We start from the raw sequence: 115,343 nt of genomic DNA, 5'->3' as shown, positions 1-115,343 counted from the left end.
GGGTGAGGCTCGACGTCCAGGCGACGACGGCGGTCGTGGATGCAGCGCTCGAGGCGGGCATCAACTTCTTCGATACAGCGGACACCTACAGCGGAACGAAGGGTGAGGAGGTCCTCGGCCGTGCGTTGGGGAAACGCCGCGAGCAGGTAGTGCTGGCCACGAAGTTCGGGTCGAAGATCGACGAGCAGCGCAGGGGGGCGGCTCCCGCGTACGTCCGGCGGGCCGTGGAGGACAGCCTGCGCCGACTGGAGACGGATCGGATCGATCTGTACCAGCTCCACCGGCCGGATCCATCGGTGCCCATCGCGGACACACTGGGCGTGCTGGACGTGCTGGTGCGAGAGGGGAAGGTGCGGGAGATCGGCTGTTCTAACTTCTCGGCCGAGCAGATCCGGGAGGCGGCAGCGGCGGTGAAGCAGGGCGCGGCGCGCTTCGTGAGCGTCCAGAACGAGTACAGCCTGCTGAACCGTGAGCCGGAGCGGGAGGTGCTGCCCGAGTGCGAGCGCTCGGGCCTGGCGTTCATCCCCTACTTCCCGCTAGCGAGCGGTCTGCTGTCGGGGAAGTACCGGAAGGGCCGGCCGTTTCCTCCAGGCACGCGCATCACGGACGGTGGACGTTTCTCCAGCTTCCTCACGGAGGAGCGGGTCGAGAGGGTAGAGGCACTCGCCGCGTTCGCGGAGTCGCGAGGGCATACGCTGCTGGAGCTGGCCTTCTCGTGGCTGCTGGGGCGGAAGCCCGTGGCCACCGTGATTGCTGGAGCGACCTCGGCGGCCCAGGTGAAGGGCAATGCCGCTGCTACCGGTTGGAAGCTGACGGCTGCGGAACTCGCCGAAGTAGACCGGCTGCTCTCGTAGCGGAAGGAGCGTCCCGTTCCGGCAGCTCATCCCCAGGGCGAGCCTGAAGCAGGAGCCCGCTGGCGGCGGAGTTGAGCCGAACTGGTATGACAGGTGGACCAGCTGGTTCAGACCGGTTCAAAAGGGGTCTTCCTTGCTGTGCTCGACTGAGGCCCCGGGCCGGGTCTGAGGTGGCAGTCCGTCGGCGGCGGAGTTGGGTCGAACTGGTATGACAGGTGGACCAGTTGGTTCAGGGCGCGCCCGGAAGAGGCTCAGCTCCGCGGCCGAGCCCGTGCCATCCGCCGGACAGCCTCGCGCAACTCCGTCTCCTTCAGACCCGCGAAGCCGAGGCGCAGGGCGGGGAATGGCTGGCCATCGAACGTGTACTGACCGCCGTGGGAGAACCACACTCCCGCATCACGGGCACGCCTGGCCCAGACGGCGGCGTCGAGTTTCGGGGCGCAGCGAGCCCAGAGCGTCATGCCTCCGGCAGGCACGGTGAAATCGAGCGCACCGGACAGCTCCTGGCTCAGCGCCTCAACGAGGGCATCGCGGCGGGAAAGGTAGACGCCTCGCATCTTGCGAACATGGCGTTGGAGTTCGCCCTCTTCGAGCAACTCTGCAAGGGCGTACTCGGCGACGAGATCTCCCTGGCGCTCCACGACAGCGCGAATCGAGGTGGCGCGACGGATGAACGGCGTGGGCGCGAAGAGGAAGCCGACGCGCAGGCCCGGAGCGAGCACCTTGGAAAGCGTGCCCACATAGATGACGACATTGGCCTGGTCCGTACTGGCGAGCGGAAGGACGGGCCGACCGTCGTAGTGGAACTCGTGATCGTAGTCGTCCTCGATGAGGGCACAGCCCGAGGTGCGCGCCCAGGCCAGCAACGCGAGCCGACGCGCGGGAGAGAGCGTGACGGTGGTGGGGTATTGATGGTGCGGGGTGAGGTAGACAGCCCGAAGCCCCTGCCGAGCCGCCGCAGCCTCAAGCTTGTCCACGCGGAGGCCTTCGTCATCGACAGGAATGGGAACGAGCTGAGCGCCTACGGACCGGAGAGCCTGCCACGCGGGGTGATAGCCCAGGGCCTCCACGGCGACACGGTCTCCCGGACGCACGAGGGTACGGGCTGCGAGGTAGAGCGCGCCCTGGCTGCCTCGGGTGACAAGCAGGGAGTCCGGCGTCGCCGCGAGCCCGCGCACGGAGGCGAGCATCTGGGCCAGCGCGGCACGCAGGCGCGGGTGTCCCTGCGGCCCTGCGTAGTCGAGGAGGCGCTGACCTCCGAGCTTGAACGCCCGGCGCCAGGCCCGAGCGAGCACCTCGACAGGAAGGAGCCGCACATCCGGAGTCCCCGAGGCCATCACGAGCGCCCCGCGAGGGAACTCCTCTGTGTCCCGGCTCTCCAGAGGAGGCTCCAGAGGAAAGCCAACAGAATCGAGCTTCCGAGCGCGCGGGGTTTCAGTGAGAGGAGAGGGCTCCACGTCCGGGAGCGCAGCGGAGACAAAGGTACCTCGCGCGGGAGCCGTGAAGATCCACCCCTGGGCCTCGAGTTCCTGGTAGGCCGCGAGAACGGTATTGCGGTGGACGCGCAGCGTGGTGGCGAGCGCGCGGCTCCCCGGAAGCGCGGCCCCGGGCTTGAGCCGTCCGCGCCGGATGTCCTCCGCAAGAGCCCGGGCAATCTGGACGAAGAGCGGCGTCGGAGACGCCTCATCCAGCGGAACGCTCAACTCCCATCGAGCCATCTCCCTACTGCTCCGGCGTGCGCCCGCTCAGAATGGGAACGAGCCGCTGGCGAACTTCTCCCAGGAAGTCAGCCAGCCCGTTGGAGTCGCCGCGCTCCTCCAGCACATCGAGGGCCGTCTCATTGATACACTGGCGCTCGCGCTCTGCCTCTCCCAGGATCAGCTCATTGAGCGCACGCTTGATGTCGGTCTTCGCACCGTGCTTGCGCGCGTCCAACTCGTGGGACTTGAGGATGGGATCCAAGGAGAGACGTGCTCGAAGCGCTTGAAGGCGCGCGACCTCCTCGGGGTTTTGAGGCTGAAAGCCCGCGAGTACCCACGCTTCTCGCTTGGGGTGCGCGACGCCAATGACGACCTTGAAAGGCCAAGGCTTGTCATCCCTCGCTTGTTCGAGCCCCACGCGCCGCCGCGCGTCACCATCACTGTCACGAACGAGGAGGACGGCATGCGGACGCCGGCTCATGGCGGCAAAGAGCAGAAGAGCCTTGCGTGCCATGAAGGCATCGGGTGCACCCGGCTTCCCGTTGAACTGGCCCCAAGTGCTCTCTCGAAGTCCCAAGCGTTCCGCCTCAGCTCGCACGGAAGCCCACTTCAAGAACGGGTCTGTCGAACCGAGCCCCCGCCATTGTCGCTGGGAGTCCAGCATCTCAGGCCCAAGCCAGTCGATGCTGGCCAGTAATGCGCGGTCCGCGAGATCACACGCTGTCAGTTGGTCCGCGCGAGCCTCGCAGACGATACCAAACTCGTAAGCGGGCTCACTCGCTGGCACTGGCATCGCCCGCCTTCTCCAGCCAACTCTCGCCCACGGTGCTCCAGAACTCTCCCGGGCTCATCAGGTCCTTCCACTTCTCGAACTCGGGATGGGCGGTGAGTTTCTCGCAGCGAGCGAACCCGTTCTCCGCAAGGAAGGTCATCCGAACCTCTTTTGGATCGAGGTAGTTCAAGATGAACGGGGAGTGGCTTGTCGCAACGATTTGCAGCTCAGGGTCGCGCTTCTGGATGGAGCGCAGCACTTCAATGAGTTTGGCTTGAGCCGCAGGGTGAAGCGCCAGTTCGACGTCGTCCAGTAGTACGAGCCGAGGACGGGCGGGCCCTCGGAGTACTGTAAGCAATCCAAGCACCATGAGGGTTCCTTCGCCTGCGGCTGTTGCCGGAACCCCCTTAGCGCCTTTCATGTCGAGCACAACCTGATTGCCCCAAAGCTTGGATGGAAGCTTGTCCGAGCGATGGGTACCATCTGGCGCGTTCGCCACAATGGCTCGATCGATTCGAATACGCCTGACGGCTGGCACGACCTGCTTGAGCGCCTGCTCAATCTCTTCGAAGATCTCGTCCTGACTCAGCTTGAGGTGGGCAAGAACAGACGCAAGTCCCGAGCCGTCTGATTGAATCTCAGGAACAGGCTCTTCGCTGTATGAGGCCTCCGCAAGCTTCCGTGACTCGAATCGCAAGACCGCAGTCGAGGTCAATGCGCGACGGAACTCATGCAGTGGAGGGTCGTAAACCGGTTGTCCCTCGTCTTTGGGAGGTGGAAACGACTTCTCATTCCATTGCCCTGAGATCGAGAAAAGCAGGCTGACGTGCCCATTATCTCTGGCCAGTACTCCCGGTTTGCTGGAGACCCGTGCCATTCCCTCCGTGTCCTTCCATCTGCCAGAGATGGTCAACTCCACGGGGGCACTGACACCGTACGACTGGAGTTCCTCCTGGGGGTAGCGCTCCACAATATCGGGAGTTTCCATCATCCCCCCAAACTGGGAGATGAAACGCAGCCCATCCAACAGCGTGGTCTTTCCCGAGGCATTCGGGCCCACCAGCACCGTGAAGGGCTCCAACTCCACGTCCAGGGAGCGGTACGCCTTGAAATTGCGGAACGACACCTTCCGGATCATCAGCGGCCCCTCCCCTGGAACGTCGCTCAGTTCTTCGTGAGCGGCCGGTAGCGGATGCGGTGCGGCTGCAGGGCGTCAGCGCCCAGACGCTTCTTCTTATCCGCCTCGTAGTCCTCGAAGTTGCCCTCGAAGAAGAACGCCTTGCTGTCTCCCTCGAACGCCAGGATGTGCGTCGCGATGCGGTCCAGGAACCAGCGGTCGTGGCTGATCACCACCGCGCACCCCGCGAAGCTCAGCAGCGCATCCTCCAGGCTCCGCAGCGTCTCCACGTCCAGGTCGTTCGTCGGCTCGTCCAGCAGCAGCAGGTTGCCACCGCTCTTCAGCATCTTCGCCAGGTGCACCCGGTTGCGCTCGCCACCCGACAGGTCCTTCACCCGCTTCTGCTGGTCCTGTCCCTTGAACGCGAAGCCCGCCAGGTATGCACGGCTGGGGATCTGCCCGGCCCGCCCCAGGTCGATGTGGTCCAGCCCGCCGCTCACTTCATCGAACACCGTCTTGTCACCCGCCAGCGCGTCGCGGCTCTGGTCCACGTACGCCAGCTTCACCGTCTCGCCCACCTTCAGCTCGCCCGCGTCCGGCGTCTCCACCCCGGTGATCATCCGGAACAGCGTCGTCTTGCCCGCGCCGTTCGGTCCAATCACCCCGACGATTCCACCCGGCGGCAGCTTGAAGTTCAGCTCGTCGATGAGCAGCCGATCTCCGAAGGCCTTGCGCAGCCCCTTGGCCTCCACCACCAGCCCACCCAGCCTCGGCCCGGGCGGAATGGTGACTTCACCCGTCGGCTCGCGCTTCTCCTGCGTCTGGTTGAGCAGATCCTCGTACGCGGAGATGCGCGCCTTGCTCTTGGCCTGCCGCGCCTTCGGACTGGCGCGCACCCACTCCAGCTCGCGCTTGAGCGTCTTCTGCCGATGGCTCTCCGCCTTCTCCTCCAGCTCCAGCCGCTTCTGCTTCTGGTCCAACCACGACGAGTAGTTCCCCTTCCAGGGCACCCCCTCGCCGCGGTCCAGCTCGAGGATCCACTCGGCCACGTTGTCCAGGAAGTACCGGTCGTGCGTGATGCACACGATGGTCCCCTTGTAGTCCTTCAGCGCCTGCTCCAGCCACGCCACGCTCTCGGCATCCAGGTGGTTGGTGGGCTCGTCCAGAAGCAGCAGGTCCGGCTTCTCCAGAAGGATGCGGCACAGCGCCACGCGGCGCTTCTCACCACCCGACAGCTTCGCCACGTCCGCGTCGCCCGGAGGCAACCGCAGAGCGTCCATCGCCATCTCCAGCGTGCGGTCCAGCTCCCACCCGTTCGCCGCGTCGATGGCGTCCTGCAGCTTGCCCTGCTCAGCCAGCAGCTTCTCCATCTCCGCGTCGCTCATCGGCTCGGCGAACTTCGCGGACACCGCGTTGAAGCGGTCCAGCAAGTCCCGCACGTTCTTCAGGCCCAGCTCCACGTTCCCCTTCACGTCCAGCGTGGGCTCGAGCTGGGGCTCCTGCGGCAGGAAGCCCACCCGAGCACCCGGGTCCGGCTTGGCCACGCCGAAGAACTCCTTGTCCACGCCCGCCATGATGCGCAGCAGCGTCGACTTACCCGAGCCGTTCGGGCCGATGACGCCGATCTTCGCGCCCGGGAAGAAGGACAGGTAGATGCCCTTGAGGATGTCCTTCCCACCCTTGACCTTGCGCAGGTCCTGCATGGTGAAGATGAAATTCTGGGCCATCGGGTTCTCGTGCCTCCAGGTGGACGACGTACCTACGTGGAACGGTGGCGGATACTAAGGAGGAAAGCCCAGCGCAAGGAACTCTCCCACCCACCCACCGGAGGAGAACATCCCGCCCGCCCCCGCGATGCCCGTCAGGGCCTCAGCGGCGCAGCCGGCCCCAGAGCGACTCGGCCGTCATGTACGCGAAGTCCGCGTCCCCGAACCGCACCAGGTCCCCGTCCTGCACGAAGAACTCCTTGTGCGGCGCCAGCGGGTGCCCGTTGATCTGCGTGCCGTTCATGGACGCCAGGTCCACCACCGTGCAGCTGTCCGCCTTCCCGTGCCAGCACAGCCGCGCGTGCTCCTTCGACACCGATGGGTCATTGATGACCAGATCGCAGCTCGGCAGCCGCCCCACTGTCAGCACGTCCGTGCTCCGCAACGGCGGCAGGCTGGCCACCAGCAGCTCGTCGAAGCGCAGCATCACCGCCAACTGCATGGCCTCCAGGCTTGGCCCCGTGGCCAACAAGGTGCTTTGCGCCCCCATCCGCATCGCCATCTGTTCCACCACCGGCCGGGGCGGCTTCTGCACCAGGACGAAGGGGCCAATCTGATTGCAGAAGAAGGCCTCCGTGAGTTGCGAAGCCAACGACCGCAGTTCCCGCACATTGAGCATGGACGCGCAGTGTAGCGCCAGACTTCCTGGAGGTGCTAAAGCCCGGCCTCCTCTATGCCAGCCCCCGTCCTCGAGCTTCAGGGCCTCACCAAGAGCTACGCCAAGCTCACCGCCCTGTCCGACGTCAACCTCACCATCCAGCCCGGGGAAATCTTCGCCCTCCTGGGCCCCAATGGCGCCGGGAAGACGACGCTCATCGGCTCCATTTGCGGCCTGGTGAAGAAGACGAGCGGCCGCATCCTCCTGTTCGGCAAGGACCTGGACCAGGACTCCGTCGGCCCTCGCTATGACGTGGGCCTGGTCCCCCAGGAGATCAACTTCGACCCCTTCTTCACCGTCGCCGAGTCGCTCCACATCCAGCTCGGCTACTACGGCCGCCCCCGGGACGAGGCCCGCGTGGACGAGGTGCTCACCGCCCTCAACCTCCAGGCCAAGAAGGACGCCGTCACCCGCGCCCTCTCTGGCGGCATGCGGCGTCGGCTCCTCATCGCCAAGGCCCTGGTGCACCGCCCCAAGCTCGTCTTCCTCGACGAGCCCACCGCCGGCGTGGACGTGGAGCTACGCCGCGACTTGTGGACCTACGTGCGCAAGCTGGCCGCCGAGGGCACCACCATCGTCCTCACCACCCACTACCTCGAGGAGGCCGAGGAGCTGGCCGACCGCGTGGGCGTCATCAATGATGGGCGCCTGCTCCTGGTGGAGGACAAGCACTCCGTCATGCGCCGCTTCGGCGAGCGCCGCCTCGTCGTCACCTTCGAGCAGCCCCAGGCCGAGCTGCCCGAGGCCAGCCGCCGCTTCAACGCCACACTCTCCGAGGACCGCCGCACGCTCACCTATGTCGAGCGCGAGGGCACCCCGCCCTCCGGCGAGTTGCTGCGCGCCCTCTATGCCCAGGGCCTGCCCATCTCCGACGTGGAGACGCGCCGCTCCCGCCTGGAGGACGTGCTCATCGAAATCCTCCGCGGCCGCCCCCAGAAGCCCGCCTGAGCCGACTCCGAGCCCCTATCCGCCCCGCCCCGATACCTATGAACACCCTTGGGATGAAGACGCTGTTCTCGAAGGAGGTCCGCCGCTTCATGCGCGTGCCGGGCCAGACCGTCCTCTCGCCGCTCATCAGCACCACGCTCTACTTCATCGTCTTCGGCTACTCCATCTCCACCCGTGTCCACGAGGTGGAGGGCGTGCCGTACCTGTCCTTCATCGTCCCGGGCCTCATCTTCCTGGGCATCGCCAACAACGCCTTCCTCAACTCCAGCTCCTCGCTCTTCATCACGAAGATTCAGGGCACGGTGGTGGACCTGCTGGTGGCCCCACTGGGCCCCGGCGAGCTGATGGCCGGCTTCATCGGCGGCGCCATGGTGCGCGGGCTCGTGGTGGGCGGGCTCACCTGGGCGGTGGCTTCCATCTTCACCGGCTTCAGCCTCCAGCACGCCCTGGTCGCCGTGTACTTCCTGCTCATCGCCTCCTACGTCTTCAGCGTGCTGGGCATGCTGGCGGCCGTGTGGGCCGAGAAGTTCGAGCAGATCAACTTCTTCCCGACCTTCGTCATGATGCCGCTCACCTTCCTGGGCGGCGTCTTCTACTCGGTGCGCGAGCTGCCCTCGCCCTGGAACCACATCAGCCTCTTCAACCCCATGGTCTATATGGTGGAGGGCCTGCGCTACGGCATGCTTGGCCGCAGCATCTTCCCGCCCCTGCTCGGAGGCGGCATCCTCCTGGGGCTCGCCGTGGTCGCCACCGCCGTGGCCTACCTGGCCCTTCGCTCCGGGTACAAGCTGAAGGCCTGACTTTCAGTGTCCACTGGGGGGCATCCCAACCCCTCGGGACTGTCCGCTTCCTCGCTTGGGGGGCGGATAGAAAGACGGGCTTTCACGGATTGCTAGAGACCAGAGTATCGTAGAGTGAGAAATGGCCGTCGCATTCGGTAAGTACGAGCTTCTGCGCAAGATTGCCTCCGGCGGCATGGGCCAGGTGTTCCTGGCGCGTGAACGCGGCGCCGTCGAGCGTCTTGTGGTGCTCAAGCTCATCCTCCCGCACCTGGCCGAGGATGAGGAGTTCCTCACCATGTTCCTGGAGGAGGCGCGGCTGGTGGCCCGTCTCCGGCACCCCAACCTCGTCACCATCCTGGAGTTGCTGGAGGTGGAGGGGCGCCACTGCCTGGCCATGGAGTTCGTGCAGGGCGACGACGTGCGGCGGTTGGACAAGCAGGCCCGGCACAAGGGCCGCCTGCTGCCGCCCGGCGTGGTGCTGCGCGTCATCTCCGAGGCCGCCTCGGGGCTGGACTGTGCCCACAAGGCCCGGGACGCCCAGGGCCAACCGCTGCGGCTGGTGCACCGGGATGTGTCCCCGCAGAACATCCTCGTCGGCTTCGACGGGGCGGTGAAGATCATCGACTTCGGTGTGGCCAAGGCCGCCGGCAGCAGCCACCAGACGGCCACCGGAGTGCTCAAGGGCAAGTATCCTTATATGTCTCCGGAGCAGGCCTCCGGGCAGTCCATTGATGCGCGCAGCGATCAGTTCGCTCTGGGCGTGGTGATGTGGGAGCTGCTCACTGGCCGGCGCCTCTTCAAGGGCGAGACGGACCTGATGACGCTGCGGCTGGTGAAGGATTGCCAGGTGCCGCTGCCCTCGCAGATCAACTCCACGCTGCCGCCCGGGCTGGATGACGTGGTGATGCGCGCTCTCGCGCCCACCCCGGACAAGCGCTACCCGGACTGCGGCGCGCTCCGGCTGGCCCTGGAGGACTACATCATCCAGCTGCGGCTGCCAGCCAGCACCGCGCACCTGTCCGCGTACCTGCGCGAGCTGTATGCCGAGCGCATCGCCGCGGAGGCGGACCCCGCGAAGCTGGACGCGCTCGCCGAGGACGCGGACCTGGACTCGAAGGAGAAGTCCAGCCCCTCCGGGCGCAGCCGCTCCGGGCTGCCGGGCCATCCGTCCACGCCCTCGCGCGCCGCGCAGCCGGGTACGCGCTCGCGCCACAGCGTGGATGCCCTCATCGGCCCCGCGCCCACGCCCCGGCACGAGCAGACCCGAGGCACGCAGTCACTCGGCAAGCCGGACGGTGCCTCCCGCCGCTTCCCCGTGGTGCCGGTGGCGGTGGGGTGCGCGGCGGTGCTGGTGATTGCCGGTGCCGCCATCGTGCTCCTGCGTCAGAACCCCGCGCAGGCGAATCCGGCTCAGCAGCCGGTGCAGGTCGTCACTCAGCCGACGCAGCCGGGGGACTCCAAGTCTCCGCAGCCGGGGGATCCGAAGCCGCCCGAGACGAAGCCCGAGCCGCGGAAGGTGGAGCTGGCGCTCGACACCCAGCCCACGGGTGCGTCCGTGCAGCTCGACGGACAGCCGCTCGGGGTGACGCCGCTGAAGCTGTCTCTCGCGCCGGATGCGCCGCCCGCGTCGGTGACGCTGTCGTTGGAGGGGTACTCGCCTGCGACGCGGCAGGTGTCCGCCGCGAACGCCCCCACCCTGCTCGTGGAGCTGGAGCGGCGAGCCACCAACACCGTGAAGCCTCCGCTCAAGAAGCCCACGCCGCCGAGCAACTCCTCGCTCAACATCAAGAAGGGCCGCTGAGCCGGCCCACGTGGGTCCACGGGCATCCAGTCACTGGGGCGCGGTGGAACTGAAGCGTGCGCGCAGTGGGCGACGTGGCAGGTGCGCGTGGCGGACACGACGTCGGGTGTCGTCGCCACTGAGAACAGCACTGCCCTAACGTGGGCCCTCCAGGCAGTGCGAAGGGGGGCTTCTCATGAGAATGGCTGGGAACCGGGCCCTGCCGCCACGAGGCTGTGGCGTGGGGGCGTTGGCTCTGCTGGCGTGGATGCTGGCCACCGGCTGCGCCACGGTGCCAGTGCCGCCGGGCTCGGAGGTCTTCTACCAACTGCGGGCGCACCGCCGAGAGCTGGCGCTGCGCTGGGGCGCAGTTGCTCCCGCAGCACCAGGGCCCTCGCTGCAGGCAGAGAGAGGCGAAGCGACATCCCCGTGTGGCCCCGAACCACAGGGCTGGCCGCAAGAGGCCAGCAGCGATGAGGAACTGCTGGCACCGCTGCTGGCGTGCCCCTCGGTGAGCGAGTACCTGGCGTTGCAGCGCGGCGTGGGCATGGCACGGCTGGTGGATCGGTTGGGGGACTGGAGCGCGGTGCGGCTGGGCGCTCTGGGGCCGCTGGTGGACGCCCAGGCCTCTCGGGCCCTCGTCTCCAGGCGCGCTGCCTTCCTGCTCCAGGCCACGCGGGACTACAGCGCCTACGCCCAGGTGTTCGCCCTCTTCATTGTCCACACCAGCTTCGACGACGAGTTGCAGCAACTGCTGCGGGTGCTGGCACAGGACAAGGAGCTGAGCCAGACGCTGGGGCACATGGAGGCGGTGCGCCGGGAGCTGGCGCGGCGCGGCCTGAAGCTCTCCGATTATCCGGAGCGTGCCGAGCAGGGCTCGGACGTGCTGCGCGGGCTGGGCAAAGCCGCCGCGGACGCGCTCAACAGCAGCCCCGTGAGCGATGGGGCGCGCTACGCGAACATGGCCGTGCAGCTCCAACAGTTGCCCCCGGTCTACCAGCAGGCCGCCTGGGCGCTGGAGCGCGCGCTGGCCGAGGAGCACTTCTCCGCCTCCAACATGCCGCTGGGCGCCTTCGATCAGCTCACCTTCGGGGTACCGCTGGGCTTCTACCACCTGGCTGCGGGTACGGCGCACGGACTGGGGGAACTGGCGGAGAGGCAGTACGAGCAAGCCACGCGGGAGCTGGCGCCGGCGGCGCTGCTGGTGGCGCTGCACGCACAGGGCAAGGTCGCCCGCGCCTCACGAGGAGGAGCGCGGCTCTCCCTCCCGGAGCTGAGGCTGGAGGCGCTGCGGAGTGTGGCGTGGCAGCTGACGGAGCGGCTGGGAGTGGAGGGCGTGGGAGAGCTGGCCCGGTACGTGCGCGCCAGCCGAGAAGCGGCGGTGCTGGTGGGCGCCGGAGGCGAACAGGCCGCCGTGGCGCTGTGCGAGGCCCAGGGCAACGTAGGGCGGGCGCAAGCATGGCTGGCCGAGGCACGCACCGAGCGTCCGGGGGCTCCCGAGCCGAAGGCCGCCGCTGGAGAAGCGTTGGGCGGCCTGGCTTCGCTGGTGGACGAGGCGGCCGGCCTGAGCGCGGAGGTGCTTCAGACCAAGCTACAACTGGCCGAGTTGGAGGCGCAGGGCCCGCGCCTGCCGACGGACGTGGCGCTGCTGAAGAAGCTGCACGCCACGCTCTCCACTCCACCGCCGGGAGTGCCGGAGGGCTACGCGCTGTGGGAGGACTATCGCGCCTACCGGCAGGCGCGGCTCACGGAATTGGAGCAGGGCCAGGCCACAAAAGGGCCGCTGCGGTGGGAAGCCTACGAGCGGATGCACGGGACGTTCGCCCGAGGGCTGGCCTTCGAGCGTGCCACGGTGGAGGTGCTGCGCGGGGATGCCCACCTGCCGCGAGCGCAGCGCCAGTGGCTCCAGGACTTCCACCAGCCGCACATCGAGACACACGTGGGCCTGTCCAAGCCAGGCGTGCCCGGCCTGCGCTACGTGGACGCGCTCGTCATCGAGGAGCAGCCTCCCGCAGGCCAGGCACCTCGCGTGGAGACCTTCAGCTTCAAGAGTCGCTACCTCCGAGCGTTGGAGGAAAAGTCCCTGGGCGCACAGGTAACAACGGATGCCCGAGCGGCCCTGGACTTCTATGGGGGGACGGTGGACATTCGGCGGCCTGCGCTCCGACAGACTGCTGTGGTGCAGCGCATCCGCCTGGTCTACGAGGGGGGCATCCTCTTGCCGGAGAAACGCAATGGCTTGGACAGGGCCGTGAAGGCCGCGAAGGAGGAAGCTCCGGGCGTGGAGGTGCTGTTTCGATGAAGTTTCTGACGATGAAGGACCTGGATGTAGAGGACAGCCTTGACCTCTCCTGGGACGGGACTTTCGACTTCCAGTTGGACACCGAGCGCGCACTGACGCCTTTCTTCGAGGCATTGGAGGAGTACGCTGGGGAATGGATGCCAGACGTCGTCGAGGGCAAGCGCCGCCGCAAATACTCCCGTGCGGCCGTCTGGAAATCCTGGGCGGAGGAGCGCGGCAAGTCCACGTCGAGCATCGGGCTCTATCACACCACTTCTCCCTTCATGTCATCGTCGCTCTGGTGCGGGCTGGTTCAGTCCCCCCGACCGCTGTCTGTCTCCCTCCATGTGCAACCGCTCACCTTCTTCAACGAGGAGGAGCGTTGCCGAAGGTTCGTGGAGCTGGTGCGCGCCTGGTCCTCCCACTACCCCGTGTCTCATGCCATCGCCCACAGCGGGGCCGATGAGCACCTTGCAGGCTCGCCCGACTACGGCCGCGATCAGCAGACCTCGCTGCGTGATGGCTTCGACAAGATCTACGACGTGTGCTGGCTCAACGTCTTCGGGCCTGCGTTGGTAGAGAAAGTGGGCCGTGAGCGCATGCTCTCCACGCCGGTCCACCGCGTGGAGGAGCTGCCCAACGGCTCCATCCTCTTGGTGACGTGGCCCACCGCCGCTGACTTTACGAGCGAGGAGGCCCGCAAGGCCCAGGCCCGGGCGCACGTGCACCTGCGTCCGGAGCTGGACTACGACACCGTGCTGCGCGCGCTGCACGAGCGCAACGCCGCTTTCGTCCCCGTCGAGCCGCGCTTCCCGCCGGAGGTGGCCCCCTTGTTCGCGCGCCTGGTGGAGGAGGCGGGCGTGGCCAGGCGCCAGCAACAGGTGGCCGAACTCAACGCCCACCCGCCCCCCGAGCCCGAGGAGTGGCTGCCCACCCACGCCGCCTTGCCCTCGGACGTGCCGGACATGAAGGCCGCCCTGGAGCACTACTCGCTGCTGGCCGAGTACACGGTGGCCATGCGCCACACCGAGGTGCCCTCGCTCTTCAAGCTCAGCCCCGAATCCCTCACCGACCTCGACTTCCACCTCTGGTGGGAGGACTTCCCCCGCATCTTCGAGCGCCACCTCATCGACCAGCGCGCGATGCCCAGCGTGGGCGCCTACCTGGGCGAGGTGCTGGTGCGCCACCTGGGTGGCCAGTGGATTCCTCGCAAGAAGCTGGAGGAGGCCCAGGTGCGCGTGGGCCAGCGCGTGTGGTTGCCCTTCGTGCGCGCCTTCAAGTACCTGCGCTCGCGCCAGTCCCTGCTCGACTTCTCCCTCACCCAGCTCTACCGCACCGCCGAGCGCTACCAAGGCTGACGCGCCCGGTCATCCTGATGGGCTCTACGCCCGCCGCTCAAACGCGGGGCGGTGACTGGGCCACCAGCCGGCGGATGACCTCCGGATCGAACGGCTTGTCGATGCGCGGGTGAGAGTAGTTCTGCAGGAAGGCGCGCGCTCGCGCCGTGAAGCTGCCGCCCGTCATGAAGACGAGCCGCGGCAGGCACTCGGGGTGCTTCCTCGCCATCTCGGCGTGCACATCCATGCCCGTCAGGTCCGCCATCATCAAGTCACAGAAGATGCGGTCGAACTCCGAGTCCTGCTCCATCAACTCGAGCGCCTCGCGCCCGCTGTGGGACACCACCACCTCGTTGCCCCGGCCAATGATGCGCCGCATGACCGAGGCAATGCCCGGCTCGTCGTCGATGACGAGCACCCGTTTGCCCTGCACGGACGAGAGCTCCTGCGCGGCGGCCAGCGACGGCACCACCACCTCCGTCTCCGCGCCCCGCGTGGGCAGCACCACACGGAACGTGCTGCCCTTGCCCGGCGTGCTCACTGCCGTCAGCTCTCCGCGCAGCGCCCGGATGATGCCGTGACAGATGGAGAGCCCCAGCCCGGTGCCCTCACCCTGGGGCTTGGTGGTGAAGAAGGGCTCGAAGGCGTGGGCCAGCACATCCGGCGACATGCCCTTGCCCGTATCCGTCACCTCCACCACCACCTGGTGCTCACGCGTGTACGTGGTGAGGACGATGCGGTGCTGCGCCGAGTCCCCCTCGGGGATGGCCTGCGCCGCGTTGACGAGCAGGTTGAGGAACACCTGGCCCAGCTTCGCCTCGTTGGCCCATACCCGCGGCACCGTCCCCAAGCACTTCACCACCTGCGCGCGGTAGCGGATGTGGTTCATCGCCATGGCGAGGCTGAACTCCAGCGCCGCGTGCACGTCCACCGGCCGCAGGTGCACGTCGTCGCCTCGGGCGAACGTCTTCAAGTCCCGGACGATGCCGCGCATCCGCTCGGCGCCCTCGCGCGCCTCCTCCAGCGCCTCGGCCGTCTCCTTCAGCGCCTCGCGCACCGGCTCATCCGGCAGGGTGGTGATCTGCTCCAGCGCGAAGTGGATGTTGCCCATCACGAAGGACAGCGGGTTGTTGATCTCGTGCCCCACGCCGGCCGCGAGCTGGCCCGCCACGGCCAGCTTCTCCGACTGGACGAGCTTCTCCTGGGCCGTCATCAGCTCTCGCGCGCGCTGCCGGGCCAGCTCCTCGGCCTCCAGCCGCGCCGAGTGCTCTCGCTCGAGCAACGCATCGCGCTCCCGCTCCGCCCGCTTCCGCTCGGTGGAGTCCCGGAAGAAGATGGCGATGCCCGTGCCAGACGGGTACGCGTGCACGTCCAGCCACACGCCGTCCACGTACTCCAGCTCGAACGAGGCCGACTCCCGGTCCACCATCACCCGACGGAACTCGCGCTCGGCGATGGTCCCCTGCAGCTCCGGGCAGGTGGCCCACAGGTCCCGGCCGAAGAGCTTCTCGCGCGGCATGCCCTTGAGCGCCAGCGCGATGCGATTGATGTACGTATAGCGCCACTGCTCATCCACGGAGATGAAGCCCTCGGGCAGGTTCTCGAGGATCTCCACCATCCGGTCGCGCGTCTCGCGCAGTCCCGTCTCCGCGCGCCGGGCGGCGGTGATGTCCCTCAGGCGCACCAACACGCCATCGCGGAACCGGGCCACGGTGGCCTGCAACCACCCATCGAATCCCTCGCACGAGTGCGGGAACACCTGCTGGCAGGACTCGCCCGTCTCCACCACTTGATGGAAGGCCTCGAACTGGCCCGCGAGCCCGAGCTCCGGCGGCACCTCGTGCAGCCTGCGCCCCACCAACCCGCCCACGCGCCAGCTCAGCACGCGCTCCGCGGCGGGGTTGGCGTAGATCCACTCGAAGTCGATGATGAAGCCATCCAGGTCTCTCACGGCGCGCAGCGCCATGCTGCCCTCGGGATGGGAGTGCTCCACCTCCACCAGCACTCGCAGCGCTTCATCCGCTTCCCAGCCGCATACACCTCGGAAGAGCTTCGGGGACTCGAAGAACACTGCCTTGGGCATGTCTGGATCCTCCAACGCGCGACATCCGACCGTGAGCGGAGCCACAGCCTCCGCACACCCGCAAGCCTACCCGCTTGCCCTTGGGGAAACAGCCAGCCTCCCCCCTCGACAACAGCCGCATCTGAACAGACAAAGAGTGTGAGGAGTTAACTGCACCTCACCGCCTTTTCAAGATTGCGGCGTCGGCAGTGCAGCCGACCGCCGAGGCTGGATTTCCCGCATGTGCAGGCTCTCGGAGCCCACATGTCTGTCGTTGCTCAAGCGGAATCCTGCAATGCAGCTACCCGAGCGGATGGAGTAACAATGGACCCACCGCCGCACTCAGCTCGGCAGGCGCAGCACCAGGGCTGACGGGCCCTCCATGCGGATGACGCCCTCGCGCAGGGGCGGCACCTCGACAGAGCCGCCAAAGCGGGGAGCCTCGCTCCACAGCACCACCTGGGCCTTGGCGCTCTCGGGGAACGAATGCTCCAGCGAGCCCTTCACGTTGATGAAAACGAGGAGCCGCTCCTCCACGGTCCGGCGCTCGAGGACGAGCGCGTTCTCGCCCAGGACTCGCGCATCATGATTGCCCCGGCGACGCTGCGTGAGCGTGGGCTCGGTGGCGCGCAGCCGCAGCAACTCCCGGTAGAGCGCACGCACCTGGGCATGCGGGGGACGCTCGGCCTCACTCCAATCGAGGCGGGAGCGCTCGAAGGTGTCGCGGGCCTGGGGATCCGGCACCGTATCTCCCGCGAAGCGAGCGAAGCCCGCGAACTCCTTGCGCCGGCCCTCGGTGACGAGCTTTCCCAGCTCCTCGTTGTGGTCCGTGAAGTAGAGGAAGGGCGTGCTCGCGTTCCACTCCTGCCCCATGAAGAGCAGCGGCGTGTACGGCGAGAGCAACAGCAGCGCGCTCATGGCGCGGAAGGCCGCCGGGGACACATCGTGCCCGAGCCGCTCTCCATGAGCGCGGTTGCCCACCTGATCGTGGTTCTGGATGCAGTGCACCAGCCCCCGAGGCGGCAGCCCGCTGGCCGAGGTGCCTCGGGCATGGCCCAGGTTCTTGGACTCCTGGCCCTCGTAGAACCAGCCCTGCCGGAGCGTGCGCGCGATGTCCTCCGCGCTGCCGGTGTAGTCCTGGTAGTAGCCCTCGCTGTCTCCCGCGAAGGCCCGGCGCAGCTGGTGGTGGAAGTCGTCCGCCCAGACGCCATCCAGCCCCATGCCTTTATCGGAGGCGGGATGCAGCAGCCGGGCCTCGTTGCGCTCGTCCTCGGCGATGACGAGCACCCGCCGATCCAGCGCGGAGGAGCGGGCCCGGGAGACGATCTCCTTCAGCAGGTGCGGCGAGCTGTCATCCACGATGGCGTGCGCCGCATCCAGCCGCAGGCCGTCCGCGTGGAAGTCGCGGATCCACATCTCCACATTGGAGAGCACCATCTCGCGCACGGGCGCGGAGTTCTCGCCGTCGTAGTTGACGGCCTCGCCCCACGGGGTGTGGTGCCGACCGGTGAAATAGTGCGGCGAGTAGCAGCGCAGGTAGTTCCCGTCCGGACCGAAGTGGTTGTAGACGACGTCGATGACGACGGAGAGCCCGTGCGCATGCGCGGCGTCGATGAGCCGGCGCAGCCCCGCGGGGCCGCCGTAGACGTGGGCCGGCGCGAAGAGATCCACGCCGTCGTAGCCCCAGTTACGCGAGCCCGGGAAGCTGGCCAGCGGCATGAGCTCCAGGGCGGTGACGCCCAGCTCGCGCAGCCCCTTCAGCTTGGGGATGAGCGCCTCGAAGGTGCCCTCGGGCGTGGCCGTGCCCACGTGCACCTCATAGATGACGAGCGACTCGGGATCCGGGCCTCTCCAGCCCACATCCGTCCACTCGAAGTCCGGCACCACGACTTCGGAGGGCCCGTGAACGCCGAGCGGCTGTGCTCGGGACCAGGGATCCGGGAAGGGGCCCTCTCCGTCCACGCGCAGCTTGTAGCGCACGCCCGCTCCGGCGCCCTCGAGCACGGCGCCAAAGCAATCCCCGGGCTCCGGCCCCATGGGCAGCACCCGGCCTGGCTTGCCCTCCGCGTCATGCAGGACCACGTCGACCTGCCGATGACCCGGCGCCCAGACGCGCCACCGCACCCGGTTTCCCGGCTCCACCCAGGCGCCCAGTCGAGGCACCGCCGCCCGTGACTTCTCCGCTCGCTCCATGGGCATCTCTTTAATGCTCGTCTCTCTTTCCGAGGAGTACTGTCCACGCCTACTCGAGCTGGCTCCGAGCCTGGGTGTTCACTGGTAGGCGCGACCTGCAAGGCAGTAAAGGGCTTTTCCTTCAAGGAGAGGGGCGCGGTGCTGCGGTTCCAGGCATGGCCCACTGCCTTCACAGGTCTCGAAACGGTCACACAGTCAACCTGCCGGCCACGGCTGCAATGGCCGCAACAGCCCAGCCCGATCCAGCAGCTCGTGGATGCGAGCAGCCAGCGCGACGTGCTCTGGGCTGGACGCGGTGAACCGCTCGGGGGTGAGGATGACCAGGGTGCCCTTGTCCTCCACAGACTCGATATGCACAGGAGCGGGCAGAGGGGGCACTGCGCCGCGCAGCCGCGAGAAGTACATTACCCAGCCTACCGAGGCGCCGGCGGGCATGACCTTCTCCGATATGAGGTCATCGTATTGGTGTGATGCGACCACTCCCCACTCCGGGTCCCAGGCCAGGGCCATGGCGCGCAGCACCTCGGTCATCACGGGAGCGGTCAGCATCCGTTCGCTGATCGGCCCCTCCGCGTAGGGCCTGAGTACGCAGGCTGAGGAAACCCTGAGGTGCGCTGAGCCGCACCTCCCGTCAACGCCGGACGTTTCGTCCAGGTCGTCACCCGTCCACAGGTTGAATGAGAAGCTGTCACCGATCTGGTTTTCCTTCCGCGCGAACAGCTTCTGGAAGCTCGCCGCGTCTGTAGCGAACTGGAGTTCTCGTGCCTCTTCGAAGGAGTCCGCCGGCTCATACCAGCGAGTCCACGCCGGGTCGCAGCGCCCCAGGAGGTGGAAGAAGCGCGCAGCGCGCCGTGCGCAAGCCTCGGCAGACTCAGGACGGGCGAGCCAATAAGAGCCAGCGTAATACGTCTCGATCAATGGCGACTCGCGGATACCTGAAAAGGGCCAACTACTCAGGGCCCACGCAATGTGCTGCGGTATCAGTCCGGCGAGTCCGACCGGGCAGGGACAGCTCACCGGAACGAGTCAACGACGTCGACCCCTGCACTCGAGAACTCGACAATGGCTGTCCCGGGTTTTGACCCGGGGCGTTTCCTCAGTTGGCCCTTCGAGAGTCGCGCCATGGCGCAGATGGGAAACTTCTCCTGATGAGGTGGGTGTGCTTCGTAGTACCGGACGACGACCTGCGGACCACCCGTCCAGACTCGCCCATAGAGCCTCGTGGATCGGCCGAGCGGACCGAGTTCCTCGGTCAACATGCTCTCGATGGGCCCCTCATAGAGCGTGATGGGGCTGACATGGTCTTGATTGATGTCGAGTTCAACCCACGCGCCATCCCCCACGTGCAGGCCCAAAATCCGCATTGCCTGGAGCGCGTCCTTTGGACAGTCCTCCGGCCCAGGGCTCCCGTCCAGGCGAAGCGAGACATCGCCTGGGGTCGTCGCGCAACCGAGTAGCGTGAAGAGCAGGAGGATGGAGCAGGCGAGGAAAGCACGAGTCAGGGTCATGAAGGGAGGATCTACCTCCGCGTGATCTGCTGTTCCAGGACGACCTGGACCTGCTGCATTCCGTCCGAGCGGAAGAGCTCGAGGGCAAGTTTCTCGGGCCCTTGTTTCGAATCGAAGACGCTATCATCCGCCACGATAGCAATCCGCCCGGATGCTCCCGGGGCGATCTCCGCCTTCTCCTCTCGTAGAGCAAACGGCCTCGGTTCCCATCCGACCAGTGTCGACAAACGGGCCTCCCCGAGTTTCCAAAGTTCCGAAGGGTCCTGGTTGACGACGGCGAACAGGACGGCCGTTTTCTGCACGGTCTTGCTCGTCAATACCCGAACCGTCACCTCTACCCCCTCACCTTTGAGCACCCACTTCTGCTCCTGATCAAACGGGGTCAACTTGAGACCGCCGTTGGCCAGAAGCTGGGCGAGGGCATGATTCACCGAGACCTCTTCCTTATGGTAGCGCTCGTTCTCCTCCCGGAGCTGTCGCTCCCTTCGTTCAGCGTCGGAAACGCGAGAGCGCAGCGCATCCAGGGACTCGCGGTCGGGAAACACGTTGACCTGCTGATCGACCCGCCCACTCTCCCGCGCCGTCACGGTGAAGGGCAGCTCCGTTCCATCCGCCAAGGTCACTTGGAGGAGGAACTGGTCCTCGGGCGTCATCCGCTGAAGCGGCACCAGCACGACCGAGCTGCCGCCCGCCAGCAGCGGCTCGAACCAGCCCTTCCACCCCAGCAGGCTCGTCCGCGCGGGATCGACAGCCTGCTCGAAGCGGAGGACGGTAGCGACACGTCCGCCGACGTAGACCCGTGGGACCCTGTCTCGCGGATCACTGGAGAGGTAGAGGCTCCGCGCACGGGGCTGGTCGTCCTGGGCCATCGCCACGGACGCAACGAGAACAGCGAGCAGGGCAAACCGGGAGGGTAGGAAGTTCCGCATCGTGCGGGGTAACCTATCAGATTGGCCTCGAGGTTCCACGCCAGAGGACAAAGGCTCACCCGGGACGTTCTGGAGCCCTGCGGAAACAGCATGTGAGGCTTGGCTATCGGCCAGGTCCGCCCACGAGACCTGTGGTGCCTGGGGGTAGAGCCTGCGCGTTGAGGTTCTGAGCGGCCCGAGCGCGAGCCGGCCTTTGCGGTTCCCTGCGACTGTCAGTCTCTTGGTCATGGCTGTCCTCGTCGCGCCTGGGGCGCACGCCGCTGACGAGACGAGCCATGTACGGGCCGTGGTATCCGAGTGGAGTACGACGCGCCTACTTCGGGCCGTGGCCCTGCTCACCAGTCACGCCTCACCGCCAACGATCCGGAAAGCGAAGTCATCCTGCTCATCATCCCTGAGCAAGAAGGTGTGCATTAATGATGCAAGAGATGAAGGGGCTACTGCTGGAGGACCGCTGGGCGCCTGTCACCGAAGAGATAGGCTTTCTGGAAGTGGGGGCAGAGCAGGCGGCGCAAACCTTCGCCACGTGGCAGCGAGGACTGGTCACGTCCCGTGACTTCACCATTGAGCTGCTCCCCATCTCGGGCACCTTGGAGCAAGTCCTCTCCCGCCTGCTGCCCCTGAGTGGCGGGGAGAACCAGCGATACCTGTTCATCCCGACGCGCAGCACCTGGGCTGCCTACGTCGAGAACCAGTGGACTGGAACGGATGCCGCCAGCCCCATGAGCGTCATGGCCCGGAAGCTGAGCATCCGGTGCCTGCGGGTAGTCGCCGTGCCCCACACGCTGCGCGGGGACCGAGGCCGCTATGGCTCGGTGATGCTGGATGTGTTCGGCCCGCAGCAGCCGGGGAAGAGCCTCAACTATGTACGCTCCATCTATGCGGCGAACGATGGAGGACGATGGACCTTCGGCCACTCCGGCGAGCCCTTCCCCTTCGAGCAGGTGGAGCAGTACCAGGCGCGCCGGGTGAGGGACCGCTTCACCTTTGAGATGCTCAAGGACTACCTGCTCCACCTGGGTCTGTCCTCCTTCGAGGAGGACTTCTACATGCCGCCGGGCCTCAGCGCGTGGCTCATCCAGAAGACGGGCCCCTCCACCACCGCCGGGCGGGAGTACACCCTGGAGGAGGCCCGCGCCGCTCGCGTGCTGTGACGCGCCCAGGCGGAGGACTGGCCACTCGGCTCGCCTCCCAGAGCAGCCAGCGGAACAGGCCATCGGCGCTCCTCTCGATGAGCGGCCGAGGGGCCTTCGCGGACGGCCTCGTGCCCACGCCGTCCTTACGCTGAGTGGGAGACGCCGGAGGCCGCCATGCACCACACTCGAGAAATTCCTCGCGAGGTCTGGTCTGACTACCTGACCCTGTTGAGCAGCATCACCCGCGCGCAGGGAGTCCGTATCGAGGCTTCCAGCCCGGAGATAGGAGAGCAGCCGCTGGCCCAGCGCCTGCCCCTCATCGACATCTCCTTCGTGGAGAAGGGCAGCGACCAGGGAGCGATTGAAATCACCGTGGGCCGTCCCGGGGAGGAGATCACCCACCGCATCTTCAGCCCCAACCACATCTACGCGGACGAAGGCGAGAGCGGCGAGTTGGAGTGCCTGGACATCGAAGACGAAGAGCACACCAAGACGCTCATCTTCTTCGAGCCCTCCCAGGCCATCGACGAGCTCTCGGGCTCCCAGCCCTCCCCCTGACGGGAGGGGAGACTGCGAGGGGCGAGCCCCCAAAGGAGCTCGCCCCTGTGGTTCCCCCCCACCACTGCTTGTTTGACCCAAGCCCTCCCGAATCGGCCACACCGCGAGCGCGGGCTGGGCGTGTGTGTGGAAAACGACAAGGGCCGGCACCGCCCTCCTCGTGTCAGGAGTGCGACACCGGCCCTCGCAGCGGGCCGCGAATCATGCGGCCCGTGTAGAAGCGGGAAGAGCGCTTACGGGTACAACGAGCGGGCGCCGCTCTTGTCGAGGCTCGTCAGCACGAGGTCGCCCGTGTTGGTGCCGGCGCACTGGGGGTAGTGCATCACGGACTTCGCGTCGTAGGAGGTCAGCGCGCGCCACTGGGCGTCCTCGTAGCAGCCGGTGCTGCTCAGGCGGGTGTGCTCGTGGCGGAAGCCGATGGTGTGGCCCAGCTCGTGGCGCAGGATGCCGGCCAGCGTGTAGGGCGAGATGCTGCCGAACGAGCTGGAGTCGATGAGGACGTTGCGGGCCGAACGGCTGGAGTTCGGGAAGAACGCGCGGGCCAGATAGCCCTGGCCGCTGACCTGGCGCACGTCGAACACGACGCCCGTCTGGCTCGCGGTGCAGTTGCTGTCGTAGGTGCTGGAGTGAACGAAGTTGACGTTGGCCGTGGCCTCCCAGGCCGCGGTGGCGCTGTTCATCGCCGTCACCACCGTGTTGTAGCGCGAGCCGAAGCTGCTGCTGCTCACACAGTAGGTGATGTTGCGCGCCGCGGTGGAGCTCCACTTGATGTCACCGCCCACATAGTAGACAGCCAGCGAGCCGGAGTGCGCGCCGACGCCCGGCGCCACGTTGTTGTCGTAGTACGACTGCAGCTCGCTCTCCTCGAGGGCGATGTCGTGATCGAAGATGTACTTGCCGTCCGGGAAGTTCTCCTGGGTCAGCGAGGCCTTGAACTCCTCGAACGACATCGGCGCCTGCTCCTGCGGCATCTCCTCCTGGGAGCCGCAAGCCACGCCGAGAAGCGCCACACCCGCAACCATCGCAACGGAACGGAACTTGAGCATCGGTCTTCCTTGGGAACACATCGGGGGATTGCGCCGGACGCCCGGGACACCTTCAGCCGCGTCCGGCGCGCGCTGTCCCATGAGCAACTCTCAGGCCAGGAGCCTCGACTAACGAAAAATCAATGTTTACCCGGGAGGGCATGACAAGCCCGGAGCGCTCAGGCTCCACGCACCCCTGCTGAAATTGCCAAGCCCTTTGACATAGCGTCCGCCAAATCACTGGATTTACGGTGAATCTTTCACAGATTCGTGGCCGTCCTGATTTGGAACAGGAATGTCCTGTTTTCAGTCACCCGAGCGACTGGCCCGGCGGGCCCGGGGAGGCCGCCCCATATTGCCCTGCCATGGACGTGCTCCAACGGGTGAGAGAGGTGGGACCGCACGTGGTGGCGGTGCTCACGGTGCTCGTGAGCGTGCTGGCCTCCGGGCACGCGGTGCTGCGCAAGCGGGACGTGCGCGCGGCGGTGAGCTGGGTGGGGCTCATCTGGCTGGTGCCGGTGCTGGGCGCGGTGCTGTACCTGCTCTTGGGCATCAACCGGATCCGCCGCCGGGCGCGCTCGCTGACGTCGCGGCAGAAGCATGGACGCTTCCAGCCCGCCCCAAGCATGGTGCCGCTCACAGCCCAGGCGCTGGCCGAGGCCCTGCCCTCGGGGGCACACCTGGCCTCGCTGGCCCGGGTGGTGGACGCGGTGGTGCATCGGCCGCTGCTGCCGGGCAACCGCGTCACCGTGCTCGAGTCCCGGACGAACGCCTACCCTGCCATGTTGGAGGCCATCGCCAGCGCGCGCGTGTCCCTCTCGCTGTGCAGCTACATCTTCGACAATGACATGGCGGGCCGGCGCTTCGTGGAGGCGCTGAGCGAGGCGGTGAAGCGCGGGGTGGAGGTGCGGGTGCTGGTGGATGCGCTGGGCAGCCGCTACACGTGGCCGCCCATCACCCGAAGGCTGCGGCGCGCGGGCGTGCGGGCCGCGCGCTTCCTGCCCACGCTCATGCCCAAGCGGCTCCCCTTCATGAACCTGCGCAACCACCGCAAGGTGATGGTGGTGGACGGGCGGGTGGGCTTCACCGGAGGCATGAACATCCGCGCGCACTTCCTGCCGGGCGAGGACGCCGCGAGGGATCTGCACTTCCGGCTCGAGGGCCCGGTGGTGGGACACTTGCAGGAGACGTTCGCGGAGGACTGGGCCTTCACCACGGGCGAGCGGCTGTCCGGAGAGGCGTGGTTCCCTCCGCTGGGGCCAGCTGGCCCGGTGATGGCACGCGGCATCCCCGACGGGCCGGACGAGGACTTCGAGAACGTCCGCTGGACGCTGCTGGGCGCGCTGGCCTCGGCGCGGGACTCGGTGCGCATCATCACGCCCTACTTCCTGCCGGATCAGGGGTTGATCACCGCGCTCAACGTGGCGGCGCTGCGCGGGGTGAGGGTGGACCTGCTGCTGCCCGAGCGCGGCAACCTGCCCTTCGTGCAGTGGGCCAGCATGGCGCAACTGTGGCAGGTGATGAAGCCCGGGTGCCGCGTCTTCCTCACCGCGCCACCGTTCGATCACGCCAAGCTCATGGTGGTGGATGGCATGTGGTCGCTGATCGGCTCGGCGAACTGGGATCCGCGCTCGCTGCGGCTCAACTTCGAGTTCGATGTGGAGTGCTACGACGCGGAACTGGCTCGCAGGTTGGAGACGGTGGTGGACGAGCGGCTCTCTCGCGCGCGGCCGCTCACGCTGGAGGAGGTGGAGCGGCGCTCGCTGCCCATCCGCCTGAGGGACGGGCTCGCCCGGCTGCTGTCGCCCTATCTCTGATCATTCGAGCGTGGGAGGTTTCGCTTCCTGGAGCGATGCGGAACAATGCGCCGCATGAGATTGATCCCCATCACACTGCTCGCGGCCCTGCTCGGAGTCTCTCTGTATGCCTGCTCGGGGGATGACTCCGACGGCACGGACACGGATCCGAACTCGATCGACGGGCTGAAGTCCCTCTCCATCGAACCCGCGGACGCCGTCCTGGAGGTGCAGGCCGGCAAGACGCCGAGTGAGCTCGTCTACAAGGTCATCGGCACCTTCGAGAAGGGCCAGCGCGATATCACCGGCAAGGCCACCCTGTCCGTGGACAACCCGTTCCTCGGCGGCTTCCAGGCCGCCACCTTCCACAGCGTGCTGAACCAGGGCGGCACGACGACGGTGACGGCCAAGGTGGATGCCCTGAGCGTCAGCACCGGCCTGAGCATCAAGGTCCGCGCGGCCGTGAAGGACCCGGCCTCCAACAACGTGCCGGACGACGCCGCGGCGCGCTTCAACGGCCCGGCGAGCGATTCGCGCAAGCCGGACCTCGTCTACCCCAACGATGGCGTGATGATGCCTCCCAACATGCGGGGCCAGGAGGTGCACTTCCTGCCGGGAACCGGCAACACGCTGTTCGAGCTGTCCTTCCGCAACAGCGTGACGGACGTCACCGTGTACCTGCGCTGCCCCAACCCGCTGAACGGCGGCTGCATCTATCAACCGGAGCGCACCACCTGGGCGTGGCTCGCGGAGACCAACCGCGGCGGCGAGCCCCTCACCATCACCCTGCGCGGCACGGATGACACCGGCTCGGCGGTGGGCACGGCCGACACGCTGAAGCTGAGCTTCTCCGCGGAGGACCTGACGGGCGGCCTGTACTATTGGACCACCTCGGGCGCCACCGCCATCATGCGCTACGACTTCACCAGCTGGACGCGCGCCACGAGCGAGAAGTACGTCGGCCCCGAGCTGGTCGGCACCAACTGCATCGGCTGCCACGCGCTGTCTCGGGATGGAAAGAAGATCGTCGCGGAGGCAAATGGGCAGAATGACGGCCGGCTCGTGCTGCTGGACGTGGGCCGCAAGGAGCTGATGGCGCCCTTCGGCACGAGCAGCAGCTCTCCGGACAAGAGCATCTTCGAGGCGTGGGATCCGGATGGCTCGCAGTACGCGGGGGTGTACGCGGACAGCGGGGCCACCGACTTCAACCTCATGCTCTTCGACGGCACCACCGGGAAGAAGAAGGCGAGCCTCACCGGCACGGGCAGCAGCACCAGCCCGGCCAACCACCCGGACTTCGCGCCGGACAGCAAGCGCATCGCCTACGTGAGGATGGGCGTGAAGGGGACGAACCAGCGCTTCGGCAAGGGCTCCATCCAGATGACGACGCTGGGACAGTCGGGCTGGGAGGCTCCGGTGACGCTGGTGCCCCCGCAGGACGGGCGCAATCGCTATTACCCGGCCTTCTCCCCGGATGGCAGCTTCGTGGTGTACGACGAGTCCACCTGCCCCACGAGCGGCTCCAGCTTCGAGAAGAACTGCAACGCGGACAGCGACCCGAGCGCGAAGCTGTTCGCGGTGAAGGCTGAGGCGGGCGCCACGCCCATCGACATGGCCCGCGCCAACGCCCGGGGCAAGCGGGACAGCACGAGCCAGCTCACCAACTCGTTCCCGAAGTGGGCGCCCTTCGTCTACAAGCGGGACAAGACGTCGAGCGCGCGGCTGTTGTGGTTCACCTTCTCGTCCACGCGCCAGTTCGGGCTGCGCAACCCGCCGGGCGGTGGGGATGAGAACCCGCGTGGCACCCTGCTGTGGCTCTCCGCCGTGGATCCGGACGCCGTGGCGCGCGGAGAGGATCCGAGCTACCCGGCCTTCGTCCTGCCCATCCAGGACATCTCCACGTCCAACCACATCGCCCAGTGGACAACCGAGGTGGTGCCCGTCATCAACTGACGCGGCCGACGAGCGCCAGGAGTTGGGAGCCGTAGCGTTCGATGAGCTTCGGCCCCACGCCCTGGATGGACATGAGCGCCTCGTTGTCCACGGGGCGCACGGCGGCGATGGCGCCGAGCACCCGGTCCGTGAGGATGCGGAAGGCGGGGATGCGGCGGCGCCGGGCCTCGGCGAGCCTCCAGGCCTTGAGGGCCTCCACCAGCGCGGGTGAAGGCCTGGGCTCTCCGGGCCCCGGGCGGCCACCCCGGCCTCGCCGCACGCCGAGGTCGGCCTCTTCATCCCAGGGCTCTGCTCCTGTCACCGCCGAATCGTCATCCTCCCAGTCTGGAACCACCGTGAGCGCTCCGGGAGCCGCAGCCACGCGGGAGCGGCTCGCGGGAGCGTTCGCCATGGGCCGGGAGGAGTGCGGCCGCACGGAAGCCCCTCGCGCGCCCGAGGGCTCCCATGTCCCCGAGCGCCTGCGCTTCTCCGGGCGCTTGCCCTCGCCCTTGGCTTTCCGGAGGCGGCGCTTCTTCGAAGACTTCGCTTCGAGCGGCATGGGCAACAACACGAGGTCCGGCTCGATGACGCGGGTGCGCTGACCCTCGGGCGTGAGCGTCAGGCGCTGGAAGGTGATGCGCTGTCCGTCCTTGTCGAACGAGTCCTCGCCCAACCGGGCCAGCCCCGCTCGTACCAGCCCGCCCACGAGCCGCTCGAACTCGCGGCGTGGCAGGGACTCTCCGAAGAGCTCGCGATGCAGGCGGCCTGTCGCCTGCCCATCCCGCTCATGGAGCGCATCGAGGATGCGTCCCAGGGCCGTGAGCTCACCCTCGCCGGGCTCGGCGAAGCGCAGGGTGACACAGGCATCGGGGGAGCACACGTCACACAGGCCGCACGGCTTGCCCGAGTCCTGCACATCACCGAAGTGCTCCACGAGGTGACGCATCCGGCAGCCGGAGGACTCGGCATAGCGGCCCATCTGCTCCAGGTGGAGCAGCTTGCGCTCGCGCTGCGCGGCATACGAGGCCGTCCAGCCGGGCCGGGCTCGGCGCACCATCTCGTCCGGAGTCACCTCCAGGCCGCCATGGATCCACAGCTGCTCGAGCGCCTTGTCGAACACCTCGGGATCCATGCCGCGCATGCGGGCCTGCAGGGCCTCCTTGGGCTCCAGCTCGGCGCGAGCCCCCCGGAAGAGCTGCTCCAGCACCGAGGGATCCGGGTAGTCGCGCTGGTGGAAGAACTCGTGGGTGCGGCGATCTATGTACGAGTGCAGCAACACCGCGCGAGACGGCTTCCCATCCCGGCCGGCGCGGCCCAATTCCTGGTAGTAGCCCTCGAGGCTCGCCGGGAGCGCGGCGTGGAAGACGGTGCGCACATCCGGCTTGTCGATGCCCATGCCGAACGCCGTCGTGGCGACGATGACCTCAATGCGGCTCTCGAGGAAGGCGGTCTGGACGCGGTCGCGATCCGCGGGCTGCATGCCGGCGTGATAGACGGCGGCGGGAAACTCCGAGCTCAGCAGCTCCGCGAGCTGCTCGGCATGCTTGCGCGTGGAGGCGTAGACGATGGCCGGACGCCTCGATGGCTCGGACAACACATCGCGGATCGCATCGCCGCGCTGGCCGGGATTGAGCTCGCGCATCTCGATGGCGATGTTGGTGCGGCGGAAGCCATGGATGAAGGTGCGAGCCGCGCCGCCCCGCTGGGAGCCCTTCAATCCGAGCTGCTGAACAATGTCCCGCTGCACATCCGGAGTCGCCGTGGCGGTGAGCGCCACCACGGGTGCCGGGCGAAGCATGGGCAACCGTGACCCGAGCAGCCGGTAATCCGGCCGGAAGTCATGGCCCCACTGCGAGATGCAGTGCGCCTCATCGATGGCGATGAGCGAGGGCGTGCGCCGGGCCAGCAGCTCCACGAAGCCAGGGACGCCGAGGCGCTCGGGAGCAATGAAGAGGAAGTCCAGGCGGCCCTCGAGATAGTCCGCGCACACCTGCCGTGACGTGGCCCGGTCCCGCCCCGAGTGGATGCGCTCCGCCGCGAACCCCAGTGACTGGAGCCGGGCCACCTGATCCTCCATCAGCGCGATGAGGGGGCTCACCACCAGCGTGGTACCCGCCCGAGCCAGGCCCGGGAGCTGGTAGCACAGGGACTTGCCCGCGCCCGTCGGCATCACCAGCAGCAGGTCCTCGCCCTCGGTGGCTGCTCGGCAGACCTCTTCCTGGTACGGACGGAAGTCCTCGAAGCCGAAAGCCTCCTTCAAGAGCTTCCGAAGTTCTCCGGGCGGAGTGGGTTCACGGGGCTCTCGACGAGAAACGGAAGCTCCCGGCGCTGGCGCAACTCCCGCCCGAGGACGTGAGGAGGCTGCGGTGGAAGCAGACTCTGCCCGAGGCTTCGCGGAGCGCGACCCGGTCTCAGCCCGAGCCGCGACCGGAGGAATCTCCGCTGCCGCAGCAACAGGCCGCTCCCGGACCTCCCGCTGCTCCTCCCCCACGGGTGCCGAGGAAACGGGGGCGCGAGGGGCAGGGGGCGTCCTGGGCGGAACAGCCGCAGGCCCCTTGCCCACCACCTCGATGACATAGGCCTCGATGCTCCGAAGAAAATCCGAGAGGTCCCCTCGCCCACGCTCGATGCGCTGGAGCCACGCCTCCCACTGGCCCGTCATCGCCGGGGTCTTCACGTCCGGGTGCACCACCTGGATGAGGCGGATGCCCTTCTCCGTCGCCTCCATCGATTTGCCCCGGCGCTGTAGATACTCGCGCTCCAGCAGCACCTCGATGATGGACGCACGCGTGGCCGGAGTCCCCAGCCCTGTCTCCCGCATCGCGTCCGCCAGCTCCTTCTCATCCAGCGTCCGCCCCGCCGTCTCCATCGCCGTCAGCAGCGACGCGTCCGTGAAGCGCGGTGGCGGGCGCGTGCGCTTCTTCACCGCCTCCACATCCTCCACTCGCTGGGGCTGTCCGCTCTGCAGCCCGGGGGGCAGATCCTGCGCATCCTCCTCCGGCTCCCGGCCCTCGCCCTCCTCCTTCTCGGCCTTGCCCGGACGCTCCTTCGGAGGCTTCGCCCCGCCCACATCCAGCACCTTCCACCCGGCGCGCACCACCTGTGTGCCCGAGCTGTGGAAGCGATCTACCCGCTCGGGCCCACCGGACGCTCCGGGTGAACTCACCGCAGTGATGACCGTGGTGACGGACCAGACATGGTCCTCGTGCCACGCCGCGAGCAACCGGCGGCACACGAGCTCATAGATGCGGCGCTCGTCCGGCGACAGCTTCACATCATCCGGAGACGTGGGCGTCGGCACGATGGCGTGGTGGTCCGTCACCTTCGCGTCATCCACGAAGCGCCTGCCCAGGGGCCGTTCACCCGTGCCCGGCGCGAGCAGCGGCTGGTACGGCCCGCGAATCGCCCGCACCACATCGGGCAGCGTGGCCGCCATCTCCGTCGACAGGTGCCGGCTGGAGGTGCGCGGGTAGCTCAGCAGCTTGTGCCGCTCATACAGCGCCTGCGCCAGCTCCAGCGTCCGCTGCGCGCTGAAGCCATACAGCCGGTTCGCGTGCCGCTGCAGCTCCGTCAAGTCGTACAACAGCGGGGGCGCCATCTTCTTCGTCTCGGACGTGAGCGACTCGATGGCCGCCCGCCCCGTCCGCACCCGCGCCATCACCTCGCCCGCCTCTACCCCGTCCGCATTCAGCCGCCGGGCCTCGCGAGCGCCCTCGGGCAGCCGCGCCCCCGTCTTCGGATCCACCTCGCGAAACCACGTGCCCCGGTAGTGCGTCCCCTTGGGCACACCCTCCGCCTGGGGCGCGAAGGTGGCCACCACCTCCAGATAGTCCTCGGGGACGAAGTCGCGGATGACCAGCTCGCGCTCCACCACCATCGCCAGCGTGGGCGTCTGCACCCGCCCCACCGACAACACCTCCCCGCCCCCCAGCGTGTAGAGCCGGGACAGGTTCATCCCCACCAGCCAGTCGGCCCGGCTGCGCCCCTTCGCCGCATCCGCCAGCGCGTCGTACGCCCCACCCTCCTTGAGCTGCCGGAAGCCCTCGCGGATGGCGCTCTCCGTCAGCGACGACACCCACAGCCGCTTCACCGGCTTGCGGCACCCGGCCGCCTCGTAGATGTACCGGAAGATGAGCTCGCCCTCGCGCCCCGCATCCGTGGCGCACACCACCGCGCTCACCTCAGCCGCGTTCATCACCTCGCGCACCACCGAGAACTGCGAGCGCGTGCCCTCGGCCACCACCAGCGGCCACTCGCGAGGCAGCAGGGGCAACTGCTCGCGGCTCCAGCGCTTCCACTCGGGCCGCATCTCGTGCGGCTGCGCCAGCCCCACCAGGTGCCCGATGGCCCACGTCACCACATAGCCATTGCCTCGGAACCAGCCCTCGCCCCGCTGCGAGGCCCCCAACGCCCGAGCGATGTCCCGCGCCACCGCCGGCTTCTCCGCCACCACCGCGAGCACGGACGCACGACCCCGTTGAGCCCCCTCGCGGCCCACCTCTCGGGTCCTCTCCGCTTCACGTCCTGCGCCCATCGCATCCCACCTCATGCCTTCCCCTCCTACCTCATCCTCCCCGCCTCGATGCGATCGGGCCCCCCGGACGAACCTCTTCCTTATCGTGCTGGACCGACATCGTGCTCCTCTCTGAGGTCCTACCTGATGAGGCTGCTCCCTGTGCCACCGGGGAGCCTACCTCGCACCTCGGGTGAAGCGCCCGTACTCCGAGACTTGGGGCGCAGCCCGGGCCGCGGGTTCCTGACAAGCGTGGCGTCCGAACGCAAGTGTTTGGCGCTGGCCAGGAAAACTCCGGCGGCCCTTTTGTCCATCATCCTCCTCGCTGCTTGCGCGACCTCCGGGTGCGCGAGGGCACGGGGGGAGTCGTTCCAATGCGCAATCACCAAGGCTCGATCAACGGAGAGACCAGCATGCAGTCGCTTTCGCAGCACCGTTCGCGGCGGGGGGAAGCAAGAGGGGGGGTGGCCCGGACGGTCCTGCTCGGAGAGTCCGGCGCGAGTGCCCCGGCTCCCCAGCGACAGACCCGCTCGCAGCGGGTGGCCCGCCCTCTCGTCACGGTTCCGATCCGCCTGGCCTCGCCGCTGGCCGTGCTCGCTCATGCGAAGCGCAGCCAGCTCCGGGCCCTGGAGGCGGTGGGAGTGACAGCCTCGGTGCGTGTGGTGGTGGAGGGGAGGACTCTGCTTGCCTCGCTGCTGCCCACCCGGGAGAGCACTCCCGAGGCCGTGGCGCGCCGGCAAGTCCGCCGGGTCTTCACCCTCCACCGGCACCGGGGAGCGCTGGCCGTCCTGGTGGAGCGCCGCTGAACGCCACCGTCCAGGTGGCCCTTTCTGAAGTGGAAGGATGACGGGGAAGCCAAGGGCCCCGCCATCCCAGGGCGTGGAGGAATAGTGTTCCGCATGCCGGGCGGGACACTTCGGTCGGGAGATCTGATGCGGAACTGCTCACCGGGAGGGGGGAGCGGAACCGCGCACAGGTCGGCAGGGGGGATGCCTCGATGAGGGGCATCCCCCTTGGCTTTTTGAGGGGTCCGGTTGCGGCGGGCAGGCAGGGTGAGTAGGTAGAGCGGCCATGGCCTGGGGACTGATCGTCGAGCCGAATACCGCTTGTTCCTCGAAGTACCGCGCGCTGTTGGCCGAAGCCGGCCTCGAGCCCGTGGCCGCCCAGGATGGGGTGGCTGCCAGGGCAGCCTTCAAGCTTCGGGACGAGGCGCCCGCTCTGGTGCTCACGGAGTTGTCCCTCGCGGGCGTGGACGGCTTTCAGCTGATCCGCGAGCTCCGCAAGCATGCGCCCGACGTCCGGGTCATCGTCCTCTCCTCGTTCGTGAAGATGCGGACCGCGGCCCTCGAGCGGAAAGAGGAGTTCGGCATCAACGAAGTCCTCGCCAAGGCGGCGCCCATCGAGTCCATTCGGCGGGCGCTCCATCGCGTCCTTGGCCGCAAGCTGCCCGAGCCCCCGGCTTCCTCCGCCTCGGCGCCCCCGAGCCCACTGCCCGCCCTGCCCGCACTCCCCGCGTTGGATCCTCCCATCCTCCGAGCGCCGCCCCGGGCAAGCGCCTCCTCCACGAATCCCTCGCTGCTCACCCGGGAGCAGGCGCGCCTGGCGAAGATCGCCAGCCTGCGGCTCGTCGACGATGCGCCTCCGGACGAGCAGTTGCAGAGCCTGGTGCAGGAAACGGCGCGTGCCTTCAACGTGCCCATCGCGCTGCTCTCGCTCGTCCTGGAGGATCGGCAGTGGTTCAAGGCCCACGTGGGGATCGGCGGCAAGGTGCTGCAGGATCGAGGCACGGAGCGCGATGTCGCGCTCTGCGCGCACGTGGTGGAGGCGGACCAACCCGAGCCGCTGATCGTCCCCGACGCGGCGACCCACCCGGTGTTCTCCACCAACCGGCTGGTGCGCGAGGGCCTGTTCCGCTCCTACGCGGGCGCGCCCCTCATCACCCGGGAGGGCACGGTGCTGGGCACGCTGTGCATCCTCGATCACAAACCCTTGTCCATTTCCTCCGAACAGGTGGACGCGCTGGTGGCGCTGGCGCGCCGGGTGGCGGGAGATCTCGAGCTGCGCTCCCAGCTCAGCAAGAGTCAGGACGCGCTGAATGCCTCGCGCGGCGCACATGCGGCGGATCGCCTGCGTGCGGACGTCCTGGCCGCCACACTGAACGGGCTGGACGATGCGGTGCTCCTGCTCGACCACAAGCGCACCATTCTCTTCGCCAATGAGTACATGGCCGCCATCGCGGATCGGACCGTGTCCGAGCTGATCGGCATGAACCGCGAGGAGTTCCTTCGCGGCTTCTCGGAGCGGTTCGCGGATCCCCCGGACTTCCTGCGGCGCATGCTCATCCTCCCGGAGGGCCCGTACGTGGGGCGTGAGGACTTCGAACTCCGGCAGCCTCCGGGGCGCATGGTGCGTTGGACATCGCGGCCAGTAGCCTTCGCCGATGGCAACTTCGGCCAGGTCTCCGTGTACCGGGATGTGACGGCCGAGTACGCGGAGGAGCTCCTCCTGCGGGACTTCTGATCAGCGCTGGTGCCACGCGGCGAGCACCTCGCGCTCCCGTTCGGGAGTCACCCCTGAGCGCAGCTTCGCCTGGCGCTCGGGCGGTTGGGACTTGAACCAGGCCAGGGTGTCCCGCGCGGTGTCCACGGTGGGGCGGCACGTGAGCCCCCGAGCCAGGGCCCGAGCGTTGCTCACCCGGCCCATGCCCTTGTCCTCGCCCTCTCGGGGGACCCACACCGGCATGTCCCGCCACGGCATCACCTTCTGCTGCTCCACCAGCCAGTCCGCCTCCACCCAGGTGAAGGAGGCATCGCTGCCACTGGCCGTCTTGCACGCCTCGAGCAGCCCCCGCATGGAGAGGGTGCTTGCGGGGCCTGCCGCGTTGAAGGTACCCACCACGCGCTGCTCCACCAGGCCAAGGATGAAGGCGGCCAGGTCCCTCACATCGATGAACTGCACCGGGTCAGCGCCATCGCCGGGAGCGAGCACCTCGCCGCCGCGAGCCACTCGCACCGGCCAGTAGGTGAAGCGGTCCGTGGGGTCTCCCTCGCCGACGATGAGGCCCGGGCGGACGACGGTGGTACGGCCAGGCATGGAGGCCTCGGCGGCCTTCTCGCTCAGGGCCTTGAGGGCGCCGTAGTGCTGGGAGACATCCTCCGTCTTCTCATCCTCCACGGTGGCCACGGCGGAGTTCTCGTCGATGCCGTAGCGGTCCATGTCCTTGTAGACGGAGATGGTGGAGATGAAGACGTACTGCCCCACGTTGGGCGCGAGCAGCTCGGCGCTGGCCTTCACCACCCGAGGCACATAACCCGACGTGTCGATGACGGCGTCCCACTTGCGGCCTGCCAGGGCCTCGAGGTGGCCGTCGCGGTCCCCATGGAGCTTCTCTACCGTGGGGAACAATTCGGGCCGTGTCTTGCCGCGGTTGAAGAGGGTGAGGGCATGGCCGCGGGGAAGCGCCGCCTCCACCAGCGCCGGCCCGAGGAAACCCGTGCCACCCAGGATGAGGATCTTCTTCTTCGAAACGGGAGCCCCCTGAGTGGACGAGCCCCCCTCCTTCGTGGATGCGCACCCGACCGCCCAGAACGAGCCGGCCGCGGCCGCTCCCTGGATGAGACCTCTGCGAGACAGCGTCATGGCTGTGTTCCCCCTCCTCAGATGATTCGAAACCCTCAACGCGCCGGAGCGTCTCCCGACACGGAGGCCAGCGGGGCCACTGGCGCGCCACCTCTCACCCGCGAGTGCCGGGACAGATACATGGAGATGGTCAGCCACAGCCCGGCCATGGGCACGGCCGCCAACAGCACCCCCGAGGCCCCGAGCCCCAGCGCGGAGACTCCACCTTCCATCCAGCCCCCCACCACGTCCGCTCCTCGGTACACCACCGTATCGATGAAACTCTTGGCCTTGTACTTCTCCTCGCGAGTCACCGTGGTGAAGAGGACCTCCCGCGAGGGGCGCTCCAGCGCGTAGTGCGCGGCGCCGCGCAGCGAGCGCACGGCGACGAAGAGCGCAATGGCGGGCACCAGCGCCAGGCTCACAAAGCCCAGGCCCGTGAGCACCGGAGCCACGGCCATGGCCGCCGCCAGTCCCAACCGGGAGATGACCCGCCCGGTGACGAAGGCCTGGATCAACAGGGTGAGGACCTGCACCCACAGCTCGATGTTGGCGAACGCCGTGGTGCGCGCCGCCGCGCCACTGGCCACCGTGTCCACCAGCTTCGCCTGGAGGATGTACAGGAACGAGGAGGTGACGGCGTAGAACACCGTCTGCAGCCCCAGCGCCAGCAGGAAGGGCGAGGTGGCCAGCAGCTTGAGGCCGGACAGCACGCCGCCTCCCACCGGAGCTCCGACCGAGGGCGGCGACTGGACGTCACGGGCCCAGTACGACAGCCGCTGGACGCACTGCGCGCTCACCTCGAGCAGCGCCGCGGTGATGAGGATGAGGTTGACGGGGCCCAGCGGGTGGGCGAGCTCCCGCACCAACAACAGCCCCACGAGGATGCCCGCCGTCCCGCCCGCGGAGATGAAGCCGAAGAGGCGCCGGCCCTGCTCGCTGACGAACAGGTCCGCCATGAAGCTCCAGAACACGGAGACGACGAAGAGGTTGTAGACGCTGAGCCACACGTAGAAGGCCCGCGCCACCATCCCACTGGCCAACCCCAGCTTCAGCACCACGAAGAAGCCCAACAGGTTGAGCAGGAAGAAGCGATAGACGAACGGGATGACGCGCTTGCGAGGCCAGCGCGCCACCAGCGCCGAGTAGAGCGGCACCGCCACCATCATCACCACGAAGGTGGCCGTCCACAGCTTCTTGAGATCCTTCACCCCGCCGGCCGTGCCCATCTCGTCACGCACCGGCTTGAGGATGAAGTACCCACACATCAACGTGAAGAAGTAGAGGAAGGACCAGAGGACCGCCTTCAGCTCCTCCTCCCGCACGTCGACGAATCGCTTGAGCATGGATGAAGGTCGCAATCCTCGGGGCAGCTTACCGCCGCCCCAACCCCTACCCTCGGAAGCTATTCCCGTTGCCCGCCTGCCGCGCGAGCGAGGGCTCTCAGGACCCACCCAGCACGGCACGCAGGGCCGCTTCCACCCGGGGCAGCGCCTCTTCGATTTCCTGCATGGAGACGGCGCCCACCGAGAGCCGGAACCACCCCGTGTCCTCCATCAGCCCGAACGCCTGGAAGGGCACCACCGCGAAGCTCGCCTTCTCCAGCAGCAGCTTGCGAATCGCATCGTTTGTCTTCAGCCCCGCCTTGCCCACCAGGTCGAACTGGACCGAAAGGTAGATGGCACCCTGGGGAGAGATGGCTCGCACCGGCAGCCCGGCCTCGCGCATCTTCGTGAAGCCCTGGTGCAGCGCCAGCAACCGCTCGTCCACCCGGCGCCTCATCGTCTCCATGAAGGACGCCGTGCCCTGCACGTCATCCAGCGCGCGCGCCACCGCCACCTGCTCCGCCTTGGGCGCCCACGCCCCCACGTGACCAATCACGTCCCGCATCCGGGAGATGAGCGCCGGCGGGCCCACGCCCCACCCCACTCGCACGCCCGTGGCTGCGAACGACTTGGAGATGCCGTCCACGAACACCGTGTAGTGCGCCATCTCCGGCACCAACTCCACAGGCGTCACGTGCTTCGTCCCGCCGAAGCTCAGCGTCCAGTAGATCTGATCGTACATGAGGATCAGCGGCGGCTGCCCCCGCTCCTTGCGCCCGCGGTTCTCCGCGACGATGCGCTCGCAGATGGCCTTGAGCACCTCGGGGCTGATCATCGTCCCCGTGGGGTTGAGCGGACTGCACAGGCATAGCAACCGGGCGCTCGACAGGTGCGGAGCAAGTTGCTCCACTGTCGGCATGAAGCCGTGCTCGGGGGCCGTGACAACCACCGTGTCCTTCGCCCCCATCATGTGCGTGTAGTGGTTGTTGTTCCACGAGGGCACCGGGTAGATGACCGTGTCGCCCTCGTTCAGCACCGTGCGGTAGGTGCCATAGATGATGGGCCGCGCGCCTCCCGCGATGACAATGCCCTCCAGCGGGTACTTCAGCCCCAGCGCCCGCTCGTAGAAGCGCTGCACGCTCTGGCGCAGATCCAACACGCCGTCCGAGGGCGGATAGTTCGTCTCCCCCGCCTGCAGCGCACTCGCGATGCCCTGGTTCAACTGGGTGGGGATGGGGAACTCCCGGGGGCTGAAATCACCCACGGTGAGGTTGCACACCTTGCGGCCTTGCGCCGTCAGCTCGCGGATCTCCGCGGCGATCCGCAGGATTTCGCTGCCCACGAGGCCTCGCGCCATCGTGCCGACAAAGGTGTCATCCCGCTTGGGGAGGAGGGTGGTGAGATCAAGGGCCATGAGAACGCTCCAATGGGCGCCGGGGGCGCATGCCGCCAAGGACGCGCGACCATACACGCCGCGCGGCGTCCGTGGAGCATCCATGGAGCATCCATGGAGCCTGCATGGAACGTCCAGGTACTGCTTTACACGGGGTAGGGCCTGGCACCCACGGCCAGGGCCGCTGGGGGAATCCCCTTCATCGGACCTGTCACGGCGGGGAAGGAGCGAGGCGCCGTCATCCCCAGTGCGTTCCACGTCTTGGGGCCCACGACACCGTCCGCCTCCAAGCCCTTGGCGCGCTGGAAGGCCAGCACGGCGCGCTCCGTCTTCGGGCCGAACTCGCCGTCCTTGGAGCCCGGATCGAAGCCGTGCGTGGCCAGCACCTTCTGCAGCACCACCACCGCCGGCTCACCCCCCCCGCGCTTCAGGATGGGCCGCAGCCCCGAGCCCCGGCGCGTGTCCAGCGCCGCCCACGTCCGTGGACTGGCAACCCCATCCACCTCCAGGCCGCGCGCCCGCTGGAACGCCATCACCGCCGCCTTCGTCTTCGCACCAAACACGCCATCCACCGCGCCCGGTGAGAAGCCTGCTTCCTCCAACTGACGCTGCAGGTACTCGACTTCCAGGCCACAGGCGCCGTGCTTGAGAGCGGCAGGTAACTCGGCTGCGCAGGACGATTCCGAGACAGATGGCGCGGAGGGCATCGGCAACTCCAGACGTTGGATTACCTGACAGGGGGGCGCCAACCGAGACTGTCCGCGCATGAAGCCAGCCCCCCCGACATGTGAGGCGCATTGATACCTCAAAGGTGGGTTGTTGTCAGCGAATTATTACCCTCGCGGGTTGAGAATGACTGGCGTCGCGTGAGACCCCCTCCCTGAGTGTCTGATCACCCACGTCTCATCGCTTCACCATGCAACGTTGGATTGCCCGAGAGCGCCATTGCAAAACCGGTGAATATCGGAAATAAATGTATTGTCTGAGAGTGATATATAATCAGACATCCTCACTCTCCCGTGGAGAGCTGTTCTTCAAGGAAGTGAGAGGATGAAAACGCTCTCAGGACTCGCTTGCCCGTTGGAAGCGCCGTTTCCGAGGCCCACACCATGAAGCACATCTCTCGATCGATTCTTCTCCTGTCCATGCTCCTGGTGGCGGCTTCGGCCTCCGCGGAAGGGGGTATGGGCACTCCGACCCTCAACCTGAACGTGCTCGGCACGCGCTCCATCGTCGCGTGTGATGCGGCCACCCAATCGTGCGGCGTGGCGGTGATCTCCTTCCCCGTCACGTCGTCGACGGTGCCCCATGGGCGGCCGCGCGTGGCGGTGGCGTCCCAGATGCTGCCCTCCACGGACGAGGCGCAGGCCATCATGGACCGCGTGGAGTCGGGCGAGACGCCGCAAGCGGCGCTCACCGCGGTGCTCGCCGCGGATCCGGGCGCGGCCATGCGCCAGGTGGGTGTGGTGTCGCTGGACTCCCACGGCACGGTGCGCGTGGGGCAGTTCACGGGCGATGCGAGCTGGACGCAGCGGTGCGCGGTGGCGGGTGCCACCTACGCCGTGCAGGCCGCGGGGCAGACGAATGCGGCCATCTGCCAGGCCATGGCGGAAGGCTTCACGCGGGCCTCCGGAAGCCTCGCGATGCGGCTGATGGCGGCGCTCAAGGCGGGCATCGGCGTGGGGCGGGATACGCGCGGCGAACGCTCCGCCACCCTGCGGGTCTGGTCCGCCGTCTCTCCGCTGAGCGCCGTCACCCCGCTGCTCGCGGATGCCTCGGTGTCGGGAAAGGCGAACGCTCTGGCGGCGCTGGAGGAGGAGCTCTACCGGTACCTGGGGCAGGTGGCCCCGGCGGATCCCGCGGATCAGGTGACGCTCGATGACTCCACCATCCGGAGCCTGAAACACGAGCTGCGCGACCTGGACTACTACCATGGCTCCATGGATGGGCGTTGGAACGACAACCTCGAGGATGCGCTGACGGCGTTCCAGGCCAGCAACGTGCTCTTCCCCCGGGCCTCGATTCCGGAGTACCGCGGCGTGAGGAAGATCGATGGACCGCTGCTGCAGTTCATCCTCCGCGCCGCGCCGGGGACGCTCGTGCCCGCGCCGTGAGGCGCCTGTCACTCCACACTGGAATGCACGGGGCCTCCCATGCGAGAGGGAGGCCGTCGGCCTGTCGAGGACACAGGCCTCCAGGAGAGTGACGGATGACGCTGGCGAGAGGGTTCGGACGTGGGATGCGGTGGCTCTGGCTCGCGGGCTGCCTGGCGGCGGTGGGGTGCTCGAAGAAGGAAGAGCCTGCCCCCCTGCCGGCGACCGGCAGCCCCGCTCCCGCAACCCCCAAAGAGGATCCTCCCGCTCCGGCGCCCCCGCCCACTCCGGCTCCCACAACCACTCCGGAGCCGCCGCCCCCTGCAGCGCCCGTAGACACCGCGGCTCCCCCGCCGAGCCCGAGCCCCGCTCAAGGGCAAGCAGCTTCCGAAGATGCGAAGAATCGCGAGTGGACCGCCGGGAGCGTGAAGCTGGCGCGCCAGGGGCTGTCGCCGGTGACGCTGCGCTCCGTGCGCGCGGCTCGGAACGAGGGCTTCGATCGCGTGGTGTTCGAGTTCGACGGGCCGCAGGTGCCCGGCTACGAGCTCCAGTATGTGGACAAGCCGATCACCAAGTGCGGCTCGGGCAACCCCACGGAAGTGGCGGGCCAGGCATGGCTCGAGGTGCGCCTGCTGCCTGCCCAGGCGCATGAGGGCGGCAAGTCGACGGTGACCGAGCTCGAGCGCAAGGCGGCCCTGCCCGTCATCCAGGAGCTGGAACGGACCTGTGACTTCGAGGGTGAGGTGACGTGGGTGCTCGGCAACGCGCACCCCAACAAGTACCGGGTGATGGAGCTACATGAGCCCACCCGCCTCGTCGTCGACGTGCAGCAGTGAGGGCCCGGCTCAGGGGCTCTTCAGCGCGTCGGCCACCTGCTCCAGCCCGGAGATGAGCTCGCGGTGGCGCGTGCGGGAGGGCTCTCCGCCCGCTCGCAGCGCCAGCGCCAGCGCCCGAGGCAGGTTGAGCGCCGCGTTGCTCGCCAGCTTCTGCTGGTACTCGCGGGGGTAGTCCGCCGGGACGCGCAGGGTCCAGTTCTCCTCGTTCACGCTGCCCGGCGCGTTGTAGACGTCGAGCATCCCGAACAGGTCCGCGAAGAAGACCATCACGTTGCGCGCCCGGCAGGCGAAGAGGTCCGCGAACTTCGCCTGCACGAGCAGTCCCGGCTCCTCGACGAGCCGGCGGGCGAACTCCTCTCGGCCCTCGGGCTCCGGGTGCAGGCGCGACGCCAGGTAGTCCGCTTGAGCGCGCTCCGTGCCGGTCTCCCGCCACCGGGCCGCGACGCGCCACACAGGCGGAGTGTCGTGCGTGCCCACCATGACCCAGTCCTCGGGGGCCGCGTTCTCGCTGCGGTAGACGTCGGCCGGATTCTCCAGGTTGGCCTTCTGGGTGACGCGGAAGCGACCCAGGCCGTACTGCGCCAACACGCGCTGGAGCGGATAGGGCTGGGTGCTGAGCACCTCGGCCAGCAGGTCCGTCAGCTCGCGCCCGTGGCGCCGGGACGAGGCGACGATGGTGTCGAAGAGGACGCTGTACTGGCGCACCTGCTCGGGGGTGAGCGAGCGGACCCAGCCATCCGCGTAGCGCGGCGCCGTGCCGTCGATCTGCTCCGGCGTGGCGATGGCGTAGCGGGCGAGTTCCGGGTGGTCCGGCAGTGCTGGCGAGTCGAAGAGACGTGCTCCCGTCTGCACCGCGCGCAGCGCATCGGGCTCGCCCGAGCGGTAGACCCAGGGGCACACGAGGCCGTGCGGGTGATCGATGCGCAGTCCGTCATACTCCCCGAGCATCTTGTCCATGCGCGCATCCATGAAGCGCAGCACGGGGCCGGGCCGCCGCTCCGCGGAGAGTCCCTCGCGCGGCTCGAAGAAGCGGGAGGGATCCAGCACTGGATAGTTCCATGGCTGGCCCTCGGGGTTGGTGCGGCTGGGCGGAGCGCCCATCAAGTACGTGCGCAGGAAGAGCCCCTGCCAGGACCATGCGTCCTCCAGCGAGAAGCCGATCTGCAGGTCTCCATAGAATTTGAGTCCCCAGCCTGCTGCTCGGGTCCGCAGCTCCTGGTGGGCGGAGTGCACGAGGAACTGGAAGAAGGCATAGCGCTCGAGGAACTCCGAGTGCTCGGCGATCAGGGCGCGCTGACGGGCCTCGCTCGCCTCCTCTTCTCCAAGGGCTGGGGCGAAGAGCCGTGCGTCCAGGGCAGCCTCTCCCTGTCCGGCCCAGCGGCGCCAATCGCGTTGGCCGTGCTTGACCGCGAGCACTTCGAAGAGGGCATCGCGGATCAGCCAGCTTCGGTGCTCCTTCGAGAAGGACTTGAAGCGCTGTGCCAGCTCACGGATGGCAGGGGGTGCATCCTGCCGGGCCCGCTCGCGTTGGAAGGTGGTCCACACCTCGTCGAGCGCGGCTTGTTGGGCTCGGAAGGCATAGCGGTAACCCGCTCCGGGCCAGGAGCCCTCGGGACGCATGATCACAAGGGCCACGAGACGCTCGGGGCTCAGCAACCGGCCCCAGGGCTCCTCGGTCAGCGCCGCGAGCGGGGCGTTGAGGATGTTGCGTGAGAAGAGCGTCGAGTCGTAGGGCGAGGCATTGGACTCGGAGGTCTGCCCCTGCGGCCCGAGTTGGATGCCTGTGAAGCCGAGTGCGCGCACGAACTCGAGGAAGCCGGAGGCGCCTCGGGTGTAGGGAGAGCCCCGGCCGAGATCTTCCGTGGGGTCGCTGGGAAAGCTCGAGTCGTGAATGCCCAGGACGAGGTTGCGCACATCCAGTGCCTCGAGTGCCTCGGCCACGAGCTTCCGCATCTTCGCCCACACGTCGTCCGACCAGATCCGTTCAGCCATGAAGTCCCCGAGCGATTCTTGCTCCTGGGACCATAGCCGATGCCGCTCAGCGGGGGTGGACCTGCACCACTCGCGCAACGACGTCCTGGCGACGTGCCCAACCGTTCACCCGGCCCAGGTTGTTGCCGATGAGCACCCGGTCACCCGTGGCCTCCTTCACCAGGTGCAACAGCACCCCACCCTTCCAGCGAACCAACACCACGTCTCCAGCTTGCACCGTCGCGGGGTCGACCGGGCCGAGCGTGACGCGTTGCCCATCTTCGATCCGGCCTCGCATCGAGCCTCCGCGAGGCCGGATCGTCACCTGTTCTCCTCTGGCCAGCGCGCGAAGCGCCTCCGTTGCCCATCCCATCGTGTGTCTCCTTTTCGAGATTCGAGGGCGGCGACGCAGGCTTCTCGGAGGCCCTGACACGCGCCTTGCCAGGATGACAGATGGGTACTGACAGCCTGTGACAGGAGGTCCGCCACGCAGTGTGCCTTCGTACAGGTCCTCGAACATCAGCGTTGGCACAGCCCATGAACAGGCTTGGGCATCGAGCATGACGACACCTCATCCCATGCACTGGCTCGGCTGGCGGCACCACCTGAGAGAGGCCCTCGTGGCCGTGAACGTGGTGGCAGGCATCTTCATGGCCGTGGGCTTCGTGTTCTTCGTGCCGACCTCCATCTGTTCGAGGGTCAAGCAGGACGATGCACGGTCCGACATCCAGAACATCGGCCACGCTCTTGAGCTCTATCGAAGGAATTCGGGGCATTACCCCTCGACAACCGAGGGGCTTCAAGCCCTGGTCTCACACCAAGCCCTCGAGCGCCTTCCGATAGATCCCTGGGGCACCGCGTATCACTACGCTCTTGGGAGGGGAGTGCCGAGAGTCTGGACTGATGGAGCCGACGGGCTTCCCGGTGGCGAGGGGGACGATGCTGACGTCTTCAACCGAAGTCTCCTCCCCCGCTGGCTCATCGAGAGCGACGGACCCCCATTGATCAGCGTCCCTCCTCCCTACTGATCTGTCTCGCGTGCAGTTCCCCTCCCGAGACTCACCGTCGAAATGGAGGGCTCGGCCTTCATCGACCGAGCCGTCTGGCCGCCCCCCTCCCGGGCTCAGTCCGTCCGAACCTGTCTGCCTGTTGGACAGGTTTGGCGCAAGCCCGCGCCCAGGGCTCTCCTCTCATTCCTGTGGAGCCTGGGGCACCGGCCGAGGCACTCCGCCTCCGCCCTCTTGCGGCGGCGCGGCCTTGTCTCGTTTGAACCACCGCCGGAACTTCCGGAGGATCCAGTTCCGGGTATCCGAGAGAATCTCGTACACCGTTGGGATCACCAGCAGCGTGAGAAGGGTGGAGGTGATCACGCCACCGATGACGGCGCGGCCCAGCGGAGCACGGAAGTCCGCGCCCTCGCCCCGCCCCAACGCCACCGGCACCATGCCGGCAATCAGCGCGAACGTCGTCATGATGATGGGCCGCAAGCGGATGCGTCCGGCCTCGATGAGCGCATCACGCAGCGACAGCCCCCGCCGCTCGTGTGACCACTTGGCGAAGTCGATGAGCAGGATGGCGTTCTTCGCCACGATGCCCATCAGCAGGATGACGCCGATGAGACTCATGATGTTCAGCGTGTCCCCGGTGATGAGCAGCGCCAGCACCACGCCGATGAGCGACAGCGGCAGCGAGACGAGGATGGCCAGCGGGTCCAGGAATGACCCGAACTGAATCACCAGGATGAGGTACATCAGCACCACCGCGATGATGAGCGCCGTGAAGACCCGGGTGAAGACCTCGGCCTGGTCAGCAGCCTCACCTCCCTCGGAGAGCTGGTAGCCCGCTGGCAGCCGCACCTTCTGCACGCGCGCCTGGATGTCCCGCATCACTTCCGATAGAGAGCGGCCTTCGACGTTCGCCTGGATGTTGATCACCTTGTCCCGGTTGAGGTGGTTGATCTGCGCCGGGCCCAGCGTCTCCCGGATGTCCGCCACCTGTCCCAACGGCACCACCACGGGCGCGCCTCCAGGCCCACTGGGGAGCACCAGTGGAAGCTGCGCCAGATCGCTCGGCCGCGTGCGGGCCTCCGGAACCAGCCGCACCATCACATCCCGCGTCTCCCCCGTGGGATCGACCCAGTCCCCCGAGTCCAACCCCGCGAACGCCGGCCGCAACGCCTGAGCCACCTGCCCTACCGTCACCCCGAGCTGCCCTGCGATGCCTCGCCGCAGCTCCACCTCCAGCTCCGGCTTCTGGCCACGCGTGGACAGGCCCACGTCCACCGCACCGGGCACCTTCTCCACCTCACGCTGGACCTGCTCGGCCAGCAGATTGAGCGTGCGCGCATCCGTCCCGCGCAGCTCGAGCTGGATCTGCTTGAACGCTCCTCCGAAGCCGCTGGTGAAGACGGACACATCCGCCCCGCCCAGCTTCTGTACCTCGTCTCGGAGGATGTGGCCCAGCTCCTCCTGGCTCTTCGTGCGCTCACTCTTGGGCTTGAGCCGCACGTAGACGAATGCCTGATCCACGCCCGGCGAGCGCAGCGGCAGCGGCGTGCCGATGGTGGAGTACGTGTACTCGACCTCCGGGTGCGCACGAACCAGGCGGGACACCTCCTCCACCTTGCGCCGCGTGTAATCCAGGTTCGAGCTGGGAGGCGTCTCCACCAGGAGCTCCATCTCGCTGCGATCGCTCACCGGCACGAACCCCGCGCCGCCCACCGTCCCCTGCAACGTCAGGGCGCCCACGAGCGAGCCCACCGCCAGCAGCACCATGGCCAGCCGGTGGTCCAGCGCCCAGGCAATCACTCCCTTGTAGCGGTCCGCCTGCCGATCGAACCAGTGGTTGAAGTGCGACAGCGTCCGCGAGATGAGCCCCTTGCGCGCGCCCTTCTCCACCTGCGGGTCCGCCCAGTACGCCGAGAGCATCGGGTCCAGCGAGAAGCTCACGAAGAGCGACACCAGCACCGCGCACGCAATCGTCAGCGCGAACGGCTTGAACCACTGCCCCGCCACTCCGTACATGAAGGCGATGGGCACGAACACCGCCACGATCGAGAAGGTGGTGGCCGCCACCGCCAGGCCAATCTCGCTCGTGCCCTCGCGAGAGGCCTTGTAGTGGTCCTTCCCCATCTCGATGTGCCGGACGATGTTCTCCCGCACCACGATGGCGTCATCGATAAGGATACCGATCGCCAGCGACAGGCCCAGCAGGGACATGGTGTTGAGCGTGAAGCCAAACGCCCACACGCTGATGAACGAGGCCAGCACGCTCACCGGCAGCGCCAGGCCCGTGATGACCGTCGACCGCCACGAGTTCAGGAAGAGGAACACCACCAGCACCGTGAGGATGGCGCCCTCGACCAGCGCCTCCTCCACGTTCGTCACCGCGGCGGACACCCGCGTCCCCGCATCCACCACCATCTCCAGCCGAACGCCCTCGGGCAGCTTTGGCTGCAGCGCCTGCACGCGCGCCCTCAGCAGGTCACTCACCTCGGTGGTGCTGTAGCCCTTGGCCTTCAGCACGTCGATGCCCACCGCCTGGCTCTCATTGAAGAACGCCAGGGTGCGCGGCTCCTCCGTCCCATCCCGCACCGTGGCCACCTGCCCCAGCAGAATGGACCGTCCGTTGCGCTCGGCCACCACCACGTTGGCGAAGTCCTCGGGAGACTCCAGCCGGCCCTTCAGGCGGATGGTCTCCTCCTCCAGCTTCCCGGTGATGCGGCCCACCGGCGCGGCCAGGTTCTGGGCCTGGAGCGCCTGCACCACCTCAGCCACGCCCAGCCCCGCCGCCTGGAGCGCCGCCGGCTTGAGCTCCACCGTCAGCTCACGCTCCACGCCGCCCACCACCGTCACCTGCGCCACGCCCGCCACCGAGCGCAATTCCCTCACCACCATGGGGTCCGCGATGCGCGAGAGCACCGCCGCCGGCTGCGTGTCCGACGTCAGCGTCAGCGAGATGATGGGCATGTCCGACGGATCGAACCGCGTGAGGATGGGCTCCTCCATCTCCTGCGGCAGATCCGCCCGCTTGCTGGAGATGGCATCCCGGATGTCCTGCGAGGCCTGCTGGATGTCCTTCTCGTAGTCGAAGAACACCGTGAACTGCGCCAGGCCGTCCGTGGCCGCCGCCATCGTCTTGGCGCTGTCCACCCCGCTGATGCTGAAGATGGCGTCCTCAATGGGGTCCACCAGCTCGCGCTCCACCGTCTCCGGCGAGGCTCCCGGGTAGACGATGGTGACGCCGATGACCGGCTGCTGCACATCCGGGAACTCGTCCGTCTCCAGGTTGATGAGCGCGACGAGCCCGAAGATGACCAGCGCCACCATGCACGTGATGGTGACGATGGGACGTTTGATGGCGAAATCGGAGATGACCACGGCGGCTCCTCGAAGAAGGCGAAAGGGGTTGGAGGAGCTGCCTCAGCGCGGAACCGGCGTGGCCGGCCCCTGGTCGGCTTCCGAGGGCCGCTGCGCCTGGGACACCTCCACGCGCGTGCCCTCCACCAGGTCACGCGCCGAACCCAGCACCACCACATCCCCCTCCTGCAGCCCGGAGAGGACCTCGATCTGCTGCGCCACCTCATCGCGAAGCCCCAGCTTCACCGTCACCCGCTCCACCTTGCCGTCCCGGATGCGCAGCACCGAAGGCGGCGTGGTGCGCAGATCCACCGCCTCCAGCGGCAGCGCCATCGCCTCCTTGGCCTCGGAGGCCACCCGCCCCTGGGCGAACAGCCCGACCAGCAGCGCCTGCCGCACGTTGGGGATCGTCACGTAGATGCGCACCTGCCCGGTGGACGGATCCACCGCCGGGTTGATGCGTTCGATCTCTCCCGAGAAAGTCTGCTCGGCGCTTCCGGGCAGCCGGAAGGTGACCGGCGTCTTCACCTGGATGCGCCCCGCGTACTCCGCGGGCACCGACGCCTCCAGCTCCAGGCTGGTGGGATCCACCACGGTGATCAGGGGCGCGCCCAGTTGCACCACATCCCCCGCGTTCACCTGGCGCTCGCTCACCACGCCATCGAACGGAGCGACGATGCGCGTGCGGCCCAACTGCTCCCGGACCAGCGACAGCCGGGACTGCGCATCCGAGAGCTGGGCGGCGGCCTGGTGCCTCGCGAGCTGGGCCCGCTCGAGCTCCCGCCGCGCGATGGCTCCGGCGTTGGAGAGCATCTCGTTGCGCTTCTCCTCGGTCTCCGCCACCCGCAGGGCGCTCTCCGCTACCCGCGCCGCGGAGCGCGCCGCCAGCAGCTGATCCTGCAAGGCCACGTCATCGATGCGCGCCAACAACTGCCCGCGCTTCACCGCCTGCCCTTGATCAACCTTCACCTCCAGCACGGGGCCAGCGACCTCGGCCCGAAGGGAGGCCGCCTGCCGGGCGCGCAGGGTGCCGGAGATGGCCGGACCGCTCCGCAGTTCCTGAGGCTCTACCTTCGCGAGGTTCTCCTCGCCCAACGTCACCGACGTCTCGGACTCCGCGGGGGCTGCCTCGCCCTGCCCCCCACCACAGCTCAGCAGGCAGGCGCCGAGCAGGACGGCGCCCAGCACGCCTGCCCGACTGCTCATCCCCCGAGTGCTTCTCTCGATCCTCGGCCCATGTCGCATCGCCGGTGCCCCTGTCTCTGACGGTTCGCGGTCAGTAGAGACTCAGGCTTGAGATAGTGAGTTGCCAGAGGGGTGCACGCGGTGTGTCAGGCGGCTGCTCGCTCCCGGACGAGGCAGCCGGCCTTCGAATCCATCCATCGAGCCCGCTGCTCTCGCGCTAGCGCCTCACGGCGTCTCGCTGATCAGCAGCGTGTTCGACGAGAAGCCCTGGCCACACGAGTTCACCAGGCGGCCGTCCGCGCACTGGATCGGCGTGGTGGAGCGGTTGTGCGAGGTGAAGCACGAGGCGCCATTCGCATTCCACTCGGCCTCGGCCCCCCAGTTCTCCGCGTCCGTCTGCACGCTCGCCGAGTCATAGATGTTCACCAGGTTGCCATTGACGGTGTGCGGAGTGCCGTCGCCGCAGAAGTCCGCGCGCAGCAGGCGGGTGCAGGACTGGTGGTAGTCCGCCAGGCTCACGCCGTTGACCGAGTCCCAGGGCTTGTAGCCAAAGCGCACGCACTTGGCCAACGCGTAGCCGTCGCACGCGAAGGTGAAGCTGGTGGAGGAGTAGACCTTCGAGCCGCCCCCCGTCACGCCCTGGCCGTAGTTCCACTGGCCCTCCAGGGCGATCGCATCGGAGACCGTGCCATCCAGCGTCTTGCAGAGCGGGTACCACTGCCCATCCTGCGGCTCCTGGTAGGAGACCCGGTAGGACCACACGTCCGAGTCCGTGCCCGTACCCTGCGTCACGGAGTCGATGCGCAACGCCACCCGGGAGCCGTCGTCCAGATCACCGAAGAAGCGCGCCTGCCGGAAGTCCTGACCCGACAGCTCCTGCTGGTTCCGCAGGCCGTGGAACTCGGAGCCCATCAGCCACACCTGCTCGAGCGGGCGACCGGTTCCCGGGATCCGCGCGCTGTCGTACTGCACCGAGACGAGCACCTTGTTGAGCAGGGTGCCGTTGGGGTTGATGCCGTTGAGCACCACTCCGTTCTCGTGCACCACGTTCGCCTTGACCGTCTTCAGGGAAGAAGAGTCCGTTCCCTGAGTCTCGGACACCCCACACCCCGCCACCACCCAAGCGGCCAGCGCCGCCCCCACCAAGCCCTTAGTACCCATGGAAAGCCTCCACTGCCCTGATCCGACTTGCGGGACGGTGTGCAGCGAGGCTTCAAGCAGCAATCCTCACGCAGGCTCCGGCGCACTTGCACCGTCGACCTGCGGGCATTCGAGCCTACTGAAAGGACTGGCGAGGAAGAATCTTCGTCCGGTACCCGGCATTTGCCAGGTGCGCTCCCCCGCCGGCAGCAATATCTACCGGACTGGCGAATCCGCGCATACCCGGAGACCCACGGAAAGCTCCCTTAAAGTTCGCTCTGGAAGTTCCCGGTTGGAAGAGCGGGCGGAGTTGGAGGCGTAGTAGTAGCTGCCTCCGCGCAGCATGGGTTTGTTGGGCTGCAACCAGGCAATGGCCCACTCCCACGCGTTGCCTGCCATGTCATCCACACCGAAGGGGCTGCGGGACAGGGGGTGGCTTCCGACCTCATCCGGCCCGAAGCCACCGGGCTCCTTGCCGTAGGTGAGGTCGACGTTCGCGTCATCCGGTTCGAGCCGGTTGCCATGGGGGAACTCGCGCCCGTCCACCCCGCGCGCGGCGCGCTCCCACTCCAGCTCCGAGCAGAGCCGGGCGCCGGGGACACGCCCCGTGCGAGCCAGCCACTTCGTGTACGCCTCCGCGTCATCGAAGGCGATGCCCGTCACGGGCATGCGCAGCCAGTCCTGCTCGCCGCGGCGATCTCGCTTGGCGTAGCGGAGCTTCTCCCCCGCGCGCACCACATAAGGAGGAGCAGAGCTGGGCTGCAGGTGCAGGACCCAGGTGCCCTGCTCGCGGGTCAGCCGCAGCGCGCCCATGTACGAGGCGCCCACGGCGGGCGTGCGCACCGCGCGCTCCTTCTCGGGCAGATCATCCAGGTAGGCGATCCAGTCCGCGTAGGTCGTCTCGTAGCGGGCGATGAGGTAGCCCGGCGTCTCCATCTCGTGGAGGGGGATGGTGTTGAAGAAGTCGCGCACCCCCATGTCCAGCCCGCTGCCGAAGAGCACAGGGCCCGGGGGCACGTAGATGAACCCCTTGGGCAGCGAACCCACGGCCGGCAACGGCACCATGAGGAGGAACGGCTTGCCGCGCGTCAGGTGCACCGGGAGATTCGCTGGTTCTCGGCCGGGCGCTTTCACGGTCAGGGAGTAGAACCCCGGCGCCACGGGGACATCCTTCCAAGGAGCCGGACCGAGCGGCACGGGCTCTCCCGGCTCGAGGGTTCCTGCTGGCTGTTGAGACAGGGGGCGCAGCTCGGCCACCGCGTCGGGCGCCGCCGTCTCCACGGAGAGCCGGGCGGGAGCGTTCCATTGCTGCCAGTACGCCTCATTCCGGTCATACAGCCGGAGCCGCTGCAGCAGCGCGGGCAGCGCGACGACCTCTCCCTCCTGCTCGGCCAGCAGGGCCCGCTCATACAGGCACTCGGCCAGCTTGAGCTTGATGTCGTGGTCATCCGGGGACAGCCCCAGCGAGCGCTCCAACTGGTAGGCGACCGTGTCGAAGCGCTGGCGGACCTGCGTTCCATGATCGATCGCACGCGCCCACAGCTTGTCCGCGTCGGCCTTGTGACCGGAGCCATAGAGGCGAAAGGCCTCGGTGCGCTCGGCGCTCAGCGCATCACGCTCTTCCCGAGCTTCCTCGAAGCCCCGCGTCGCCTCGGCGAACTGCTCGCGGACCTCTTGATCCAGCTGCCACCGCTCGCGCAGCCGCCCGCCGCCGTATACGAGCGCCAGCAGCACGAGGAAGCCCGCGGCCAGCACGCGCCGGGCCCTGCGGCTGCGCACCACCGTGCGGCGGGACTCCTCCAGGAACTGCAGCTCGCGGCGCGTCAGCTCGCTCGGGTCCAGCACCGAAGTCTCGGCCAGCTGCCGAGGCCCCCAGAGCACGTCCCGCGTGTGGCCCAGGCGCTCCCAGTGCGCGGCTGCTGCCTCCAGCCGGGCCTGCACCTCGCGGCGTTCGGCCGCCTCCACCAGCCAGCGCGCCAGCGTCTTCCAGCCCGTGACGAGCGCCTCGTGCGCCACTTCGTAGGAGGTGCCCTCCTCCGCCTCGCGCGCCACCAGCAGGCGGGCCCTCACCAACGCCTCGAGCGCGGCGCGGTAGCGGGGATCCTCGCCCACGAGTTCACGGTCCGTCTTGCGTGCGCGCGTGCCGTCCGCGGTGATGAGGCGCAGCAGCACCCCGCGCGCGGCGATGCGCTGATCCGGCAGCAGGCTGTCCACGGCCGCGTCCGCGTGCCGTGCGAGCGCTCCGGCCACACCGCCCAGCCCGTCCAGCGCCGCCTGGGTGATGACTCCAGCGGCCTTGTCCCGCGCCTCCCACAACTCAGCCAGGGCGAACTGGAGCAGCGGCAGGCCACCTTCCGTAACGGCGGTGGAGGCCACCAGCGTGTCCACCAGCGTCTCGGACTCGAAGCTCACACCCTTGACGCGGGCCGGGCCGACGATGGCCTCCCGCATCTCCTCAGGCGTGAGCGCGCGCAGCAGATACAGCGCGCGCGGCACCTCGGCGCCCAGTCCCGGCACCGCGGTGAGACGGGTGAGGAAATCGCTACGGCCGGTGGCCAGCAGCCGCACACCGGTGACGCCCTCGGCCAGCTCACCCAGCGCGAGGCCCGCATGGGTGGCCTCTTCCGAGCTGGCGAGCGTCACCAACTCCTCGAGCTGATCCACATAGAGGATCAACCCTTCCTTCGCGCCCAGCTTCGCACGCAGCCGCCGAGCCAGCCCCGACGGCTCCGCGTGGATGAAGGCGGCCAGCAGCTCCTCCTCCATCTCCAGCACGGGCGCCAGCGCGGCGGCGAGCGCGGCCACGGGACGGCGGCCCGGCACCAGGCGCACGCCTCGCCAGCGCCTCCCATCCTCCAGGGCTCCCTCGGTGATGAGGGGGATGACGCCGGCCAGACAGAGCGAGGACTTGCCCACGCCCGAGTCGCCGGTGATGAGCAGGAAGGGCTCGCCCTTGAGCCGCTCCAGCACCGCGCGCTGCTCGCGGCGGCGGCCGAAGAAGAGGGCCCGGTGCTCGGCCTCGAAGGCCTGCAGCCCGCGGTAGGGGTTGCCCTCGGGGATGACTCCCGCGGCGCCATCGTCCCGGCCGATCTGCTCCAGCGCATCCAGCATCGCCGCGGCGGAGGCGTAGCGCTCGGAGGGCTCGCGCCGCAGGCAGCGATCGATGACGGCGGCGAAGTTCGGTTCCACGCCCGGCGCGGCCTCGGCCAGCGGACGCGCATCCCGGTTGCGAACGGCCTCGGAGAGCTCCTTCCAGGGCACGTCCCGGAAGGGGCCCTTGCCCGAGCACAGCTCGTAGAGGACGACGCCCAGCGAGTACACGTCACTGCGCGCCGTGAGATCCTCGCCGGCCCAGGCCTCGGGAGACATGTAATACGGCGTGCCCACCAGCGCGCCCCGAGGCAGCGAGGGGAGGAAGACACCGTCCAACGAGCGCGCACCAAAGCCGGGGCTGGCCTCGGGATCCATCTCCGCGGGCAGCTCGGGCGGAACGGGCGCGCGAGGCGGACGCTTGGCCTCCTCGGCCGAGGCGGAGGGATCCAGCAGCTTGGCCAGCCCGAAGTCGAGTAGCTTCACCTCGCCGCTCTCCGTGAGCACGGCGTTGCCGGGCTTGATGTCCCGGTGCAGCACGCCCCGGCGGTGCGCCGCGCTCAACCCGCGCGCCAGATCCTTGCCAATGGACAGGGCACGCTCGGAGGGCACAGGCTTGGCGAGCCGGTCCAGGCTCACGCCGCGGATGAACTCGGAGATGAGGTAGGGCTGATCCTCGAGCTGCCCCACGCGGTAGAGCGTGACGACATTGGGGTGCTGGATGCGAGCGGCGGCGCGGGCCTCGACGAGGAAGCGGGCCAGGGCATTCTGCCCCAGGGCGGGGATGAACTTCACCGCGACGGGGCGCTCGAGCAGCGTGTCGTGAGCCAGATACACCCGCCCCGTGCGCCCGCGTCCGATGAGGCGCACGAGACGATACTCATCGAACTCCTCGGGAGGAGTCCACGTATCGGGAGGCGTGCGGGAGGCGGGAGAGGCCACGATGGGTGCCTACGCGCCCGGGCCTCGGCAATCAAGCCGCCCCGGGAGCCAGTGCATGTCAGCAGCCTAGCGCTTGTCCTTCGGCTTGCTGGGCTTGAGCATGTTGCGGATCTTGTTCTCCAGATCCTGCGGCAGACAGGGCTTGGCGACGAACTCGTCGGCTCCGGCCTCCTTGGCATGGTTCTCGCTGCCGGCGAGGACGTGCCCACTGAGGGCCATCACGGGAATGTCACGGGTGCGGTTGTCGCCCTTGATGAGGCGGGTGGCCTCCCAGCCATCCATGACGGGCAGGGAGAGGTCCATGAGGATGATGTCGGGCGAGGCCTCCTGGGCCTTCTCGACGGCCTCCTGGCCGTTGCGAGCCGTCTCCACCTGGAAGCCGGCGAACTCCAGGTACTCGGCATACATCTCGCGCGCATCGTCGAAGTCATCGACGACGAGGACGCGCTTCTTGGAAGGCGAGGACACGTCGCTGGCACCCTCGTCGACGGGCGGCGGAAGGGGATGGGTAGCCGACTGGCTCATGGCGCGAGGACTCTCCGGCGAACGGGGAAAAGCGGGCGGAGATCATTCTATACACGGTCCGGCGTTGCTGCCCGTTCCCCCCCCCGGATGGGGAGTGCACTGCCGCGCTGTAGGTATGTCGGGAAAACGACACCGCCCCCTCGGAACCCAGGTCCCGAGAGGGCGGCGGCACGACATACCGTGTGGGTTCAGTTCACCCCATCACGGAGTGTTCACAGGGGCCGGCTGCTGGACGGCGGTGGTGGCCGACAGATCCCCGGTGATCGGCTCGCCCCAGATGCTCTGGTAGGTGCCCGTCGTCCGGAACGGCAGCTTCGAGAACGCCACCGTCAGCGGGAAGTTGGCGGCGCTCAGACCGCCGGTCAGAGTCGTCGTGAACGTGAACGAGTACCGGGTGGTGTACCCCGAAGCCGCGATCGAGAAGACCGGCAGCTCAGGCCGGTTGGTGCTGGTCTGGTAGGGGCCCGTGGGTTCATCCGCGATCAGGTCAAAACCCTCACCGCTGTCATTCCCCACCTCACCCCTGGACCCCTTGCCAATGCTGCCGTTGCCATCGATGTCCGCATTGAAGAAGACCTGCGCATAGACGGCACCACTGAAGGTGCGTGCCAGCGGAGCACTGAAGTTCACATAGACCTTCTCGCCGTTGTTGATCTGCGTCGCGCCCGCGGCAGGAGGCGCCACCGTCTCCTGGTAGCGAACCTCCGTGATGCTCACCGGCGGGGAGTTGGCCGGCTCACCACCGAAGAAGAACGCCGAGGTGGGGCTCAGGACGGAGCCACCCTCGCGGGACACGGCACGGAAGTTCAGGTTGTACTCCTTGCCCTCCTGGATGACGCCCGAGCCCGGAGTGAGCGTGGCCGAGTACCCTCCATTGCCCACCGTCGCGGTGATGGGCAACGACTCCCTGGCGTACTCGTCCGTCAGGCGCACCAGCAGCGAGTCCGACTGCACGGCCTGGTTGAAGTACAGGTAGATGGGCTGGCCCGGCTTCACCATGTTCCGGAGCGGGTCATAGTCGGTTGCGGCCCGGAGGCTGCCCACGTTGCTGTTCTCGATGGCCAGCACGCCAGCCTGCGGGCGCGCATAGGGCAGGCTGATGGTGCGGATGGTGCTGTTGGCGACGACGTTCGCACCGGGGTAGTTGCTCACGAAACCGCCGCTCTCCGGAATACCGTCACCGTTGGCATCCAGCGGAGACACCCACAGGCTGTAGCTGCCACTGGGCAGGCGAGCCAGCTCCGCGGCCGAGGGCAGGTTCTCGAACACCAGGAGCCCGTCCTGGTTGGAGACGGCCTCGACCACGACCGTGCTCACCGACTGCGGCGTGTACTCGTAGTTGCCCAGGACGACCGTGCCCGCCGGAGAGGCCTCGATGGTCGCGTGCACGCCCGCGGCGGGCTGCCCCGTCGGGGACACCACCTGGAAGCGCAGCGAGCCGTTGAGCTGGGCCAGCGTGACGGGGCCAAAGCTCGCGTTGCCGTTGTTGATCGGGACGTTGCCGGCCGACGAAGGTACCTCGGACGTGGCGCGCAGCGTGGCATAGCCCTGCTTGCTGAAGGTCAGCAGCACCTGGGCACCCGCCGGCACGTCACTGAACACGAAGTTGCCCTCGGCGTTCGTCATGGCCTTCTTCGAGTCCGCGGTCGTGCCACCGATGGTGAGCGACACCGTGACATCCGTCAGCGGGACCAGACTGGTGCTCAGCACCTGGCCGGAGACCGTGCCCTTCGGAGTCGCGGGAACCACCACCGATACGTTGTTCGGATCCTGAACCCCATCCGCAATCCCGTCCCCGTTCAAATCCTCCGACTCACCGCAGCCAAGCACCATGGCCGGCACGAGGGCCATCACCAGCTTCTTCATCGTCCCCACCTTTGAAGTCATTCTAAAGAGTCAACGCCGCGACACTTGGCGGCGGGGCGACACTCTCCGACTCCGGCACGCGGCGTCAAGGTCGTGCCCGCTGGATCAACCTGTCGCGTCCCTGGGCCGCTCGGCCGAAAGGGCATGGACGCGCTTGCCTCCTTGGGTCACTGATACGGTTTTCCCTTATGATCGACGTGAACCATCCGTGTCTGGGCTGCGCCATCGTCAGTGGAGCCACTCGCCCGCCAGGCGGGATCATCGCCCGTGCCCCCGGCCTCGTGCTCCACGGCGTCGCCTCGCCCAGCCCCGTGCCCGGCTGGGTCGTCATCTCCAGCGAGCGCCACGCCCGCGCCCTCTATGATCTGGACGAGTCCGTGGCCCGGGAGCTTGGCGCCTTCGCCGCCCGGGTGATGCGCGCCCAGCGCGAGGCCCTCGGAGCCGAGCACGCCTATGCCTTCGCCATCGGCGACGTGCTCCGCCACTTCCACCTCCACCTCGTGCCTCGCTTCCCCGACACACCGCAGCACCTGTGGGGCCGCGCCGTCTTCGACGCGCCTCCCTCCGAGCACCGCTCCAACGAGGAACTGGAAGCCGCGGCCCGAACCCTCGCCACCGCCCTGAACCCGCGGCCCTGAGCGCTCGCCCGCGCCGGTGCTCGCCTGCCTGCCCGGGCTGACAGCGGATTTTGCGTGTCCGACCGTGGACCTCACCGCTCCAGGTAGGGAGAATGCCGGCGCCCCATGCCCTCGCTTCGCTCCGCCCTGGTCGCCCTGTCGCTGCTGTTCGCCCCCAGCCTCGCGCTGGCCAACAACACCGCGGATGAAGCGGACGTGGCCTTCGAGCTCGGCAACGAGGCCTACGCCAAGGGTAACTACAACGAGGCGCTCCGCTCCTACTTCAACAGCTACCGCCTCGTCCCCAACCGCAACGTCCTCTTCAACATCGCCCGCTGCTACGAGGCGCAGAACCGCTTCAACGAGGCCTACCGCTACTACGACGATCTGCTCGCCGGAGAGCCCCTCCCCGACGAGGATGCCGCCGAGGTCCGCCGCGCGCTGGAGCGACTCCGCCCCAAGGTGGCGCTCGTGCGCGTGGCCACCACCCCCGATGGCGCCGAGGTCTACATCGATCGCGCGGATCTGGGCAGCCGCGGCCGCTCGCCGCAGACGCTCGCGCTGTCCCCTGGCCGCCACACGGTGATGGTGAAGAAGGAGGGCTATCGCCCCGCCGAGGCCTCCGTCGTCGTCAGCAGGGGCCGCTCCGTCTCGCAGGACTTCGCGCTGGCCCTCATCACCGGCACCGTGGAGCTCTCCGGCACCCCCGCCGGCGCCGAGGTGCGCACCTCCTCGGAAGGCGCGGCCCTCGCCCAGGTCCCTGGCAAGCTGAACCTCCCGCCCGGACAGCACGTGCTGTACGTGCGCGCGCCCGGCCACGCCTCGGCGCAGATCGTCGTCGAGGTCCCCGCCGATGGCACCGTGAAGGTCCCCGTGGCACTGGGCCCCCAGGCCCGGCCCACCGGGCGTCTCGTCGTCACCGCCAACCGCGACAGCGCCACCGTGCGCGTGGATGGCAAGCCCGCCGGCTTCACCCCCACCGTCGTCACCCTCCCCGAGGGCGAACACATCCTCGAGGTGGAGAGCCTCGAGGTGCGTCCCCTCCGGCAGGAGGTGACCGTGGTCGCCGACCAGGAGGTGAAGATCCACGCCGAGCTGCGCTACGCGCCTCCGCCCGTGCGCGCCGCCTCCAAGGGCCTCACCTCCGTGGACGAGGCCCCCGCCTCCACCACCGTGCTCACCCAGGAGGAGCTGCGCTCCTTCGGCTGGCGGACGCTCGCCGAGGCCGTGGCGGGCGTGCGCGGCTTCTTCCTCTCCGATGACCGCACCTATACCTATGTGGGCGTGCGCGGCTTCTCCCCACCCGGAGACCTGAACACCCGCATCCTCATCCTCTGGGATGGCCACTCGATGAATGACGTGTGGGCCGGCCAGGGTTACGCGGCGCACGACTTGTCGGTGGACCTGGAGGAAGTCGAGCGCATCGAGGTCGTCCGCGGCCCGGGCAGCGCGCTGTACGGCACGGGCGCATTCTTCGCCGTCATCAACGTGGTGCCCCGTGAATCGCTGGGCGTGGAGCGACACGTGGAGGTGACGGGTGCGGTGGGGGCGCTCGGGACCACGGGCCTGCGGGCCTCCGCGGGCTGGGAGGATGGCCAGAATCGCTCCGTGCTCCTGTCCGCCGCGGTGATGCGCGCCACGGGCGCCGAGACGACGCTGCTGGACCCCACCACCCGCGTGGCGGGACTCGATGGCGAGCGAACCCTTGGCGGCTCCCTGTATGCGCGCCTGGGCTACCTCACGCTCATGGGCCGCATCAACAGCCGCGTGAAGGAGATCCCCACCGGCCCCTTCGGCAGCGTCATCGGCGCCAAGGGCACCCAGTCGCTGGACACGCGGGGCTTCTTCGAGGCGCGCTATGAGCGCGTCCTGAGCGACAGCGTCGACATCTCCGTGCGTGGCTCCTTCGACATGAGCCGCTACCGCGGCGACAGGATGTACGAGGACAGCAAGGACGATGCCGACGAAGAGCTCACCCGGGAGTCCGAGGGCGGCCGCGCCGACTGGGTCTCCGCCGAGGCCCGCATCCGGCTGGCCTTGTTCGACGGCAACCACCTCACCGTGGGTACAGAGGGCCAGGGGCAGCTCCGCGTGGAGCAGGAGAGCTATGGCACCGGAGGAGGCGTGCCGCTGCCGACCAAGACGCGCACGCTGCTGTCCCTCTACCTGATGGACGAGTGGCGCCTCCACCCGCGGCTGATCCTGTCCGCGGGCCTGCGCGCGGACAAGTACCTGGACCTGGATTCCCTGCCCATCACCCCCCGCCTGGCCCTCATCGGGCGGCCGTACAGCGGAGGCCTCACCAAGCTCGTCGCCGGCCGGGCCTTCCGGGCTCCCAACGTCTACGAGCTCTTCTATCAGGACTTCTTCGCCACCCAGCGGCCCGCCGAGGGGCTGTCCCCGGAGACCATCACCACCTTCGAGCTGGAGCACTCGCACGATCTGACGGACGAGCTGCGCCTCACCGTCGCGGGCTACCACAACCGCATCTCCAACCTCGTGACGCTGGCGGTAGACGATCTGCCAACGCCCCTGTGCGGAGAGCCCGTGGGCACCCTGCAGTGCGTGCTGTTCCAGAACAGCTCCACCACGACGCTCGCGTGGGGGGCCGAGGCCGGCGTGCACTGGCAACCCGGCCGCTTCCTCCTGGTGGACTTGAGCTACTCCTACGTCACCCTGCGCCACGTGCTGGACGAAGTGCAGCACGCCAAGCCCGCCCATATCGTCTCCGGCCGCATGCTGCTGCCGCTGGGCACGGGCGAGGTGCGGCTGGCCGCCCAGGCCACCTACCAGAGCGCTCGCAACAGCGACGAGGATGGCCCGAAGATCGGCGAGGCGCTGCTGCTGGGCGTGGGCCTGTCGGGAGAGTTCTCGCGCTTCCGCTACTTCGCGGGCGTGCAGAACCTGCTGGACGCGCAGTACCGTCTGCCGGTGAACTCGGAAACCTCCGCGATGCCCGTTCCCCAATACGGCCGCACCTTCACCCTGCAGCTCACCGGCTCCTACTGAATGAGCACCCTGACCGAGGCCCGCGAGGCGGCACGACAGGTGACCGATGCCCTGCTGCGCGTGGCGTACCGCGGCGCCTATTCGCTGGCCATGGCGTACTGGTTCGTGCGCCGCCCCTCCATTGAAGGCGTCTTCGTCGGCGTGTGGCACGGCCGGCGCGTGCTGCTGCTACAGAACTCCTACAAGCGCCAGTTCAGCATGCCCGGAGGCGGCCCCCATGCTGGCGAGTCCCACGTCCAGACGGGCCTGCGCGAGCTCCGCGAGGAGGTCGGCCTCACGCTCGACGCCGCTCAACTGCGCCCCACCTACGACGTGGTGGATTGGGACGAGTTCAAGCGCGACCACGTCTTCTTCGTCGAGGTGGAGGTGGAAGCCGAGCCACAGGTCACCATCGATCGCCGCGAGGTGGTGTGGGCCGCCTTCATGGATGTGGACGCCGCGCTCCAACTGCCGCTGTCCTCTCCCGTGCGTGCCTACCTCACCGAGGCTGCCCGGCGCCGCGCCCCCCCCACGCTGCACTTCATCCAACCCGGGCACGCCCTCTACCCCGAGGAGCTGGAGCTGCGCTTCCGCGTGCTGCGCGAACCCCTGGGCTTCCCTCGCTCGGCCGTCACCTTCCCCTTCGAGGCAGAGAGCCTCCACCTCGTCGCTCAGCAGGGCACCCAGGTGGTCGGCTGCGTCCTCTTCCACCCCGAGGATGCCCTTAAGGGCCGCCTCTTCCAGATGGCCGTGCACCCGTCGCTCCAGGGCCGCGGGCTGGGCGCGCGCCTCGTCGTGGCGCTGGAGCAAGAGCTGCGGCGGAAAGGCTTCACGCACGTGCACCTGCACGCCCGGGCCGCCGTGGTCCCCTTCTACGAGCGCCTCGGCTACGAGGTGTATGGCGAGCCCTTCACCGAGGTGAATGTCCCTCACCGCCATATGCGCAAGACACTCGGCTCATCTATGTTCCCCGGCGGGAGGAGCCAGGAGGCATGACGGGTACCCCAGAGCGCACGCTGGCCGCACGCACGCGTGACTTCCTCGAGCTGCACCGCCGCATCCACCTCATCGAAGACGAGCGGGCCCATGACGCGCTCCTCGAGCGGCTGCAGCACCCCGAGCGGCCCTACATCGTCTCGTTCGTCAACGCGCACGCGGCCAACCTGGGGTGGAACACGCCGGGCATGCTGGAGAGCCTGCTGCGCTCGGATCTCCTGCTGCGCGATGGCATTGGCGTGAAGCTGGGGCTGAAGGCCTTCGGACACGCGCCCGGCCTGAACATGAACGGCACGGACTTCATCCCCAAGATTGCCCGCGCGTACAGAGGCCGCCGGGCCGGGTTGTTTGGCACCCGCTCACCCTGGCTCGACACGGCGCGGCGGAAGCTGGAGGACGAGGGCTTGAACGTGGTGGCCTGCCACGACGGCTTCTCGCCGCCTGAGAAGTATCTGGAGCTGGCCGCTGAAACAAAGCCGGAGCTCATCATCCTCGCCATGGGCATGCCCAAACAGGAAGACATCGCCGTCCGGCTGCGCGAGCACCTGTCTCAACCCGTACTCATCGTGAATGGCGGTGCCATCCTGGATTTCTTGGGAGGCAAAGTAAGCCGGGCTCCGGAGTTGATGCGAAACACGGGTTTGGAGTGGGTGTATCGGCTCTACCTGGAGCCCCAGCGTCTGGCCAAACGGTATCTGTTGGGAATTCCCGTCTTCTTCTCCCACGTGGCTGTAACGCGCCTGGTCGGCCCTCGGGCATCCGAGGGTGGTGAGCACTCCGGATGACCCCCCCTTGTGGCGCGCTGTAAAGTGCGCGTTCCTTGTCCCTGGATGGATACCGCCCGCGCCCATGAGCAGTTCCTGCGCACCCGCATCTTCCCGGGGCTCGACGGTCTGCGCTGCCTGAGCATCATGCTCGTGGTGGCCTACCACGTGTCGGGACACCACTCGGGCTTTCTGGGCCGAGGCTACCTGGGTGTGTCGCTCTTCTTCGCCATCAGCGGTTTCCTGATCACCTCGCTGCTGCTGCGAGAGACGGACACGCACGGGCACATCTCGCTGGCGCGCTTCTACGGCCGGCGCGCGCTGCGCATCTTCCCGCTGTATTACGCGGTGCTCGGTGCGTACGTGGTGCTCACGCTGCTGTTCGAGAAGGGCGGCTCGGAGAAGGCGGATTTCTTCCGCAACCTGCCTGCCTTCCTCACGTACACGTCCAACTGGTTCGTCATGCTCGAACCAGACAAGCGAATCATCTTCTACTTCGCCTGGTCGCTGGCCACCGAGGAGCAGTTCTACCTGCTGTGGCCCGGCGTCATGCGGCTGGCGCACCGCTGGGGCGCGGTGTTCTTCATGACGGGGCTGCTGATCATCGCCGTCTGGGCGCCGTGGGCGGTGGAGGCGGGGATGCTGGATGAATCGGTGCTCTCGGTGCGCATCCTGGCCAGCTTCTCGCCCTCCATCTGCATGGGGTGCCTGGCGGCCTATGCGGTCCACTCGCGCCGAGGCTTCTCCTGGGTGTACCGCATGCTCGGCCCTGCGTGGGCCGCGCCGCTGATGATGGTCCTGGTGCTGCTGGCGGTGGGGACGAACGGCACGCCCTTCTGGCTCACCTCGAGCCTGATGGCGGGGCTGGTGACGGCCACCTGTATCCGCACGGACCACTGGCTCATGCCCGTGCTCGCGCTGCGGCCGGTGCGCTACATCGGGCTGATCAGCTACGGCATCTACCTGATGCACATGCTGGCGCTGAACGTGGTGCGCCGGGCGGTGCCGGGCCAGGGCTTCGAGGTGAACTTCGCGCTCACCCTGGCGCTGACGGTGGTGATGGCGGGCCTGAGCTACCGCTACTTCGAGAGCCGCTTCCTGCGCCTCAAGGAGCGTCTGGCCGCCGGCCCTTCGCCTGCGGAGCCTTCGCGGGTGGCTTCGACGGCTCCAGCGTCAAGTCCAGCACCGTGATGGAGTAGGGCGGCAGCTGCGCCTCCAGCATGCCGGCGCTCACCGCGGTGGCGGGGCGCTCGGAGAAGCCGTTGGCCTCACCCGCGTACGTCAACACCCGGGCGCCCTTCAGCATGCCGCAGCCCTTCAGGTCCACCCGGGCATTGCGAGCCGTGTCCGGCTCCAGGTTGAGGGCCACGGCCACCACGCGCCGCCCATCGTCGCTGCGAGAGGAGAAGAGCGAGGTGCCTTCCCCTGCGCTCGAGGGGACATACGTGTTCTGGAAGCTGCCGCCCTGCCCGTCGAAGTTGCGGTAGGCGCGGAACGCCCACCAGGCGGGGCTGCGGGCCGGCGGGTAGGTGAAGTAGAAGGCCGCGGTGAGTCCACCCTCCGCGAAGCGGCCGAGGGCCTCGGCCTGGGCCAGCCCGCCGCTCATGTGCCGGGCGGCGCCGAAGTTGTACTCGCCGATGGCGAGGCCACGCCCCGGGTAGTTCTCCTCCACCATCTTCTTGAGCCGGGGGATGAGCCGCACGGGCTCTCCAATCCACGACTCGTCCTTGTAGTTGGAGTCCCACAGCGCGCGCGTGGAGCGGATGCGCAGCGCCGCCGTCTCTGGATCCGTCTTCTCGCCCTTGTCGAAGGAGACGCCTTCCTGTTGCGGGTAGAAGTGCACGTCCAGCACGTCGAGCAGGCGCACGCCCGTCTTCTTTTCGTGCTCGCGCAACTTGCGCAGGTACCAGGGCAGCAGCGGCATGTTGCCGTGAGCCTTGCGGTCCGCATCCGCCGAGGCGCCCTTGGCCACGTCCGCCGCAGAACGGAAGTAGGCCGTCCAGCCCCACTCCGCCGGTCCGGCGATGACCGCGTCCGGATCCGCTTCGCGCACCGCCGTGCCGTAGGAGATGGTGCGCTCCAGCAGCTCGTCGTACGTGGTGGGCGCCGGGTGCACGTCCCGATGCGTCGAGTTCCACAGCATCGGCTCATTGTCGAGGAAGTACATCTGCACGCTGCGCCCGCGCGACATGTCCTTCTGGCGCAGGGAGCGGACCCACTCGCCGATGAACTCGGGCGGGGCCGGCACGCTCGTCTGCGTGGGAGACAGCGGCGTCAGTTCGTTGCCCGAGGAGGAGCGGCCATTGCCGGCCTCCTTCACTTCCGGATCCATCTGCTGCTGCGGGCCGAACTTCGCCAGCGGGAAGCTCACCGAGCGCGTGTCCTTGGCCACCCAGCCGATCAGGGGCAACGTGAGCGCGGAATCCATCCCGTGGGCCCGGCTGGCCATGAGGAACTCGTCATAGCCGAACTGCGCATTGTCTCCGGGCGCGGTGTTTCGGAAGAACCAGTCGTTGGCCGTGTTCCAGGCGTTCAACTTCCAGTTGTAGCGGCTCGTGGGGTTGCCGCCCCAGCGGCGCACCGTGGCCCCCATCTCCCATTGATCCGTGCCCTTGCCTTCCTTCAGCGCATTGAACGCGATGCCGTAGATCCGCGGGCTGATCGAGTACCCCGGCGCCGTGCAGTCCACCGCCAGGCTCGCGGGCTTCGGGGGCCCCATCGGAGTGCGCACCATGCCCTCGGCCGGGGTGCCCATCGCCGTGGCCTCTCCGCTCGTGAAGCCGAGCGCATCCAACTGCACCCACTCGGTGCCGACCTTCTTGTGCGCGCGCATGATGACGCGATCGAAGCGCTCCATCTTCGGATTCAGCTCCGCCCAGGGCACCAGCACCTGCACCCAGTCCTCCTGGCGGCTCACCATGTGCCGGGCCTCGATGCGCACCCGCGGGAACACCGTCTTGTCCCCGGAGTCCAACCGCACCTCGAGGAACTGCCCATATTCGGGCGGAGCCTTGTACCGGAACGCCAGGCCCGCGAAGCGGCCCTCCAGCGGCTGCATCCGGCGCAGCGACCAGCCTCCCAGCCCCTCCATCATCACCTTCGCCGGGCCGCCCATCTCCAGTTGGCGCTCGGTCCAGCCCGCGGCCTCCCAGCCGGGCTTGAGGCCGGACTGGTATGCCACCTCTACCAGCGTCAGCGAGGCCGCTCCCGAGCCCGTCTCGGCCATCATCGCCCCGGGGTGCGTGAGCCCCAACTGATCCAACTCCACCCAGTCCGAGCCCACCTTCTTGTGCGCCCGGAGCACCACGCGATCGAAGGGCTTGGCGTCCGGGTTCAGCTCGCTCATGGGGATCAGCAACTGCACCCAGTCGCCGTCCTGCGCGAGCACGTGGCGCGCGTTCACCCGTACGCGCGGAAATGCCGTCTTGCCCTCGGAGTCCAGACGGACCTCCAGGAACTCGCCGAAGCCGCTCGGAGCCTTGTAGCGGAGCGCCAGGCCACCGAAGCGGCCCTTGAGCGGACCGGCGTGCTTCAGCATCCACCCGCCCATGTCCGCCATGATCACCTTCGCGGGCCCCGCACGCACCTCGCGCTCGGACCAGCCCGCGTCCTCCCAGCCCGGCTTCACGCCGTCCTGGTAGATGACCTGTTGCAATTCCAGCGTGAGGCTCGGCCGGGGCGCGGCTTCGGGCGCCTTCGCGGGCATCGGAGCCGCCATGCGCGGCCCATCGCTCTCACAAGCCGACAGCAGCGCGGCGCACGTCACCAGCAAGGCCACCCACGGCCTCGGGTCCATCCTGCTGCTTCCGGTCAGGCCCTGTCCGCGGCGCCCTCCGGTTCCGTGTCTCATGGCTCTCCGCTCGAGTCCTTCTCCGCGCCCTGCCCGGCACCAGCTCCCGCCTGGGTGGACGCCTGCCGGTAACGCGCGATGCGCCGGGCCACTTCCCGCCACGAGCCCGCTTCCGCACGCGCGCCGCGCAGGTACTCCATCGTGTACGCCACCGAGGTGCTCTTGAAGGCCACTTGCTCGAGCCCCAGCCGGTCCGCCAGCTTCGCCGCGCCCATCAGCGCGTCCGTCACTGGCTTGGTCGGCCCGGGCAGCGCCACCGCCGTGGCCAGCAGCGGCCGGGCCAGCGCGTTCATCTCGAAGAGCATCCGCCACGGATCCACCTGCGGCACGTCCGAGTGCCGATCGGCCAGCCGCGAGTCCATGATTCCGTAGCGGTGCGCCCGCGCCAGCCACTTCTCGAAGCTCGTGTGGTCCGAGCCGTGGAGCACGTACGAGTCGTTGCAGAAGCGCACCTGGCAACCCGCCTTCTCCAGCCGGATGCCCAGTTCAATATCCTCGGACTGCTTCAGCTTCGGATCGAACCCGCCCACCGCCACGTAGTCCTCACGGCGGAACGACACGTTGCCCGTGTACAGGTTCCACCCGTGGGCGCCCTCCTCGTGGAGCCGGCGCGCCAGTCTGTCGTGCAGGTACGCGTACCAGCGCTCGAAGAGCGGCATGTCGTCGATGGCCGGATCCGGATCGATGCGCCCCAGCACCACGTGGCGCGAGCCCGGCGGGTGCTGCTCCAGGTGCCGCTGGACGAAGTCCTCCGGCACCTGCATGTCATCGTCGGTGATGATGACGACGTCGCCGTGAGCCGCGAGCACGCCGCGGTGCCGGGCCGCCGCCGCGCCCGCGTTCTTCTGCGTCTCCACGCGCAGCGCGTACGGGAGCTCGCGAGCCAGCGCCTCCAGGGGCCCCTGCGCCGGCTCCTTGGAGCCGTCATCCACCACCACGACTTCGTAGTCGCTGGGAGGCAGCGTCTGCTGCGCGAGCTGTTTGAGGAGCCGCGGGAGCAGGGCCAGCCGGTTGTACGTGGCCATCACCACGCTCACCCGAGGCCGCTGTGCTTTGTTCCGCGGCGGAGCATCCGAGCCCGCCGAGGGGGAGTCGCTCACTTCCTGCTCCCCACCCGTTGCTGCAGCGTGACGCTGCCCAGGAAGCGCGCCTTGCCGATCAACTCCAGCGTGCTGCGCGCCGCGGAGAACTGCGTGGAGCCCAGCGGCACGCACAGCAGCGCGCGCTCGGCGGCCAGCGCCACCTCGAGGCCCACGGGGTTGGTGAGCACCGAGTCGATGCAGCAGACGACCATGCCGCCCTGCTCGATGAAGGCCTTCATGTCCCGCACCAGACGCGAGCCCGCTCCAGGAGGCAGCCCCTCGGCGTCGATGAGGCGGATGGGGCGCTCACGGTACTGGCTGCCCACCTCGACGATGGCACGCGCGGCCATGAGGCCCGAGGCCCCCGGCTGCGCCGGCACCACCACCAGCGAGTTCCACTTCTCGCGCTGGGTGAGCAGCGTCCACAGGTGGAGCAGCTCGGTGGGAATGGGCTCCGGCGGAGGCGCGGAGCTGGGAATGACTTCGTTGTAGGAGGGCTCTTCCGGAGCGATGGGCACCGGCGTCGGCGTGCCCCGGACGACAGACCAGGGGCGCGGACGACCCGGTCCCGGCTTGCCGCCGTTCCCGTCGCCTCCTCTCGGAGGCGAGCCAGCTCCCGAATTGTCAGTCGGCTCGTACATAGACAGATCCAGTCTACTCATTTTCGGGCTGCTGCCCAGTGGTGCCCCTGGGGCAGGATCATGCGATTCAACAGACAGAGCCCGCCTTTCCGCTCGTGCTGAACGCGCTCCTTTGCGGCTCATGTGCGCTCAGCTCCTTCCTGCACCGACGATCCCAGCAAGGGTGCACGCTCCGTGGGGGTAGGCGAAGCCACCGGGGCCCAGGCTCCGGTGAGGGTGCCCAGCTTGCCCGAGACGGTGACGGCCAGGGCCATGAGGATCATCGCGTACCAGCTGGTGATGCCCATGTCTCCGAAGCACTGGTTGATGTACGCGAAGACGATGGCGACCACGACCATGGCTGCCGCGCGCCAGTGCGGGATGCGCGTGCGGTTGTAGGAGCGCACGGCGAAGTAGACGGTGAGGGCCACGAACAGCCACACCCCGGTGAAGCCCACCACGCCGCCGAAGGCGAGCAGGCCCAGCACCGAGTTGTGCGGGTGATAGAGGTAGTCCTCGAACAGGTGCGAGATGTCCGCGAGCTTCATCACTTCGTCGAAGCCGTGGCCATAGCCCGTGCCCAGAAGAGGGTTCCTCTGCCAGGTGGAAATGAGGTTGAAGTTCTCCACGTCGCGGTAATCCATCTCGCCGGTGTCGTTGTGCTCGCCGACGATCATCGACTTGATCGTGTTCACGGGCGAGAAAATGCCCGTCGGGTTGGCCCAGCCGATGACGATATAGGCGAGGATCAGCGGCGACATGGCGAGGCACGCGCGCGTGACATAGCGCTTCACCCGTGTCATCGGGCTGATCAGGAACATGGCGATCACGGCCTGATCAAAGCTGGCGTACGCCAGGCGGCGGTCGTTGTAGCTCATGCCCATGAGGATGACGCTGGCGATGATCACCATGCGCCGGAAGTTCTTCCAGGTGGGCTCCTCGGTCCACTGGGCCAGGGCGATGGCCAGCCCCGCGACGTAGATCATCGTGTCCGAGTGCGTGGTGGCGTACTCGGTGTAGAGCCCCTGGGGCCGGGCGATGAAGACGATGAAGAAGGCGCCCAGGAACGCCTTGGTGAAGGCGGCGCCGACGATGATCTTCGCCAGCAGCCGGAAGTCCTCGGGCCCCCTGATGGAGACGTTGAAGAGGAGCACGAACATCGGCATGAGCAGCAGCTTCTGGAGCTGCCACTTCGCCGGGCGTCCGTCTCCGCCGCGTGCCACGCCCCACACGTACATCCAGGTGATGGTCGCCAGGATGAGCAGGAGCGACATGATCAGCGGGCGGGGCAGCCGCGTCATCTTCTCGTCCGTCTTCAGCCCCATGGCCTGGCGGTAGATGTAGAGGGCGATCAGCCCGAACACCGCCAGGTCGATGAGCGTGAAGCCCAGGCCGGGCACGCCGGTGACGACGTTGAGGTTGATGAAGAACAGCCGGCCAATGAAGGAGACGGGTGAGCTCCAGTGGCCCGAGTACGGCACCTCCACGGCGCAGTCGATGATGAGGAGGATGGCGAGCAGGGTGAGGACGGGGTAGCGCACCGGCACCTTGGCCAGCACCCAGAGCAGCATGGCCGCCATCATGGGCAGCGCCGCCACCGCCGGGAACAGGACGAGCAGCCCGAGCGTGGCCATCACCACGCCGCTCAGCAGCACAAGGAACACGGGTGTGCGGGAGAGGAAGGCTTCCATCGTCCTCAGGGGGCTCCACTCGGGCGCGAGCTCAGGGCTTGCGCGCCTCGCGGGTGGTCCGCACCCACTCCCCCTTCTTGTCTCGAGGGCCCGCCACCATCAGCCACACCTTCCACATCACATAGAAGGGGGCCCGCATCAGGTCCAGCAGTCCGCGCGCGCCCATGCCCGACACCCACCAGCCGCGCAGCACGTATGCGCCCAGGCTGGCCACGCAGAACACCGCCGCCCAGGCACTGAACGCCACGTGCCCCTGCCACACGGAGAGGCCCGCCGCGGCCGCCGTCACCGCCACCGCGCCCAGCACCACGTAGCTCAGCGGCGGCACCAGCAAGTCCATGGCCAGGTCCAGCAGCACGTCGTCGCGCTTGTCCAGGGCCTCGCCCAGCAGCGGCACGCCGAACTGCTTCGTCATCGCCCAGCGTCCGCCCTCCCAGCGGCGGCGCTGCGAGCGGGCGGCCTTCTCCGAGGACACCATCTCCCCGAGCACCTCGGCCTCCCACGCGTAGTGCACGCGGTGGCCTGCGCGGCCCAGGCGGATGCCGTACTCCAGGTCCTCCACGATGGAGAACGCGTCGTGCGGCACCTCGCGGATGACGCGGTGGCTGAAGCACATGCCGTTGCCGCGCAGGCCGCACGAGACGCCCAGCCGCTCGCGGCCCAGCGAGCGCACCTTGTGGAACAGCGCCAGCGCGATGGCCATCAACCGCGTACGCCACGAGGCGTTCGGGTTGAGCACGCCGTAGTGCGCCTGGATGGCGTTGGCTCCCGCCTCCAGCCGCAGGCCGAAGGAGTGCAGCAGGTGCGGCGACACATGCGTGTCCGCGTCCACCACCACCACCGCGTCGGCGAAGCCCTCTTTCAGGCTGTGCTCGAAAGCGTGCGCCAGCGCGAAGCCCTTGCCGCGCTTCTCCGTGTCGTGGCGCACCAGCACCGTGGCGCCCGCCTCGCGCGCCCGCTCCGCCGTGGAGTCCGAGCAGTTGTCGGCCACCACGAGGATGCGCCGCATCGCCGTGGGGTAGTCCAGGGCGGACAGGTTCGCCACCGTGGAGGCGATGCCGCCCTCCTCGTTGTGCGCGGGGACGATGATGTCGAACTTCAGGCGTGGCGCCACGCGCGGCGGCGCCTCCATGTCCGCCGACATCACCGTCAGCAGCAGCAGGTAGCCGCACGCCAGCACCACTGGCAGCGCCAGCACCAGGAGCAGAACATCGGCCCACATCACGGCATCACCCCAGACTCCATGACGCTCACTGCGAAGGACCCCGGTCCAGTTCCGCCAGCACGGGCACGCCCAACCCCCGCTCCACCTGCCAGCTCTCCAGCACCCGGCCGCTGAGCACGTCCTTCGCCAGCGCCGCGAACACACCCAGGATCAACCCGGCGAAGATGCCGCCCATGGCAATCACCAGCGCGTTGGGCTTGATGGGCTTGCGCGGGAACTCGGCCGGCGTGAGCACCGTGAAGCGGTACTTGAACGCCTTCGAGGCGATGTCCAATTCCAGCTTCGCCGAGTCGATGCGCTTGAGGATCTGCTGCTGCGCGCTCAGCCGGCTCTGCAGCAGCTCGCCCGCCACCTTCGCGCTCGGGTTCTCCGACACCGCCGGCAACAGGCCCATCAGCACGCGCTCCAGGCCGTACGGGTCGGGCACCGGCTCGTCCGGGAACGGCATGGACTTGCCGCCCAGCTCCGCGTACTCGGCCAGCAGCTCCTTCTCCTCGGACTGCAGCGCCTTCACCTGCGGCGAGCCCTGGCGCAGCGATGCCACCTTCGTCTCGATCTCCACCACGGACGGATGGTCCGGCGCGTACATCTCACGCTTCTGCGCCAGCTCGTCCTGCATCTCCGTCATCCGCTGGTTGTGCTGCACCTGCGCGTCCGCGATGGCGCGCCGCTTGGTGCGGATCGCGAAGCGCAACTGCGCCAGCTCCTGGTCCGTGGAGCTGAAGCGCGGCAGCAACCGTGGGTCACCCACCGCGCGCCGGCGCTCCACCATGATGTCGGAGAAGATCCGCGCGAAGTCTTCGTAGGCTTCCTTCACCGCCACGCCAGCCAGCTGCTCGTGCTCCTGGAGGATGGTGATGGCGTCCTTGATGCTGCTGAGCTCCTCTTCCTTGCTCTTGTCCAGGAAGCTCTGCTGCGCGGCCTCCACCAGCTCGTAGGCCAGCTGCGGATCGCCCCACTCCACCCCGATGGCCACCTTGCCGTCATTGGTGTTCACCGAGATCTTCTTCTCGAGCGTGCCCACCATGCCGTCCATCATCGCGTCCTCGTCCGGCGGCGAGGTGAGCATCCGCATCACCGTGTCCTTGAAGCGCAGCAGCGGCGGGCGCGTGGCCTCCCACCGGTCCAGCAGATTCAAGTCCTTGATGAGCTTGACGAGGTTGTCCTGGCGCAGCACCGCCTCCGCGGCGGCCTTCGTCGGCCCGTCCACGTCGTTCACCGGCCGCATGGGGTTGGGCGGATCCGGGTTGAGGATGTTGGGGCGCTCCGGGTTCACCAGGCCGGGGATGATGGTACTCGCCGTGCGGCGCGGCAGCAGCTTGCTCTCCGCGTACCAGGTGCGAGGCAAGAGCTTCGCCGCCGAGATGGCCAGCACCGCCGTCACCAGGAACGTGCCCAGCGCCAGCCACTTGTGCCGCTTCACCGCGTGGCGCACGTACCCCACGTAGTCGCGGATCTGCTCCCAGTCGAAAATGGGGGCTTGATCACGCTCGGGCTCGGGCAGCTCATGAGGTGCGGACATGGCTCTTACCTCCCGAGGTGGCCTCAGCCGCCCTCGCCAGCAGGCGCAGCACCTGCTGCACGAACTCTTCCTGGGTGAAGGGCTTGGTCAGATACCCATCCGCCCCCACCTCTTCCGCCTGCGCGCGATCCAACAACGTGCCTCGCGCGCTGATCATCAACACCGGCAGCCCTTCCAGTTCCTGCTGGCCGCGGATGTACTCGCACACGTCGTACCCGGACACGTCCGGCAGCGTCAGGTCCAGACACACCAGGTCCGGCCGGCTGTGGGCCAGCATCTCGAGCGCCGAACGCCCGTTGGAGGCCTCCTGGACGCGCGAGATGCCCAGCGCGTGCAGAAACTCGCCCACCATCTTTCGGAACAGGGGCGAGTCCTCCACCACCAGGACCGTGCGTTGCGAGACGTCCATGGATGAGTTCCGGGTCCTCTCCTAATCGTCGAGCCGCGGCCAGATGACGAGCACAGCAAACGCGTAACAAAGATTGAAGATGACCATCATCAGGATGGCCTTCTTGACGCCCCGCACCGGATGACGCTCTCGCGCCGCCAGGCTCGGCAGCAGAATCAGTGCGTACAACACGGATAACAGCAGGAACTTCTTCATGACCTGGTGGGACTAAAGCCTACCATTCTCCTGGCGGATCACCAATCCAACGCCCGCGAACCACTTATAGATGGGCTGGTCCTCGATCAAAAATTCTCTCAGCCTCAAGAGTCTTCCGGACGCCACCACGGCCGAAGAGCGAGTGAGCGGCCATTGGATTTTCAACGAGAGGCGCTCTTCGCCATCGCGGCTGTGAGGGCCATCCGTGACGGCCTGTGCGGCGGAGAGCTCCAGGTCGACCTGGGCCTGGCGGCGGCCCTTCCACTGGAGGGCGAAGCTGCCCTCCGCGCGCGGGAAGAAGGCGGTGCTGTAGGCATTCACGAAGGAGGCGTAGCGCACCGCCAGCTTGGCCGTCACCGGCCAGTGGTAGCCCACCGGGACGGGCGTCTGGAGCGCGGCCTCCCCGATGGGCATGAGAATGTCCTGGTTCGGTAGCGGGAGCCCCTCGGCCTGCTGCGGGCGGCTCTCTCCCACCGCGGCGCCTATCTGCAAGCGGCCGTTGATGAGCGGCGTGAACAGGTACTGGAAGATGGGCGTCGCCTGGGCCACGGTCAGGTGCGCGTCCGTGGAGAAATTCACATCCCGCGCGTAGATCTCACCCCCGAGGACGAAGCGGCGCGTCACCGAGTGGAACGCCTGCGCCCGAACCTCGGGGCTCACCTGCGCGGGCGTCATCCGGTCCTTGGGATTGTGCGGCGTGGTGGGTGGATCCAGCAGGCCGTTGAAGACGAGGCCCCCCGCGACACCGATGTATGTGCGGCGAATGCCGGTGTAGTCGAAGCCCACCATGCTTTCCGAGTAGGCGTACTTGCTGGCATCCAACAGGCGTCTGCCCCCGTTGTCGGTGGGCGCGGGGACGCGGAAGTCCTCGAAGGGGAAGTAGCCGTAGGTCAGCGACTCCAGGGCCCACGTCTTGAAGCCGCGAGCGACCTGGTACTCGCCGCGCAGGAAGAGGAAGGTGAGCACCTCCAGCGTGGGCTGGGTGAAGGAGCGGCGCAGCAGGAGCTGCGGCTCGAGGATGGCCTTCAGCTCCATGCGCGGCGTGTAGAAGATGACCTGCCCGCGAGGAGTGATGACCACGTCCTCGATGACGGCCCGGTCCTGCGTCTCCGAGAGGTTCGCCGTGCGCAGGAAGCTCTCCATGCGCAACTGGGACGAGTAGCGCATGGCTGGCGAGCTCGCCAGCACCATGCTCGTCACCAATGCAGGAAGGACCGCCATCGGCTCATTCCACCACGACTACGTCGCCGGTGCGCAGGACGAACCCTGCCCCCTTGCCCTGCGTGCGGCTGACCGCCTCGTAATTGAAGCGGATGCGCAGCGGGGTGGGGTTGTCCGGCTGGCGGCGCAGCACGTAGATGCCGTCCTGCTGCGCGTAGTCCGTGAAGCCGGCCGCCTGTGCCAACGCCTGAAGCACTCCGGAGCCAGGCTCCAGCTCCTTCATGCCCGGGCTCTTCACCTCGCCCAGCACCGCCACCTGGACCTTCTTGGGCTCCGTCACCCGCACCGTGACGGCGGGGTTGCTCACCATGGGCTTGAGCAACTCCTCGATGCGCCGCGCCAGCACCGGCGGCGTGAGCCCTGCCGCGTCCACGTCGTTGATCAGCGGCAGCGTGATGCGGCCATCGTCCCGGACCAGCGCGTTGTCGAGCGTCAGCTCGTTCTGGTTCCAGACCTTGATGTAGAGCCTGTCACCCTTGCGGATGATGTAGCCCTCGTCCTGCAGCGAGGGCGGCTCGCGGTAGTCGTCCACCCAGATGAAGCGGCCCGGCGTGTAGCAAGCCGCCAGCGCCAGCAACACGGCCGGGAGGAGACGGAAGGGAGAGGAGTTCGAACGACGCATCATAAATCTTTCAGCTCCCACTCACGCCGAGGGGGCCTGGACCGGCGCGCCCCGCCGGCGCACCACGCGCAGCAGGCCTTGCAGCTCATCCAGGCGCACCGCGCCAGTCACGAACACGAGGACGATGTAGAGGCTGGCGCCCACCACCAGCCGCAGCGGGCCCAGGTCCACGAGCGCCAGGTGCACGCCCGTCACCACGGCGCAGATGATCAGCGTCTTGGCCAGCCGCGTGAGGCTCTGCCTGTCGAAGGCAGGCCGCCCCACGGCCCACACCAGCAGGGCCACGGCCACCACTTCGCAGATGAAGAGCCCCAGCGCCGAGGCGCACGCGCCTCCCACCGGTCCGAACCACGCCAGGAAGGGCCGCGTCAGCGTGAGGTTGATGGCCGAGTTGAGCACCATGGACACCACCGAAGTGCGCGTCACCCACCAGCCCTTGCCCTGCGCGGTGAGCACCGCGGCGCACACCATGGCCACGTAGGTGAGCGCGAGAATGGGAGCCTGCAGCCGCAGCACCGCCGCGGCCGGAGCGAAGCGCTCGCCGTACACCAGGTGGATCCACGTATCCGCGCCCAGCGCCATGGCCAGCGTGAGGGGAATCGAGAAGGCGCACACCGCCTCGAGCGTGCGGCGCGTGAGGCGGAACAGCTCCTCCTTCGAGTGGGCCGCGGCGCGCGCCAGCAGCGGCATCAGCACCCAGGTGAGCACCGGCGCCGCCATCAGCGTCATGCCCGCCAGGTTCCACCCGGCGCCGTACCAGCCCACCTCCGTGGTGTTCGTGAGGAAGCCCAGCAGGAAGATGCCCATGGGGCCGTTGGCCGCCAGCGCCGCCTCGTTGAGGAAGAATGGCAGCGCGCCCGTGAGCGCCTCGCGCGTGCCCTTCGTGTCCAGCCGGAACTCCAGGCCCGCGTGCCGCCGCGAGAGCCGGAACAGCACCGCCGCCCGCACCACCTCCGAGGCGAGAATCGGCACGCCCAGCCACGGCAGCGGCAGCTTCAGCGCCAGCACGAGCAACTGCCCACCGCCCCACACGCACTTGGTGGCGATGTTCGCCACCGAGAGCCCATCCACCCGCTCCCTCGCGTGCAGCACCGCCGCCAGCGTCCCGTTGCATCGGAAGAAGAGCTGGTACAAGCCCAGGAGCAACACCAACAGCCGCAGAGGTTCCGGCTTGCCCTCCAGGTGCATCAACCCCTGCATGACGCCGAGCAGCACCACCGCCATCAGCACCTGCAACAGCAGCGTGCCGCCGAAGAACTCGCTGGCGTGCTGCGGCCGGAGGGCCACCTCCTTGCGGATGTAGACCTCCAGCCCCAGCCCGGCGAGCACGAAGAAGACGGCGGTAAAGCCCTCCGAGGCCCAGTTGAACTGGCCGAAGGCCTCCGGGCCCAGCACGCGCGGCAGCAGCAGGCGCACCGCCAGCGCGATGCCGTACGTCACCATCAGCGAGCCGCCCAGCTTCACGGCGTTGCGCATGGACGTCGCCACGTCCAGCCCCGCGGGCTGCGGAGCCGGGGGAGACGCCGCGGCACTCGAATCTGGGGTCTGCGTGGACATGGGCTCGGCTGCGGTTGGGATCCAGGCCAGTGAACGACAGCCCCACACCCACGTCAATTCGCGGGCAACCTCCCCGCCCCCGCACCGAGCCGCCGGGCTGGCACCCTCCCTACCCAGGAGGGCGGCCCCGGGGGCTGATCAACTGGCTCCGTTACCAGTAATCACGACCGGGACCGTCTTGAGAATGAGCCCCAGGTCCGTCAGCAGGGTCCAGTTGTCGATGTACTGCATGTCCAGGTACATCCACTCCTCGAACGAGATCTGGTTGCGGCCGGAGACCTGCCAGATGCACGTGAGGCCCGGACGCACCGAGAGTCGGCGGCGCTGCCACGCCGCGTATTTCTCGACCTCGGCGGGCAGCGGCGGGCGCGGGCCCACCACGCTCATCTCGCCACGTAGCACGTTGAGCAACTGCGGCAGCTCGTCGATGGAATACTTGCGGATGAAGCGGCCAATCCCGGTGATGCGCGGGTCGTTCTTGATCTTGAACACCGGGCCGGACTGCTCGTTCTGGGCCTCCAGCTTGAGGCGCAGCTCCTCGGCGTTGACCACCATGGAGCGGAACTTGAGCATGTTGAACGGCTTGCCGTGCAGGCCCACCCGCTTCTGCTGGAAGAAGATGGGACCGCGCGAGGTGAGCTTGATGATGACGGCCACCGAGATGAGCAGAGGCGAGAGCACCACCAGGCCCGCCGTCGACGAGATGATGTCGAACAGGCGCTTGATGGCCATCTGGTGAGGCCTCGGCGCGTACGTCACGAAGTGCAGGTAGCCGTCGGCCACCGCGTGGTTGTGCTCGGGGCGCGCCCGGTCCATGCGGAACGGGTGGGCCGGCAGCGCGAACGGAATGCCGAAGCGCTCACACAGCTTGATGGCCGCCTGCATCTCCTGGCCGTGCTTCTGCACGTTGCCCGAGATGTAGACCACGTCCACCGGCACGCGGCAGAGCACATCCTCCAGCTCGCCCACCTTGCCCAGCAGCGGCTTGGGCGAGTTGGCGTTGGTCTGCTCGTTGCTGAAGGCCAGGTAGCCCGTGACGCGGCGGCGGCCGTGCTCCGCCAGGTGCTCGCCCGTCAGCCGGCCCATCGCGCCGATGCCGAGGATGAGTGCCTCGTCGATGGGCTCCTCGCGCACCGCCAGCCGCCGGAACACGAACTGCCTCAGCCCCACCACGCTCAGCCACAACAGCAGCGGGAAGAAGCTCAGCGCCACCACGGGCATGCCGCCCGCAATCAGCAGGCGCACCAGGTACAGCAGCCCCGTGACGGACACCACGGTGATGGACACCAGCGCCAGGTCATCCAGCGGCGCCCGGTCCGAGAAGCGCGGATCGTACAGGCACAGCGCCGTGCCCAGCAGCAGCCACACCAGGCCCGCCACGCCCAGCAGCAGCCACAGATCCAAGTTGCCCAACTGCAGCGCGTGCCCCATCAGCACCGTGGAGCCCATCAACGCCACGACGACCAACAGCAGATCCACCAGCAGGTTCAACTTCGCCGCGAACCCCGGAGCCAGGCGGCCGCGCGTGGCCTTCTGCACCGCCGCCGTGGCGGGCGCGATCAAACGCGGCGCCTCCGGAGCCGACGCCGGCTTCACGGCCTCACCGGCCGGCGCATTCTCGGAGACTTCCTTGTGGACCGATGCGGATTGCATGCCAAGCTCCCGACGACCCAGGAAACATCCCCCGGGGGTGACACCGCCCAACTGCGGAAGTGGGCGAGAAATCACGGCACCACCACGCTCTGGACCAGCGAAGATTGTATGGGCCCTCGAAAAGTGCACGCAAGCAAGCTGGAAATTGTGCGAGCCGCCCCACCCATCAGGTCCAGCCCTTTTCGCTCGCGGTAGAAATCGCCCCTCTTCCCAGGCGATTACAGGCGAGTACGAGACCAGTGATCAAAAAACATCACTTGCGCAGAAGACAACCTCTGGAGTTGTCTGCTCGGTTCCCCAACAGGTTTTCCCGGGAGTGAGCTTTCGGGGTTTCCGGGGAGCGGGTTGCGCGACGTGTCGACACCGTGCCGTCTCGTCTTCTCACGGGCTGATAGTGGCCGGTGAACCGAAGGGCGCGAGGATGCGCTCCACGTAGCGCTCCACGGAGAAGTCCCGCTCAGCTTTCTCCCTCCCCTTGCGGCCCATTGCCTCGGCCTCCTGAGGGTGCTCCAGCAACCAGTGGATCCGCTCGCGCAGTTGAGCCGGGTTGGAGGGCTCGACGTGAAAGCCGGTAACGCCCTCCTCGATGAAGCCCTCCACGTACGGGTTGCGCGTGAGGATGACGGGCTTGCCCATGGCCATGCCCTCGAGCGCCACGGTGATGCCGCTGATGATGGGCCGGGCCAGCGGCACCACCACCACGCGAGACTCGGCGTAGAGCTGGCGCAGGTTCGCGTAGTTGCCCCACGAGCGCATCTCCACGTTCGACGGCAGCGTGCGTGACTGAGCTCCGTCCTTGCCCGCCACCGAGTAGCGCCACACCGTGTCCGCGGCGATCTTCACGTCCGCGTCCAGTCCCGTGGCCGCTGAGATGAGCGTGTCGTAGTCCCGATTCACCGCGCCCGCCGCGCACACCTGCCGCTTCGTGGGCTGGCCGGGCTGCGGCTGGAAGTACGCCGTGTCCACCCGCGAGTAGATGACGGACACGCGCTCGCGCGGCAGTCCATACTCCTCCACGAGCACGCGCTGGCTGTGCGGCGACAGGCACAGGAAATGATCCACCCGCCGACCGAGCCCCAGCTTCGCCAGCGCCAGCCACCGCTTCTTGCTGGAGACGTTGTGCACCAGCAGGACGATGTGGCGGCGGCGGCGGCTCAAGAGCCTGTCCCAGGCGAGGAACTGGATGGCCGGGAACTCCTCGGCCAGGAAGAGGTTCTGCCGCTCGCGCGTCTCCCGCCACGCGGCCAGAGCGAACTTCGCGCAGTCCGCGTTCGAGGCCGGGTTCATCCCTCGCTGCGCCATGGAGAGGACTTGCGAGAACACCCCGCGGCTCATCGCCGCGAACTCGCCCAGGGGACCCTTCTTCTCCAGCGCGTCGTTGACGCGGCTCACCGGCTCGCCCACACCAATGTATGCGGAGTCTTGCGGCATCGCGTCCCTCCGGCCTCCAGCGGCCCGAGGACGCCATCTATCACGTCCCTTCGATGGGACGCGCAGGCAGAGAGACCGTGAAGACGGTGCCCACCCCCTGCTCGCTCTGCACCTCGATGTCGCCGCCCAGCCGGCGGACGATGTCCCGGCTGATGGACAGCCCCAGTCCGGTGCCCGTCGTCATCCCCTTCGTCGTGAAGAAGGGCTGGAAGACGCGCGACAGGTGCTCCGGAGCAATCCCCGGCCCTGTGTCCGCCACCTCGATGAGCGCCCGATCTCCGGCCCGGTAGGACGAGACGCGGATCTCCCTGCGCGCGCCCTTCCACTCGGCCAACGCCTGGGCCGCGTTGATGAGCAGGTTGCTGAAGACCTGGGACACCCGGCTGGGGCTTCCCCTCACCTCGAGCCCCTCGGCCAGCTCGACAATCACCGTGGCCGCGGGCGTCGTCTCCGCCCGGGTGATGCGCAGCGCCGAGCGGATGGCCTCGTTCAGCTCGAACCACCCCGCGGCCTTTTCATCCACCCGAGACAGCGCCCGCATGTCCCGGACGATCTCGCAGATGCGACGCGCGCCCTCGTGCGCCTCGCTCACCGCCTGCTGGATGGCCTCGAAGGCTTCCTGCTCGCGGTCTCCCCAGAGGGGCCCGGTCGGTTCGGCTCGCCCGTCGAAGGTCGGGTTCAGCACCCGGCCCAGCGCCGCCAGCTCCTGGTGGACGTACTGGAGATTGCTCAGCACGAAGCTGGCCGGGTTGTTGATCTCATGGCTGATCCCCGCCGCCACCAGGCCCATGGAGGCCATCCGCTCGGAGGCGGAGAGCTGTCCCGCCATGCGCCCGTTCTCCAGCGCCAGCACGGCGTGCGCGGACAGCAGCGAGGCTCGATCCAGCTCTCCCCGGCTCAGCGGCCGCGCCTCGCTGCGGCGAAGGACCACCAGCACCCCGAGCAGCCGCTCTCCCGCGGACAGGGGCAGCAGCAGGCACGACAACTCCGAGGGCAGCTCCTGGAAGTCCTTGAAGCGCCAGTCTCCTCCCAGCGGCCCGAGCACCGCGGGCGTCTGATCCTGAGGGAGCAGCCGTGACAGTTGTTCGCCGAGCGCCAGGCAGAGCGCGGTCTCCGCCTCGCTCGCCAGCCCGTGAGCGTGCGCCACCTGGAGCTTGCCGTCCGTGTCCGGCAGCGCCAGCAGCACCGCATCCGCGACCATGAACGAGCGCACGCTGTCCACGATGGCGCGCGGCAACTGCTCGAGCGCGTTCTGCTCGAAGAGCACCTGGCTCAGCCGCACCAGATCCGTGGAGACGTTGAGGCGGCGCTTCTCCAGCGCGCGAGAGACGCAGGAGAACAGCTCCTGGAGCTTGAAGGGCTTGCGCAGCAGATCGAACGCGCCCGCGCGCATACACTCGATGGCCGTGTCCAGCTCGGCGTAGGCGGTGGCGATGATGACCTCGGTGGACGGAGACGCCTCGCGCACCCGGCGCAGCAGCTCCACCCCGCCCAGGTTGGGCATCCGCACGTCCGTCACCACCAGGTCGAACGATGCCTTGCGCAGCCGCTCCAGCGCCTCCACTCCATTCGAGGCCTCGGTCACCTCATGCCCCTCCAGCGACAGCATGTCGCTGAGGAGCCGGCGGATGTCCCGCTCGTCATCCACGATGAGAATCTGTCCACCCATGGCCTGCTGGTCCCTACTCGGCCGCCGGGAGAACGAGCCGGAAGGCACTGCCTCCCGAGGCTCCGGGTGAGACTTTCAGGTCCGCGCCCATGCGGCGCAGCAGCCTCCAGGCCAACGCCAGTCCGAAATTCAGCCGCATCGTCTGCCCGGACCGGGAGTCCACCTGGATGTGCGGATCGAAGATCTCCGCGCGCCGCGCCTCGCTCAGCCCCAGCAGCGGATCCTCGATCTGCACGACAGGGCGGCCATTCTCATAGCCAGCCCGGATGATCAGCGGCCCAGGGCGCACGCCGGACTTGCTCGGCGTGGCCTCGCACAGGAAGGCGAGGATGCGGGCCAGGCTGGACTCCAAATCATTGCGCCCCACCTTGGCGAAGACGGGAGCGGTGGCCTCCACCTGGAGCGGCCGGGTCAGCAGATCCTCTCGCATCCACGCGGTCAGCAGCGGCACCAGATCCATGCGCTCGGTCGGAGCAATGGGGCCGCCTCCGGACAGGGCTCGCAGCTCCGTGAGCAGCGCCTCCACGCGGCGCATGCCCTCCATGGCGTCCCCCGCCGCCTCCTCCGCGTCCCGGATGGAGTACTCGGTCTCCTGGCCCGCGGCGGTGAGCAGCTTCTTCGCCAGCTCCGCCAGGCCCGGCTCCTCCCGGCCCGAGAGCGCCTCGGCCACCTCGCGAGCCGTCGTCCACAGGGACTTCACGTCCTGCGAGTACGACGTCAGCGCCTGGAGGCTGGCCTTGGTGAAGGCCAGCGGGTTGCTCAGCTCGTGGGTCACCCCGGCCGCCAGCCTGCCGACGGTGGCCAGCTTCTCGGCCTTCACCAGCTCCTCGCGCGTGGCCTCCAGGTCCTTCACCCGGGCCTCGAGTTCGCCGTTGAGGCGCGCCGTCTCCAGCGCCAGCGCCAGCTGCGCCGCGAAGAGGCTGCCGCGCTGGAGCTCCGACACCGAGAACACCGGCTGCCCCACGCCTCGCAGCAGGATGAGGCTGCCCGCGGGCGCATCCCCCACCTGCAGCGAGTACGCCAGCGCCGAGCCCACCCGATCCACCGGCGAGAAGGGCCAGTCGCGAGAGCTGTTCACCCCGCAGACGGGCTCCTGGCCCTGGATGGAGCGCCGCGCCAGCTCGCGCAGCGCCCCGGCGGGCACCTCCAGCCCATCCGTGGAGGCGACGATGCTCAGCTCGTCCGTGCCCGGCTCCGGCAACAGCAGCCGGAAGGCCTGGTGTGGCACCAGATCCAGCGCCAGCTCACCCAGGTGCGCCAGCACCTCGCTCCGCGTCCGCAGCGACAGCAGCGCGCAGCTCACCTCATAGAGCGGCACCAGGGAGCGCAGGCGCCGCTTCTCCACCGCGCGGAGGATGAGGTGACGCAGCTCGGCAATGTCATACGGCTTGCGGATGTAGTCGTAGGCGCCGTGCTTCATGCAGGCCAGCGCCGTCTCCAGGCTCGCGTAGCCCGTGGCGACGATGACCTCCATGTCCGGATCCAACTCGCGCAGCGCGGCCACCGTCTCCACGCCGTTCATGCCCGGCATCTTCAGGTCGGTGATGGCCACGTCGAAGCGGCGCGTGCCCAGCACCTCCACCGCCGCGCGGCCTCCGTCGGCCGTCACCACCTCGAACTCGTTGGACGGCAGCGAGAAGGCCAGCATCTCGCGCATGTCCGGCTCATCGTCGATGACGAGCACGGAGATGCCACCCCCGGGCGTCAGCTCCTGCACGCTGCGGCGCGGCAAGGACGAAGAGCCTCGCGAGGCGGGCAGCCCCCCGGCGCTCGTCTCCCAGGGGCGGGCCGGCTCTTCCGCGGAAGCCTCGGGCGAATGGACCATGGGGCTCATTTCCATATGTTCGCCTCCGTGCGGTGCGCCTGGACCGGCGCGCGTGTCGCGGGGATCCAGAGCCGGACCGTCGTCCCGGCTCCCGGGGCCGTCTTCACGTCGATGGCGCCACCGTGCGCCTCGACCACGTTCCTTGTAATGGACAACCCGAGCCCTGTCCCCTGTCCAACTGGCTTGGTCGTGAAGAAGGGATCAAAAGCCCGTTGCAGGACTTCCTCGGACATCCCGCATCCCGAGTCGGCCACGATCACCTCGACGCCGATATCCTCGGCCACCACCCGGGCGCTCACGCTCACGGTACCGCCGCTCGGCGTGGCGTCCAGGGCGTTGGCCAGCACGTTCAGCAGCGCGGACTCCATCTCCTGAACGCTGACCTCCAGCTCCGGCAGGCCTTGCGCGGGCACGTCGATCTCCAGCTGGATGTTCTCGCGCTGGGCCTTGCCCTGGGTGAGCTGGCGCAGCTTCTCCAAGAGCACGGGCACCGCGATGCGCTCGCGGTAGGTGACCTTGTTGCTCGAGAAGTCCAGCAGCGAACGTACGAGCTGGGCGCAGCGCTGGGCCTGCCGCTCGATAGCGGCCACCGCCGCCTTCGAGTTCTCATCCAGCGTGTCGCGCCGCGCCAAACCCTGCGCGAAGCCGAGGATGATGCCCAGCGGGTTGTTCAGCTCGTGCGAGAGCCCCGCGACCAGCGTGCCCATGGCCGCCATCTTCTCCGACTGCACGAGGGACTCGCGCAGCCGCTTCACCTCGCGCTGATCCCTCATGATGAAGACATAACCCAGGGGCTGGCCCGCCGAGTCGAAGATCCGCATCACCAATAACTGCACGGGGATCAGCCCCAGCGTCCGGCTCACGAGGCCGACCTCGAGCTCGCACGGCCCCGTGTCGCTGGCGTTCGCCATCAACTCGGTGAGGATGATCTGCCGGCCCGCGGGAGCCAGCCGCTCCAGGAAGGGGCACTCGGAGATCTCCTGCTGGTTCCATCCGAAGAGCCGCTCGGCGGTCGCGTTCCAGACGCGGGCCGTGCCTTGCGAATCACACATGGCGATCGCCGCCGGTGAGGCCGCGGTGATGTGGGCCTGCAGGGCGAGTTCGTCTCGCGAGCGCTCCAGCTCCGCCGTGCGGTGCTCCAGCTTCTCCAGCATCTGATCGAGCGTCCGCGCGATGGAGCCCACTCCGTCCCAGGACTCCAGGCGCACGCGCTGGCCCAGGTCTCCCTCATCGACGATGCGCCGCAGCGTGCCCTCGATGCGTTCCAGCGGACGCAGCAACCGCCGCGTGCCCCAGACGGCCGCCACCGCCAGCAGCAGCGCCAGGACAATGCCCGCACCCAGCAGGATGCTCCGCCCAGGCCCCTGACTCGCGGAACCCGAGACGATGAGGAGCACCGCCCCCACCGTGGCCCCGTCGAGGAGGAAGAAGAGCAGCAGGATCCTCCCCTGGAGGCTGCGCAGGAAGCTCACGGCCGGGTCCCTTTCAACACCAGGGACCCGCACAGCATGGACCCCCGTCGTTGCATGTACGCACCCCGTCGCAACCTCCCGGCGTCCGACCCAACCCCGGCTGGTGAGGGTGATAACGGAGCGGACCCTTGCGCGCAGGAATTGAGCGGCGTCACGGACGGGGGAGCTTTCCCTGGGACGGGCAACGGGCACCAGCCCACCGCCCAGCGAACCGCTCCGCAACCGCCAGAGAGGCTCTGCCTGATACAAGACAATGTATCAGGTTCGAACCCAAGGCCTGCAAGCCGCCAGGCTCCCCGGTATGGTGCCTACCGTGAGCACTCCCCGTTTCGTCCCAGGTCATGAGATTCCCTCTCGCAGCCGTGAGGAGGCCTTCATCTTCGCCGCACATGGGCTGGAGCTCCTCGTGGAGGAACGCGAGGGCGCCATTTTCTTCCCGAAGGGCGCGTCGCTCCCGGAACTCGTGAAGGACGCGCATTTCATCGGCACCCTGGATGGCGTGGATTGCTATGCAGCCGCGTACCCGAAAGGCCAGGAGCCGCCCGCGGGCATGCGGCTGATGGGCGCGCGCGGCCTGTTCATGAAGGTGGACGAGGAGCTGCTGTCGGCCGCTGGGCGGGCGCTGGCCATCGCCGAGTGGGATGTGACGCACCGCTTCTGTGGCCGGGACGCCACACCCACGGAGCTGGTCCCCGGCGAGCGCGCGCGCCGCTGCCCCGCGTGCCGCACGCCGTACTACCCGCGCATCTCTCCGGCAGTCATCGTGCTCATCACTCGCGGTGACACGATGTTGCTGGCGCGCTCGCCCCAGTTCCCCGAGCCGTTCTTCAGCACGTTGGCCGGCTTCGTGGAGCCGGGCGAGTCGTTGGAGGAGACGGTGGTGCGCGAGGTGAAGGAGGAGGTTGGCGTGGAGTTGCGAAACCTGCGCTACTTCGGCAGCCAGCCGTGGCCCTTCGGGCGCTCGCTCATGGTGGGCTTCACCGCCGAGTACGCGGGCGGCGAGGTGCAGGTGGATGGACAGGAGATCGCCGAGGCGCGCTGGTTCACCGTGGACAACCTGCCGCGCATCCCGCCCCGCGTGAGCATCGCGCGCCGCCTCATCGACTCGTTCATCGCCAAGGTGAAGGCGGGTGAGGTGCCTCCCGCGCCCTAGACTCGCGGCGCGCGCTCGCCTCACGTACCCCGGCGATAGAGGCCATAGAGGACGGCGGCGAACCACAGCAGCATGAGCAGCAGGTTCACCGCACACAGCACTCGCGCCACCTTCGCCTGACGTAGGCCTCGCAGCGGCCCCTCGCCGCGCCGGATGCGGCGCAGCTCTCGCGAAGTCACCATCAGCCCGACTCCGCCCACAAGCCCCTGCGCCACCGGCACCACCAGCAGGCAGATGGGGAAGGCGACAATGCCGACGACGCTCAGGACGAAGATCGCCCTCACCACCCGCGAGGGAGCACCGTTCTTGCGCACCCACTCCACGCAGTCGGCACACCAGGCCTGCTCGTCCATCACCTCGACGCAGTCACCGCACAGGAAGGTGCCGCAGCGCGAGCACGGTGCCACCGCCGCGACGTCCGGATGCTTCGCGCAGCGCGCCCCAGCGAGCTCAGGCGTGACGATTCCGCACCTCCCTGCGCCAGGCCTTCACCCCGGCCCCACCCGGGCTCAGTAGTCCGCCGGCATGCCCATCATCATCCGGGACAGGCCGTGCGCTCCGAGCCCCAGAAACACGGCCGCCAGCACCGAGCACCCGAAGAACCCCGCGAGGATGAGGTTCTTGCGCGGGTGCTCGAACTGGCTGAACGCGTAGAAGAGGATGTAGCAGGGAATGAGCAGCACCATCATCCCCGTGCCCACGCTGCGACGGAACGCGTGGAGGTACAGGAAGAAGGCGCAGACGACAGTGACGAGCCCGAAGAGGGCAGCGAGCGGCAGGAGCGGCACGATGGGCCACAGATAGCACGGTCCGGGCTTTGCGCAGGCCCTTCGCGCATATAAATGATGCTCACCCGCCAACCTTCCGAGGGACCCCCGCATGGCCACGCTCAAGACGTTGCTCACCTTCATGCTCGCGGGGGCCTTCATCGGCAATGTGGTGGCCTCGTTCACGGCCCCCTATTTCATGGCCTGGTACAACTCCACCTCGCTGGCCACCGAGACGGTGTGCAACCTGCCAGAGGTGGTGCGCACCATCTCGAGCGATCTCTTCCGCGCCCAGCTCATCGGCTCGGGCATCGGGGCGGTGGCATTCCTCGTGCTGGGTATCCTCTTCGTCCGCGCCCGCGCCCGCAAGCAGCGGGCCACGCCTCCGCCCACGGCCCCCACTCCCTCCGCCGCGGCCTGACGGCTCCCACACCCCTCTCGTCCCCAAGTCGCGGAGCTCAGTCGGACAGCAACTCCACGGTGAAGCGAGCCCCACCCTCGGGCCGGTTCTCCGCGCGCAGCGAGCCGCCGAACCCCTCCACGTACTCCCGCGAGAGCGCCAGCCCCAGCCCCGTCCCCTTGCCCTGTGACTTGGTGGTGAAGAAGGGGGTGAACAACTGCGGCAGGTGCTCCGGTGCGAAGCCAGGACCGTTGTCCTCCAGCACCAGCCACACCCGCTGCTCCCGGGCCTGGACCTTGAGAGCCACCCGAGGGCCCGCCACCCCCGCCTCCTCCAGCGCGTCCGCCGCGTTGAGCAGCAGGTTGAGCAGCACCTGCCCCAGCCGCCGCGCGTCCGCCCGCACCCGAGGCACCTCCGTGGGCACCTCCACCTCCACCGCCAGCTTCTTCAGCCGCACCGAGGCCAGCCGCATGCTCTCCTCGATGACGCCCGGCAGCGGGCAGCTGCCCACCTCCCGTGGCCCCTCGGCCTCGGACGCACCCCGCGCCATCGCCGTCAGGTCCTGGACGATCTGCTGGATGCGCGCCACCCCGGCCTGCGTTTCGCGCAGCACCTCGGCGCAGTCCTCCGGCGAGCGGCCCTCGCGCGGCAACTCCTCCTGGAGGAAGCGCAGGTTGGCCTGGATGAAGGCCAGCGGGTTGTTCACCTCGTGCGCCACGCCCGCCACCAACCGCCCCACCTGCGCCAGCCGGTCCGCCTCCTGCGCCCGCGTCTGCGCGGCCACCAGCGCCTCCTGCGTCACCCGCCGGCGCGACTCCGCCTCCATCCGGTCCTTCTTCAGCCGCGCGTAGAAGTACGAGGCCTGCACCGCCACCAGCCCCGAGGCGGCAATCAGCAGCCCCCACACCGCCACGAGCGACGCCGGGCGCCCCTCCAGCAGCAACACCGTGAGCCCCGCCACCAGCGGCGCCGTCACGCCCACCAGCGAGCGGGACACCGCGCCCAGCGACAGGGAGATGCTCATCAACGGCATCGCGCACAGCCACGCGAACACCGGGCCCCGGCTCCCTCCCAGCCGCCAGATGACGAGCGCCATGCAGAAGTTGGGCAGCAGCACCCCGGTGAGCGCCCAGCCCACCACGCCGCGGCGGCGCAGGGGCAGAAGCAGCCGCACCGCCAATAGGCTCACCAGCGTCAGCACCGTCCAGCCGACCCGGATGGCCAACGTGTCCCACGGCACACGCGGCTGCGCGGCCAGCACGTCGATGCCCCAGAAAGGCAGGTTCGTGGCCGCCATGACCACCACGGCGCGCTGCCGCTGCTGTGCGGAGAGGCTCGTGCCCGACGCGGCAGGCTCCGGCACAGCGGGGGGGTCCCCGACACTCCGGGGGGCAGAATCCACGAGAAAACTCACTTCCCGATGATTTCAGGAATACTGGCAAAGTCCATTCTCATGGAGAGCCACGGTGCGTCAAGTACCTGAAATCACAGTTGTATGCCCTCCAAGCAGGCAGCCGAGCCCTTCCGCTCCCGCTCCGGCGCTCAGGCCCGCGAGGCCGCACGCCGGCCCCTTCGCGCGGGGGCGATCAGCAGGAGCTTCTCTCCTCGGGACAGGCGCTTGAGGGCGGCCTCCCGGCGCAGCGCGGCGCCACGGTCCTCCGCAGGCTCGCTCCACACCAACGTCACCGGCAGGCGGGCCCGGGTGTACGCCGCGCCCTTCCCCCGCCCGTGCGTGGCCAACCGACGCTCCAGGTCATTCGTGGCGCCGGTGTAGAGCGTCCCGTCCCGGCAGCGCAGCATGTAGACGGTCCAACCGCGAGAGGCGTCCGACACGCGTGCGACTCTACCGCAACGGCCCGGCGCTCAACTGCTGTACGCCCGCTCCACGCCCTCCCAGCCCGGAGTGAGGGGAACTCGCATTCCCTCGCCCTCCACCCCTTCTTCCCCAGGCGGGCCACACTCAGCCATCACCTCGGACACGAGCCGCAGCGGATCCTCTTCCCAAGCTTCGAGAATATGGGTCTCACTGATGAGCCCCAGCAGCTCTCCCGTCGTCTCCACGACAGGAAGAAGGCGAATCTGGTGCTTCTCCATGATCCGCAGGGCACACAAAAGCGTATCTGTGGGCAATACGGTGACATTCATCGGTACAGCCGTTTCTTCGTTCGTTCCCTTCTGCTGCATCTCAGAGCCTCCCTGGCCTTCTCTGGGGGGGAGTATTGCAACCGGCCTGCCGACCTCCTTCATTGCTCACTTTTCAACGCGGCGGCCGACGTAGCAGGGCATATGGTTGGAGGGTGAAGCGAATCCAGGCGCCGAGGCTGGTCCGCATGGCGGACCTCTTCTCCCGGGCGGTGAGCCGCGGCGGCGAAGGGCTGCTGACGCTGCCGTTCCGGCCCGACGAGTTGTATCGGGTCCCTACAGATGATGGAGCGGGCATCGCCCTGGGGCGCTACCACGCGCGCGGCGAGCGCCGGTACGCCGAGCCCGTCATCCTCTGCCATGGTTTGGGAGCCAACCGCTTCCACATGGACTTCGACGAGCGCTACAGCCTGGCCCGGTACCTGGCGCGCTCGGGCTTCGAGACGTGGGTAATGGAGCTGCGAGGCCGGGGCCTGGCCGGGCCGGCGGCGGAGTTCAACTTCGATGATCAGGCCGAGCACGATGTGCGCACGGCCATCCGCACGGTGGTGTCCACGGGGGCGAAGGAGGTGCTCTGGGTGGGGCACTCCAAGGGCGGGTTGATGCTGTATGCGCACCTGGCGCGCAATCCGCAGGCCCCGGTGCGGGCGGCGGTGACCATGGGCAGCCCGTTCACCTTCGCGGTGCAGCCGGGGTTGCGCGTCTTCATCCGCCGCATCGAGCCGCTGCTGCGGCTGGCGAGCATCCCCACGCGGCGCATCACCAACATCGCCTTCTTCGGGGCGCCGCCGGGGCCACTGACGCGGTACATGATGTTGGAAGAGAACATGGACTCGGAGGTGGTGCGCCGGGCCCTGGCCAACGTGCCCGCGGACCTGTCCGGCGGCGTGGTGCGGCAGTTCGCGCGGTGGATCGACACGCACGCCTTCACCTCGTACGACGGGAGCTTCGACTACCGGGTGCCGCTGGCCGAGGTGCGCAGGCCCTTCCTGCTGCTGGGTGGGAGCCGGGATTTGCTGGCCCCCCCGCTGGCGGTGGCCCGCGCGAAGGAGCACCTCGGGGGCCCGGTGAAGCTGGTGATCGCCGGCCGGGCGCACGGCTTCGCCGAGGACTACGGCCATGCGGACCTGGTGCTGGGCCGCCGGGCACCGGACGAAATCTTCCCGCTGGTGGAGACGTTCCTCTCCGCGCACGCGAGCCGCGTCTGAGCCCGAGGCCTGGGTTGTCCAGGCTCGCCCGCCGTGCTAGCCCCGAGCGCCCGTCTCCATGCCCGCCTCCTTTCGTTCCCTGCTCCTGCTCTCGCTGATGCTCGCGGCGTGTGAGCGCGCTCCGGCCCCTGGCCGGGCCGTGGTGGACGTGCGCACCACGCGGCAGGAGGGCGGCACCCCCGTGGTGCGCTGGCAGGGGGACGGCCTCACCGCCGAGGCCCTGGAGCAGCGCTTCCTGGAGATGAGTCCCGCCCTGCGCGAGCGCTACCAGACACCCGAGGCGAAGCGTGAGTATGTGGAGAGCATGGCCCGCTTCGAGATGCTCGCGCGAGAGGCCCTCTCCCGGGGGCTGCAGGATGACCCCGAGGTGCTGGCCAGCTTCAAGCGCGCGCTGGTGAACCGGTTGATGCGCCAGCAGTTGGAGCAGGCCCCCGCCACCGTCACGGAGGCCGAGGTGGCCGAGGCCTATGCGCGCCAGCGGGGAGACTTCTCCCGGCCGGCCCAGGTGCGCCTCTCGCACATCTTCCTGGCCGCGCCGCGAGGGGAGGCCGCGAAGGTGGCCGCGGCCCGCTCGAAGGCGGAGGAGTGGATGAAGCAACTGCGCGCGGTGCCGCTGACGGACTTCGACACCTTCCGGAAGCTGGCGCGCGAGCAGAGCGAGGAGCCTCGCACCCAGCCGCTGGACGGGGACATGCGCTTCCTGTCCGACGAGGCCCTTGCCCGCACGTACGGCCCCGAGGTCCTTGAGGCGACACGCGGGCTGACGGAGTCCGGCGCCCTGGTGGGCCCCGTGCAGACGGAGCAGGGCTTCCACCTCCTCAAGCTCCAGGGGCGGATGCCTGCGGTGGACCTCTCCTTGGAGGATGTGCGCGAGCAGCTCGCCGAACGGCTGCGGAGCGCGAAGCAGACGAAGGCCTGGGCGAACTTCCTGGAGGACGTGGCCCGGCGCCAGCAGCTCTCCGTGGATGAGGCGGCGCTCGGCCGGGTGGGTGTGGATGTGAAGGCGCCCATGCGCGCACCCTCGGGGCCGATGCCCGGCACGGTGCCTGCTCCCATGGCCTCCGGGGGAGCGGTGCCATGAAGACAACCTTCCCTGGCGAGAGGGCTGGCGGCACGGTTGCCCTTCTCTCGTGTCCCTCGTAGAGGAGAGCCTGCATGCGCTCCTTTCCCCTGACTTCTTCTCTCCTCCTCGCCCTGGTGCTCGGCGCCGCGGGCGCGGTGGGCTGCAACAAGCCTCCTCAGCAGGAGACGGATGACAGCGTGGTGGCCACGGTGAACGGCGAGGTGCTCAGCCGCGCCGAGTTCGAGCAGGAGCTGTCCCGGGAGCTGTCCTTCGCCGAGGCCCCGGAGCGCACTCCCGAGGAAATAGAACCCGCCAAGCGCGCCCTCGTGGACACGCTGGTGATGCGGATGCTGCTGCTGCAAGAGGCCAAGCTGCAGAACCTCACCGTCACGCCGGAGGAGGTGGACCGGCAGATGCTGCGGCTGACGGGCGACTACCCCACGGACAGCTTCAGCGATGCGCTGGCGCAGGGGCAGCTGTCTCTGTCCGAGCTGCGCGCTCGCGAGTCCCAGCGGCTCATCATCGAGAAGCTCTTCTCGCAGCACGTGTACTCGCGCGTGGCGGTGACGGAGGAGGAGCTGCGCGCGTACTTCGCGGCGCACGAGGCGGACTTCCAGGAGCCCGAGCAGGTGCACGCCGCGCAGTTGGTGGTGAAGGGGCTGGACGAGGCCAAGCGGGTGCAGGCACAGCTGAAGTCCGGCAAGAAGTTCGCGGACCTGGCGCGCCGCTACTCGCTGAGCGCGGACGCGAAGGTGGGCGGGGACCTGGGCTTCTTCCCGCGGGGGCAGATGCCTCCGGCATTCGACGAGGTGGTCTTCAACATGCGGCCGGGGCAGGTGTCGGACGTGGTGTCCACGGAGTACGGCTACCACCTGTTCAAGGTCATCGAATTCAAGCCGGGGCGGAAGCGGGACTTCACCGAGGTGCGCTCGCACGTGGAGGCGCGGCTGGTGAAGGCCAAGCAGGCCGAGGCGCAGGAGGCCTTCGAGAAGGAACTTCGGGAGAAGGCCAAAATCTGGGTGAACGAGTCGGCGCTGCAGGTCATCCGTGGCAAGCCGGTACCGCAACCGACGGTGGCGGAGTAGAACGCGCGCCAGGCCTCGGGGAGAGCCGGGGGCCGGCATGAGGGAATGAGATGAAGACGTGGCTGGGTGTCATCGCGGCGATTGCGTTCCTGGTGGGCGGCGTGGCGCGCGCGGAGTTGGTGGACCGGGTGGCGGCGGTGGTGAATCGGGACATCATCGCGCTGTCCGAGGTGCAGCAGCGGGCCGCGCCGGAGCTGGCGCGGGTCGCGGCCGAGCGGGATCCTCGCAAGCGCAACGACGCGCGCAACCAGCTCCTCAAGCAGGCGCTGGACACGCTCATCGCCGAGAAGCTGGTGGAGGCGGAGGTGCGCGAGCTGGGCATCAGCGTCACGTCCGCCGAGGTGGAAGAGGCGATGGCGGACGTGCAGAAACAGAACAACATCTCGGACCCGGCGCAGTTCGAGCAGCTGCTCGCGCGCGAGGGTTACACGATGAAGAGCTACAAGGAGTTCCTCGGCAAGCAGATCGCCCGGGGCCGGCTGATGCAGATGAAGGTGGCGGCCAAGGTGAAGATCTCCGAGGAGGACCTGAAGGCGGCCTACGCGCAGTTCGCGAAGCTGGAGGGCGAGGAGGCGGAGGTGCACGCGCGCCACATTTTGGTGTCGGTGGATCCGAAGGCGACGCCCGCGCAGGTGGAGGAGGCTCGCAAGAAGGCGGAGGCGATCGCGCAGGAGGCGCGCCGGCCGGGGATGGACTTCTCGGCGCTGGCGAAGGCGCGCAGCGAGGGCCCGAGCAAGGAGGATGGCGGCGACCTGGGTTTCTTCCGGCGCGGGGTGATGGTGCCGGCGTTCGAGAAGGCGGCGTTCTCGCTGAAGGTGGGCGAGGTGAGTGAGCCGATCCGCACGAACTTCGGCTGGCACGTGCTGAAGGTGGAGGAGCGGCGCGCGGTGGGAGTGACGCCGTACGAGGAGATGCGCCCGAAGCTGGAGGCGCAGCTGCGGCAGGACAAGACGGAGAAGTTCGTCGAGCAGTACGTGCAGGAACTGCGGAAGAAGGCGAACATCGAGGTGAAGCTCTGAGCGTCAGGGCGTCTCCTCCTTGCCTGTAGAACAACTCCTGCAGACTCCTTGAAACCCACTGTGTTGGGTTGGAGTGTTGTGGCTGCTGGGCGGGTCGCTGGGATGCGCGAGTCCCAACCCGAATGCTCGTGTACACCGGTTGCCAGACAAGCGCCTCGAGGTCGATGGGCCTCATGGAGCAAGGCGAAACATGCGGCGATCACGGGTGCACCCATGAGGCTCTTGCTTCCGCTCATGCTCTACTGTTCAGCAATGCTGACTGGGTGTGGGTATTTCGGGTATTACAAATATCCCAAGTCGGTATGGGCATCCCCTGCGGAGGTCTCCAAAGTCGACTTTCCGGACTCGCACGAAGGAGCCGTTCAACTCACCGGCGCCATGCTGAAAGCTATTGACGTGGCCATGAATGACTTCCTGCCACCAGGAACGAATCCAGAGAGGGAAAAGGATCCGGTCCTCCGATGTCTTGAGCAACGAGAGACGTATCATGCCACGGTGAAACAAGTGCGCGAGGATCTCTTCTTCGTCTCATTTTTCGCCGATCTGTCGCAGTGCGCGCCAGGGGCGCTCGTTCTGGACGCAGGGGCGGACTATCTCATCGATGGTCGGTGGAGAATCCTCGGGAGACGTTAGTATAGAGCTGAGAAAGGCCATCACCTCGGAACATGGCCACAACCATTGGGAGCGAGGACATGCTGCGGCCCATCGTGGGTATCTCCCTGGGAGACGTATCAGGCATCGGCCCGGAGGTGACGGCAGCGGCGCTGGAGCTGCCTCGGGTGCGAAAGGCGCTGGTGCCGGTGGTGTTCGGAGACGGGCCCACGCTGGCGCGCTTCCCGGTGTTCCAGCGATATGCGCGGGTGACTCCGGAGACGCTGGGCCGGGCGGTAGGCCCCACGGTGTGCGAGGTGACCCAGTTGGCGGACAAGGATCGCCAGCCGGGCAAGCCGACGCGCGCGGGTGGGCAGGCGCAGTACGCCTATGTGAAGGCGGCCATCGAGGCAGCGCGAGCGAGACAGGTGGACGCGCTGTGCACGGCGCCAGTGTCGAAGGAGCAGATCTCCCGGGCGGGCATTCCGTTCATGGGCCACACGGAGGTGCTGGCGGAGGCCTTCGGCGTGGAGGTGCTGATGTTGATGGACGGGCCGCGGGTGCGCGTGGCGCTGGCCACCAACCACGTGCCCGTATCGGAGCTGCCGAAGCTGATCACGGTGGAGAAGCTCACCGAACAGCTCGCGCTGCTTTCACGGGAGCTAAAGCGGGTGCTGGGGCGCCGGCCACGGATCGCGGTGCTGGGGCTCAATCCCCATGCGGGCGAAGGCGGGCTGCTGGGGCGCGAGGAGGTGGAGATCATCTCTCCGGCCATCAAGCGGGCGCGAGCGGCTCGGGTGGATGCGTATGGGCCGCTGCCGGCGGATGGACTCTTCGCGAAGCCGGATGAGATTCCATACGACGCGGTGCTGGCGATGTACCACGACCAGGGGCTCATCCCGGCGAAGGCGTTGGACTTCGAGCGCACGGTGAACGTGACGCTGGGGCTGCCGGTGCCGAGAACGTCTCCGGATCACGGTACCGCGTATGCGCTGGCCGGCACGGGCCAAGCCAGCCGCGTGCCCATGGTGGAGGCACTGCTCAAGGCAGCGCTCATGGCTCAGGCCCGGCAGTAACCCCCCGTGGTTGAGCTCACGACCTTGCGAGAGCGCCGGTCCGCCCTTCCGTGGGTGGTGCTGCTCCTGGGGAGCCTGTTCAGTGGCTGCGCCACCCTTCCCAACGATGCGCCCGCTTCTCCCGGCGCCCCAACGCTCTCGCCAGCCAGTTCGGCGCGGCATCCTTCCAGGCTCCGGATTGTTCCGGTGCAGCCGCGAATCCTGCTGGCCTCCAGCGACGGCTCCACAACGGGAGGGGAATCGACAGGCCAGCCTCAGGGCTACAACGTCCCTGGCCGGAATCCGAACTCGCAGGCTCCGTGGGAGTTCTTTCTCGGACACGCCGCGCACCGGCTCATCGCCTACATGTACAGCGTGAACCACCCGCGCAATCAGGTCTTCTACAACACCTGGAATCTTGTCGGCATCCTCCGGCGCACGGACTTCGCGGACATCTCGCTTCTCCTCCCTCAAGAGCGGGAGCTGCGCCCCCACATCACCGACGTCACCCGACGAAGCGTCTTCGAGATCAAACCCTGGAACGAACGAGGTCTTCAGGAAGGTCACGAAAAGGTGCGGCTCTATCTGGCCGCACTGAACCGGGCCTGCCAGGTGGGCAGAAGCTTCTCCGCTGGCACGGACTTCAGCGGAGAGACACTCATCCGCTTCGCTCGAGGCCAATACATCTGGCGCTTGGAGTGGCAGACCACAGAGCCCGGCGTGGTCCAGTACCGATGGACCCGCAGCCAACAGCGATTCGAGTCAGTGGCAGAGGCCTCTGATACGGGACAGTGGATCGCCCTCACCGAAGCGGAGATGCGCCAGTACGGTGGATGGGTGGGACAGGCCGTGGAAGGCATGGTCGACCGGCGCGAGAAACTCGCCACCTTCAGCGGAGCGGTGGGCGTCGTCATTGACATCCTGGGTGAGGGCACCAAGGTAGTCCTCACGGGAGCCATCCTGAGCCGGCTGAGCCCAGGCTCTGGGGCCCAGCCTCCTGCCGAGGGAGGCGGTCAGGTCGTCCCGTTTCGGGCACCCCCACCTGCTCCGCCAGTTCCGGCACAAGTGCCCGCTGCAGCCAGGGGCATGTGACACGGAGTTTGATAGGACACGCCCCATGAAGACCGGACAGCCGTCCTCGCTGCAACTGCCGTCCTTCCTTCATGGCCCCTTTCTCACGGTCCAGCGCAAGGTGCGAACCGAGGGGCGTCGATGCGCCGAGCAATACCAGAAGGACGGTTCCTTTCCCGCCGCCCGTGAGGTGCTGGCAGTCCCCGCCGAAGTGCTGGTGCTCCACGAAGTCGCCGACTTTCAACGCGAGCATCCCGCATGGCGGCTCTACCTGCTGGGAGGCGTGACCGACGCTTTGTGCGAAGCCCTGGACTGGAAGAACTCGCGACAGGTGAGCGATCTCTACGAAACGTTCAGTCGCGAAACTGCTTGGGGTGCTTTGTACTACGCGGTCTCCCAGGAAGCCCCGATGAGTGCGGGGCGCATGGCAGCGCGCCTCCATGCAGTGCTGCGTTTCTGGGAGCCCCTGCACTCCGTGCGCTACCGCTTCAAGTCCTTGAACGCCGAGCTCTCACTCGAAGAGCTGATGATGGCCTCCTGCGACTGGGCCATGGAGGCCTGGGCTCCGCTAGACGAAGCTTCAATCGAGAAGCGCCTGGCGGTGTCCGCAACGCGAATGGCACAAGCGACGCGGGACGACAGCACAGAGGCCATCCTTCGGGAGATGCCGCGAGCTCTCGCGCATGCGCGAGGGCTGAAGCACCGCGAGCGCCTGACGGACCCTGCCTTCTTGAGGCACCGTCTCTCCATGCTCGAGCCTGCGGCCTTCGAGCGTGTGTCCGGAGCCTTCACTGCTCATCTCCTTGAGCTGCTCTATGACTGGGATGAGCAGCTCGGAAAGTCGTAGGTAGCAGCCCCTGACCTCAGAAGACGAACGGGAAGCGGATGGGCCCCATCTGGGCCCGGTGCTGTGGGAACTTCCAGTCCTTCACCAGTCCCTCGATGCACGTCGCCAGTGCCGTGCCGCGCAGGGACTGCGTCTCCATCGCGACACCGTACGTCGAGCCGCTCGGGTAGATGAACCACCGCATCATGAACCGGCCCCCGTTCAAGCCCGGGATGGCCTCCTTGTTCCGCTGGATGCATGAGGTGATCGCGGGCTGGTTCGTGACCACCACTCTCTGGATGTCCTCCGGCGTGAGGCTCTCCCGGAGGTTCTGGGCTGGCTCCGGCGGGATCCACACCGACTTCACTCCCTTCGACTCCGGCACCTTCCGAACCGCGTCCTTCGTGAAACCCAGCTCCCGAGCAAAGTCCTTGTCGAACTCTTCGTATTCCCCTGGCTCCGCCGAAGCTACCGGCTCCGGAGCAGGCTTCTCGGCAGGTGCCGCGCTCGCCACGACGGGCTGGATGGACGGAGTCTCTTCCTCCGTCTCCTCCAGAGTCGGATCCTCGACGTCGCGCCGCTCCTGCACGGCTGCGGCTCGCCGGACCTTGGCCGGCTCACGCGGCTTGACGGTCTCCGCCTGGGTGCTCGTCTTCAGCACCTCTCCGCCCCTTGCGGCCGATGCCACCTGAGTCCCCGTCTCCTCTGCGGGTCGCAAGGACTCCTGCGCAGCCTGGGCAATGGCCCCAGGCGCCGGTGAGCTCACCGGCGCGGCGCTCGCCGCAGCCTGGGCAATAGCTCCCTGAGTGGGAGCGGACTCCGAGTTCACCACGGTCTTCACAGCCTCGACGACCGGCTCCGGCTTCGGCGGGAGCGGCGAGTCCTTCACAGTGAGGACAGGCTCGGGAGCCGGCGTCATGAGAGCGGGCTGTACCGCAGTAACGGTGCCCGCAGGCACGTACGCAGCCATCACCTGTTCCCGATCGGGCAGGCTGTCCCGCTCCATCCAGAGCACTCCCGCCACGAGCAAACTCGCGGTGCTCACTCCGATCAGAGCGCCGATCGCGATCCACGGCGTGCGATCCGGTGCCGGTGGAACGACAAAGCCAGGAACATTCCAACCCGGCTGCGCCAGCTGAGGTACCACGGCCAACCCAGGCAACGGTGCAGGAGGTGGAATCCATGGGGCCTCCACAGCCACCGGCAACGGCGGCGGAACAGGCTCCTCCTCCAAGACCGGCTTCAAATGCTCCGGAACGGGACACTCCTCCTCTTCGAACTCCTCCGGGTCCTCGGCAGGCGCTCGCGGAGGAGGCATCGTGCGCAGCCACTGCTCCTCCTCGGCCGCCAACGCGAGCACGCTCCGCAGACGCTCCCCGGACTTCACTTCCTCGGGCGTCGGCTCTCCCTCCGGGCCGGGCTGCACGAACAGCTCGCGATCCAGATAGGCATCCAGCTCTGTATCGAGCGCCTCTTGCACAGCCTCCTGGACGCTGCCAGCCGGCCGGGCCTTCCACTCCGTACCGCGACCGAAGACCCCAGCGCCGAACTCCGTCTGATTCTCGACCACGCCCCACCCCCGACCCGTACTTGCCCCGACCCCTGATAAGCCGTGAGAAAGTAAGAACACGGGGCGGGTGCGCCACCGTCATGTTCAGCGGTGAGCAAGAACTCCTTCCGCTATCCGGTACACCCCCACCGGATCGTCGAGTGCCCTGCACACTCCCCTCCTGTCAGGACACCCCGCGCCCACTCAGGAATGGTGAACCTCGACTGCGGACGCCGCATACGGCTGCTCCGGCGGCATGCGCGGCAGCGAGAGCAGGAAGCACGTCCCCTTCCCCACCTGGCTCTCCACCGCGATGCGGCCCCCATGCGAGGTGACGATGCCGTGCACCACCGCCAGCCCCAGCCCCATGCCCGTGCCCGGCGGTTTCGTCGTGAAGAAAGGCTGGAAGAGATTGCGCAGCGTCTCCGGCGACATCCCCGTCCCCGTATCGCGGATCTCGATGCGCACCCACTCCCCCTGCTGCTTCGTGGAGATGCGAACCACCCCGCGCTCCGCGGTGGCCTGCCCGGCATTCACCAACAGGTTCACCAGCACCTGCCCTATCTGCCGAGAACGGCCCACCACCGGCCCCACCTCTCCCAGCTCGCTCTCCACCTGGCAGTGGCGCAATTGGCTGTGCGCGATGCGCAGCGCCATCCGCACCTCCGCGTTCAAGTCATATTCGACGAACGCCTCCGGATCTCCCCGCGCGAAGCGCCTCAGGTCCGCCACGATGGCGTTCACCCGCTTGATGCCCTCCAGCGTCGCCGGCAACACCTCGTCCCGATGCTCCTTCAGCGACTCCGGCAGCGTGGGCTCCTGCTGGAGATCCTTCAGCAGTTGATGGGCGTTGCTCGCCACGAAGCTCATCGGGTTGTTGATCTCGTGCGCCACTCCCGCCGCCATCATCCCCAGGCTCGAGAGCTTCTCCTGCTCGATGGCCCGCGAGTGCATGCGGCGCATCTCCTCTTGGGCCTTCTCCAGGCGGGCCCGCTGCTCCAGCACCTTCTTCAGCGCCCCACGCAACAGCGAGTCCCGCCGCTCCGTGAGCAGATACCCGAAGAAGCCCAGCAGGCTGAACGCCAGCGCGAGGACCGGCGCCGAGCCATCCCACAGCGCCAACGCGTTGATCAACACCAGGTACACCGCCACGCGCGGGCGCACCCAGCGATCCAACCCGTGGAACCAAAGCAGGTTGTAGGCGATGAAGACCCATACCAAGGGGGACCATCGCGTGAAGTGGCCACTCACCGTGCAGCCCGCCACGTTCAGCAGCATCCGGACCGTTTCCACCACCTCGCGGGAGACTCGCTTCGCCAGCCGCTCCAGGAGCCACACATTCGCCGCGGTGAGCACCACCGCCACCGCCAACACCGCGAGGACTTTCGTCCACTGCCCCCAGAACCAGACAAAGATCGAGATGTTGACCGCGAGCGGTCCCAACCCCGCGATGGCCTGGATGCCACGGTGGACCTGCTCTGGATCGGCGTCGGGTAGCTCCGGCGTCTGGCTCTTCGCGCCCGGGGATGAACCTGCCTCGGGGGGCGATGGTGTCGAGAGGGAACTCATGGGTCCTCATGAAAGGTTGGCCTGTGTCACCCCCCAATGCTCCCGACGAGGCAAGTCTAGCATCCGTTTGACGGATGACCTTGCATCCTTGCAGGATTCCTCGAAATGGCAGACACCCTGGGGCTGGACTTTCGGCCGCTCGAGCGGCCTCAGTTGGATGATCCGCATCCCTTCCTGGCTCGGCTGCGGCGCGAGGCGCCCGTGGTCCTGGCCCCGGCGTTCCACCTCTGGCTCATCACCCGGTACCAGGACGTCCTGTCCATTCTGAGAGACCCTCGGCGCTTCAGCTCCCAGGACATCCTTCGCTCTCCCATGCAGCTCCCAGCCGACGTGAACGGCGTCCTGGAGGAGGCGGGCTTCACCCAGGACTATCCCCTGCTGGGAGACGATCCCCCCGCCCACACGCGCGTCCGCGGTTTCGTGGGAAAGGCTTTCTCCGCTCCTCGCATGGCGGCCCTGGCGCCCCGCATCCAGCAGATCGCTGATGAGTACCTCGACGTCCTCGAACGCCAGACGGGGCCCACGGACATCGTCGCGCGGCTGACCTATCCGCTGCCCATGCGGGTGGCCACCGAGCTGCTGGGGATTCCCAAGGAGGACATGGATCGCATCAAGAAGTGGTGCGAGGAGCCCGTGCTCCTCTTCAACAGCGGCCAGACACACGAGCAGCAGCTTGAGCGGGCCCAGCGCATCGCCTCCTACTGGCGTTACCTGAGGAACCTCGTGGAGGACCGCCGGCTCCACCCGCGTCCGGACGACATCCTCACGACGCTGATCGAGGCCCGCATCGAGGGCGAGAAGCCCCTGGACACCCGGGAGATGGTGAACCTGGCCAGCGTGCTCGTGTTCGCGGCCCAGGAGACCACCACGAACCTGATGGGTCTGGCGGTGTTCCACCTGCTGAGCTACCCCGAGTCCTGGCGGGCCCTGTGCGAGGATCCCTCCCGCGTGCCCCAGGCCATCGAAGAGGTGCTGCGCTACGACGCGCCGGCCTCGGCGATGATGCGCTCGGTCCAGGAGGACGTGACGCTGTCCGGCACCGCGGTGCCCAAGGGCTCGCGCCTGCTGCTGCTCTTCAACTCGGCCAACCGGGACGAGGACGTCTTCGAACGCGCCGACCGCTTCGACATCGCCCGCGAGAGCGCGGCCAAGCACCTCGGCTTCGGCCATGGGACGCACTTCTGCGTGGGGGCTCCGCTGGCGAGGCTCCAGGCTCGCATCGCGCTGGAGACGCTCACCCGGCGCCTGCCAACCCTGCGCCTGGTGCCCGGCGAGCCTCCCGTGTACCTGCCCAACCTGCTCAACCGTGGGCCTCAGCGGCTCATGGTGGCGTGGCAGTCCTGAAGCCCCGCCTACGGCTTCGACTCCCGCATGAGCCCTCCGAGGCTCACGTCCAGCTGGCTGCGCACCATGTCGAGGATGCTCTCCAGCTCCGGTGGCGTCACCTGGAGGCGCTCGGAGAGCAGCCGGCACGTGCCCTCGAGCAGCGCCTCGCGGCCCTTCTGCACCCAGCGCGCCGCCGTGGCGCGGTGCACCCCGTACACCGCGCCGATTCGATCGATGCTCAGCCCATCCAGGAAGTGCAGCCGCAGCACGTTGCGCTGATCGCTCGGCAGCTCGGCCATCGCCGTCTCCAGCGCCTCCTTGAACTCGGCCCGGTAGCGAGACTTGAGGAAGGCCAGCTCGGGATCCGGCGTCGGGATGTTCGAGAACACCGGCCGCTCCACCTCGACGAGAACCTCACGCGCGCCCTGCTCGCGCAGGTTGAGCGAGGTTCTCACCGCCGCCACGCGCACCCACGCTCCCAACGGCCCGCGCCCCGAGTAATCCGCGATCTTCGGCTGCGCCCCGGGCCGGCCCACGAAGAGCTTCTCCCAGAGCACCTGCCGCAGCTCATCGGGTTGCAGCGGAGTGTCCTTGCGCTTGCGCAGGGCTTGATCGACCTCGATGCTGAAGCGCTCCTGGAAGGCGGTGAGCGCCGCGGGCACCTGCGCCGCGCAGGCACAGGCCAGGTAGAGCTCCGCCGCACGGAGTTCCCGGAGGTGTTCCTCGGGCGAGCCACCGTTGGGCACGTGCCGAGCGATGTGACGCAGGAATGCATCGGCCTCCAGCGAGATCCCCGGCCATGCCGCCCGGCCCGCCTCCAGTGCCTGGGACAGCAAGGTCTCCAGCTCCTCACCGCCCTTCAGGCCCGCCCGCTCTCGCAGTGAACGATCCGAAGCGCCGTCACCTTTCATGTGCCTGCAACCTCGTCCGGAAGACTCGTGAGGTGGACCCGAGAAGCACGACGCCCCGAGAACGTTGAGCCCCCGCAATCCCTGGTGTACCCTGACGGCGGCTGGCAATGTCTACCAATCGCTGCCCAGGTGGAGCCTGGTCCAAATGCCGGACGAGATTCTCACACTGCCCGAGGTCGCCCAGTTGCTGAAGGTCGCGGAGAAAACCGTCTACACGATGGCCCAGAAGGGCGAGTTCCCTGCCTTCATGGTGGACCGTCTTCGCGACCGACGGAAACATGCGGTCACGACTGCGCACGGCGTTCGTGGGCACCTGCTCGAACAGCTTTGACGCTAACGGGAACCTCCAAGCGCGACCCGGAGGGCAACTGTGACGGACCAGACCCCGCAAGAAGGAGAGCTGATCCTCTACCGCACCGCCGATGACGCCGTGCGCGTCGAGGTGCTCTACGAGTCCGATACCTTCTGGCTCGACCAGCGACGCATGGCCGAGCTGTTCGGCGTCGACATCCGCACCGTCAGCTACCACCTGAAGGAAGTCTACGCCTCGGGGGAGCTGACCCCGGAGGCAACTCTCCGAAGAATTTGGAGAGTTCAACGCGAAGGAAATCGCGAGGTTAGGCGCGAGATCGAGTTCTACAACCTCGACGCGATCATCTCGGTCGGCTACCGAGTCAACAGCGCGCAGGCTACCCAGTTCCGCATCTGGGCGACCCAGACCCTTCGCGACTTCATCGTCAAGGGCTTCGTCCTCGACGACGAGCGGCTCAAGCTGAACAAGCGCTTCGGCAAGGACTACTTCGACGAGCTGCTCGAGCGGGTCCGTGAGATCCGCGCCAGCGAGCGGCGGTTCTACCTGAAGATCACCGACATCTACGAGCAGTGCAGTATCGACTACGACAAGCACGCGGAGACGACACAGACGTTCTTCAAAACCGTGCAGAACAAGCTGCACTGGGCGGTCACCGGCAAGACCGCCGCGGAGTTGATCGCCGAGCGCGCCGACGCCGAGAAACCCTTGATGGGGCTCACCACCTGGAAGAACGCGCCCAAGGGGAAGATCCTCAAGAGCGATGTCAGCGTCGCCAAGAACTACCTGATCGAGCGCGAGATCAAGGAGCTCGAGCGCATCGTGTCGATGTATCTCGACTACGCCGAGAACCAAGCCGCGCGGCAGATCCCGATGAGGATGGCGGACTGGGTCGCGAAGCTCGACGCGTTCCTGCAGTTCAACGAGTACGAGGTGCTCGCGAACGCCGGCAAGGTCTCCGCGGAGGTGGCCAAACGCCTCGCCGAGGAGCAGTACGACAAGTTCCGCGTGCGGCAGGACCGCGAGTTCGAGAGCGACTTCGAGGCTGAGGTGAAGCGCATCGAGTCGAAGCGCCCCCGCAGGAGGAAGGAGGAGCCGTGACGAGCACGCCCCGACACTCCGAGGCCGCGTTCGAGACGGTCATCGAGCACCACCTTCTCGGGCACGGCTACGTCGCCATCTCGCGCGATGGCTTCGACCGCGAGCGCGCCATCTTCCCGTCCGTGGTCCTCGACTTCATCGACGATCAACAGTCCCGCCTCGCGTGGGACAGTTGATCGCCGGGTCACCTGGCTACCAGCGCTCGCTGTCGTTCTTGGGCTGGATCGCCAGGGGCGGCGCGGTGATGCCGTTGACGGACAGGCCCGGATGCATGAACACGGGCGCGTTCTGGACGAACGCCGCGGGGAAGTCGAGCGTCGGCTTGGACGCCTCGTTCAGGGCCGCCACCTGCTGCGGCGTCAGCTTCACCTCCAGCGCCCCCAGGTTGTTGTCCAGTTGCTCCAGCGTGCGCGCGCCGATGATGGTGGAGGCCACGCCCGGCCGGCTCTGCACCCACGCCAGCGCCACGCGCGCCACCGTGGTGTCCTGCTCCTTGGCCACCTTCTGCAGCACGTCGATCAGGGAGTAGGCCTTCTCGGTCAGGTTGTCCTCCACCCGCGCGCCCCGGGCCGCCTTCACCTTGCCCGCGTTCTCACGCGTGTACTTGCCGCTCAGCACCCCGCCCTTGAGCGGAGACCACGGGGTGATGCCCAGCCCCAGCTCTTGCGCCATCGGCACCAGCTCGCCCTCCACGGTGCGCTCCATCAGCGAGTACTCGATCTGCAGCGCCACCAGCGGAGACCAGCCCTTGAACTGGGCCAGCATCTGCGCCTGCGCCACCTTCCACGCCGGCGTGTCCGAGAAGCCGATGTACCGGACCTTGCCAGCCCGCACCATGTCATCCAGCGCGCGCATCGTCTCCTCGATGGGCGTGTGAACGTCGTAGCAGTGCATCCAGTACAGATCGATGTAGTCCGTCTGCAATCGCCGCAGGGACTCGTCGAGCGCTGCAATCATCGACTTGCGGCCCGAACCGCCGCCGTTGGGATCGCTCGCGAACAGATTGCTGAAGAACTTGGTGGCGATGACCACGCGGTGGCGCTTGCTCGGAACCCGGCCGATGTGGTCGCCGAGGATCTTCTCCGAATGCCCCCGCGTGTAGATGTTGGCCGTGTCGATGAAGTTGCCACCCTTCTCGAGATAGCGATCCAGGATGGCCGTGGATTCCTCCACGCTGCTGCCCCAGCCCAGATCCGGGCCAAAGGTCATCGCTCCGAGACAGAAGGGGCTGACGCGCAGGCCGGAGCGGCCGAGGGTGAGATAGGCATTCAGTGCCATGTGTGGCTCCCAGGGAACGGGGTTGAGTGGCGCGCATGAGTAGCGCTCCCCCACCAGGGCTGCCACCCGATCCTTGCTGGGCTCTGCTCGAAAAGAGACGTAGGCTCCGCCTCCCGCCCGAGCACCACGGAGCCTGCATGTCCGCGACCCCCGAGGTATCCGATCCCCACGGCCTGATGACGCGCCAGTTCCAGGTGGACCCCTACCCCACCTACGAGCGACTCCGAGAGGAAGCCCCCGCCTACTTCAGTGAAGGCTGGGGCGGCTGGCTCTTCACGCGCTACCAGGACGTGCAGGGCGGCTTCAAGGATCCGCGGCTCTCCTCCAACCGCGCGGGCGCCTTCGGAGCCATGCTCCCCGCCGCCCTCAAGGAGCGCCTGGCCCCCGTCGTCGCCAGCCTCAGCTCCTGGGCGCTGCTCATCGATCCGCCTGACCACACGCGCATCCGCTCCCTGGTGAACAAGGCCTTCACCCCGCGGCTCGTGGAGTACCTGCGCCCCCTCATCCTGGAGCAGGTGAACCTGCTGCTCGACAAGGCGGAAAAAGAAGGGCGCATGGACATGGTGCAGGACGTGGCCAACCTGCTGCCCGTGGCCGTGATTGGCGACATGCTCGGCATCCCCCGCGAGGACGGCCTGAAGCTGCGGCAGTGGGCCAACGCCTTCGCCACCTTCTTCGGTACCACCAAGTACACCCCGGACGTGCTGGACCTCATGCGCACCGGCGTCGTCGAGATGGAGGAGTACTTCCGCGGCGCCATCGCCCAGCGCCGCAAGAGCAGCACCGTGGGCAATGATCTGCTCAGCACCCTGATGGCCGCCGAGGATCACGGCAACATCCTCACCGAGCAGGAAGTCCTCGCCACATGCTCGCTGGTGCTCTTCGCCGGCCATGAGACGACCACGCACCTGCTCGCCAACGGCCTGCACCTGCTGCTGAAGAACCCCGAGCAGCGCGAAGTCATGCTCAGCTCCGACGAGCAGCTCACCGCCGGCGTGGAGGAGATCCTCCGCTACGAGAGCCCCATCCAGCGCCTCAGCCGCGTCATCACCGAGGACTTCGAGATCCACGGGCAGACGCTGCGCAAGGGCCAGAAGGTCTTCCTGATGATCGGCGCGGCCAATCGGGATCCGCGCCAGTTCCCCCAGGCCGAGCGGTTGGAGCTGCGCCGCCAGGAGAACCGCCACATCGCCTTCGGCTTCGGCATCCACTACTGCCTGGGCGCGGCGCTGGGCCGGCTCGAGGGGCAGATCGCCCTGCGCACCCTGCTGCGCCGCTTCCCGAACATGAAGCTGCTGCAGAAGCCCGAGCGCCTGGAGAATGTCGCCTTCCGAGGGTTCAAGGCCCTGCCCGTGGCCCTGGGCTGAGTCGCGACGGGGGCCCGTGCTAGAAATGGGGCGTGCCCACGCTCCCCAACCCCAAATGGTTCGAAGCGCTGAAGAAGGATCCCAAGGTCACCGAGTCCGGGATCCGCTGGTTCACTCCCGAGGAGGCCGAGGCGAAGCGCGTCGAGCTCGCGAGCTGGTACGAGACGCGTGACGAGCGCGTGCAGCACCACCTCCCGGACGCGGCCTTCAACGCCGCCAAGGAGCAGGCCGCGCGCTTCATCCCCGTCGCCGAGACTCCCGCCACCGCTGACCGGCTGGGCCAGAAGACGCGCGGCTGGCTGCTGCTCGGCAAGCAGGCTCCGGACGAGCTGAAGGTGGCGCTGTCTCCCGTGCACCCGCCCTTCCTCTGGATCGGCGCCGGGCAGACCGCCGCCACGCTCAAGGACGCGCTCGCGCCCTACTTCCTCAAATACGCCCCCTCCGAGGAGAAGATGGGGAGCACCGTGCGCGCGTTCATCGGCACCGGGGCCGTGAACAAGATCGATCTGATCCAGCTCCACGACCGCTACAAGGCCTCCGCCTTCCTCGATGGCACCGCTTGGGGCAGCGCCTTCAAGAAGGACCCGTACCTCGACACCGTGCCCAGGGGCCCCGAGGGCGAGACGATGATCCGCCGCTACCGCGATCAGGACTCCGCCGCTCTGCCCTCCTTCAGCTTCCGCTCCCTCTTCTCCAAGTCCGTGCTCCGCGCCGAGGCCCACGCCAACGTCGCCCCCGGCGCACACATCTTCGTCGCCCAGGTCCGCTACCACGCCGCGAAGCAGGCCTCCCTCATCAAGGGCCTCAACGAGCGGCTCGGCATGCACCTGCCCGAGGATCTCCCCGTGGATGTGGCCGGCGCCCTCATCGGCCTGCCCTTCGATCCGCCCGAGCTGATCCGCGCCGCGCTCCCCAAGGCGACCGAGCCCGCGAAGCTCTCCTTCGCCCTGCTCTGCCTCGACAGCCTGGCCAGCGACAACGCCGCCGCGGAGAAGGACCTGCGCGAGTACGCCTCGCACCCCGACGGCCATGTGCGCGAGCTCGTCGCCAACCTCGCCCTGCGCCGGGGACTGAAAAATCTTCTCACCGAGATGGCCTCTCGCGAGTCTCACCCCGAGTTCAAGAAACAACTCTCCGAGGCAACCCAGCGTCTCGCCTGATCCGGGGTTCCCGCGAGGGCACAAGTAACCCTCTCAGGGGCCATGCACTCTGAGAGCGCACATGGGCGGATACCCACGTCCATGTCCCACCGTCAAAATCCCGCCCTCCAGGCAAAAAAAGACGCCAGCCACGTGCGCTGATCGCAACTGCTCTCTGGGGGGCGCGGACAATTCCTGAGCCTCTTTTCTTTCTGAAGGAGAAGTCCCATGTCCCGTCCCGTTGATTCCGGCTCTTCGTCCGCCGCCGCCGCCGCCGCTGCCGAAGCTGCACGCCGCGCCGCTGCCGAAGCCGCGCGCCGCGCCGCCGAGGAGGCCGCTCGCAAGGCCGCGGAGCAGGCCGCGAAGAACCAGGCCACGCAAGGCCCCACGGGCACCCAGACGCAGGGCCGCACGCTGCAGCCCGCCCCCACCCGCGATGAGTTCAGCGCCAACACCCCCGCCAACGCGGTGAACCTGGATGGCGGCGCCCAGCCGGGCCAGGGCAACACCCAGCTCCCGGCCACTCCCGAGGAGCTGCCCAAGTACTTCCCCGAGCTGAAGGACAAGCCCAAGGAGACGCTCGAGAAGGCCTACAAGTCGATGAAGTCCCTCGTCGAGGGCGACTTCTCCGAGAAGGCCACCGCGCTGGGCGAGCTGGCCGGGACGTTCCCGGACACGATGAAGAACGTCCTCGACAAGCTCGGCGTCAAGGACAACAAGCTGGTCAAGCTGGCCACCAACAAGGACGCGCTCGGCGCGCTGGGCACGCTGACCAAGAAGGACGCCACCGTCGCCGACCGCGCCAAGGCCGCCCTGGAGCTGGCCAACGCGGGCGCGGAGATCTTCAAGCCCGAGGACCTCAAGGGCGTCCTCAACCACGCGCTCAACGGCCTGCCCGCCGGCGCCAAGCTGGCGGAGACGATCGGCACCTTCATGGACCCGGAGAAGGGGCCCGTGGACAAGGCCAAGGCCGCGCTCGGCATGGCCGAGGCCCTCAAGGACTTCGCCGGCAAGTCCTTCCCGGACCTGGCCAATGATCTGCGCAAGCTGGATGGCACCTTCAAGGCCGCCAGCGCCGCCATCACCCTGCTGGATCCCAACGCCTCGTTGCAGGACAAGGCCCTGGCCGGCGCTCAGCTCGCGGCGGAGATCCCCGACCTCAAGAAGGACCTCACGGGCTTCAAGGACGCGCTCAAGCAGTTCGGCGTGAAGAACGCGGATCAGGTCGCCGAGCAGGGTGCGCAGCTGGCCGAGGCCGCCGTGAAGGGGCTGGATCCCGCCGTGGCCCAGAAGCTCACGCCCGACCAGCTCAAGGGCCTCCAGGAGGTGGCCACCAAGGTCGGTCCGGACGAGCTCGAGGGCGTGCTCAAGGGCCTCAAGGATCCCAAGGCCGTCAGCGATCTCGTCGGCCAGCTGGGCAAGCTGGACGAGGCTGCTGGCAAGCGGCTGCTCAAGTCGCTGGGCGGCATGGAGCACGAGGCCCTCACCAAGGCCATCTCGGATCCGAAGGTGCTCGAGCAGTTGGGCACGCTGGCCACCAAGCTCGATGACGAGGGCGCCGCGCTCATCGGCAAGCTCGCCAAGGACATGGGCGCCGATGACCTCAAGCTCCTGCTGAAGTTCACCGACGGCGTCGACGGCGACATCCTCAAGACGGGCCTCAAGGCGGCCTCGGGTGCGCTGGAGCAGGGCGGCGGCAAGCTGCTGGCCAAGGGCCTCAAGGCCCTGGACGGCGTGCTCGGCAAGCTGGGCGTGAAGATCACCGGCGAGGTGGCCGAGAAGGTCCTCAAGAACCTCACCAAGGTCGTCCCGCTGGTGGGCGCGGCCCCCGGCCTCATCGACGCGTACAACTACGGCAAGGACGCCGCCGAACTCCGGGACAAGAACAAGGACCTGGGCTTCTTCGCCACGGTGGGCGCCACGCTCAACGCCACGGACGCGGTGGTGGGCACGGTGCTGGACTTCACCGGTGTGGGCGCGGGCGTGGACCTGGCCGCGGGCGCGCTGTTCGGCGTGGCCGAGCTGGGCTTCGATCTGGCCTACGGCGCCGAGAAGGCCAAGTTCGACGCGGACCCGGCCAACTACCAGGCTCCGGACTGGATGAAGGCGGTCAACCTGGGCGCCGCGGCGCTCGGTGGGCCTCAGGGCATGGCCGCACTGGCGGCCTACTACGGGCCCGAAGGCGCCGCTCAGCTCACCCAGTGGGGCATCGAGAAGGGCGCCAAGGGCGCGGTGAAGCTCGCCGAGTTCGCCGGCGTCAGCGCCGCCGAGGCCACCGGCGATGGGCTGAAGACGACGGCCGGCTTCATCCACCAGATGGCCGACGTCATCCGCAACCCGTCCAAGTACGGCGAGGCCGTCGTGAAGACGGCCACCGACGCGTTCAACGCCGCCATGGAGAAGGGCGGAGAGATCGCCGAGGAGGCCAAGAAGGTCCTCGGCAACGTCATCGACGAGGCGAAGAAGCTGGGTGAGAAGGGCCTCGAGACGCTCAAGTACATCGCCCAGAACCCGGGCGAGGCCGCGAAGATGGCGGTCGACGGCATCAAGAACATGATCGAGTCCGGCGCCGACCTGGTGAAACAGGGCGGCGAGGCGGTGCTGAAGAAGGCCGCCGAGACGCTGGACGCGCTCAAGACGGGCTGGGAGAACCTGAAGGGCGCCGCGGCCGAGAAGGCCAAGGAGCTCATCTCCGGCGCGAAGACGGCGCTCCAGTCCGCGATGAACAAGGCGGTGGAGCTGGGCGAGAAGGGCCTGGAGACGCTCAAGTGGGCCGCCACCCACCCGGGCGAGGTGGGCGAGATGGCCAAGAAGGCCTTCACGGACATCATGGCCAAGGGCGGCGAGCTGGCCAAGAAGGCCTGGGACGGGCTCAAGAACCTGGGTGCCCAGGGGCTCGCGGTCGCAGAGGCCAGCGTCAAGGCGCTCAAGGACGCGGGCGGCAAGGCGGTGGAGACGCTCAAGTACATCGCCGAGAACCCCGGCGAGGCCGCCGCCAAGGTGCGCGAATGGGCCGGGCAGACGCTCTCGGACATCGCTCGCAAGGGCGGAGAGCTCGCCACCGAGGCCGCCACCGCCATCAAGGACTTCGTCGACAAGCGCGTGGACTGGGCCAAGAAGTTCGCCACGGACCTCCTCAAGGAGGGCGTGGAGTCCTTCAAGAACGTCGCCAAGGCCTGGGCCGAGAACCTCACCGAGGGCGGCAAGGAGATCCTCGGCGCGCTCAAGGACCTGGGTGACGCGGGCGTGGATGCGCTCAAGGATCTGGCCAGCGCGGGCGGCAAGCTGGCGGAGACGGCGGTGGGCTACCTGAACGACCTGGCGAAGATGGGCATCGACGCGGCGAAGGGCGCGCTCGATGGCCTGGCCAAGCTGGGCGGTGAGGTGGGCCGCCTGGCCGGCGAGGCGTTCGACGCCGTGAAGAACGCGACCAACGGCGAGGTGAGCGTCTTCGGCGTGGACGTCGACCTGAACCCGTTCTGGTAACAGCGGGACCTGAAGGTTCGAAGTACCGGGAGGCTCCCATCCACGTGGGAGCCTCTCGGCGTTTCAGGGCTCAGGACACCACGAAGCTTGCGGTGCCCTTCAGCTCCACGACGTCTGTCGTCTGGAGCTGGGCGCTGGCCAGAATATGGGGAATCAGTTGGCTGCGCGTGAAGAAGCCCTGCGTGGTGATGGCCTGCTCGTACACCGGGGAGGCGAGGACCACCCGCGGGACTAGAAGGGTAAACAAAAGCGCGCCCGCGTCCGCATCCGGCCTGAGCGTGATGGTGACCAGGGTGCCGATCTCCGTCTCCACCTGGCGAATATCGTCGCCCCGAGCGTTCACCTCGCGTTCGCGATCCTTGTAGTGAAAGAGCGGATCCCCGGTGATGCTCGTCGCCGAGAAGGAGACGGAGATGCGCCGGTTCTGGACGTTGAAGGTGTTCGCGTCGATCAGGGAAACACCCTTCGTCGTGGGCTCTGAAATGGCTGTGGTCATGGAATTTCCTCGTTTGGGGTTGTGCCGCGCGGGGTCGTCGCGCGGTCGGAGGGTTGGAGTCAGCCCCGCGAGGATGTGATGGACGCGTTCACCCACTCGCGCACCTGACTGCGCAGCCGCTCGGGCTCAAAGGGCTTCTCCACCCGAGGGTTGCGCACCCGCTCCAGGAAGGACCTGGCTCCTGGCGTGTACGCACCACCCGTGATGAACACCATCCGCCGCGCCCGGTCCGGCCGCACCGCCTCCAGGTGAGCGTGCAATTCCATGCCCGTCACCTCCGGCATCATCAGATCGCAGAGGATGACGTCGAAGTCCCCCTCGGGCGAGGAGAGCAGCTCCAGGGCCCGCTGCGAGCTCACCAGCATCTCCACCTGATGGTCCCGAGCGAGCGTCCGGCGCAGCGCCGCGCTCACCAGCGGATCATCATCCACCACGAGCACCCGGCCGCGTGCCGGCTCTCCAGGGGGGCGGGCCTCGCTGACCACCGGTGCGCGGGGCGCCGGCACGCTCGACGCGGGCAGCGTCACCCGGAACACCGTTCCCTGCCCCACCTGGGACTCCACCTCGATGCGTCCGCTCATCGAGGTGATGAACGCATGGCACAGCGCCAACCCCAACCCGGTGCCCACGCCCACCGGCTTGGTGGTGAAGAAGGGGTCGAAGATGTGGCCGAGCACCTCGGGAGGAATGCCGCAGCCCGTGTCCCGGACCTCGGCCACCACCTGCCCCTCGGCGCCACGCTTGAGCACCAGGCGGACTTCATTCTTCTCGGGCTGGCCCTCGGGCAACGCCTGGGCCGCGTTGATGATCAGGTTGAGGAACACCTGTGCCAACCGCGCCTCGTTGCCCTCCACCTGCGGCACGTCCGCCGCGTATTCACGGATGAGCTGGGCACGCGGGCGCAGCTCTCCGGCCGCCATCTTCGCCGCCGAGTCCATCACCGCCCGCAGGTCCACCGGGCCGCGCGCGTCCTCGTCCTGGCGTGAGAACGTTTTCAAATCTCGCACGATGCGGCGCACCCGGTCCGCGCCCTGCAAGGCCTCGCGCAGCACCTGCTGCATCTCGCGCAGCCGCTCGCGCAGGGGCTCGGAGCCCTCCGCCATCCGCGACAGCGTCTCCGACTCCTCGCACGCGTGCTCGAGGTTGGACACGATGTAGGCCAGCGGGTTGTTGATCTCGTGCCCCACGCCGGCGGCCAGGGTGCCCACGGCGGCCATCTTCCCCGCCTGCACGAGCTGGGACTGGGTGGCGCGCAGCGTGCGCAGGTTCGCATCCAGCTCCGAGTTGGCCCGCGCCAGCTCCTGGGTGCGCTCCTCCACGCGGGCCTCCAGCCAGCGCTCGCGCCGCTTGAGCCGGCCCACGCGCCAACCATAGATGGCCGCCGCGAGCCCTCCCGCTCCCAGTGCGCACAGCGCGTAGAACCATGCGGCCTGGTAGAAGAAGGGCTTCAGCGTCACCTCCAGCACCTCCCCCGGCTCGACCCATCGCCCCTGGCGATCCATGGCCTCCACCTGGAAGCGATAGGTGCCCGGAGGCAGGCGCGTGTACGTGGCCACCCGCCGGCCCTCAGCCTCCACCCAGTGGCTGTCGTGCCCCTCCAACCGGTAGCGGAACTGCACCCGCGAGCCCCCCTCCACCATGATGGCGGTGAAGCGGATGTCCAGGTCCCGCTGCCCCGGCTCCAGCTCCAGCCGCTCGGCCACCTCCACCGGCTTTCCCTGGACACGGACCTCCTCGATGCGCGGCTGGGGCGAGGTGTATCGAAGCCGCGGATCCCTCGGGTTCATCATCACGGCACCCCGCAGGTTGGCGAACCACATGCGGCCGTCCCGCGTCTTCCACCCGGAGGGCTGGGAGCCGCCATTGCACTCGCCCACCCGCATCCCGTCCCCATCGTCGAAGAGCTCGCCGTTCACCCGCTCGCGCCGGCCATCCGCCACCTCCTCCAGTTCCTGGTGGCTGATGCGGGCGATGCCCTTGTTGCTGCTGCTCCAGAAGAAGCCGTCCTCGTCCGGCAGCAGGGTGAAGACCGTGTCGTCTGGGAGCCCCTGCGCGGTGGTGATCGATCGGAAATGCCCCTCTTTGAAGCGGGACACGCCCGCCGTGGTCCCCACCCACAGCGTTCCGTTCGGATCCACATGCAGGATGTTCACCGTGTCTCCCGCCAGCCCGTCCTTGCTGGTGAAGCGGGTGAAGGTGCCTCGAGCGAAGCGGACCAGCCCGGTGTACGTGCCGTACCAGATCGTCCCCGAGTCCTCGCGGATCATGGGCAGGATGATCTCGGGGGTGAAGCCCTCCCGCTGGCCATGGAGGACAGCGCGTCCGTCGCGCAGCTCGACGAGCCCCTCCGAGGTGGCGAACCACATGCCGCCCGGCTCCGGCGCCATCGCGAAGATGCTCATGTCCGCGGGCACGCCCTGCTCGGGCCCGAGAGCCCGGACGAAACGCTCGCCCGTCAAGCGCCAGGCTCCCGTGGGCGTCCCCACCCAGAGCGCGCCGTCCGAGCCTTCCGCCATGCAGGCGATGCTCTCGTCCGGCAGCCCCATCGTCGATCCCACCTGGATGACGGCTCCGTCCTTCACCTGCTCCAGGCCTCGGCCCGAGCCCATCCAAAGCGTGCCGTCCCGGGTCTCCAGCACGAATCGGACGCCGTCGAGGTGCGAGCCCTCGGGCTCGCCGATCGTCACGAACGGGCCATTGCTCAGGTAATGGACGCCGTCATTCCACGTGCCGATCCAGAGGCGCCCGTCGCGATCCTCCATCAGGCCCCGGAGCGAGTCTCCCGCCAGCACCTTGGCGCCGGTGAAAGGGGTGAACCCCACCACGTTGTGCCGCAGCAGGCCGCGATCGGAGGCCACCCACAGGTTGCCGTCGCGATCCTCGAGCAACCCCGACACGGGCGCATCCGGCACCCCCTGCTCCGGGCCGTACTGGGTGAAGCGGCCGTCACGAAAGGAGAACAGACCGTTGGTCGAGCCCACCCACAACATGCCATCGCGGGTCTGCTCCAGGGCCCGCAGCGGCTTGGGGTCACTCTTCCAGGGCCAGGGGGTGACCGAGATCGTCTCCCCGGACACGTGGACCAGGCCCTGATTCGCCCCCACCCACGCGCCGCCCTCCCCATCCCCGGTGACGGCCCCGGTGCCTCCAGGGGGCAGGCCCTGCTGGACCGTGTAGAACCGCCAGGGGCCCTTGCCGGACACCGGCGCTCGCACCAGCCCGATGGACGAGCTGATCCACACGGACTTGCCGTCCACGGCGAGTCCTCGGATGCCGGCCTCGGCCAGCGCACCGGCCTCGGGCGGACGGTGGAGCTGGCCTCCCTCGAAGCGGAAGAGGCCCAGGTTGGTGCCCACCCAGAGCACGCCCGTCGCATCCACCACCAGGGCGTGGATCTCCTGCTCGGCCAGCTCGGGCGAGTTCCTCCGGTCGAAGACGGCGAAGCGCGCCCCATCGAAGCGGGCGAGCCCCTCGAAGGTGCCAAACCAGAGATAGCCATCGGGCGTCTGGGCGACGGTGAGGACGGTGTTCTGCGGCAGCCCGTTCTCGCTGCGCCAGCTGTCATGGTTGTATTGGGAGGTGCGCCGGTTCGGCTCGAGCGCGAGGCCGGGCAGGGCCCACCCCAGCACTCCGATGAGCCAGAGCCCCAGGAGTCCATTTGCCCCCGGCGGCCGCCGATATCTCCGTGTTCCCATGGAGCGCCTAGTGTCCAGCACAGGGGGTACCCCGCGAAAGCTGGGACATGGCAGACCCACCTGCCCGGAGCTGGCGGGCAGCGGCTAGACTGGCGCGTCTGGGAGGAGCGCCGCATGAGCGAAGTCGTTCCCATCGCCAAGGGCCGGACCACGCTGATCGGGTTCTCGACACCGCGCCACTTCAACCCCGTCTCGTGGCTGGTGCGGCGGTTCACCAACAGCGAGTGCAGTCACAGCTTCTTCGTCTACTGGGACGACGACTTCGAGTGCGACATGGTGCTGGAGGCGCACGAGCTGGGCTTCCGGCTGATTGCCTGGCCTCGCTTCGTGAAGAAGAACCGGGTGGTGGCGCTGGTGGAGCCCGCGTTCGCGCTCGATCCCGGGTTCCTCAGGCTGGGCGAGTGGGTGGGCAGCGTCTACGACTTCGGCGGGCTCATCGGCCAGTCCGTGGTTCAGTTCGGCAGGTTCCTGCAGCGCAAGTGGCGCAACCCCTTCCGCTCCTCGAAGGCCATGTTCTGCAGCGAGTCCATTGCCCTCTGCATGCAGTGGGCGGGGCACCCGGACGCGAAGCTGTTCACGCCCAAGGAGACCACGCCGCAGGATCTGCTCGTCTTCTTCCGCGAGCCGGGCCGGGCGACGATCCTCGACATCCAGCGCTGGGACTGAGGGGTTGCGCGGGTTCAGCGTACGGCGAGGGTGCGGTTGCGCCAGTCGGCGGTGCTCCAGCGCTTGAAGGTGCCCGAGTCGTCGGGCCGCTCGGCCGTCTTCTCGGGGAGCAGCGTGTCCCGCTTGAGCACCTGGAAGGAGGACTTGATGCGGCCCTCCACCAGGGCTTCGCGCGCCACGAGGACGCGGGAGCCATCCGGGGTGAAGCCCGCGAGCTCCACGTAGCCCACGCCCGGCTCCGTCGTGGCGGGGGAGAGCGCGTCGAGCAGCCAGCCATCTCCTTCCTGGTGGAAGACCCACAGCTCGGTCCAGCCCTCCAGGAGCTGCACGGCCACGGTGACGGAGGTGCCCTGCGGGGAGCGGCGGATGGAGCTGGGCCACACCAGTCCATAGGTGCACTGGGTGGCCAGCGGTGTGCCGGTGCTCTTCTCGTCCACGAGGCGCAGGCACGTCTCCCCCGGCTTGCCGGGCGCCAGCTCGAGGCGCGGACCGGCGGCCAGCGTCTCGGGAGCGGGCACGGAGGCCCAGCGTGAGGCAGCTACCCGGACGGCGGCCACGGCGTAGGCGGAGCGGTCCTCGTCCGCCAGCTCGGACTTCAGCACCCGCGCCAGTTCGTCCACGGAGTGCTCACTGGCCTTGGCGCCCTTGTCCGCCTCGCCGCGACGGGCCCAC

At 68.1% G+C, this 115,343-nt stretch carries 90 protein-coding genes and 1 pseudogene (2 of these 91 cut by a window edge); 39 read left to right on the top strand and 52 right to left on the bottom strand.

The annotated features are described in order from the left end of the window. A protein-coding gene (locus tag KY501_RS14565; protein WP_224363536.1) for an aldo/keto reductase crosses the window boundary here: on the top strand, positions 1-854 show its 3' portion. It extends 64 nt beyond the left edge of the window; 854 of the gene's 918 nt are visible here — the last part of the coding sequence; its start codon lies off the left edge, out of view; the stop codon is at positions 852-854. A gap of 251 nt (positions 855-1,105) precedes the next feature. Here KY501_RS14565 and pdxR read toward each other — a convergent pair whose 3' ends face one another. The 5 genes from pdxR to KY501_RS14540 all read right to left on the bottom strand — a co-directional run bounded on the left by pdxR (position 1,106) and on the right by KY501_RS14540 (position 6,801). Then, on the bottom strand, positions 1,106-2,572 hold the full coding sequence (gene pdxR, locus KY501_RS14560) for a MocR-like pyridoxine biosynthesis transcription factor PdxR (protein ID WP_224363535.1): 1,467 nt from the start codon (positions 2,570-2,572) through the stop codon (positions 1,106-1,108). Positions 2,573-2,576: 4 nt separating this feature from the next. Continuing rightward, positions 2,577-3,068, bottom strand: coding sequence for a hypothetical protein (locus KY501_RS14555; RefSeq protein WP_224363534.1), 492 nt, complete (start codon positions 3,066-3,068; stop codon positions 2,577-2,579). Positions 3,069-3,327: 259 nt separating this feature from the next. Then, positions 3,328-4,464 carry an AAA family ATPase gene (locus KY501_RS14550; protein WP_224363533.1) on the bottom strand — a complete coding sequence of 379 codons (1,137 nt, stop codon included), beginning with the start codon at positions 4,462-4,464 and terminating at the stop codon, positions 3,328-3,330. A 26-nt stretch (positions 4,465-4,490) separates the two neighbouring features. After that, positions 4,491-6,170 (bottom strand): energy-dependent translational throttle protein EttA, encoded by a 1,680-nt coding sequence (gene ettA / locus KY501_RS14545; RefSeq protein WP_224363532.1) that lies wholly within the window; start codon positions 6,168-6,170, stop codon positions 4,491-4,493. A 142-nt stretch (positions 6,171-6,312) separates the two neighbouring features. Continuing rightward, positions 6,313-6,801 carry an FHA domain-containing protein gene (locus KY501_RS14540; protein ID WP_224363531.1) on the bottom strand — a complete coding sequence of 163 codons (489 nt, stop codon included), beginning with the start codon at positions 6,799-6,801 and terminating at the stop codon, positions 6,313-6,315. Between the two features lie 81 nt (positions 6,802-6,882). Between KY501_RS14540 and KY501_RS14535 the strand changes: the two genes are divergently transcribed. From KY501_RS14535 to KY501_RS14515, 5 genes are all read left to right on the top strand, one after another. Next, on the top strand, positions 6,883-7,815 hold the full coding sequence (locus KY501_RS14535) for an ABC transporter ATP-binding protein (protein ID WP_224363530.1): 933 nt from the start codon (positions 6,883-6,885) through the stop codon (positions 7,813-7,815). A gap of 53 nt (positions 7,816-7,868) precedes the next feature. Beyond that, the gene (locus KY501_RS14530; RefSeq protein WP_255636550.1) at positions 7,869-8,615 is read left to right on the top strand and encodes an ABC transporter permease; all 747 of its coding nucleotides are present in this window, start codon (positions 7,869-7,871) and stop codon (positions 8,613-8,615) included. A gap of 121 nt (positions 8,616-8,736) precedes the next feature. Next, complete coding sequence (locus KY501_RS14525; protein WP_224363528.1) at positions 8,737-10,398, top strand: serine/threonine protein kinase; 1,662 nt, start codon at positions 8,737-8,739, stop codon at positions 10,396-10,398. Between the two features lie 175 nt (positions 10,399-10,573). Continuing rightward, positions 10,574-12,679 carry a hypothetical protein gene (locus KY501_RS14520; RefSeq protein ID WP_224363527.1) on the top strand — a complete coding sequence of 702 codons (2,106 nt, stop codon included), beginning with the start codon at positions 10,574-10,576 and terminating at the stop codon, positions 12,677-12,679. Then, the gene (locus KY501_RS14515) at positions 12,676-14,016 is read left to right on the top strand and encodes a hypothetical protein (protein ID WP_224363526.1); all 1,341 of its coding nucleotides are present in this window, start codon (positions 12,676-12,678) and stop codon (positions 14,014-14,016) included. The genes KY501_RS14520 and KY501_RS14515 overlap by 4 nt, the downstream gene beginning before the upstream one ends. A 37-nt stretch (positions 14,017-14,053) precedes the next feature. Here KY501_RS14515 and KY501_RS14510 read toward each other — a convergent pair whose 3' ends face one another. The 5 genes from KY501_RS14510 to KY501_RS14490 all read right to left on the bottom strand — a co-directional run bounded on the left by KY501_RS14510 (position 14,054) and on the right by KY501_RS14490 (position 20,687). After that, complete coding sequence (locus KY501_RS14510; RefSeq protein ID WP_224363525.1) at positions 14,054-16,078, bottom strand: hybrid sensor histidine kinase/response regulator; 2,025 nt, start codon at positions 16,076-16,078, stop codon at positions 14,054-14,056. Positions 16,079-16,399: 321 nt separating this feature from the next. Continuing rightward, a complete protein-coding gene (gene treZ / locus KY501_RS14505; protein ID WP_224363524.1) occupies positions 16,400-18,256 on the bottom strand; it encodes a malto-oligosyltrehalose trehalohydrolase in 1,857 nt (618 codons plus the stop codon). A 189-nt stretch (positions 18,257-18,445) separates the two neighbouring features. Beyond that, entirely contained in the window at positions 18,446-19,267 is an 822-nt protein-coding gene (locus KY501_RS54275; protein WP_373691604.1) for an immunity 52 family protein, read from the bottom strand. Beyond that, positions 19,264-19,758, bottom strand: coding sequence for a serine/threonine protein kinase (locus tag KY501_RS14495; RefSeq protein ID WP_224363522.1), 495 nt, complete (start codon positions 19,756-19,758; stop codon positions 19,264-19,266). Before KY501_RS14495 ends, KY501_RS54275 begins: the two co-directional genes overlap by 4 nt. Before the next feature lie 11 nt (positions 19,759-19,769). Next, entirely contained in the window at positions 19,770-20,687 is a 918-nt protein-coding gene (locus tag KY501_RS14490; protein WP_224363521.1) for a DUF2381 family protein, read from the bottom strand. A 428-nt stretch (positions 20,688-21,115) separates the two neighbouring features. On the opposite strand from KY501_RS14490, the gene KY501_RS14485 reads away from it, so the two are divergent. After that, entirely contained in the window at positions 21,116-21,841 is a 726-nt protein-coding gene (locus KY501_RS14485; RefSeq protein WP_224363520.1) for a hypothetical protein, read from the top strand. A 156-nt stretch (positions 21,842-21,997) separates the two neighbouring features. Further along, positions 21,998-22,381 carry a DUF5335 family protein gene (locus tag KY501_RS14480; RefSeq protein ID WP_224363519.1) on the top strand — a complete coding sequence of 128 codons (384 nt, stop codon included), beginning with the start codon at positions 21,998-22,000 and terminating at the stop codon, positions 22,379-22,381. 233 nt (positions 22,382-22,614) lie between these two features. Here the strand turns inward: KY501_RS14480 and KY501_RS14475 are convergent, their stop codons facing one another. After that, complete coding sequence (locus tag KY501_RS14475) at positions 22,615-23,427, bottom strand: M57 family metalloprotease (RefSeq protein ID WP_224363518.1); 813 nt, start codon at positions 23,425-23,427, stop codon at positions 22,615-22,617. A gap of 344 nt (positions 23,428-23,771) precedes the next feature. Between KY501_RS14475 and cls the strand changes: the two genes are divergently transcribed. Together cls and KY501_RS14465 are read left to right on the top strand one after the other, a co-directional pair. Next, the gene (gene cls, locus KY501_RS14470; RefSeq protein WP_224363517.1) at positions 23,772-25,223 is read left to right on the top strand and encodes a cardiolipin synthase; all 1,452 of its coding nucleotides are present in this window, start codon (positions 23,772-23,774) and stop codon (positions 25,221-25,223) included. Between the two features lie 54 nt (positions 25,224-25,277). Then, positions 25,278-27,155 (top strand): TolB family protein, encoded by a 1,878-nt coding sequence (locus tag KY501_RS14465; RefSeq protein WP_224363516.1) that lies wholly within the window; start codon positions 25,278-25,280, stop codon positions 27,153-27,155. On the opposite strand, the gene KY501_RS14460 is transcribed toward KY501_RS14465, so the two are convergent. Continuing rightward, positions 27,148-31,683 carry a DNA topoisomerase 3 gene (locus tag KY501_RS14460; RefSeq protein ID WP_224363515.1) on the bottom strand — a complete coding sequence of 1,512 codons (4,536 nt, stop codon included), beginning with the start codon at positions 31,681-31,683 and terminating at the stop codon, positions 27,148-27,150. The two genes, KY501_RS14465 and KY501_RS14460, sit on opposite strands and share 8 nt — an antisense overlap. 428 nt (positions 31,684-32,111) lie before the next feature. On the opposite strand from KY501_RS14460, the gene KY501_RS14455 reads away from it, so the two are divergent. Next, the gene (locus tag KY501_RS14455; RefSeq protein WP_224363514.1) at positions 32,112-32,453 is read left to right on the top strand and encodes a hypothetical protein; all 342 of its coding nucleotides are present in this window, start codon (positions 32,112-32,114) and stop codon (positions 32,451-32,453) included. Between the two features lie 265 nt (positions 32,454-32,718). Continuing rightward, positions 32,719-34,167 carry a GAF domain-containing protein gene (locus tag KY501_RS14450; protein WP_224363513.1) on the top strand — a complete coding sequence of 483 codons (1,449 nt, stop codon included), beginning with the start codon at positions 32,719-32,721 and terminating at the stop codon, positions 34,165-34,167. Here the strand turns inward: KY501_RS14450 and KY501_RS14445 are convergent, their stop codons facing one another. The 4 genes from KY501_RS14445 to KY501_RS14430 form a co-directional block, all read right to left on the bottom strand. After that, positions 34,168-35,286 (bottom strand): SDR family oxidoreductase, encoded by a 1,119-nt coding sequence (locus KY501_RS14445; RefSeq protein WP_224363512.1) that lies wholly within the window; start codon positions 35,284-35,286, stop codon positions 34,168-34,170. A 35-nt stretch (positions 35,287-35,321) separates the two neighbouring features. Then, the gene (locus KY501_RS14440; RefSeq protein ID WP_224363511.1) at positions 35,322-36,611 is read right to left on the bottom strand and encodes an NTP/NDP exchange transporter; all 1,290 of its coding nucleotides are present in this window, start codon (positions 36,609-36,611) and stop codon (positions 35,322-35,324) included. Positions 36,612-36,708: 97 nt separating this feature from the next. After that, complete coding sequence (locus KY501_RS14435; RefSeq protein ID WP_224363510.1) at positions 36,709-38,004, bottom strand: pyridoxal phosphate-dependent aminotransferase; 1,296 nt, start codon at positions 38,002-38,004, stop codon at positions 36,709-36,711. Between the two features lie 125 nt (positions 38,005-38,129). Continuing rightward, entirely contained in the window at positions 38,130-38,690 is a 561-nt protein-coding gene (locus tag KY501_RS14430) for a peptidoglycan-binding domain-containing protein (protein ID WP_224363509.1), read from the bottom strand. Positions 38,691-39,092: 402 nt separating this feature from the next. Between KY501_RS14430 and KY501_RS14425 the strand changes: the two genes are divergently transcribed. Continuing rightward, positions 39,093-40,097 (top strand): DUF1028 domain-containing protein, encoded by a 1,005-nt coding sequence (locus KY501_RS14425; RefSeq protein ID WP_224363508.1) that lies wholly within the window; start codon positions 39,093-39,095, stop codon positions 40,095-40,097. A gap of 95 nt (positions 40,098-40,192) precedes the next feature. Beyond that, the gene (locus KY501_RS14420) at positions 40,193-40,912 is read left to right on the top strand and encodes an AMIN-like domain-containing (lipo)protein (RefSeq protein ID WP_224363507.1); all 720 of its coding nucleotides are present in this window, start codon (positions 40,193-40,195) and stop codon (positions 40,910-40,912) included. Between the two features lie 9 nt (positions 40,913-40,921). Here the strand turns inward: KY501_RS14420 and KY501_RS14415 are convergent, their stop codons facing one another. Both KY501_RS14415 and KY501_RS14410 read right to left on the bottom strand, forming a co-directional pair. Continuing rightward, on the bottom strand, positions 40,922-42,904 hold the full coding sequence (locus KY501_RS14415; RefSeq protein WP_224363506.1) for a 4-alpha-glucanotransferase: 1,983 nt from the start codon (positions 42,902-42,904) through the stop codon (positions 40,922-40,924). 46 nt (positions 42,905-42,950) lie between these two features. Continuing rightward, positions 42,951-43,256 carry a S24/S26 family peptidase gene (locus KY501_RS14410; protein ID WP_224363505.1) on the bottom strand — a complete coding sequence of 102 codons (306 nt, stop codon included), beginning with the start codon at positions 43,254-43,256 and terminating at the stop codon, positions 42,951-42,953. A gap of 187 nt (positions 43,257-43,443) precedes the next feature. Here KY501_RS14410 and KY501_RS14405 point away from each other — a divergent pair, with 187 nt between their 5' ends. After that, positions 43,444-43,911, top strand: coding sequence for a type II secretion system protein GspG (locus KY501_RS14405; protein ID WP_224363504.1), 468 nt, complete (start codon positions 43,444-43,446; stop codon positions 43,909-43,911). Positions 43,912-44,073: 162 nt separating this feature from the next. Here the strand turns inward: KY501_RS14405 and KY501_RS14400 are convergent, their stop codons facing one another. From KY501_RS14400 to KY501_RS14375, 6 genes are all read right to left on the bottom strand, one after another. After that, entirely contained in the window at positions 44,074-47,262 is a 3,189-nt protein-coding gene (locus KY501_RS14400) for an efflux RND transporter permease subunit (RefSeq protein ID WP_224363503.1), read from the bottom strand. A gap of 42 nt (positions 47,263-47,304) precedes the next feature. Next, positions 47,305-48,447, bottom strand: coding sequence for an efflux RND transporter periplasmic adaptor subunit (locus tag KY501_RS14395; protein ID WP_224363502.1), 1,143 nt, complete (start codon positions 48,445-48,447; stop codon positions 47,305-47,307). Positions 48,448-48,651: 204 nt separating this feature from the next. Continuing rightward, a complete protein-coding gene (locus tag KY501_RS14390) occupies positions 48,652-49,587 on the bottom strand; it encodes an ADYC domain-containing protein (RefSeq protein WP_224363501.1) in 936 nt (311 codons plus the stop codon). A 195-nt stretch (positions 49,588-49,782) separates the two neighbouring features. Further along, entirely contained in the window at positions 49,783-53,598 is a 3,816-nt protein-coding gene (locus KY501_RS14385) for a bifunctional serine/threonine-protein kinase/formylglycine-generating enzyme family protein (RefSeq protein ID WP_224363500.1), read from the bottom strand. A 66-nt stretch (positions 53,599-53,664) separates the two neighbouring features. Beyond that, the gene (locus KY501_RS14380) at positions 53,665-54,123 is read right to left on the bottom strand and encodes a response regulator (protein WP_224363499.1); all 459 of its coding nucleotides are present in this window, start codon (positions 54,121-54,123) and stop codon (positions 53,665-53,667) included. 201 nt (positions 54,124-54,324) lie between these two features. Beyond that, complete coding sequence (locus KY501_RS14375) at positions 54,325-55,989, bottom strand: carboxypeptidase-like regulatory domain-containing protein (protein WP_224363498.1); 1,665 nt, start codon at positions 55,987-55,989, stop codon at positions 54,325-54,327. A gap of 188 nt (positions 55,990-56,177) precedes the next feature. Between KY501_RS14375 and KY501_RS14370 the strand changes: the two genes are divergently transcribed. The 6 genes and pseudogenes from KY501_RS14370 (at position 56,178) to KY501_RS14345 (ending at position 62,545) form a co-directional block, all read left to right on the top strand. Then, a complete protein-coding gene (locus tag KY501_RS14370) occupies positions 56,178-56,627 on the top strand; it encodes an HIT family protein (RefSeq protein ID WP_224363497.1) in 450 nt (149 codons plus the stop codon). Positions 56,628-56,732: 105 nt separating this feature from the next. Continuing rightward, a complete protein-coding gene (locus tag KY501_RS14365; protein WP_224363496.1) occupies positions 56,733-59,615 on the top strand; it encodes a TonB-dependent receptor domain-containing protein in 2,883 nt (960 codons plus the stop codon). Then, positions 59,616-60,062 (top strand): annotated as a pseudogene (locus tag KY501_RS14360) (NUDIX hydrolase); the annotation flags it as partial. Positions 60,063-60,128: 66 nt separating this feature from the next. Further along, entirely contained in the window at positions 60,129-60,590 is a 462-nt protein-coding gene (locus tag KY501_RS14355; protein WP_224363884.1) for a GNAT family N-acetyltransferase, read from the top strand. Beyond that, positions 60,587-61,375 carry a WecB/TagA/CpsF family glycosyltransferase gene (locus KY501_RS14350; RefSeq protein WP_224363495.1) on the top strand — a complete coding sequence of 263 codons (789 nt, stop codon included), beginning with the start codon at positions 60,587-60,589 and terminating at the stop codon, positions 61,373-61,375. The genes KY501_RS14355 and KY501_RS14350 overlap by 4 nt, the downstream gene beginning before the upstream one ends. Before the next feature lie 45 nt (positions 61,376-61,420). Next, positions 61,421-62,545 (top strand): acyltransferase family protein, encoded by a 1,125-nt coding sequence (locus tag KY501_RS14345; protein ID WP_224363494.1) that lies wholly within the window; start codon positions 61,421-61,423, stop codon positions 62,543-62,545. On the opposite strand, the gene KY501_RS14340 is transcribed toward KY501_RS14345, so the two are convergent. From KY501_RS14340 to KY501_RS14265, 16 genes are all read right to left on the bottom strand, one after another. After that, positions 62,460-65,150 (bottom strand): glycoside hydrolase family 44 protein, encoded by a 2,691-nt coding sequence (locus KY501_RS14340; protein ID WP_224363493.1) that lies wholly within the window; start codon positions 65,148-65,150, stop codon positions 62,460-62,462. The genes KY501_RS14345 and KY501_RS14340 overlap by 86 nt on opposite strands. 50 nt (positions 65,151-65,200) lie before the next feature. Then, positions 65,201-66,304 carry an exopolysaccharide biosynthesis glycosyltransferase EpsD gene (gene epsD, locus KY501_RS14335; protein ID WP_224363492.1) on the bottom strand — a complete coding sequence of 368 codons (1,104 nt, stop codon included), beginning with the start codon at positions 66,302-66,304 and terminating at the stop codon, positions 65,201-65,203. Further along, positions 66,301-66,927 carry a hypothetical protein gene (locus KY501_RS14330; protein WP_224363491.1) on the bottom strand — a complete coding sequence of 209 codons (627 nt, stop codon included), beginning with the start codon at positions 66,925-66,927 and terminating at the stop codon, positions 66,301-66,303. The genes epsD and KY501_RS14330 overlap by 4 nt, the downstream gene beginning before the upstream one ends. Positions 66,928-67,046: 119 nt before the next feature. Next, positions 67,047-68,597: an exopolysaccharide repeat unit polymerase gene (gene wzy / locus KY501_RS14325; RefSeq protein ID WP_224363490.1), complete on the bottom strand. Its 1,551-nt coding sequence runs from the start codon at positions 68,595-68,597 to the stop codon at positions 67,047-67,049. Between the two features lie 31 nt (positions 68,598-68,628). Continuing rightward, positions 68,629-69,819 carry an exopolysaccharide biosynthesis GT2 family glycosyltransferase EpsU gene (epsU, locus tag KY501_RS14320; RefSeq protein ID WP_224363489.1) on the bottom strand — a complete coding sequence of 397 codons (1,191 nt, stop codon included), beginning with the start codon at positions 69,817-69,819 and terminating at the stop codon, positions 68,629-68,631. Between the two features lie 28 nt (positions 69,820-69,847). Then, entirely contained in the window at positions 69,848-71,344 is a 1,497-nt protein-coding gene (locus tag KY501_RS14315) for a GumC family protein (protein WP_224363488.1), read from the bottom strand. Then, positions 71,328-71,753, bottom strand: coding sequence for a response regulator (locus KY501_RS14310; RefSeq protein ID WP_224363487.1), 426 nt, complete (start codon positions 71,751-71,753; stop codon positions 71,328-71,330). The genes KY501_RS14315 and KY501_RS14310 overlap by 17 nt, the downstream gene beginning before the upstream one ends. A gap of 21 nt (positions 71,754-71,774) precedes the next feature. Further along, positions 71,775-71,948: a hypothetical protein gene (locus KY501_RS14305; protein WP_224363486.1), complete on the bottom strand. Its 174-nt coding sequence runs from the start codon at positions 71,946-71,948 to the stop codon at positions 71,775-71,777. Between the two features lie 12 nt (positions 71,949-71,960). Next, positions 71,961-73,169 carry a hypothetical protein gene (locus KY501_RS14300; RefSeq protein WP_224363485.1) on the bottom strand — a complete coding sequence of 403 codons (1,209 nt, stop codon included), beginning with the start codon at positions 73,167-73,169 and terminating at the stop codon, positions 71,961-71,963. A 4-nt stretch (positions 73,170-73,173) separates the two neighbouring features. Beyond that, complete coding sequence (locus tag KY501_RS14295) at positions 73,174-73,794, bottom strand: polysaccharide biosynthesis/export family protein (protein ID WP_224363484.1); 621 nt, start codon at positions 73,792-73,794, stop codon at positions 73,174-73,176. Positions 73,795-73,812: 18 nt separating this feature from the next. After that, positions 73,813-75,348: an oligosaccharide flippase family protein gene (locus tag KY501_RS14290; RefSeq protein ID WP_224363483.1), complete on the bottom strand. Its 1,536-nt coding sequence runs from the start codon at positions 75,346-75,348 to the stop codon at positions 73,813-73,815. Between the two features lie 138 nt (positions 75,349-75,486). Then, the gene (gene epsZ / locus KY501_RS14285) at positions 75,487-77,001 is read right to left on the bottom strand and encodes an exopolysaccharide biosynthesis polyisoprenyl-phosphate hexose-1-phosphate transferase EpsZ (protein WP_224363482.1); all 1,515 of its coding nucleotides are present in this window, start codon (positions 76,999-77,001) and stop codon (positions 75,487-75,489) included. 381 nt (positions 77,002-77,382) lie between these two features. Continuing rightward, the gene (locus tag KY501_RS14280; RefSeq protein ID WP_224363481.1) at positions 77,383-78,432 is read right to left on the bottom strand and encodes a glycosyltransferase family 4 protein; all 1,050 of its coding nucleotides are present in this window, start codon (positions 78,430-78,432) and stop codon (positions 77,383-77,385) included. A 40-nt stretch (positions 78,433-78,472) separates the two neighbouring features. Continuing rightward, positions 78,473-80,101 carry a response regulator gene (locus KY501_RS14275; RefSeq protein ID WP_224363480.1) on the bottom strand — a complete coding sequence of 543 codons (1,629 nt, stop codon included), beginning with the start codon at positions 80,099-80,101 and terminating at the stop codon, positions 78,473-78,475. 13 nt (positions 80,102-80,114) lie between these two features. After that, entirely contained in the window at positions 80,115-81,941 is a 1,827-nt protein-coding gene (locus KY501_RS14270; RefSeq protein ID WP_224363479.1) for an ATP-binding response regulator, read from the bottom strand. Beyond that, positions 81,932-83,398, bottom strand: a complete 1,467-nt coding sequence (locus KY501_RS14265; RefSeq protein ID WP_224363478.1) for an ATP-binding protein — start codon at positions 83,396-83,398, stop codon at positions 81,932-81,934. The genes KY501_RS14270 and KY501_RS14265 overlap by 10 nt, the downstream gene beginning before the upstream one ends. A 313-nt stretch (positions 83,399-83,711) precedes the next feature. Here KY501_RS14265 and nudC point away from each other — a divergent pair, with 313 nt between their 5' ends. After that, entirely contained in the window at positions 83,712-84,551 is an 840-nt protein-coding gene (gene nudC, locus KY501_RS14260; RefSeq protein ID WP_224363477.1) for an NAD(+) diphosphatase, read from the top strand. 20 nt (positions 84,552-84,571) lie between these two features. Here the strand turns inward: nudC and KY501_RS14255 are convergent, their stop codons facing one another. Together KY501_RS14255 and KY501_RS14250 are read right to left on the bottom strand one after the other, a co-directional pair. Continuing rightward, positions 84,572-84,958 carry a hypothetical protein gene (locus KY501_RS14255; protein ID WP_224363476.1) on the bottom strand — a complete coding sequence of 129 codons (387 nt, stop codon included), beginning with the start codon at positions 84,956-84,958 and terminating at the stop codon, positions 84,572-84,574. A gap of 102 nt (positions 84,959-85,060) precedes the next feature. Further along, positions 85,061-85,339 (bottom strand): hypothetical protein, encoded by a 279-nt coding sequence (locus KY501_RS14250; protein WP_224363475.1) that lies wholly within the window; start codon positions 85,337-85,339, stop codon positions 85,061-85,063. Between the two features lie 91 nt (positions 85,340-85,430). Between KY501_RS14250 and KY501_RS14245 the strand changes: the two genes are divergently transcribed. After that, positions 85,431-85,739 carry a hypothetical protein gene (locus KY501_RS14245; protein ID WP_224363474.1) on the top strand — a complete coding sequence of 103 codons (309 nt, stop codon included), beginning with the start codon at positions 85,431-85,433 and terminating at the stop codon, positions 85,737-85,739. Between the two features lie 37 nt (positions 85,740-85,776). On the opposite strand, the gene KY501_RS53915 is transcribed toward KY501_RS14245, so the two are convergent. The 3 genes from KY501_RS53915 to KY501_RS14230 all read right to left on the bottom strand — a co-directional run bounded on the left by KY501_RS53915 (position 85,777) and on the right by KY501_RS14230 (position 87,965). Next, complete coding sequence (locus KY501_RS53915) at positions 85,777-87,120, bottom strand: sensor histidine kinase (RefSeq protein ID WP_224363473.1); 1,344 nt, start codon at positions 87,118-87,120, stop codon at positions 85,777-85,779. Positions 87,121-87,260: 140 nt separating this feature from the next. Next, a complete protein-coding gene (locus KY501_RS14235; protein WP_224363882.1) occupies positions 87,261-87,518 on the bottom strand; it encodes a GIY-YIG nuclease family protein in 258 nt (85 codons plus the stop codon). A 63-nt stretch (positions 87,519-87,581) separates the two neighbouring features. Then, entirely contained in the window at positions 87,582-87,965 is a 384-nt protein-coding gene (locus KY501_RS14230) for a CBS domain-containing protein (RefSeq protein WP_224363472.1), read from the bottom strand. 83 nt (positions 87,966-88,048) lie between these two features. Between KY501_RS14230 and KY501_RS14225 the strand changes: the two genes are divergently transcribed. From KY501_RS14225 to KY501_RS14190, 8 genes are all read left to right on the top strand, one after another. Beyond that, positions 88,049-89,068 carry an alpha/beta fold hydrolase gene (locus tag KY501_RS14225; protein WP_224363880.1) on the top strand — a complete coding sequence of 340 codons (1,020 nt, stop codon included), beginning with the start codon at positions 88,049-88,051 and terminating at the stop codon, positions 89,066-89,068. Between the two features lie 58 nt (positions 89,069-89,126). Beyond that, positions 89,127-90,149 carry a peptidylprolyl isomerase gene (locus KY501_RS14220; protein WP_224363471.1) on the top strand — a complete coding sequence of 341 codons (1,023 nt, stop codon included), beginning with the start codon at positions 89,127-89,129 and terminating at the stop codon, positions 90,147-90,149. 74 nt (positions 90,150-90,223) lie between these two features. Continuing rightward, positions 90,224-91,216, top strand: coding sequence for a peptidylprolyl isomerase (locus KY501_RS14215; protein WP_224363470.1), 993 nt, complete (start codon positions 90,224-90,226; stop codon positions 91,214-91,216). Positions 91,217-91,266: 50 nt separating this feature from the next. Next, positions 91,267-92,235, top strand: coding sequence for a peptidylprolyl isomerase (locus KY501_RS14210; RefSeq protein ID WP_224363469.1), 969 nt, complete (start codon positions 91,267-91,269; stop codon positions 92,233-92,235). A gap of 213 nt (positions 92,236-92,448) precedes the next feature. Beyond that, positions 92,449-92,868 carry a hypothetical protein gene (locus KY501_RS14205; protein WP_224363468.1) on the top strand — a complete coding sequence of 140 codons (420 nt, stop codon included), beginning with the start codon at positions 92,449-92,451 and terminating at the stop codon, positions 92,866-92,868. 59 nt (positions 92,869-92,927) lie between these two features. Beyond that, positions 92,928-93,902 carry a 4-hydroxythreonine-4-phosphate dehydrogenase PdxA gene (gene pdxA / locus KY501_RS14200; RefSeq protein ID WP_224363467.1) on the top strand — a complete coding sequence of 325 codons (975 nt, stop codon included), beginning with the start codon at positions 92,928-92,930 and terminating at the stop codon, positions 93,900-93,902. 186 nt (positions 93,903-94,088) lie between these two features. After that, positions 94,089-94,973, top strand: a complete 885-nt coding sequence (locus KY501_RS14195; RefSeq protein WP_224363466.1) for a hypothetical protein — start codon at positions 94,089-94,091, stop codon at positions 94,971-94,973. A gap of 25 nt (positions 94,974-94,998) precedes the next feature. Beyond that, the gene (locus tag KY501_RS14190; RefSeq protein ID WP_224363465.1) at positions 94,999-95,799 is read left to right on the top strand and encodes a hypothetical protein; all 801 of its coding nucleotides are present in this window, start codon (positions 94,999-95,001) and stop codon (positions 95,797-95,799) included. A 16-nt stretch (positions 95,800-95,815) separates the two neighbouring features. Here the strand turns inward: KY501_RS14190 and KY501_RS53910 are convergent, their stop codons facing one another. Then, complete coding sequence (locus KY501_RS53910) at positions 95,816-97,348, bottom strand: AgmX/PglI C-terminal domain-containing protein (protein ID WP_224363464.1); 1,533 nt, start codon at positions 97,346-97,348, stop codon at positions 95,816-95,818. Between the two features lie 183 nt (positions 97,349-97,531). Continuing rightward, positions 97,532-98,896 (bottom strand): sensor histidine kinase, encoded by a 1,365-nt coding sequence (locus KY501_RS14180; protein WP_224363463.1) that lies wholly within the window; start codon positions 98,894-98,896, stop codon positions 97,532-97,534. 105 nt (positions 98,897-99,001) lie between these two features. Between KY501_RS14180 and KY501_RS14175 the strand changes: the two genes are divergently transcribed. Then, complete coding sequence (locus KY501_RS14175; RefSeq protein WP_224363462.1) at positions 99,002-100,240, top strand: cytochrome P450; 1,239 nt, start codon at positions 99,002-99,004, stop codon at positions 100,238-100,240. 8 nt (positions 100,241-100,248) lie between these two features. Here the strand turns inward: KY501_RS14175 and KY501_RS14170 are convergent, their stop codons facing one another. Continuing rightward, positions 100,249-101,133: a sigma-70 family RNA polymerase sigma factor gene (locus KY501_RS14170; protein ID WP_224363461.1), complete on the bottom strand. Its 885-nt coding sequence runs from the start codon at positions 101,131-101,133 to the stop codon at positions 100,249-100,251. Positions 101,134-101,278: 145 nt separating this feature from the next. Between KY501_RS14170 and KY501_RS14165 the strand changes: the two genes are divergently transcribed. Genes KY501_RS14165 through KY501_RS14155 form a run of 3 tightly spaced genes read left to right on the top strand, consistent with a single transcriptional unit; the run spans position 101,279 to position 102,720 of the window. Continuing rightward, entirely contained in the window at positions 101,279-101,464 is a 186-nt protein-coding gene (locus tag KY501_RS14165; RefSeq protein ID WP_224363460.1) for a helix-turn-helix transcriptional regulator, read from the top strand. Between the two features lie 39 nt (positions 101,465-101,503). Then, positions 101,504-102,544: a virulence RhuM family protein gene (locus tag KY501_RS14160; RefSeq protein WP_224363459.1), complete on the top strand. Its 1,041-nt coding sequence runs from the start codon at positions 101,504-101,506 to the stop codon at positions 102,542-102,544. Beyond that, positions 102,541-102,720 carry a hypothetical protein gene (locus KY501_RS14155; protein ID WP_224363458.1) on the top strand — a complete coding sequence of 60 codons (180 nt, stop codon included), beginning with the start codon at positions 102,541-102,543 and terminating at the stop codon, positions 102,718-102,720. The genes KY501_RS14160 and KY501_RS14155 overlap by 4 nt, the downstream gene beginning before the upstream one ends. A gap of 16 nt (positions 102,721-102,736) precedes the next feature. Here KY501_RS14155 and KY501_RS14150 read toward each other — a convergent pair whose 3' ends face one another. Next, positions 102,737-103,822 carry an aldo/keto reductase gene (locus tag KY501_RS14150; protein ID WP_224363457.1) on the bottom strand — a complete coding sequence of 362 codons (1,086 nt, stop codon included), beginning with the start codon at positions 103,820-103,822 and terminating at the stop codon, positions 102,737-102,739. Between the two features lie 137 nt (positions 103,823-103,959). Here KY501_RS14150 and KY501_RS14145 point away from each other — a divergent pair, with 137 nt between their 5' ends. The 3 genes from KY501_RS14145 to KY501_RS14135 all read left to right on the top strand — a co-directional run bounded on the left by KY501_RS14145 (position 103,960) and on the right by KY501_RS14135 (position 109,814). Next, on the top strand, positions 103,960-105,189 hold the full coding sequence (locus tag KY501_RS14145) for a cytochrome P450 (protein ID WP_224363456.1): 1,230 nt from the start codon (positions 103,960-103,962) through the stop codon (positions 105,187-105,189). 32 nt (positions 105,190-105,221) lie between these two features. After that, positions 105,222-106,349 (top strand): hypothetical protein, encoded by a 1,128-nt coding sequence (locus KY501_RS14140; protein ID WP_224363455.1) that lies wholly within the window; start codon positions 105,222-105,224, stop codon positions 106,347-106,349. Between the two features lie 207 nt (positions 106,350-106,556). Then, a complete protein-coding gene (locus tag KY501_RS14135) occupies positions 106,557-109,814 on the top strand; it encodes a Dauer Up-regulated (protein WP_224363454.1) in 3,258 nt (1,085 codons plus the stop codon). A 70-nt stretch (positions 109,815-109,884) separates the two neighbouring features. Here KY501_RS14135 and KY501_RS14130 read toward each other — a convergent pair whose 3' ends face one another. After that, entirely contained in the window at positions 109,885-110,310 is a 426-nt protein-coding gene (locus tag KY501_RS14130; RefSeq protein WP_224363453.1) for a hypothetical protein, read from the bottom strand. Positions 110,311-110,369: 59 nt separating this feature from the next. Further along, the gene (locus tag KY501_RS14125) at positions 110,370-114,005 is read right to left on the bottom strand and encodes a two-component regulator propeller domain-containing protein (RefSeq protein WP_224363452.1); all 3,636 of its coding nucleotides are present in this window, start codon (positions 114,003-114,005) and stop codon (positions 110,370-110,372) included. Positions 114,006-114,119: 114 nt separating this feature from the next. Here KY501_RS14125 and KY501_RS14120 point away from each other — a divergent pair, with 114 nt between their 5' ends. Further along, the gene (locus tag KY501_RS14120) at positions 114,120-114,671 is read left to right on the top strand and encodes a hypothetical protein (RefSeq protein WP_224363451.1); all 552 of its coding nucleotides are present in this window, start codon (positions 114,120-114,122) and stop codon (positions 114,669-114,671) included. A 14-nt stretch (positions 114,672-114,685) separates the two neighbouring features. On the opposite strand, the gene KY501_RS53630 is transcribed toward KY501_RS14120, so the two are convergent. Then, on the bottom strand, positions 114,686-115,343 hold the final stretch of the coding sequence (locus KY501_RS53630; protein WP_304608614.1) for a hypothetical protein. The gene runs 746 nt beyond the window's last position; 658 of the gene's 1,404 nt are visible here — the last part of the coding sequence; its start codon lies beyond the right edge, outside the window; it ends in the stop codon at positions 114,686-114,688.

It is taken from the genome of Hyalangium versicolor, assembly GCF_020103695.1.
GTDB classification, from domain to species: Bacteria; Myxococcota; Myxococcia; order Myxococcales; family Myxococcaceae; genus Hyalangium; species Hyalangium versicolor.
The sequence above is the reverse complement of the archived record's forward strand: the minus strand, read 5'-3'. Positions and strand labels throughout refer to the sequence as shown.

Bases quoted from the DNA above. Each gene is read 5' to 3' on its own strand.
- pdxR (WP_224363535.1), bottom strand. From the start codon at position 2,572: ATGGCTCGATGGGAGTTGAGCGTTCCGCTGGATGAGGCGTCTCCGACG.
- KY501_RS14555 (WP_224363534.1), bottom strand. From the start codon at position 3,068: ATGGCACGCAAGGCTCTTCTGCTCTTTGCCGCCATGAGCCGGCGTCCG.
- KY501_RS14550 (WP_224363533.1), bottom strand. From the start codon at position 4,464: ATGATCCGGAAGGTGTCGTTCCGCAATTTCAAGGCGTACCGCTCCCTG.
- ettA (WP_224363532.1), bottom strand. From the start codon at position 6,170: ATGGCCCAGAATTTCATCTTCACCATGCAGGACCTGCGCAAGGTCAAG.
- KY501_RS14535 (WP_224363530.1), top strand. From the start codon at position 6,883: ATGCCAGCCCCCGTCCTCGAGCTTCAGGGCCTCACCAAGAGCTACGCC.
- KY501_RS14530 (WP_255636550.1), top strand. From the start codon at position 7,869: ATGAAGACGCTGTTCTCGAAGGAGGTCCGCCGCTTCATGCGCGTGCCG.
- KY501_RS14525 (WP_224363528.1), top strand. From the start codon at position 8,737: ATGGCCGTCGCATTCGGTAAGTACGAGCTTCTGCGCAAGATTGCCTCC.
- KY501_RS14520 (WP_224363527.1), top strand. From the start codon at position 10,574: ATGAGAATGGCTGGGAACCGGGCCCTGCCGCCACGAGGCTGTGGCGTG.
- KY501_RS14515 (WP_224363526.1), top strand. From the start codon at position 12,676: ATGAAGTTTCTGACGATGAAGGACCTGGATGTAGAGGACAGCCTTGAC.
- KY501_RS14510 (WP_224363525.1), bottom strand. From the start codon at position 16,078: ATGCCCAAGGCAGTGTTCTTCGAGTCCCCGAAGCTCTTCCGAGGTGTA.
- treZ (WP_224363524.1), bottom strand. From the start codon at position 18,256: ATGCCCATGGAGCGAGCGGAGAAGTCACGGGCGGCGGTGCCTCGACTG.
- KY501_RS14495 (WP_224363522.1), bottom strand. From the start codon at position 19,758: ATGACCCTGACTCGTGCTTTCCTCGCCTGCTCCATCCTCCTGCTCTTC.
- KY501_RS14490 (WP_224363521.1), bottom strand. From the start codon at position 20,687: ATGCGGAACTTCCTACCCTCCCGGTTTGCCCTGCTCGCTGTTCTCGTT.
- KY501_RS14485 (WP_224363520.1), top strand. From the start codon at position 21,116: ATGAAGGGGCTACTGCTGGAGGACCGCTGGGCGCCTGTCACCGAAGAG.
- KY501_RS14480 (WP_224363519.1), top strand. From the start codon at position 21,998: ATGCACCACACTCGAGAAATTCCTCGCGAGGTCTGGTCTGACTACCTG.
- KY501_RS14475 (WP_224363518.1), bottom strand. From the start codon at position 23,427: ATGCTCAAGTTCCGTTCCGTTGCGATGGTTGCGGGTGTGGCGCTTCTC.
- cls (WP_224363517.1), top strand. From the start codon at position 23,772: ATGGACGTGCTCCAACGGGTGAGAGAGGTGGGACCGCACGTGGTGGCG.
- KY501_RS14465 (WP_224363516.1), top strand. From the start codon at position 25,278: ATGAGATTGATCCCCATCACACTGCTCGCGGCCCTGCTCGGAGTCTCT.
- KY501_RS14460 (WP_224363515.1), bottom strand. From the start codon at position 31,683: ATGAGGTGGGATGCGATGGGCGCAGGACGTGAAGCGGAGAGGACCCGA.
- KY501_RS14450 (WP_224363513.1), top strand. From the start codon at position 32,719: ATGGCCTGGGGACTGATCGTCGAGCCGAATACCGCTTGTTCCTCGAAG.
- KY501_RS14445 (WP_224363512.1), bottom strand. From the start codon at position 35,286: ATGACGCTGTCTCGCAGAGGTCTCATCCAGGGAGCGGCCGCGGCCGGC.
- KY501_RS14440 (WP_224363511.1), bottom strand. From the start codon at position 36,611: ATGCTCAAGCGATTCGTCGACGTGCGGGAGGAGGAGCTGAAGGCGGTC.
- KY501_RS14435 (WP_224363510.1), bottom strand. From the start codon at position 38,004: ATGGCCCTTGATCTCACCACCCTCCTCCCCAAGCGGGATGACACCTTT.
- KY501_RS14430 (WP_224363509.1), bottom strand. From the start codon at position 38,690: ATGCCCTCCGCGCCATCTGTCTCGGAATCGTCCTGCGCAGCCGAGTTA.
- KY501_RS14425 (WP_224363508.1), top strand. From the start codon at position 39,093: ATGAAGCACATCTCTCGATCGATTCTTCTCCTGTCCATGCTCCTGGTG.
- KY501_RS14420 (WP_224363507.1), top strand. From the start codon at position 40,193: ATGACGCTGGCGAGAGGGTTCGGACGTGGGATGCGGTGGCTCTGGCTC.
- KY501_RS14415 (WP_224363506.1), bottom strand. From the start codon at position 42,904: ATGGCTGAACGGATCTGGTCGGACGACGTGTGGGCGAAGATGCGGAAG.
- KY501_RS14410 (WP_224363505.1), bottom strand. From the start codon at position 43,256: ATGGGATGGGCAACGGAGGCGCTTCGCGCGCTGGCCAGAGGAGAACAG.
- KY501_RS14405 (WP_224363504.1), top strand. From the start codon at position 43,444: ATGACGACACCTCATCCCATGCACTGGCTCGGCTGGCGGCACCACCTG.
- KY501_RS14395 (WP_224363502.1), bottom strand. From the start codon at position 48,447: ATGAGCAGTCGGGCAGGCGTGCTGGGCGCCGTCCTGCTCGGCGCCTGC.
- KY501_RS14390 (WP_224363501.1), bottom strand. From the start codon at position 49,587: ATGGGTACTAAGGGCTTGGTGGGGGCGGCGCTGGCCGCTTGGGTGGTG.
- KY501_RS14380 (WP_224363499.1), bottom strand. From the start codon at position 54,123: ATGAGCCAGTCGGCTACCCATCCCCTTCCGCCGCCCGTCGACGAGGGT.
- KY501_RS14375 (WP_224363498.1), bottom strand. From the start codon at position 55,989: ATGAAGAAGCTGGTGATGGCCCTCGTGCCGGCCATGGTGCTTGGCTGC.
- KY501_RS14370 (WP_224363497.1), top strand. From the start codon at position 56,178: ATGATCGACGTGAACCATCCGTGTCTGGGCTGCGCCATCGTCAGTGGA.
- KY501_RS14365 (WP_224363496.1), top strand. From the start codon at position 56,733: ATGCCCTCGCTTCGCTCCGCCCTGGTCGCCCTGTCGCTGCTGTTCGCC.
- KY501_RS14350 (WP_224363495.1), top strand. From the start codon at position 60,587: ATGACGGGTACCCCAGAGCGCACGCTGGCCGCACGCACGCGTGACTTC.
- KY501_RS14345 (WP_224363494.1), top strand. From the start codon at position 61,421: ATGGATACCGCCCGCGCCCATGAGCAGTTCCTGCGCACCCGCATCTTC.
- KY501_RS14340 (WP_224363493.1), bottom strand. From the start codon at position 65,150: ATGGACCCGAGGCCGTGGGTGGCCTTGCTGGTGACGTGCGCCGCGCTG.
- KY501_RS14330 (WP_224363491.1), bottom strand. From the start codon at position 66,927: ATGTACGAGCCGACTGACAATTCGGGAGCTGGCTCGCCTCCGAGAGGA.
- wzy (WP_224363490.1), bottom strand. From the start codon at position 68,597: ATGGAAGCCTTCCTCTCCCGCACACCCGTGTTCCTTGTGCTGCTGAGC.
- epsU (WP_224363489.1), bottom strand. From the start codon at position 69,819: ATGTGGGCCGATGTTCTGCTCCTGGTGCTGGCGCTGCCAGTGGTGCTG.
- KY501_RS14315 (WP_224363488.1), bottom strand. From the start codon at position 71,344: ATGTCCGCACCTCATGAGCTGCCCGAGCCCGAGCGTGATCAAGCCCCC.
- KY501_RS14310 (WP_224363487.1), bottom strand. From the start codon at position 71,753: ATGGACGTCTCGCAACGCACGGTCCTGGTGGTGGAGGACTCGCCCCTG.
- KY501_RS14305 (WP_224363486.1), bottom strand. From the start codon at position 71,948: ATGAAGAAGTTCCTGCTGTTATCCGTGTTGTACGCACTGATTCTGCTG.
- KY501_RS14300 (WP_224363485.1), bottom strand. From the start codon at position 73,169: ATGGCGGTCCTTCCTGCATTGGTGACGAGCATGGTGCTGGCGAGCTCG.
- KY501_RS14295 (WP_224363484.1), bottom strand. From the start codon at position 73,794: ATGATGCGTCGTTCGAACTCCTCTCCCTTCCGTCTCCTCCCGGCCGTG.
- KY501_RS14290 (WP_224363483.1), bottom strand. From the start codon at position 75,348: ATGTCCACGCAGACCCCAGATTCGAGTGCCGCGGCGTCTCCCCCGGCT.
- epsZ (WP_224363482.1), bottom strand. From the start codon at position 77,001: ATGCAATCCGCATCGGTCCACAAGGAAGTCTCCGAGAATGCGCCGGCC.
- KY501_RS14280 (WP_224363481.1), bottom strand. From the start codon at position 78,432: ATGCCGCAAGACTCCGCATACATTGGTGTGGGCGAGCCGGTGAGCCGC.
- KY501_RS14275 (WP_224363480.1), bottom strand. From the start codon at position 80,101: ATGGGTGGACAGATTCTCATCGTGGATGACGAGCGGGACATCCGCCGG.
- KY501_RS14270 (WP_224363479.1), bottom strand. From the start codon at position 81,941: ATGGAAATGAGCCCCATGGTCCATTCGCCCGAGGCTTCCGCGGAAGAG.
- KY501_RS14245 (WP_224363474.1), top strand. From the start codon at position 85,431: ATGGCCACGCTCAAGACGTTGCTCACCTTCATGCTCGCGGGGGCCTTC.
- KY501_RS14235 (WP_224363882.1), bottom strand. From the start codon at position 87,518: ATGCTGCGCTGCCGGGACGGGACGCTCTACACCGGCGCCACGAATGAC.
- KY501_RS14230 (WP_224363472.1), bottom strand. From the start codon at position 87,965: ATGAAGGAGGTCGGCAGGCCGGTTGCAATACTCCCCCCCAGAGAAGGC.
- KY501_RS14225 (WP_224363880.1), top strand. From the start codon at position 88,049: ATGGCGGACCTCTTCTCCCGGGCGGTGAGCCGCGGCGGCGAAGGGCTG.
- KY501_RS14220 (WP_224363471.1), top strand. From the start codon at position 89,127: ATGCCCGCCTCCTTTCGTTCCCTGCTCCTGCTCTCGCTGATGCTCGCG.
- KY501_RS14215 (WP_224363470.1), top strand. From the start codon at position 90,224: ATGCGCTCCTTTCCCCTGACTTCTTCTCTCCTCCTCGCCCTGGTGCTC.
- KY501_RS14210 (WP_224363469.1), top strand. From the start codon at position 91,267: ATGAAGACGTGGCTGGGTGTCATCGCGGCGATTGCGTTCCTGGTGGGC.
- KY501_RS14205 (WP_224363468.1), top strand. From the start codon at position 92,449: ATGAGGCTCTTGCTTCCGCTCATGCTCTACTGTTCAGCAATGCTGACT.
- pdxA (WP_224363467.1), top strand. From the start codon at position 92,928: ATGCTGCGGCCCATCGTGGGTATCTCCCTGGGAGACGTATCAGGCATC.
- KY501_RS14190 (WP_224363465.1), top strand. From the start codon at position 94,999: ATGAAGACCGGACAGCCGTCCTCGCTGCAACTGCCGTCCTTCCTTCAT.
- KY501_RS14180 (WP_224363463.1), bottom strand. From the start codon at position 98,896: ATGAGTTCCCTCTCGACACCATCGCCCCCCGAGGCAGGTTCATCCCCG.
- KY501_RS14175 (WP_224363462.1), top strand. From the start codon at position 99,002: ATGGCAGACACCCTGGGGCTGGACTTTCGGCCGCTCGAGCGGCCTCAG.
- KY501_RS14170 (WP_224363461.1), bottom strand. From the start codon at position 101,133: ATGAAAGGTGACGGCGCTTCGGATCGTTCACTGCGAGAGCGGGCGGGC.
- KY501_RS14165 (WP_224363460.1), top strand. From the start codon at position 101,279: ATGCCGGACGAGATTCTCACACTGCCCGAGGTCGCCCAGTTGCTGAAG.
- KY501_RS14150 (WP_224363457.1), bottom strand. From the start codon at position 103,822: ATGGCACTGAATGCCTATCTCACCCTCGGCCGCTCCGGCCTGCGCGTC.
- KY501_RS14145 (WP_224363456.1), top strand. From the start codon at position 103,960: ATGTCCGCGACCCCCGAGGTATCCGATCCCCACGGCCTGATGACGCGC.
- KY501_RS14135 (WP_224363454.1), top strand. From the start codon at position 106,557: ATGTCCCGTCCCGTTGATTCCGGCTCTTCGTCCGCCGCCGCCGCCGCC.
- KY501_RS14130 (WP_224363453.1), bottom strand. From the start codon at position 110,310: ATGACCACAGCCATTTCAGAGCCCACGACGAAGGGTGTTTCCCTGATC.
- KY501_RS14125 (WP_224363452.1), bottom strand. From the start codon at position 114,005: ATGGGAACACGGAGATATCGGCGGCCGCCGGGGGCAAATGGACTCCTG.
- KY501_RS14120 (WP_224363451.1), top strand. From the start codon at position 114,120: ATGAGCGAAGTCGTTCCCATCGCCAAGGGCCGGACCACGCTGATCGGG.